The 115,343-nt window shown below is 73.8% G+C and carries 89 protein-coding genes and 1 pseudogene (2 of these 90 cut by a window edge); 39 read left to right on the top strand and 51 right to left on the bottom strand.

Translation table 11 applies throughout. The annotated features are described in order from the left end of the window. On the bottom strand, window positions 1-2,697 hold the 5' portion of the coding sequence (locus rosag_RS03165) for a M14 family zinc carboxypeptidase (protein WP_284348574.1). It extends 270 nt beyond the left edge of the window; only the first 2,697 of its 2,967 coding nucleotides appear in the window; it begins with the start codon at window positions 2,695-2,697; its stop codon lies off the left edge, out of view. A 179-nt stretch (window positions 2,698-2,876) separates the two neighbouring features. Here rosag_RS03165 and rosag_RS03160 point away from each other — a divergent pair, with 179 nt between their 5' ends. Then, window positions 2,877-3,314 carry a pilus assembly FimT family protein gene (locus rosag_RS03160; protein ID WP_284348573.1) on the top strand — a complete coding sequence of 146 codons (438 nt, stop codon included), beginning with the start codon at window positions 2,877-2,879 and terminating at the stop codon, window positions 3,312-3,314. A gap of 174 nt (window positions 3,315-3,488) precedes the next feature. Here the strand turns inward: rosag_RS03160 and rosag_RS03155 are convergent, their stop codons facing one another. The 4 genes from rosag_RS03155 to rosag_RS03140 all read right to left on the bottom strand — a co-directional run bounded on the left by rosag_RS03155 (window position 3,489) and on the right by rosag_RS03140 (window position 7,680). Beyond that, a complete protein-coding gene (locus tag rosag_RS03155; RefSeq protein ID WP_284348572.1) occupies window positions 3,489-4,343 on the bottom strand; it encodes a YdcF family protein in 855 nt (284 codons plus the stop codon). A gap of 12 nt (window positions 4,344-4,355) precedes the next feature. After that, window positions 4,356-5,558 (bottom strand): DEAD/DEAH box helicase, encoded by a 1,203-nt coding sequence (locus rosag_RS03150; protein WP_284348571.1) that lies wholly within the window; start codon window positions 5,556-5,558, stop codon window positions 4,356-4,358. A 21-nt stretch (window positions 5,559-5,579) separates the two neighbouring features. Next, on the bottom strand, window positions 5,580-6,440 hold the full coding sequence (locus tag rosag_RS03145; protein ID WP_284348570.1) for an alpha/beta fold hydrolase: 861 nt from the start codon (window positions 6,438-6,440) through the stop codon (window positions 5,580-5,582). A gap of 85 nt (window positions 6,441-6,525) precedes the next feature. Further along, window positions 6,526-7,680 carry a hypothetical protein gene (locus tag rosag_RS03140; protein ID WP_284348568.1) on the bottom strand — a complete coding sequence of 385 codons (1,155 nt, stop codon included), beginning with the start codon at window positions 7,678-7,680 and terminating at the stop codon, window positions 6,526-6,528. 287 nt (window positions 7,681-7,967) lie between these two features. Here rosag_RS03140 and rosag_RS03135 point away from each other — a divergent pair, with 287 nt between their 5' ends. From rosag_RS03135 to rosag_RS03125, 3 genes are all read left to right on the top strand, one after another. Continuing rightward, window positions 7,968-8,555: a Spy/CpxP family protein refolding chaperone gene (locus rosag_RS03135; protein WP_284348567.1), complete on the top strand. Its 588-nt coding sequence runs from the start codon at window positions 7,968-7,970 to the stop codon at window positions 8,553-8,555. Between the two features lie 352 nt (window positions 8,556-8,907). Then, complete coding sequence (locus rosag_RS03130; RefSeq protein WP_284348566.1) at window positions 8,908-9,732, top strand: alpha/beta fold hydrolase; 825 nt, start codon at window positions 8,908-8,910, stop codon at window positions 9,730-9,732. Window positions 9,733-9,753: 21 nt separating this feature from the next. Beyond that, window positions 9,754-10,068 (top strand): tetratricopeptide repeat protein, encoded by a 315-nt coding sequence (locus rosag_RS03125; protein WP_284348565.1) that lies wholly within the window; start codon window positions 9,754-9,756, stop codon window positions 10,066-10,068. 60 nt (window positions 10,069-10,128) lie between these two features. Here the strand turns inward: rosag_RS03125 and rosag_RS03120 are convergent, their stop codons facing one another. The 3 genes from rosag_RS03120 to rosag_RS03110 all read right to left on the bottom strand — a co-directional run bounded on the left by rosag_RS03120 (window position 10,129) and on the right by rosag_RS03110 (window position 16,577). Beyond that, window positions 10,129-11,718, bottom strand: coding sequence for an MXAN_6640 family putative metalloprotease (locus tag rosag_RS03120; protein WP_284348564.1), 1,590 nt, complete (start codon window positions 11,716-11,718; stop codon window positions 10,129-10,131). A gap of 160 nt (window positions 11,719-11,878) precedes the next feature. After that, window positions 11,879-14,431 (bottom strand): serine/threonine-protein kinase, encoded by a 2,553-nt coding sequence (locus rosag_RS03115; protein WP_284348563.1) that lies wholly within the window; start codon window positions 14,429-14,431, stop codon window positions 11,879-11,881. Window positions 14,432-14,456: 25 nt separating this feature from the next. Continuing rightward, window positions 14,457-16,577 (bottom strand): serine/threonine-protein kinase, encoded by a 2,121-nt coding sequence (locus rosag_RS03110; protein WP_284348562.1) that lies wholly within the window; start codon window positions 16,575-16,577, stop codon window positions 14,457-14,459. A gap of 364 nt (window positions 16,578-16,941) precedes the next feature. Here rosag_RS03110 and lon point away from each other — a divergent pair, with 364 nt between their 5' ends. Continuing rightward, window positions 16,942-19,536 (top strand): endopeptidase La, encoded by a 2,595-nt coding sequence (gene lon / locus rosag_RS03105; RefSeq protein ID WP_284348561.1) that lies wholly within the window; start codon window positions 16,942-16,944, stop codon window positions 19,534-19,536. A 158-nt stretch (window positions 19,537-19,694) separates the two neighbouring features. Here lon and rosag_RS03100 read toward each other — a convergent pair whose 3' ends face one another. From rosag_RS03100 to rosag_RS03090, 3 genes are all read right to left on the bottom strand, one after another. After that, window positions 19,695-21,158 carry a hypothetical protein gene (locus rosag_RS03100; RefSeq protein ID WP_284348560.1) on the bottom strand — a complete coding sequence of 488 codons (1,464 nt, stop codon included), beginning with the start codon at window positions 21,156-21,158 and terminating at the stop codon, window positions 19,695-19,697. A gap of 131 nt (window positions 21,159-21,289) precedes the next feature. Beyond that, entirely contained in the window at window positions 21,290-21,907 is a 618-nt protein-coding gene (locus rosag_RS03095; protein WP_284348559.1) for a nucleoside deaminase, read from the bottom strand. Window positions 21,908-21,938: 31 nt separating this feature from the next. Next, window positions 21,939-24,068 (bottom strand): penicillin-binding protein 1A, encoded by a 2,130-nt coding sequence (locus rosag_RS03090; protein ID WP_284348558.1) that lies wholly within the window; start codon window positions 24,066-24,068, stop codon window positions 21,939-21,941. Between the two features lie 165 nt (window positions 24,069-24,233). Between rosag_RS03090 and rosag_RS25395 the strand changes: the two are divergent. From rosag_RS25395 to rosag_RS03070, 5 genes and pseudogenes are all read left to right on the top strand, one after another. Further along, window positions 24,234-25,007, top strand: a pseudogene (locus tag rosag_RS25395) (nitrilase-related carbon-nitrogen hydrolase); the annotation flags it as partial. A gap of 327 nt (window positions 25,008-25,334) precedes the next feature. Further along, window positions 25,335-26,180, top strand: a complete 846-nt coding sequence (locus tag rosag_RS25390) for an NAD+ synthase (protein ID WP_345784815.1) — start codon at window positions 25,335-25,337, stop codon at window positions 26,178-26,180. Window positions 26,181-26,357: 177 nt separating this feature from the next. After that, window positions 26,358-27,026 carry a L,D-transpeptidase family protein gene (locus rosag_RS03080; protein WP_284348556.1) on the top strand — a complete coding sequence of 223 codons (669 nt, stop codon included), beginning with the start codon at window positions 26,358-26,360 and terminating at the stop codon, window positions 27,024-27,026. Window positions 27,027-27,138: 112 nt separating this feature from the next. Continuing rightward, on the top strand, window positions 27,139-30,360 hold the full coding sequence (locus rosag_RS03075) for a WD40/YVTN/BNR-like repeat-containing protein (protein WP_284348555.1): 3,222 nt from the start codon (window positions 27,139-27,141) through the stop codon (window positions 30,358-30,360). Between the two features lie 80 nt (window positions 30,361-30,440). Further along, entirely contained in the window at window positions 30,441-31,559 is a 1,119-nt protein-coding gene (locus tag rosag_RS03070; protein ID WP_284348554.1) for a DNA glycosylase AlkZ-like family protein, read from the top strand. Window positions 31,560-31,565: 6 nt separating this feature from the next. Here rosag_RS03070 and rosag_RS03065 read toward each other — a convergent pair whose 3' ends face one another. The 9 genes from rosag_RS03065 to rosag_RS03025 all read right to left on the bottom strand — a co-directional run bounded on the left by rosag_RS03065 (window position 31,566) and on the right by rosag_RS03025 (window position 52,190). Continuing rightward, window positions 31,566-31,982: an HNH endonuclease gene (locus rosag_RS03065; protein WP_284348553.1), complete on the bottom strand. Its 417-nt coding sequence runs from the start codon at window positions 31,980-31,982 to the stop codon at window positions 31,566-31,568. Between the two features lie 354 nt (window positions 31,983-32,336). Then, window positions 32,337-32,834 carry an HIT family protein gene (locus rosag_RS03060; RefSeq protein WP_284348552.1) on the bottom strand — a complete coding sequence of 166 codons (498 nt, stop codon included), beginning with the start codon at window positions 32,832-32,834 and terminating at the stop codon, window positions 32,337-32,339. A gap of 186 nt (window positions 32,835-33,020) precedes the next feature. Continuing rightward, window positions 33,021-33,998: a threonine ammonia-lyase gene (locus rosag_RS03055; RefSeq protein WP_284348551.1), complete on the bottom strand. Its 978-nt coding sequence runs from the start codon at window positions 33,996-33,998 to the stop codon at window positions 33,021-33,023. After that, window positions 33,995-36,445, bottom strand: coding sequence for a zinc-dependent metalloprotease (locus rosag_RS03050; protein ID WP_284348550.1), 2,451 nt, complete (start codon window positions 36,443-36,445; stop codon window positions 33,995-33,997). The genes rosag_RS03055 and rosag_RS03050 overlap by 4 nt, the downstream gene beginning before the upstream one ends. A gap of 124 nt (window positions 36,446-36,569) precedes the next feature. Further along, window positions 36,570-38,882, bottom strand: coding sequence for a SpaA isopeptide-forming pilin-related protein (locus tag rosag_RS03045; protein WP_284348549.1), 2,313 nt, complete (start codon window positions 38,880-38,882; stop codon window positions 36,570-36,572). A gap of 464 nt (window positions 38,883-39,346) precedes the next feature. Continuing rightward, window positions 39,347-42,007 carry an SdrD B-like domain-containing protein gene (locus rosag_RS03040; protein WP_284348548.1) on the bottom strand — a complete coding sequence of 887 codons (2,661 nt, stop codon included), beginning with the start codon at window positions 42,005-42,007 and terminating at the stop codon, window positions 39,347-39,349. Window positions 42,008-42,337: 330 nt separating this feature from the next. Beyond that, window positions 42,338-45,451 (bottom strand): hypothetical protein, encoded by a 3,114-nt coding sequence (locus tag rosag_RS03035; protein WP_284348547.1) that lies wholly within the window; start codon window positions 45,449-45,451, stop codon window positions 42,338-42,340. A gap of 572 nt (window positions 45,452-46,023) precedes the next feature. After that, entirely contained in the window at window positions 46,024-51,123 is a 5,100-nt protein-coding gene (locus tag rosag_RS03030; protein ID WP_284348545.1) for a hypothetical protein, read from the bottom strand. Window positions 51,124-51,935: 812 nt separating this feature from the next. Beyond that, the gene (locus rosag_RS03025; RefSeq protein ID WP_284348544.1) at window positions 51,936-52,190 is read right to left on the bottom strand and encodes a hypothetical protein; all 255 of its coding nucleotides are present in this window, start codon (window positions 52,188-52,190) and stop codon (window positions 51,936-51,938) included. 30 nt (window positions 52,191-52,220) lie between these two features. On the opposite strand from rosag_RS03025, the gene rosag_RS03020 reads away from it, so the two are divergent. Further along, complete coding sequence (locus rosag_RS03020; RefSeq protein WP_284348543.1) at window positions 52,221-52,895, top strand: helix-turn-helix transcriptional regulator; 675 nt, start codon at window positions 52,221-52,223, stop codon at window positions 52,893-52,895. A gap of 87 nt (window positions 52,896-52,982) precedes the next feature. Here rosag_RS03020 and rosag_RS03015 read toward each other — a convergent pair whose 3' ends face one another. Beyond that, window positions 52,983-54,167 carry an OmpA family protein gene (locus rosag_RS03015; protein ID WP_284348542.1) on the bottom strand — a complete coding sequence of 395 codons (1,185 nt, stop codon included), beginning with the start codon at window positions 54,165-54,167 and terminating at the stop codon, window positions 52,983-52,985. Between the two features lie 171 nt (window positions 54,168-54,338). Here rosag_RS03015 and rosag_RS03010 point away from each other — a divergent pair, with 171 nt between their 5' ends. Then, window positions 54,339-56,474, top strand: a complete 2,136-nt coding sequence (locus tag rosag_RS03010; protein ID WP_284348541.1) for an alpha-ketoacid dehydrogenase subunit alpha/beta — start codon at window positions 54,339-54,341, stop codon at window positions 56,472-56,474. Between the two features lie 404 nt (window positions 56,475-56,878). Here rosag_RS03010 and rosag_RS03005 read toward each other — a convergent pair whose 3' ends face one another. Next, complete coding sequence (locus rosag_RS03005) at window positions 56,879-57,622, bottom strand: esterase/lipase family protein (RefSeq protein ID WP_284348540.1); 744 nt, start codon at window positions 57,620-57,622, stop codon at window positions 56,879-56,881. Window positions 57,623-57,907: 285 nt separating this feature from the next. Here rosag_RS03005 and rosag_RS03000 point away from each other — a divergent pair, with 285 nt between their 5' ends. Next, complete coding sequence (locus tag rosag_RS03000; protein WP_284348539.1) at window positions 57,908-59,206, top strand: BTAD domain-containing putative transcriptional regulator; 1,299 nt, start codon at window positions 57,908-57,910, stop codon at window positions 59,204-59,206. A gap of 91 nt (window positions 59,207-59,297) precedes the next feature. Here rosag_RS03000 and rosag_RS02995 read toward each other — a convergent pair whose 3' ends face one another. Both rosag_RS02995 and rosag_RS02990 read right to left on the bottom strand, forming a co-directional pair. After that, window positions 59,298-60,314, bottom strand: a complete 1,017-nt coding sequence (locus rosag_RS02995; protein ID WP_284348538.1) for a hypothetical protein — start codon at window positions 60,312-60,314, stop codon at window positions 59,298-59,300. A gap of 130 nt (window positions 60,315-60,444) precedes the next feature. Then, entirely contained in the window at window positions 60,445-61,443 is a 999-nt protein-coding gene (locus rosag_RS02990) for an ion channel (protein WP_284348537.1), read from the bottom strand. A 94-nt stretch (window positions 61,444-61,537) separates the two neighbouring features. Between rosag_RS02990 and rosag_RS02985 the strand changes: the two genes are divergently transcribed. Beyond that, window positions 61,538-61,828 carry a hypothetical protein gene (locus rosag_RS02985; protein WP_284348536.1) on the top strand — a complete coding sequence of 97 codons (291 nt, stop codon included), beginning with the start codon at window positions 61,538-61,540 and terminating at the stop codon, window positions 61,826-61,828. 178 nt (window positions 61,829-62,006) lie between these two features. Here rosag_RS02985 and rosag_RS02980 read toward each other — a convergent pair whose 3' ends face one another. Genes rosag_RS02980 through rosag_RS02970 form a run of 3 tightly spaced genes read right to left on the bottom strand, consistent with a single transcriptional unit; the run spans window position 62,007 to window position 64,573 of the window. Continuing rightward, entirely contained in the window at window positions 62,007-62,543 is a 537-nt protein-coding gene (locus rosag_RS02980) for a DinB family protein (RefSeq protein ID WP_284348535.1), read from the bottom strand. 28 nt (window positions 62,544-62,571) lie between these two features. Further along, window positions 62,572-64,251: an amidohydrolase gene (locus rosag_RS02975; RefSeq protein WP_284348534.1), complete on the bottom strand. Its 1,680-nt coding sequence runs from the start codon at window positions 64,249-64,251 to the stop codon at window positions 62,572-62,574. A 7-nt stretch (window positions 64,252-64,258) separates the two neighbouring features. Then, window positions 64,259-64,573, bottom strand: a complete 315-nt coding sequence (locus tag rosag_RS02970) for a hypothetical protein (protein WP_284348533.1) — start codon at window positions 64,571-64,573, stop codon at window positions 64,259-64,261. Window positions 64,574-64,621: 48 nt separating this feature from the next. Between rosag_RS02970 and rosag_RS02965 the strand changes: the two genes are divergently transcribed. Then, on the top strand, window positions 64,622-64,960 hold the full coding sequence (locus rosag_RS02965) for an HNH endonuclease (RefSeq protein WP_284348532.1): 339 nt from the start codon (window positions 64,622-64,624) through the stop codon (window positions 64,958-64,960). Window positions 64,961-65,255: 295 nt separating this feature from the next. Continuing rightward, a complete protein-coding gene (locus tag rosag_RS02960; RefSeq protein WP_284348530.1) occupies window positions 65,256-66,095 on the top strand; it encodes a zinc metalloprotease HtpX in 840 nt (279 codons plus the stop codon). Window positions 66,096-66,334: 239 nt separating this feature from the next. Here the strand turns inward: rosag_RS02960 and rosag_RS02955 are convergent, their stop codons facing one another. The 4 genes from rosag_RS02955 to rosag_RS02940 form a co-directional block, all read right to left on the bottom strand. After that, the gene (locus rosag_RS02955; protein WP_284348528.1) at window positions 66,335-66,673 is read right to left on the bottom strand and encodes a (2Fe-2S) ferredoxin domain-containing protein; all 339 of its coding nucleotides are present in this window, start codon (window positions 66,671-66,673) and stop codon (window positions 66,335-66,337) included. A gap of 89 nt (window positions 66,674-66,762) precedes the next feature. Then, complete coding sequence (locus rosag_RS02950) at window positions 66,763-67,116, bottom strand: hypothetical protein (protein ID WP_284348527.1); 354 nt, start codon at window positions 67,114-67,116, stop codon at window positions 66,763-66,765. A 113-nt stretch (window positions 67,117-67,229) separates the two neighbouring features. Next, window positions 67,230-68,387, bottom strand: a complete 1,158-nt coding sequence (locus rosag_RS02945) for an RMD1 family protein (protein WP_284348526.1) — start codon at window positions 68,385-68,387, stop codon at window positions 67,230-67,232. Then, window positions 68,384-68,695, bottom strand: a complete 312-nt coding sequence (locus tag rosag_RS02940) for a (2Fe-2S) ferredoxin domain-containing protein (protein ID WP_284348525.1) — start codon at window positions 68,693-68,695, stop codon at window positions 68,384-68,386. Before rosag_RS02940 ends, rosag_RS02945 begins: the two co-directional genes overlap by 4 nt. 78 nt (window positions 68,696-68,773) lie before the next feature. Here rosag_RS02940 and rosag_RS02935 point away from each other — a divergent pair, with 78 nt between their 5' ends. The 6 genes from rosag_RS02935 (at window position 68,774) to rosag_RS02910 (ending at window position 72,395) form a co-directional block, all read left to right on the top strand. Next, window positions 68,774-69,118, top strand: a complete 345-nt coding sequence (locus rosag_RS02935; RefSeq protein ID WP_284348524.1) for a tRNA-binding protein — start codon at window positions 68,774-68,776, stop codon at window positions 69,116-69,118. 51 nt (window positions 69,119-69,169) lie between these two features. Further along, on the top strand, window positions 69,170-70,051 hold the full coding sequence (locus rosag_RS02930; RefSeq protein WP_284348523.1) for a sulfurtransferase: 882 nt from the start codon (window positions 69,170-69,172) through the stop codon (window positions 70,049-70,051). Then, complete coding sequence (locus rosag_RS02925) at window positions 70,051-70,554, top strand: OsmC family protein (RefSeq protein WP_284348522.1); 504 nt, start codon at window positions 70,051-70,053, stop codon at window positions 70,552-70,554. Before rosag_RS02930 ends, rosag_RS02925 begins: the two co-directional genes overlap by 1 nt. 18 nt (window positions 70,555-70,572) lie before the next feature. Next, the gene (locus rosag_RS02920) at window positions 70,573-71,052 is read left to right on the top strand and encodes a thiol-disulfide oxidoreductase DCC family protein (RefSeq protein ID WP_284348521.1); all 480 of its coding nucleotides are present in this window, start codon (window positions 70,573-70,575) and stop codon (window positions 71,050-71,052) included. A 117-nt stretch (window positions 71,053-71,169) separates the two neighbouring features. After that, complete coding sequence (locus rosag_RS02915) at window positions 71,170-71,412, top strand: type B 50S ribosomal protein L31 (RefSeq protein WP_284348520.1); 243 nt, start codon at window positions 71,170-71,172, stop codon at window positions 71,410-71,412. A gap of 356 nt (window positions 71,413-71,768) precedes the next feature. Continuing rightward, window positions 71,769-72,395 carry an SCO family protein gene (locus rosag_RS02910; RefSeq protein ID WP_284348519.1) on the top strand — a complete coding sequence of 209 codons (627 nt, stop codon included), beginning with the start codon at window positions 71,769-71,771 and terminating at the stop codon, window positions 72,393-72,395. 14 nt (window positions 72,396-72,409) lie between these two features. On the opposite strand, the gene rosag_RS02905 is transcribed toward rosag_RS02910, so the two are convergent. Continuing rightward, complete coding sequence (locus rosag_RS02905) at window positions 72,410-73,510, bottom strand: DUF4097 family beta strand repeat-containing protein (RefSeq protein WP_284348518.1); 1,101 nt, start codon at window positions 73,508-73,510, stop codon at window positions 72,410-72,412. Between the two features lie 120 nt (window positions 73,511-73,630). On the opposite strand from rosag_RS02905, the gene rosag_RS02900 reads away from it, so the two are divergent. The 6 genes from rosag_RS02900 to pdxH all read left to right on the top strand — a co-directional run bounded on the left by rosag_RS02900 (window position 73,631) and on the right by pdxH (window position 79,545). Continuing rightward, complete coding sequence (locus rosag_RS02900; protein WP_284348517.1) at window positions 73,631-74,863, top strand: aminotransferase class I/II-fold pyridoxal phosphate-dependent enzyme; 1,233 nt, start codon at window positions 73,631-73,633, stop codon at window positions 74,861-74,863. Then, window positions 74,860-76,182, top strand: coding sequence for an adenosylmethionine--8-amino-7-oxononanoate transaminase (locus rosag_RS02895; protein ID WP_284348516.1), 1,323 nt, complete (start codon window positions 74,860-74,862; stop codon window positions 76,180-76,182). The genes rosag_RS02900 and rosag_RS02895 overlap by 4 nt, the downstream gene beginning before the upstream one ends. 5 nt (window positions 76,183-76,187) lie before the next feature. Next, entirely contained in the window at window positions 76,188-76,880 is a 693-nt protein-coding gene (bioD, locus tag rosag_RS02890) for a dethiobiotin synthase (RefSeq protein ID WP_284348861.1), read from the top strand. Window positions 76,881-76,884: 4 nt separating this feature from the next. Then, complete coding sequence (locus rosag_RS02885; RefSeq protein ID WP_284348515.1) at window positions 76,885-77,382, top strand: hypothetical protein; 498 nt, start codon at window positions 76,885-76,887, stop codon at window positions 77,380-77,382. 454 nt (window positions 77,383-77,836) lie between these two features. After that, a complete protein-coding gene (bioB, locus tag rosag_RS02880; RefSeq protein WP_284348514.1) occupies window positions 77,837-78,901 on the top strand; it encodes a biotin synthase BioB in 1,065 nt (354 codons plus the stop codon). Next, the gene (gene pdxH / locus rosag_RS02875; protein ID WP_284348513.1) at window positions 78,898-79,545 is read left to right on the top strand and encodes a pyridoxamine 5'-phosphate oxidase; all 648 of its coding nucleotides are present in this window, start codon (window positions 78,898-78,900) and stop codon (window positions 79,543-79,545) included. Before bioB ends, pdxH begins: the two co-directional genes overlap by 4 nt. Before the next feature lie 10 nt (window positions 79,546-79,555). Here pdxH and rosag_RS02870 read toward each other — a convergent pair whose 3' ends face one another. Further along, window positions 79,556-82,336 (bottom strand): EAL domain-containing protein, encoded by a 2,781-nt coding sequence (locus tag rosag_RS02870; RefSeq protein ID WP_284348512.1) that lies wholly within the window; start codon window positions 82,334-82,336, stop codon window positions 79,556-79,558. A gap of 234 nt (window positions 82,337-82,570) precedes the next feature. Here rosag_RS02870 and rosag_RS02865 point away from each other — a divergent pair, with 234 nt between their 5' ends. From rosag_RS02865 to rosag_RS02855, 3 genes are all read left to right on the top strand, one after another. Then, window positions 82,571-82,960 (top strand): BlaI/MecI/CopY family transcriptional regulator, encoded by a 390-nt coding sequence (locus rosag_RS02865; protein WP_284348511.1) that lies wholly within the window; start codon window positions 82,571-82,573, stop codon window positions 82,958-82,960. Next, window positions 82,957-84,717, top strand: a complete 1,761-nt coding sequence (locus rosag_RS02860) for a M56 family metallopeptidase (RefSeq protein ID WP_284348510.1) — start codon at window positions 82,957-82,959, stop codon at window positions 84,715-84,717. Before rosag_RS02865 ends, rosag_RS02860 begins: the two co-directional genes overlap by 4 nt. A 415-nt stretch (window positions 84,718-85,132) precedes the next feature. Then, a complete protein-coding gene (locus rosag_RS02855; RefSeq protein ID WP_284348509.1) occupies window positions 85,133-86,275 on the top strand; it encodes a polysaccharide deacetylase family protein in 1,143 nt (380 codons plus the stop codon). An 11-nt stretch (window positions 86,276-86,286) separates the two neighbouring features. Here rosag_RS02855 and rosag_RS02850 read toward each other — a convergent pair whose 3' ends face one another. Then, on the bottom strand, window positions 86,287-86,949 hold the full coding sequence (locus tag rosag_RS02850; RefSeq protein ID WP_284348508.1) for a class I SAM-dependent methyltransferase: 663 nt from the start codon (window positions 86,947-86,949) through the stop codon (window positions 86,287-86,289). A gap of 158 nt (window positions 86,950-87,107) precedes the next feature. Then, entirely contained in the window at window positions 87,108-89,156 is a 2,049-nt protein-coding gene (locus rosag_RS02845) for a M1 family metallopeptidase (protein WP_284348507.1), read from the bottom strand. A gap of 292 nt (window positions 89,157-89,448) precedes the next feature. Here rosag_RS02845 and rosag_RS02840 point away from each other — a divergent pair, with 292 nt between their 5' ends. Continuing rightward, the gene (locus tag rosag_RS02840; RefSeq protein WP_284348506.1) at window positions 89,449-91,299 is read left to right on the top strand and encodes a putative bifunctional diguanylate cyclase/phosphodiesterase; all 1,851 of its coding nucleotides are present in this window, start codon (window positions 89,449-89,451) and stop codon (window positions 91,297-91,299) included. Beyond that, entirely contained in the window at window positions 91,296-92,066 is a 771-nt protein-coding gene (locus tag rosag_RS02835) for an SIR2 family NAD-dependent protein deacylase (protein ID WP_284348505.1), read from the top strand. Before rosag_RS02840 ends, rosag_RS02835 begins: the two co-directional genes overlap by 4 nt. A 187-nt stretch (window positions 92,067-92,253) precedes the next feature. On the opposite strand, the gene nfi is transcribed toward rosag_RS02835, so the two are convergent. The 5 genes from nfi to rosag_RS02810 form a co-directional block, all read right to left on the bottom strand. Next, complete coding sequence (gene nfi, locus rosag_RS02830; protein ID WP_284348504.1) at window positions 92,254-92,931, bottom strand: deoxyribonuclease V; 678 nt, start codon at window positions 92,929-92,931, stop codon at window positions 92,254-92,256. Window positions 92,932-92,966: 35 nt separating this feature from the next. After that, window positions 92,967-93,956 carry a tetratricopeptide repeat protein gene (locus rosag_RS02825; RefSeq protein WP_284348503.1) on the bottom strand — a complete coding sequence of 330 codons (990 nt, stop codon included), beginning with the start codon at window positions 93,954-93,956 and terminating at the stop codon, window positions 92,967-92,969. Between the two features lie 178 nt (window positions 93,957-94,134). Further along, window positions 94,135-95,148 carry a ribosome small subunit-dependent GTPase A gene (rsgA, locus tag rosag_RS02820; protein WP_284348502.1) on the bottom strand — a complete coding sequence of 338 codons (1,014 nt, stop codon included), beginning with the start codon at window positions 95,146-95,148 and terminating at the stop codon, window positions 94,135-94,137. Continuing rightward, the gene (locus tag rosag_RS02815; protein ID WP_284348501.1) at window positions 95,145-95,558 is read right to left on the bottom strand and encodes a hypothetical protein; all 414 of its coding nucleotides are present in this window, start codon (window positions 95,556-95,558) and stop codon (window positions 95,145-95,147) included. The genes rsgA and rosag_RS02815 overlap by 4 nt, the downstream gene beginning before the upstream one ends. After that, window positions 95,555-96,535, bottom strand: coding sequence for a proline dehydrogenase family protein (locus rosag_RS02810; RefSeq protein ID WP_284348500.1), 981 nt, complete (start codon window positions 96,533-96,535; stop codon window positions 95,555-95,557). Before rosag_RS02810 ends, rosag_RS02815 begins: the two co-directional genes overlap by 4 nt. Window positions 96,536-96,709: 174 nt before the next feature. Between rosag_RS02810 and rosag_RS02805 the strand changes: the two genes are divergently transcribed. From rosag_RS02805 to rosag_RS02790, 4 genes are all read left to right on the top strand, one after another. Continuing rightward, entirely contained in the window at window positions 96,710-97,165 is a 456-nt protein-coding gene (locus rosag_RS02805) for a hypothetical protein (RefSeq protein WP_284348499.1), read from the top strand. A gap of 91 nt (window positions 97,166-97,256) precedes the next feature. Then, complete coding sequence (locus rosag_RS02800) at window positions 97,257-97,643, top strand: BlaI/MecI/CopY family transcriptional regulator (RefSeq protein ID WP_284348498.1); 387 nt, start codon at window positions 97,257-97,259, stop codon at window positions 97,641-97,643. Next, window positions 97,640-99,229: a TonB family protein gene (locus tag rosag_RS02795; RefSeq protein ID WP_284348497.1), complete on the top strand. Its 1,590-nt coding sequence runs from the start codon at window positions 97,640-97,642 to the stop codon at window positions 99,227-99,229. The genes rosag_RS02800 and rosag_RS02795 overlap by 4 nt, the downstream gene beginning before the upstream one ends. A gap of 5 nt (window positions 99,230-99,234) precedes the next feature. Continuing rightward, complete coding sequence (locus rosag_RS02790; protein ID WP_284348496.1) at window positions 99,235-99,879, top strand: hypothetical protein; 645 nt, start codon at window positions 99,235-99,237, stop codon at window positions 99,877-99,879. On the opposite strand, the gene rosag_RS02785 is transcribed toward rosag_RS02790, so the two are convergent. The 5 genes from rosag_RS02785 to rosag_RS02765 all read right to left on the bottom strand — a co-directional run bounded on the left by rosag_RS02785 (window position 99,876) and on the right by rosag_RS02765 (window position 107,221). Beyond that, window positions 99,876-101,963 carry a putative bifunctional diguanylate cyclase/phosphodiesterase gene (locus tag rosag_RS02785; RefSeq protein ID WP_284348495.1) on the bottom strand — a complete coding sequence of 696 codons (2,088 nt, stop codon included), beginning with the start codon at window positions 101,961-101,963 and terminating at the stop codon, window positions 99,876-99,878. The two genes, rosag_RS02790 and rosag_RS02785, sit on opposite strands and share 4 nt — an antisense overlap. 16 nt (window positions 101,964-101,979) lie before the next feature. Next, window positions 101,980-102,540, bottom strand: coding sequence for a heme NO-binding domain-containing protein (locus rosag_RS02780; protein ID WP_284348494.1), 561 nt, complete (start codon window positions 102,538-102,540; stop codon window positions 101,980-101,982). Between the two features lie 138 nt (window positions 102,541-102,678). Further along, window positions 102,679-103,176, bottom strand: coding sequence for a GNAT family N-acetyltransferase (locus tag rosag_RS02775; protein ID WP_284348493.1), 498 nt, complete (start codon window positions 103,174-103,176; stop codon window positions 102,679-102,681). Continuing rightward, window positions 103,173-104,858 (bottom strand): M14 family metallopeptidase, encoded by a 1,686-nt coding sequence (locus rosag_RS02770; RefSeq protein WP_284348492.1) that lies wholly within the window; start codon window positions 104,856-104,858, stop codon window positions 103,173-103,175. Before rosag_RS02770 ends, rosag_RS02775 begins: the two co-directional genes overlap by 4 nt. After that, entirely contained in the window at window positions 104,855-107,221 is a 2,367-nt protein-coding gene (locus rosag_RS02765) for a S9 family peptidase (RefSeq protein WP_284348491.1), read from the bottom strand. Before rosag_RS02765 ends, rosag_RS02770 begins: the two co-directional genes overlap by 4 nt. 187 nt (window positions 107,222-107,408) lie before the next feature. Between rosag_RS02765 and rosag_RS02760 the strand changes: the two genes are divergently transcribed. Further along, on the top strand, window positions 107,409-107,906 hold the full coding sequence (locus tag rosag_RS02760) for a hypothetical protein (RefSeq protein ID WP_284348490.1): 498 nt from the start codon (window positions 107,409-107,411) through the stop codon (window positions 107,904-107,906). A gap of 403 nt (window positions 107,907-108,309) precedes the next feature. Here rosag_RS02760 and rosag_RS02755 read toward each other — a convergent pair whose 3' ends face one another. The 4 genes from rosag_RS02755 to rosag_RS02740 all read right to left on the bottom strand — a co-directional run bounded on the left by rosag_RS02755 (window position 108,310) and on the right by rosag_RS02740 (window position 111,760). Next, complete coding sequence (locus tag rosag_RS02755) at window positions 108,310-109,554, bottom strand: glycogen-binding domain-containing protein (RefSeq protein WP_284348489.1); 1,245 nt, start codon at window positions 109,552-109,554, stop codon at window positions 108,310-108,312. Window positions 109,555-109,726: 172 nt separating this feature from the next. Beyond that, a complete protein-coding gene (locus rosag_RS02750; RefSeq protein ID WP_284348488.1) occupies window positions 109,727-110,506 on the bottom strand; it encodes a hypothetical protein in 780 nt (259 codons plus the stop codon). Continuing rightward, window positions 110,503-111,231, bottom strand: coding sequence for an isoamylase early set domain-containing protein (locus rosag_RS02745; RefSeq protein ID WP_284348487.1), 729 nt, complete (start codon window positions 111,229-111,231; stop codon window positions 110,503-110,505). Before rosag_RS02745 ends, rosag_RS02750 begins: the two co-directional genes overlap by 4 nt. Continuing rightward, on the bottom strand, window positions 111,224-111,760 hold the full coding sequence (locus rosag_RS02740; protein ID WP_284348486.1) for an RNA polymerase sigma factor: 537 nt from the start codon (window positions 111,758-111,760) through the stop codon (window positions 111,224-111,226). The genes rosag_RS02745 and rosag_RS02740 overlap by 8 nt, the downstream gene beginning before the upstream one ends. Window positions 111,761-112,070: 310 nt before the next feature. Between rosag_RS02740 and rosag_RS02735 the strand changes: the two genes are divergently transcribed. Next, window positions 112,071-112,562, top strand: a complete 492-nt coding sequence (locus rosag_RS02735; RefSeq protein WP_284348485.1) for a hypothetical protein — start codon at window positions 112,071-112,073, stop codon at window positions 112,560-112,562. 183 nt (window positions 112,563-112,745) lie between these two features. Here rosag_RS02735 and rosag_RS02730 read toward each other — a convergent pair whose 3' ends face one another. Together rosag_RS02730 and fadI are read right to left on the bottom strand one after the other, a co-directional pair. Further along, window positions 112,746-115,010 carry a 3-hydroxyacyl-CoA dehydrogenase NAD-binding domain-containing protein gene (locus tag rosag_RS02730; protein ID WP_284348484.1) on the bottom strand — a complete coding sequence of 755 codons (2,265 nt, stop codon included), beginning with the start codon at window positions 115,008-115,010 and terminating at the stop codon, window positions 112,746-112,748. Beyond that, on the bottom strand, window positions 115,007-115,343 hold the final stretch of the coding sequence (fadI, locus tag rosag_RS02725; protein ID WP_284348483.1) for an acetyl-CoA C-acyltransferase FadI. The gene runs 980 nt beyond the window's last position; only the last 337 of its 1,317 coding nucleotides appear in the window; the start codon falls outside the window, past its right edge; it ends in the stop codon at window positions 115,007-115,009. The genes rosag_RS02730 and fadI overlap by 4 nt, the downstream gene beginning before the upstream one ends.

Raw genomic sequence — 115,343 nt, 5'->3', positions numbered from 1 at the left:
CATCCCCGAGATGCGCAGCGAGTCCGCATTGTCGTGAAAGCGCAGGATCACGCGCGGGCGCAGGCGCTCCTGCGCGGCGCGGATCGCCGGGTCCACCCCCTCGGCCGCCTCGGCGTTGCCACCGCCGCCACCACCGCCGCCCCCGCCGAACCCGCCGCCCACCTGCAGCAGCGGCGTCTGGTTGAAGTACACGGGCATGCTCGTGCGGTCGTCGTAGCCGTAGAGGATCGGGCTCGTGGTCGTCACCGGCTGCGCGCGGAACACCGCGCCGCGCGCCTGCAGGTTGCGCCCCGTGAACTCGGTCACCTGCGGCGTCAGCCCCGTCTCGATCGGCAGGCGCGACGTCGAGCCCTCGACGAGCAGCAGGCCGCCGCGCTCCACGAAGCGGCGCAGCGACGCCGCGCCCTCGAGGCCCATGCCGGGCCGCATGTCGTCCGTCTCGTCCCACTTGCCGAGGTGCGGCGTGTCCTTGCTCGCGCGCCACGGCACCGCGGGCCCGGTCATCGGACGGCCGTTGACGATCGACATGCCGCCCTGCCCCGAGTGCGGGAAGACGACGACGTCGTAGCGGTCCAGCGCGCCCGGCGCGCGCAGCTTCTGGTCCGCCATGTACGTGTACGGGATGCCCATCTGGTCGAACGCGAAGCGCACCCACCCCTCGTTCTGCGTCTCCTGCCAGGTGTGGATGTACGCGATGCGCGGCAGCGACACGACGTGCGACCTCACCGTCGGCGCGCTCGCGACCGCGACCGCCTCGAGGCCGAGCGACTTCACGACGTCGGCGCCCTTCGGGGACTCGACGATGAACGAGCCCGCGGGGAACGTCGTGCCGTTCACCGCGAACGCGCTGTCGGCGACACGCACGCGCCCGCCCGCCTTCCACGGCAGCACGGCCGAGCGCCAGTCGCCGAGGTGCTTCACCACGAGCACCGAGCCGTCACCCTTCACCGTGCCCGCGACCGTCGGATCGGCGCTCAGCAGGCGCATCGGCCGCGTCAGCACCGCGGAGTCGGCGACGGTGTGCGAGACGACGTGCCGCAGCTCGTCGAGCGTCCAGCCGGTGTCGTCGTACGGCGACGGATCGGTGGGCTTGTACGTCTGCGTCGCGAGCAGCGTGCGCGGGAGCTGCGTGTACGGCTGGTCCATGCGCACGATCCAGTCGCCCGCCTTCACCTGCACGGGCGTCGTGCGGAACTGCGGCGCGCGGTCGGCGCGCGGCTCCGGCGAGCGGCCCTCGACGATCTTCGGCATCGCGTTGACCGTGAAGTCCGCGGTGGCCTCGTGGATCTCCGTCGCCGTGAGGCGCAGCAGGTTGACGAAGTCCGCGGCCTCCGCGGCGTGGCGCTGCGCGCGCGGGATCACGAACGCGTACGGCGCCTGCGTGCGCCCCTTCTGCGTCTGCCGCTCGGCCTTCGCCGCGTAGTTCTCGAGGAAGGTCTCCTTGTGGTCCGCCACGTACTTCAGCGCGACCAGCACGCCGCTCTGCTGGTAGTTCACGTTGGAGCGGATGCACCACTTCACGCCGTTCACGGCGGGATTGGGGCGGAACCACTCCTTCTGCGTCTGCGCGTCGCCGAGGTTCACCGTCTGGCAGCCCGCGCCGCCGGAGGTGTACGTCTCGTAGAAGCGGCCGAGCGAGTTGTGGAAGTTGGAGATCGCCAGCATGTAGTTGGGCGCCCAGCCGTCGTAGAAGCCGTGCGTCCACACGCCGGGCAGCCCGCGCCGCGTGAGCTCGTTGATCTCCTGGTACGCGAGCTGGTGCCACTCGTTCACCTGGATCGCGTCGAACTCGTCGTTGTACGGGCCCGTGCCGGTGCTCGTGTAGAGGAACGGCACCGACTCGTGCAGGTCGTGCGTGATGATCGGCTTCCAGTCGAGGAAGCCCTTGAGGTAGTTCTTGGTGATCTGCTGCGAGATCACCATGCCGTCGCGGTTGTTGTCGTGCGCGGTGTACTTGCCCCAGTACACGAGGCTGCGCCCGGTCGGCCCGAGCTTGAGCTTCTCGCTCTGGTTGTAGACGTCCACCATGCGATCGCGCCCGTCGACCTCCTGGATGGGCGTGATGAGCGTGATGACGTTCTGGCGGATGCCCTTCGCGTACGCGCCCTCGTCCACCGCGAGGCGGTACGCCATCTCCATCAGCATCTCCGGGCTCCCCGTCTCCGGAGAGTGGATGGAGCCGAGGACCCAGTAGATCGGCTTCGCCTCGCGAATGAGGCGCGCCTTCTCGTCGGCCGAGAGCCCGCGCGGATCGGCGAGGCGCGCGCTCATGCGCTTGTAGTCGTCCAGCCGCGCCAGCGTCGCCTCGTCGGCGATCGCCATCACGAGCTCCTCGCGCCCCTCGTCGCTGGTGCCCAGCGAGAACAGCTTGGTGCGCGGCGACTTCTCGGCCAGCGCGCGGAAGTACTTGTTGACGTCCGCCGTGTGCGAGAGCTTGCCGAGCGTGCCCGGCACGTAGCCGAGGACCTGCAGCGGCGTCGGGACGGTGGACGACGCGGGAAGGTAGTCCACCAGCTCCGTGGTGAACTTCCAGCGCGGGTCCGTGGGCGTGAGCTCGCGGATCCGCCGCGTGTAGGCGGTGTCGATGGGCTGGGTGCCCTGCTGCGCGACCAGGGAGGCGGGGGTCGGCACGGCCGCGAGCGCGGCGAGCAGGGCGAGCGCGGCGGGTCCGCGCGGGACGGGGAGGGAACGGCGCATGGACGGGTCCCGGGTGGAGGTCGGGCCGGACATACCGCGACGGCGGATGCGGGCGGCGACGCTCGACTACGCACCGGCCGGCGTCCGCGCTGGGAGCGGGGCTGCGGACCGCGGGCAGCGGGTCCGGGGTGCGTGCCGTGGGTACGGCCTGGCGGCGCCGGCCACCCTACCCTCGTGACGTGCCTCCCCTGCCTCGCCACCCGCGCCGCGGCGTCACGCTGCCCGAGCTCTCCATCGCGCTCGTCGTCGTCGGCCTGCTGGCGGCGTTCGCGCTGCGGGCGGGGGCGCCGCTGGTGGACGCGGCCCGCGCGCGCTCCGCGGGCGACGAGGTACGCTCCGCGTTCGCGCTCGCCCGCGCCCTCGCCGCACTGCGGGCCGAGCGGGCGGCGGTGCGCCTGGACACGCTGCGAGGCGCGGTGACGGTGCACCTGCGCGGCGACAGCGCGCTGCGGCGCTCGCTGGTCACGCTCTACGGCGTCCGCATGTCCGCGACCCGTGACTCGATGGCCTATGCCGCCTCGGGGCTCGGCTGGGGCGCGTCGAACCTGCGCATCGAGCTGCGCCGCGGCGCGGCGGTGGAGACGGTGACCGTCTCGCGGCTCGGACGCGTGCGGTAGGGCTGAGGACGGAACGGCGGAGGACGGTGAAGCGGAGGACGATGGGGCGTGAAACGAAACCGCGGACCTTCCAAGCTCGAAGCGTCGAGCCGGGAGGTCCGCCTTTCCGTTTCACGCCCTATCGTCTTCCGCCGTTCCGTCCTCCGCTCTTCCGTCCTCCGCCTTATCGTCCCCTCACACCCATCCGCGCGCCCGATACGTCCACCACGCCGCCCACTCGTACGCCCAGAGGCCGAAGGCGCGGGCGCGCACCTCGGTGCCCGAGAGCGGCGTCGGTCCGCGCAGCCCGAGCTCGCGCGACGGCGACGGCACGCAGCGCACCGCGAGCCCCGTGCGCGCCACCGTCGCGCAGGCGCGGCGCGCGTGCAGCGGCGACGTCACCACCGCCACGCGCCGCCAGCCGCGCGCACGAGCCGTCGCGGCCAGCCGTACCGCCTCGTCGCGCGTCGAGCCCACCGAGTCGAACACCGTCAGCCGGTCGACGCCGGCCAGCCCCGCCAGCGCGCGCTGGTCGTCCAGCGAGCTGACGCCGCTCGGGCCGCGTCGCACGGCGCTCACCACCAGCGGGAGCCCCGACGCGCGCACCAGCGCGAGCCCGTGCAGCAGGCGCTCCGGCCCCTGCCCCGCCAGCATCCCGTCGTCGGTCACCGCGGACGACATCACGAACACCGCGTCGGCGCCCGTCGCGTCGGCGGCCGCGTCGCGCGGCAGCAGCGCGGCCACCGCGGGGCGCATGACCGGCGTCGCCGTGACCGCGATCAGCGTCAGCGTCGCGACCGACGCCAGCAGCCACACGGGCGAGAGCCAGCCCGCCAAGCCCAGGAGCGCGCCCACCACGACGGCGATCGGCAGGCCGCGCAGCTCCGCGATGCCGATCATGTCCTGCACGCCGAGTCGCGCCAGCAGCACCCAGACGAGCGCCGCCAGCACGCCGCCGCGGAGCGCGCGGCGCGCCACGCTCTCCGTCGGGGCGTTCGCGCCGCGATAGCCCGTACGCGGGCCGTGGCCCGCGCTCCGTCCCCAGCTCACGCGCCGCGTCCGTCAGTCGGCGACGAACGTGCCGAAGTCGTACCCCGGCACCGAGATGCGTGGGATCTCCTGCCCGATCACGCGCTCGATCAGGCGCACCGTCGCGATCTCGTCGGGCGCCATGAACGTGTACGCGTCGCCCGTCGCCGCCGCGCGCCCCGTCCGGCCGATGCGATGCACGTAGTCCTCGGCCTGCTCGGGCACGTCGTAGTTGATGACGTGCGAGATGTTCGAGATGTCGAGCCCGCGCTGCGCGATGTCGGTCGCCACCAGCACGCGCACCACGCCGCTGCGGAAGTCCTCCAGCGCCTGCACGCGCTGGACCTGCGTCTTGTCGCCGTGCATCGCGACCGCCGTGATCCCCGCGCCCTCCAGGTGCCGCACCACGCGGTCCGCGTTCGGCTTCGTGCGCACGAACACCAGCACCGTGTCCATCTCCGGCTTGCGCAGCAGCTCCACCAGCAGGCGGCTCTTGCGGTCGCGCGGCACGGGATAGACCGCGTGCGTCACCGTCTTGGTCGCGGTGTTGCGGCGCCCGACCTGCACGACCACCGGCTTGCGCAGGTACTTCCGCGCCAGCGCCTCGACCTCGGGTGGCATCGTCGCGCTGAAGAGCAGCGTCTGCCGGTACGGCGGGATCTGCTCGACGACGCGGTTGATCTGCGGCGCGAACCCCATGTCGAGCATGCGGTCCGCCTCGTCGAGGATCAGCACCTCGAGGTCGTCGAACACCACGTTCCCCTTCTCGAGGTGGTCGAGCAGGCGGCCCGGGGTCGCGACGACGACGTCCACGCCGCCGCGCAGCGCCTCCTCCTGCACCTCGTACGGCACGCCGCCGTACACCGCCACCACCGACAGCTCCGCGTGCTCGCTGTAGGCGCGGAAGCTCGCCTCCACCTGCAGGCAGAGCTCGCGCGTAGGCGTCAGCACCAGCACGCGCGTGCGCCGCGGGCCGCCCAGCAGCCGGTGCACCACCGGCAGCGAGAACGCCGCCGTCTTGCCGGTGCCGGTCTGCGCGAGGCCCATGATGTCGCGTCCGCGCAGGATCACCGGGATCGCCTGCGCCTGGATCGGGGACGGCCGCTCGTAGCCGCGGTCGGCCACGGCGCGCAGGATCGGCTCGGCCAGCCCGAGCTCGGCGAAGGTCGGAGGCGGCGCCTCGGCGATGGGCGCCTCGGCGGGCGCGTCGGCGGTGGGAGCGAGAATCGAAGCCATGTGCAACGAAGCTAGCGAGAGCTAGGAGGCGCCGCGATCGGGGCGCCACCACGCGCGCGCGTCGTCCACCACCGCGCGCACGACGGCGTCCGGCACCTCCTCCGGCAGCACGTGGCCGGCGCGCGGCACCTCGTCCACGCGCAGCCCCGCGACGCGCGCCACGTGCGCGCGCACGCTCGGGCTCGAGATCAGGTTGTCGCGCTCCCCCAGCACGACGTGCGCGGGACACGCCAGCCCCTCGAGCACGCGCGGATCGGTCGGGCTCCAGTCGAACGCGTGCGCGACCAGCCGCACCGCGCGCGCGAACGCCGGATCCGCGGTCGGTGCCCAGTACTCGTCCACGTCGTCCGCGCTCGGCGCGCCGATGGCGCCGTAGCCGGTGCGGAGCCCGACGTCGACCACCGCCCGGAACGCCAGGTACGGCAGCAGCGGCACCAGCGCGTCGGGCGTCAGCGTGCGCAGCAGCCCGATGCGCGGGATGGTGCCGAAGCCCACCGGTGCCAGCAGCACGAGCCCCGCGGCGCGCGCCGGCGCCTGCAGCGCGGCGTGCAGCACGACCGCGCCGCCCATCGAGTGCCCCACGAGCACGGCGCGCTCCAGACGCAGCGCATCCACCACCCGCAGCAGCCAGGTGCCCAGCGCCTCGGGCGTGTAGCGCGCGAGGTCCTGCGGCTTGTCGGACCAGCCGTGCCCGCGCAGGTCCGGCGCGTAGACGTCGCAGCCCGCGTCCGCGATCGGCCGCAGCACCCGGTTGAAGCTGAACGCCGAGCAGCCCCATCCGTGCACGCAGACGACCGCGGGCACGTCACCCGACGCGTCCGCCGGCGGCGGGCAGTGCACCACGCGCACGCGCTCCCCGTCGGGGAGGATGACCGGCCGCACCCGATGCCCGGCGCGCCCCGCCGGGAACACCGCGTCGGCCGGCCGGCGGCCGGGCAGGACCTTCGTCAGCGCGACCGTCCGCGCCTCAGACCAGCTCGAGCGGCCGGCCGGACAGGCGGGCGATGAGCGCGAGCCGGAAGGTGGCGTCCGCCGACCACTCGCCACGCTCGGCCGGCGACCCGAGGGGCGCCGTGGGCCAGGTGAGCGGATCCGGGGCCGGTGTGCCCACGGGGCGCGTCCAGCGGCCCTCGTGGTCGCGCAGCTCCAGCAGCCGATCCAGCAGGACGCACCATGGCTGGTGGCGGCGCAGGATGCCCAGGCGCGCGAACAGCTCCAGCCAGGCGAGGACGCGCGGCATCGACTTGCCGTCCGGGTCGCCGACGTCCACCAGCGGGTCGCCCATGATCAGGCGCGGCTGCGGGAGCGTCGTCTTGCCGACGCGCTGCTTCACCACGCCCGACGGCGCCGGCTGCATCAGGAACGCGGTCAGCCGGCTCATGTCCTCCGCGTGCTCGTTGCGGAAGACGGGCATGTGCGCCAGCATCAGCAGCGCGTCCATCGACGGCGGCAGCGCCGACTCGGGCAGGACACCGGCGGCGGGGGCCTCTGCCTTCAGGAACGCGCCCATGCGGTCCAGCAGGCGCGTGGCGGCCCCACGGAGCCGCGGATCGGTCTCGAAGCCGAGCTGGGCCAGCGTGGCCGCGGCGGCCTCACGCAGGCGCAGGCGGCCGTGCTGCGCGAGCGACGGGTCGGGCAGCTCGGTCCGCAGCTCGTACAGGAAGCGCGGGTCGTCGTCCTGCGCCAGCAGCCGGAAGAGCGGCCGGCGCGCCAGCCACAGCGGCGGCGAGTCGGTCGGCCACCCGTACTCGGCCAGCCGGCGCACGGCGGGCACCGTACCGACGTCCGTGAACTCGGGGTCGTCGCTGCGCGGAAGGGTGAGCATGCGCCCGCCCCACGTGCCGTCGCGCCCCTGTCCCAGCGCCAGCCGTACGGCCGGACGGTGGGCGATGGCGATCCGCTGCGCGTCCTCGGCCGCCTTGCCGGTCACGTTGCCGAGCTCGAGCAGCGCGCGCGCCCGGATGGCGTACGGCGCCTTGTCGAGCAGCCAGCCCATCGGGACGGTCACCGGGGACGGCGGCGGCGGACGCACGGCGGCCGGCGGCGAGCTCGCGGCGAGCGTGGCGGGCGCCTCGTCCAGGGCGTCGAACGGGTCCGTCGGAGGAGTGACGGGTGCGGTCACGTGCTCGGGGTCGGGGTCGGGCGACGCGCGCCGGGGCCCGATGGAGCCGGCGAACCCGGCGGCGGAGGCCAAGTTACGGAAATTCCGGCGCGACGCCAGAACGTCCACGCCTGCGCGCGGTTAACGGCCAGCCGCGGCCGCCGTCTCTCCTCACGTGCATGGTCCGTGCGCGCCCGGCGATGTACCCGAGTGGCGCGATGACGGGCCGTGACTGGCGCAGCACCCGGGCCGCCCTGTCGGGTGGTGCCGACCTGCGACCCGTCTCACCAGGTCAGGAGCAGTCCGCAATGCGTTCACTCGCCCTTCGCGCCCTCTCCCTCGGCACCGCGCTCACGCTCGGAGCCGCCGTCCTCTCCGCCCAGGCACCGGCGCAGCGCCCGCAGCCGCGCCGGGGCGCGCAGCAGCAGCCCCAGGCCGCTGGCGACCGTGTGGGTCGCGCCGCCGGCCTCCTCTTCCGCGACATCACCCTCACCGACGCCCAGCGCACCCGCGTGCGCGAGGTCCAGCAGCGCTACGCAGAGCAGCGCCGCGAGCTCGCCAGCGAGGCGCGCGCGATGGCGCCGAAGCGCGCGCGGTCCGACTCGGCCGCCCGCGGTGAGCGGCAGCGCCCCGACAGCGCCACGCGCGTCGCAACGCGCGCGCAGCGCGAGCAGCTGCGCGCCCGCATGCAGCAGCTGACCGACCGGCAGTTCGCCGACCTGCGCACGGTCCTGGAGCCGTCGCAGCAGGCGGCGTTCGACCGCAACGTGAGCGAGCTGAAGCAGCGCATGGCGCAGCGCGGGCAGGCGCGCGGCGACCGCGGCGTGCGCGGTCCGAAGGCGCGCTTCGGTGGTGCGGCGGTGCGTCCGGGCGCGGCGCTGCGTCGCGGCGCCTGACGCACGGTTGGTGCACGGGAGGGGCGGGCCGGTCGTCGACCGGTCCGCCCCTCATGCGTTCCCGTCCTGCCGGGGCGCCGCTTGTGGCCGCGTCGTGCACCGCCGCATCTTCCCGCCCGTGAACCGACCCTCCCGCTCCGACGACGCGTCGTCCCCCGACCGCGCCCCGCGCCCCGCCCGGGCGCGCTGCCCGCGCTGCGGTGCCTCGCTGGGACGCCTGGACGTGGACGCCGCCGCCGACGCCGGCGGGTGGTACTGCGGCTGCTGCGGGCTCGTGGTGCCGGACGCGAGCGTGTCCCCCGCGCCGCGATGATGGCCCACGCGCGGCAGCGGGCCTGAGGCGGCGGCACGCATGCGAGGCGAGTTCATCGACGTCGGCGGCGCGCGCCTGTACTACTACGCCGCCGGCACGCGCGGCGGCGGCGAGCCGATCGTGCTGCTGCACGGCTTCCCCAGCTCGTCGCACCTGTGGGCGCGCGTCGCGACGGCGCTGCTCGACGGCCACCGCGTGGTCGTCGTCGACCTGCTGGGCTACGGCCGCAGCGACCGGCCGCAGGGCCGCCCCCTCGGCGTCCGCGCGCACGCGGAGCGCGTCGTCGAGCTGCTGGACGTGCTGGGGATCAACTTCGCGTGCGTCGTGGGCCACGAGCTGGGCGGCGGCGTCGCGCAGGCGATGGCGGTGCGCTGGCCGGCGCGCGTCGCGCACCTGGGGCTCGTGAGCTCGGTGGCCTACGACTGCTGGCCGCCGCGCGAGCTGCGGCTCGCGCGCGCGATGCTCCCGCTGACGCGCCACCTGCCGCCGACCTTCCTCCTCACGCTGCTGCGGCGCGAGCTGCTGCGCGGATACGCCGAGGGCGACGTCGGCGCGCGGTCGGTGGAGAAGTACCTCAAGCCGTTCGCGACCGCCGACGGGCGCGACGCGCTCGTGGAGCACCTGCTCGCGCTCGACGCCGCGGAGACCGTGCAGCTCGCGCCGCGGCTGCGCGACCTCGTGATGCCGACGATGGTGCTGACCGGCGCGCACGATCCCTTCCTCACGCCCACGGTCGCGGAGCGCCTCGCGGGCGAGATCCCGGGCGCGCAGCTCGAGGTCGTGCCCGACGCGCGCCACTTCCTCCCCGAGGACGCGCCGCACGCCGTCGCCGACGCCATCACGCGGCTGCTGGCGCGCGAGTAGTCGTCCTTCCCTGCCCCTCGCATGTCACGCGTCGACACCTTCCGCGCCATGGTGGCGCAGCATCCCGAGAACGCGCTCGCGCGCTTCGGCCTCGCCAACGAGCTGCTGAAGGCGCGGCTGTGGGACGAGGCGGTCGAGCATCTGCGCATCTACCTCGGGAAGTACGACGACGAGGGGAACGGGTGGGGACGCCTCGCGGAAGCGCTGCTCGCGCTCGACCGCGCCGACGAGGCACGCGACGCGCTGCAGAAGGGGATCGCCGCGTCGCACCGCTTCGGGCACGTCGGCATGGCGAACGAGCTGGAGGCGCGCCTGGAGGAGCTGGACGACGCCTGAACGACGCGGCGCCGCGGGAGTGATCCCGCGGCGCCGCGTCGCTTCAGGGATACGTGCGCGTCAGTTCGCGAGCGTGCCGCCGAGCGTGGCGCCGTAGCTGAACGGCACCTGCACGCCCTCGCGCGCGGCGATCGTCACCGCGAGCGTGACCTTCGCCACCGACCGGCCGAAGCCGCGCACCGTCAGCGTGCCCGCGCTCGACGCATTCAGCGTGATCGGCTCGACGCTCGTCGTGCCGCTCTTGCTCGTGAGGATCGCGTACGCGCGCCACGCGTGGCCGTCCGCGCCGTCGACGGTGAGCGTCAGCGTCTCGCTGGTCGCCGTGGGCACGAAGTCGACGAAGTTGGAGCCGAGGCCCCATGGCGCGCCGTTGGCCGCCTGCTTGGTGGCCGCGGGCACCTGCACGCTCACCGGATAGGCGTCGTGCGTGGCGCGCCGGAGCAGCGTGGTGTTCGGGTTCGGGATCACCGACGTCGCGCCGCCCGAGAAGTCGTCGATCGCGAGCGTCGCCTGCGCGGGCGCGAACGCCGCGATCGACGCCCACGAGCCGCCGAGCCCCGCGAGGCGCACCGCCTCGGTCGCGGTGTTGGCCCGCGCGGCGAGCCAGATCTGGCGCGGCGCATCCACGCCCGCGCGCTCGCTCACCCAGTTGAGGAAGAACGCGGAGCCGTACACGAACCGCGACGTCACCGGCAGGTCCGGCGTGCGCAGGAAGCGGTTGATGTACCAGTGCCAGTCGTTGATGCCGTCGTACACCGCGTCCTCCGCCCACGTGGCGTGCGACTCGAACAGCCACCCGGACTGGTAGACGTTGATGTTGAACTGCAGCGCGTGCATGAACTCGTGCGCCTGCGTCACCTTCAGCGCGCCCGTGCGCACGACCTCCGTCCCCGTGACGTCCTCGTCGTTCGGCGGGAAGCCGACGAAGTCGTTCTCGACGGCGATCCACGCCGACGCGGTGCCGAGGGGCACCGGGCTCGTGGTCGTCAGCTCCACGTTCTCGGGCATGCAGTAGCCGTAATACGGCATGTCCTTGTAGTACACGTGGAACTTGTTCGTCGGGTTGCCGGCGGCGTCGGTCGTCAGCTTGGGCGCGTCGTAGCCGAGCTGCACGACCTCGCGCTGCCAGATCTGCTCCCAGCTGGCCGCGGCGGCGTCGATGAAGTCGGGCGTGCCGTTGCGGTCCGCGTCGCGCGCGGGCACGGCCCAGTCGCCCTGCGTCGTGTAGTGCAGGACGTAGTGCGCCGTCTCCTTCGTCTGCTTCAGGTTCCCGAAGCCGTTCGCGCGCAGGTCGCGGATCTCCTTGCGCGTCGCGGCCGAGAGCGTGGACCAGTCGCGCGCCATCTGCACCATCGACAGCGTCGCGTCCTTCCCGCGCGCCGAGCTGCGGTACTTGGACGGGAGCTTGTCCGGCGACGAGACCGCGTACTCGCGGTAGCGGTTGACGTTCTCCTTGTCGAGCGCGCCCGCGTCGTAGTCGTCCTCGATCAGGTCGAGGGCGGACTTCAGCTCCTGCTGGGTCTGCCCGGGCGAGACCGCCAGACGCGGGGCGGCCGGGACCGCCGGCGCGAGGGGCGCGGACGCGTCGTCGGCACACGCGCCGACGACGAGGGCCGCCAGCACGGCGGCGAGGGGGCGAACGGAAGCCATGTTCGGTCGGTGCGGGAATCGGCCGATGCGGCGCGCGCAGATGCGCCCCACGGGCAGACTCGACCGAGCGAACGTTTCGCCGGGACCGGCGGTCGGCAAGAGCTCGCCAGCGCGCGACGGTGAGCTACCTCACCCGCCCCACCGGCCAGCCCGGCGCGCCCTAGCGCGCGCGCACCTCGGCGGCCGCGTCCAGCGCGTACTGGATGTCGCGCGACAGCGCCCGCGCCTCCTGCGTGGCCGTCGTCACCTCGGCCAGCGCGCCGACGCCCGCGGCGCGCAGCTTCAGCAGGTCCAGCTTCATGTTCTGCAGCACGAGCTGCGCGTTCTCCAGCTGCGCGAGCATCGTCGCGCGGCGCTGCGCGAGGTCGGCGAGCGAGGCGCGCTGCCGCTCCAGCAGCGAGATCTTGCGGTCGCGGTCCGGCGAGCCGGCGGGCTCGGCGCGGGCGCGGGCGAGCCGGGCATCCAGCTCCTCCACCTGCCCCGCGCGCACGTCGCCTTCCAGCCGCGACAGCGACTGCACCAGCCCGGCGATGCGCTCGACGAGGGCGTTGATCGTCGGCAGCACGTCGGGGATCAGCGCGCGGTCCGCCGGCGCCAGCTTGCCCAACGTCTCGCGCACCACCAGGCGGTCGTCGAGGGCGCCGCGCAGCGCGGACCCGTAGGCGCTCGCGAGCACGTCGCTCCCCACGAGGCGCGACGCCTCCTCGGCCAGGATCTCGTCGCGCGGGCGCGGTTCGGCCGTGGCGATCAGCTCCTCCCACTGGCGCCCCATCACGCCTTCCAGCGACACCCCGGCGCGCCGCAGCCGGCGCCCGTGGCGCAGCGCGCCGACGGCCGAGTACAGCGCCAGGAACCCGAAGAGGATGACCGGGACGACGAGCGGCTCGACGTTCGCGTTGACGCCGATGATCAGCGAGAGGATCGACACGACGGCGGACACCGCCCCGCGGCGGACGTGCCGTCGGAAGCGGCGCGCGCGTTCCTGCAGCTGCATCGCGCCGCGGCCGCGCGTGGGGCGCACCTGCGCGCCGGCGACCGCCGCCTGCGGCCCCTCGAACATCAGCTCCCAGAAGCGCAGCCCCTCGTCGCGCAGCGGGCGCCAGCGGCGGCGCAGGTCGCGCCCCATCCCGAACGCGGGGAACAGCACCCACGGCGGGAGGAAGAGGTGCAGCGCGTTCACGAGCGTCAGGAAGGCGAGCAGCATCATCACGCTGCCCGCCTTCCGGCGGAACAGCTCCGCGCGCCGCTCGAGGGAGAGCGGCGGCAGCGCCTCGGACTGCACCGCGACTCGCGGCAGGCGCGTCGGCGCCCCCGCCATCGGCATCCCGCCGAGGGGGTGGTTGCCGGGCACCTCGCCCCGCGAGAGCGGGACCGGCAGGTTGCCCTGGGCCGCCCCCTGCGCGGGCGCGTCCCTCCAGTGGTCCTTCCACTGCGCCTGCTGCTCCTGCTGGCGCTCGCGCCATTCCCGGCGCTGCGCGCGCAGGTGCTCCTTCCACTCGCGCTCCGCCTGCTTCTGCGACGCGCGCCACTCGGTGGGCGTCTGCGGCGGCCGCGCCGGCGGCTCGGCGGCGGGCGGCACGGGCACCGCGCCACGACGCGCCCGATCCATGGCGTCGTGCACCAGTGGGCCGACGTCGGCCAGCGCGCGGTCCACCTGGCGCATCGCCGACGCCATCGCGTCGCGCACGCTCGGGATCTGGCCGGGCCCGGGCGGCGCGGCCGGCGCCTCGGGGGCCGGCCGCGCGCCGACCGTCGGCACGATGACCGTGAACGGGTCGCCCGGCGCCGGCGCGGGCGGCCGCGCGGGCTTCGGCAGGGTCGACGCGCCGTTCGCATCCGGCATGGGAGCCGGCGCCGCCGGCGCAGCGGGCGCCCGCGTGTCCAGCAGCGCGCGGCGGAACGCCGACGCGTCGGGCCAGCGGTCCGCGGGCTTCTTGGCCAGCGCGCGCTCGATCGCCGCGGCCATCGCGGGCGGCACGTCCGGGCGCAGCGACGCGATCGGGCGCGGCGCCTCGGCGACGTGCTTCATCAGCATCGCCGTCGCGCTGCTCGCCTGGAACGGCAGCTCGCCCGTGAGCAGCTGGTAGCCCACGACGGCCAGCGAGTACTGGTCGGAGCGCCCGTCCACCTCCGCCTCGCCCATCGCCTGCTCGGGGCTCATGTACGCGGGCGAGCCGATGGCGACGCCGGTGACCGTCAGCCGCAGCTCCTCCTCCGCCGCGCGCGCGATCCCGAAGTCGGTGACCGTGGCGCGCCCGCTGTCGCGGTCGAGGAGGATGTTGTCGGGCTTCACGTCGCGGTGCACGACGCCGTGCGCGTGCGCGTACGCCAGCGCGTCCGCCACCTCGGCGAGGATCCGCCGCGCGACGTCGGGCGCCACGCGCCCCTCGCGCTGCATGCGCTGGCCGAGGGTCTCGCCGTCGACCAGCGCCATGGCGAGCCAGGCGACGCCGCCCGACTCGTCGGCGGCGTAGATCGGGACGATGTGCGGGTGCGTCAGCTGCGCGGCCGTCTGCGCCTCGCGCAGGAAGCGCTCGCGCACGCCCGTGCGGAAGGCCAGCTCGGGGGGCAGCACCTTGAGCGCGACGGCGCGGCGCAGGCGCACCTCGCGCGCGCGGTAGACGACCGCCATGCCGCCGCGACCCAGCTCGTCGCCGATCTCGAAGCGGTCACCGATGGCGGCGACGACGCGGTCCAGCAGCAGGTCGGTCATGCGCGGCGGGCGGGGTCGCCCGCGGTCAACCGCGGCCCGGCTGCGGCACGCGCGAGCCCGCGCCGACCGCCCCGCGCACTTCCTCGGCCGCCCCGACGATGCCGTCGACCTCGCGGGCGAGGGCCATCGCGCGCTCGGCGACGCTCGTCACCTGCAGCGGCGAGCCGCCCGAGCCGGTGCGCAGCCGCACCAGGTCGATGCGCATGTTCTGCAGCGCGAGGCGGCAGTTCTCCAGCTTCCCGGTCGCGGCGTCGTGGCGGCTGCTCATGTCCATCGTCGCGCGCCGCTGCCGCTTGAGGTAGGCGAGGCGCTTCACGCGCGCCTCGCTGCGCTCGCGATCCAGCGGGTTGGCCTCGGCCTCGAGCCGCGCGATCTCCTGCTCCAGCGCCTGCGCGGCGCCGGGCGTGACGTTGCGCTCCAGGTCCGCGACCATCGCCGCCAGCGCCTGCACCTTGTCGGCGAGGGCGCGGGCCGACGGGCCGACCTCGGGGATGCGGTCGCGCTCCGCCTTCGGCATCGTCGACAGCAGGCGCAGGATCTCGTCCCGGTCGGCGACCGCCTGGCGGGCGACGTCGGCGTGGGCGCCCAAGTCGGCGGGGTTGAACGCCGGCGGCGCGCCAGCGTAGCCCTGGCCGTCGCCGCCGCGGTAGCCCGCGCCCGCCGGCAGCGCGGCCGGGCGCGTGGCGGTCGTCAGGCGGCGCTGCCGCTCGCGGTCGCGCAGGCGCGCCCGCTTGTCGCGGTCGAAGAACGCCTGGCAGTTCTCGCCCCACTCGGCCGCCACGTCGGCGAACAGCCGGTCGCGCGGCTCGCGCAGCACGTCGCGCCAGTCGAAGCCGTTGGACCAGAGCTTGGCGTACTTGAAGGCGATGTAGACCGCCCAGAGGCCCAGCGCGCCGAAGAAGTCGCCGTCGCCGACCACGCCGATGACGAACAGCACCGAGCCGATGATGGCGAACCACCCGAGCTTGCGGCGGAACTCCTGGACCGGCTTCGCCTCCCAGCGGTCGTAGTCGTCGGCCGTCGGGGTGAACAGGTCGGTCTCCCCGGAGTCGGCCAGCCGCGCGGGCACCTGCCCGTAGGCCGGCGCGTCGCCGAACGGCGAGCCCGCGGGCGCGGGGCGCGTGGGCGCGGGCGCATAGGGCGCCCCGGCGTACGGCGCGCCGGCGTAGGGCGCGGTGCCGTAGGGCGCCGTGCCGCGGGTGGGCGTGTTGGGGGCCGGCGGGATCGGCGCGTGGCGCGCAGGCGGCTGCGTGGTCGCGAACGACGCCGGCGGCACTGCGCGGTCGCGCAGCACCGTCTCCAGCTCGGCCGCGCCGCTGAAGCGGTGCGCCGGCTCCTTCTCGAGCAGGCGCATCACGATCGCCGCCAGGTCGGGCGGCGTGTCCGGACGGCGCTGCTCGATCGGGACCGGGCGCTCGGACAGGTGCTTCACCAGCATCGCCGGCGTGCTGGTCGCCTGGAACGGCAGCTCGCCCGCCAGCATCTGGTAGGCGACCACGCCCAGCGAGTAGAGGTCCGAGCGGCCGTCGATCTCGCGGTCGCCGGCGCTCTGCTCGGGACTCATGTAGGCCGGCGTGCCGATGGCCATGCCGGTCGCCGTCAGCCGCGCGTCGCTCCCCTCGATGATCGCGCGCGCGATGCCGAAGTCGGTCACCAGCGCGCGGTCCTCGTCGCGGTCGAGCAGGATGTTGTCCGGCTTGATGTCGCGGTGCACCACCCCGCGCGCATGGGCGTAGGCCAGCGCGTCGGCCACCTCGGCCAGGATGCGCCGCACGTCCTCGATCGGCAGCGGGCCGCGCTCGTGGAGGCGCTTGCCCAGGTTGTCGCCGTCGACGCACGCCATCACGAAGAAGACGAGGCCTTCCGCCTCGTCGACCGAGTAGATGGGGACGATGTGCGGGTGCGACAGCTGCGCCGCCGTCTCCGCCTCGCGCAGGAAGCGCGATCGGATCTCGGAGCGGTACGCCAGCTCCGGCGGGAGGATCTTGATCGCGATCGTCCGCTTGAGGCGGCGGTCCTTCGCGCGATAGACGATCCCCATCCCGCCGCGGCCGATCTCGCGATCGAGCTCGTAGGCCGACGTGAGCGCCCGCTCGACGACGGTGCGCAACTCGGTCTCGGATGTTGTGACGACGGGCTCGGGCACTCGGGGGTCCGCAGCGGGGGGCAAAACTAGTGTAGCACCCCATCGGGGTCCGGACCAGGGACGACCCAGACCGTGGGGCGACACGCCGACGACGCGCCCGGCGACACGTCCGTTTCCTCGCGGGCGCGCCGATCCGGCAGTGGCGCGGGGCACCCTACGTCAGCGTCGCAGCGAAAAGTTGCAGGGTGGGGTCGCCACCGTGCCGCGATGGCCGGGCATGGGAGCGCGCTTCCTGCACAGTGGCCTCGCAGCACGCGGGACCGGAACCCCCGGCCGCCGCGCCGTCGCGCCGCGACGGAACGTCGCGTGCCCCGCCCCCGGTTCTCCCGGGAGCGCAGGCACGCCACCTCCACGAACTCCCCTCATGGCACACCGCCAGACTCTCCCCGTCCTGCCACTGCGCGGGACGGTCATCTTCCCCGGCGTCACCCAGCCGATCGCGGCCGGGCGACCGGGCACCCTGCGGGCCATCGAGGCGGCGCTCAAGGGCGACCGGCTGGTGTTCGCGGTCGCCCAGCGGGACAACACCGACGAGCCGACGCCCGAGATCCTGTACACGACGGGCGTGATCGCCCGCATCGGGCAGATCCAGCGCGGCCTGGGCGGCGTGCAGCTGCTGCTCCAGGGCGAGCAGCGCGCCACCGCCCTCCAGTACTCCACCACCGAGGGGCACCTCACCGCCGTCGTCATCCCGGCCGAGGAGATGCTGCCCCTGAACGAGCGCGACCCGGCGTTCGAGGCGCTCCACAAGGAGACCCGCGAGCGGGCCGCCGAGCTGGGCGAGCGCCGCGGCCTCCCCGAGGAGGTCGTGCACCAGGTGCTCGACTCGGTCTCGGAGGCCGGCAAGTTCGCCGACCTCGTGGCCGGCTACATCGAGCTCACCGTCCCGGAGAAGCAGGGGCTCCTGGAGACGCTGAGCGTCGAGGAGCGGCTGCGCCGCGTGCTCGTGCACGTGCAGCGGCAGATCGGCCTCCTCGAGGCGCAGGAGGACATCAAGAGCGCCGTCCAGGAGGAGCTGGGCGAGCGCCAGCGCGAGATGTTCCTGCGCGAGCAGATGAAGGCGATCCAGAAGGAGCTCGGCGACGACGACCAGAGCAAGGAGCTGGAGGAGCTGCGCGAGAAGCTCGGGAAGCTCGAGCTGCCCCGCGAGGCGCGCCAGGAGGTCGAGCGCGAGCTCGGGCGCCTGGAGCGCGCCGGCCGCGAGTCGATGGAGGCGCAGGTCATCCGCACCTACCTGGAGTGGATCGCCGAGCTGCCGTGGGGCGAGCGGTCGGACGACCAGCTCGATCTCAACCGCGCGACCGCGATCCTCGACGAGGACCACTACGGGCTGCAGGACGTGAAGGACCGCGTGCTGGAGTTCCTCGCCGTGCGCGAGCTGCGCGCGCGCCAGGTGGCCGACGAGGTCGAGAAGACGGGCGAGGTGCCGGCCGCGAAGCTGATGGGCGACCAGGACGACGCGACGCCCACGCTGCAGACGAGCACCAACGACAGCGAGCGGCAGATCACCGACGCGAAGGAGGCGAAGGCGCGCGCGATGGCGCGCGGCCCGATCCTGCTCTTCACCGGCCCGCCGGGCGTCGGCAAGACGTCGATCGCCAAGTCGATCGCGAAGGCGCTGGGCCGCGAGTACGTGCGCGTGGCCCTCGGCGGCGCGCGCGACGAGGCGGACATCCGCGGCCACCGGCGCACGTACGTGGGCGCGCTGCCCGGGCGCATCATCCAGGGGATGAAGCAGGCGGGCACGAAGAACCCGGTCTTCCTGCTGGACGAGGTGGACAAGCTCGGGCAGGGATTCCAGGGCGACCCGGCGGCCGCGCTGCTCGAGGTGCTCGACCCCGCGCAGAACAACGCGTTCGTCGACCACTACCTCGGCGTGCCGTTCGACCTCAGCGAGTGCCTCTTCATCGCGACGGCGAACTTCCCGCAGAACATCGCGGGCCCGCTCATCGACCGCATGGAGGTCGTGGAGTTCGCGGGCTACACGGAGCGCGAGAAGGCGGAGATCGCGAAGAAGTACCTGATCCCGCGCCAGCTGGAGGAGAGCGGCCTGGGCGACAAGAACGTGTCGTTCACCGACGACGCCGTCATGCGCGTGGTGTCGGAGTACACGCGCGAGGCGGGCGTGCGCCAGCTGGAGCGCCAGGTGGGCGCGGTCGCGCGCAAGGTGGCGCGCCGCGTCGCGCAGGGCGACCTCACCGTGATCGCCGACAACACGATCGACGCCGCCGAGGTGCGCGAGCTGCTCGGCCGGCCGCGCGTGCACCCCGAGAAGGCGGCGGAGCAGAACGAGGTCGGCGTCGCGGCGGGGATGTACTACACGCCGATGGGGGGCGACATCATGTTCGTCGAGGCGGCGATCCGGCGGCTGCCGGGCGCGCGCCGCTCCAGCGACGACGGCGACGTGACGCAGGTCAGCGGCTACGGCAACGTGTCGCTGATCCTCACCGGCCAGCTGGGCGACGTCATGAAGGAGAGCGCGCGCGCCGCGCTCACCTATGCGGCCACGCACGCCAGCGGGCTGCAGATCCCCGAGGACCGCCTCGGCTCGATCGAGGTGCACGTGCACGTGCCCGCGGGCGCGATCCCGAAGGACGGGCCGAGCGCGGGCACGGCGATGTCGACGGCGATCGTCAGCGCGATGAGCGGCCGTCCCGTGCGGCGCGACGTCGCGATGACGGGCGAGGCGACGCTGCGCGGCCGCGTGCTGCCGATCGGCGGCGTGAAGGAGAAGGTGCTGGGCGCGCACCGCGCGGGCATCACGACCATCATCCTGCCGAAGCAGAACGAGGCCGACCTCGAGGACATCCCCGAGGAGGTGCGCGACGCGCTCAGCTTCCACCCGGTCGAGACGCTGGACGAGGTGTTCGACCTGGCGCTGCTGCCGGCGCCGCGGCCGGTGGCCACGCCGAAAACGGAGATGGAAGTCGCGGAGGAGGCCGCAGCGGCGCTGCGGTGACGTAGACGGAATGAGGTGCGAGGGGCCCCGCTGAACGGCGGGGCCCCTTCGCGCAGGCGCCGGGGTGAAGCCGGGCTGCGGCTCCCGGCGAGCGCGCGCGGCGCGCACGATTACGAGCCACGCGTCTCGCGCGCCGCCACGCGAGAGTGGACGCGGGCCTAGCGGAGCGGCACGACGATCGTGAACGTGTGCGCCGACGCGCGGCCGCCGTCGAAGAACAGCGGCGCGCTCGGCGCCGCGATGATCCCGCCGCCGCCGACGCCCGGCTGCACGACCGACACGTCGTCCGTGCGCGTGATGGACGGCAGGCACGACGAGCCGTTGCCGCAGGTCGCGCGGTAGGCGTAGCGCACGTCCAGCTCGCGGGCGCGGAAGCGGAGCGCGAGCGTCGGCGTCCACTCCACCCACGACTCCTTCTGCGTGCGCTCCGTGCCCTGCACGCGGTTCCACTGGCGCAGCCGGTAGTCGATGGCGTAGGCGCCCAGCCCGACCTGGAAGCCGAGGGCCTGCTGCTGCTCGCGGTCGAGCGTGAAGTCGCGCCCCGCGCCGAGGCGCAGCCGCATGTTGTGGAAGCGGAAGCGGTTCTCGACCGTGCGGCCGCCCGCGGGGATGATGCCGCCGCCCACCTTGGCGGTGTCGCGCGCCGCATCGGCCCACGTCTCGCTGGACATCGGCTCGTAGGTGAGGTCGACGCCCACCGCCGCCTGGCCGACGACGCGCGCCGCCGCGACGCCGAGGTTCACGCCGTACGTCGTGCCCGGATCGCGCGGGATGTTCATCACGACGTAGTTCGGGATCTTCGGGTGCGACAGCCGGTTCACCGTCGCCAGCGCGCCCAGGCGCCACCCGCGGTCGCCGACCGGCTGCACGTACTGCGAGTGCGCGCCCCAGACGTTCGTGCGATCGAGGTTGTGCTCGTCGCGCTCGGTCGAGACGCCGCGGCGCGCGACCGAGTCCCAGCGCCACGTGGTGAAGTGCACGTCGTGCGTCATGGCCGTGCGGTTGTGCAGCGCGACGACGTCGAGCACGCGGCCGCCGGCCCACTCCTTCGTCGCGCCCACGCGCACGTCGGTCACGCGGCCGTCCTGGCGGATCCGGTCGCTGCCGGCGTAGAGCAGGTCGACGCCGTCCATGGCGCCGAGGCCCGCGAGCAGCGCGCCCGCACCCACCGACAGCCCGCTGCCGAAGCGCCGCGCCAGCGCGCCCGCGACGTAGCGGTTGGTGGCCGTGCGCTCGCTGGTCGGGAGGTTCCACACGGCGGCCCGCGCGCGCTCGAGCTGCTGGAGCGCGACGACGCCCGTCGCGCCCCACTGCCCGAACGTCCCGCCCGCGCCGATGGGCAAGGTGCGTCCGCCGCCGCGGCCGTCGGAGACGCCGTGGAAGTAGGGCGTGGCGAACAGCGCCGCGCGCCTGAGTCGCGTCGCGCGCGCCGGGTTGGTCGCGAACGGATCGGCGAGCGTGTCGTCGACCGCGACGCCGACGCCGGCCATGCCGACGCGGTCGGACGGGAAGATCGCGAACTGGTCGGCCTGGTGGACCGGGACGGTCTTCGGCGTGACCAGCTGCGCCGCCGCCGGCGGGGCCGCGAGCGCGAGGAGCAGCGGGAGGGCGAGGCGGCACATGCGAGGACTCCGCGCGGAGAGAGGGACTGCCATCCTGGAGCTACCTCCCGTCGACGGCGCGGGTCACCGCCCGAGGCTGCGTGCTGCGTGAGGAGCGTCCCGAGGCCGGTCACGCAGCACGCAGCACGCAGCTAGCCGTTGTAGATCGCCCCGCCCCGCTGCCGGTACAGCTCGAACACCTCCACCGCCTCCTCGCGCAGGAAGCCCCGGCGCACCTCGAGGCCCTTCCGCTTGAGGTACGCCCACGACGACGCGAACACCGGCCCCTCGTCGAACTGCAGCAGCATCGCGTCGTCGCGCGTCGCGCCGCAGAGCACGCGCCGCACGCCGCTCCACAGCGTCGCGCCGAGGCACATCGCGCAGGGATCGCAGCTGGTCGCGAGCGTGTGCGTGGGGAGCCCCTCGGCCGACAGCGAGAACGTCGCGCGGCGGGCCTGCGCGAACTGGAAGGCGACCATCTCCGCGTGCAGCGTGCTGTTGTTCAGTCGCACGACGCTGTTCACGCCGACGGCGACCAGGCGGCCGCTCGCCTCCTCGAAGATCGCGGCGCCGAACGGCCCGCCCGTGTCGCGCGCCACGTTCTCGCGCGAGAGCGCGATCGCGAGGCGCATCCTCTCCTCGTCGGTGCGGTACGGGCGCTCCCAGTCGACGACGTCGTCGATCCAGTCGGGGAGCGTGACCTGCACGGACGCGCCGGCGGCCGTGGGCGACGCGCCGGGCGCGTCCTCGGGAATGCGAGAGGCAGTCATGGCCGCGGAACGCTAACGCATTCGCGCCCGCTCAGCGCGGCGTCAGCACCGGGCCCGCGCGGAAGAGCGACCACGGCGTGAACGCCGCCGCGCCGGGCTGCGTCCCCTCCACGAACCACTCCAGGTAGCGGCGCTCGGGCGACGTCGTCGAGTCGACGGGGAGCCCCGTCTGCCGGTCCAGCTCCACCGACACCAGCCCGGCGGGCGGCGTCCAGGTGCCCGAGGGCCGGTTGCCGTACCAGCGGCTCACCATCTGCCCCCAGATGGGCGCCGCGAGCGTGCCACCGGCCGCGCCGGGCGTGATCGTCTTCGGCGTGTCGAAGCCGATCCAGACGCCCGCCACGAGGTCGGGCGTCATGCCGACGAACCAGACGTCCGCGTTGTCGTTCGTCGTCCCCGTCTTGCCGGCCACCGGGATGCGCGCGGGCACGTAGCGGCGCACGCTCGTGGCGGTGCCGTGGTCCACCACGTCGCGCAGCATGTCGCGCACGATGAACGCGACCCGCGGGTCGAGCGCGAGCGTCGGCGCGGCCTGCGGCGGCGTCCAGACCGTCTTGCCGGCACGGTCCTCGACGCGCGCCACCAGGCGCGGCTCCACCGCCACGCCCAGGTTCGCGAACGTCGCGTACGACGTCACGAAGTCGAGCGGCTGCACCGCCGACGCGCCGAGGGCGCTGGACGGATAGGGCGCGATGGGGGCGCGGATGCCGAAGCGGCGCGCCAGCGCGATCACCGAGTCCATCCCCACCTGCTGCGCCAGCTGCACGGCGACCGGGTTGCGCGAGCGCGCGAGCGCCTGCCGCAGCGGGATGATGCCGAGGAACTGGTTGTCCGAGTTGTCGGGCGAGTAGGTGCGCCCCTCGGGGAGCTGGATCGCGATCGCGGTGTCGCCGACCGGCGCGTTGGGCGCCAGCCCCGCCGACAGCGCCGCCGCGTAGACGATCGGCTTGAACGACGAGCCGGGCTGCCGGTTGCCGTTCACCGCGCGATCGAACGGCGAGTCCGCGTAGTCGCGGCCGCCGACCAGCGCGCGCACCTCGCCCGTGCCCGGATCGACCGCGACGACGGCGCCCTGCAGGTACGCCGGCTTGCCGCGCTTCGCGGAGTCGGCGCCCGCGTGGTACTTCGCGTACGTCGGATGGCGCCAGCCCGGGCGCTGCTCCAGCGCGTCCAGCTGGTCGCGCAGCGCCTGCACCGCCGCCGCCTGCAGCGCGGGGTCGAGCGTGGTGTGGATGCGGTAGCCGCCCTCGCGCACGGGCACGCCCGCGCGCTCCGCCTGCAGGCGCACGACGTCCACGAACCAGGGCGCCGTGACCGTCATGCCGCCGTTGGGCACCGTGCGCACCGGCTCGCGCTTGGCCGCCTCCGCCTGCGCGCGCGGCACGAAGCCCTGCTCCACCATCAGGTCGAGCACCGTGTTGCGGCGCTCGCGGTTGCGCGCGGGAAAGCGCGCGGGATCGTACTGCACGGGGCTCTTCGGCATCGACGCCAGCGACGCCGCCTCGGCCAGCGTGAGCTGCGCCGCGGGCTTGCCGAAGTAGTGGCGCGCCGCCGCGTCGATGCCGTGCCAGCCGTGCCCGAACGCGATCGTGTTGAGGAACGCCTCGAGGATCTGCTCCTTGGAGTAGCGGCGCTCCATCTCCAGCGCCGCCTGCTGCTCGCGCAGCTTGCGCCCCGGTCCGCGGTCGCGCCGGTCGATCACGTCGGGGTGCATGTTGCCGACGAGCAGCTGCGTGATCGTGCTCGCGCCGCGCACGTCGCCGCCGATCGCGTCCTTCAGCGCGCCGGCGATGCCGATCACGTCGACGCCGTTGTGCTGGTAGAAGCGCTTGTCCTCGACCGCGATGAACGCGGCGGGCACCCAGCGCGGCAGCGTGCGCAGCGCGACGCTCGTGCGCACCTGGCGCCCGAACTCGCCGATCATCGACCCGTCGCGCGCGTACACGACCGTCGACTGCGGCAGCGGGATGATGCGCCACGGCTCGCCGGTGCCCGAGGCGGGCGCCTGGGCGTGGATCGACGCGTGCGGAGTCGCGGCGGAGATCGCGACGGACGCTGCGAGCGCCAGCGCGTGCGTCAGGGCGTGCGTCAGGGCGTGCGTCAGGGCGCGCGACGTGCGAGGGACGGCGCGCGTGGCGCGCGGCCGGGCGAGGCGGGGCATGGCGGCGAGGAGGGGATGCGGACGTGCACCGCAAGATACACCGGCCCCTACGAGGCGATTCCGGCACCGGGTTCCCCCTGCGACGCGCGGGCGTGACCGCCGTCACGGACGTGACCACGCGCCCCCTGCGTTGCCCCGGCCGCGCGCCCCGATCACGTTTCCGACATGACCCATCGCCCGCTCACCATCGCGCTCGTGCAGTTCCGCCCCGTGAAGGGCGAGTACGAGGCGAACGTCGCCCGCATCGGCGCGCTGCTGGCCGACTGCGCCGCGCTCTCGCCGCGCCCCGACGTCGTCCAGCTCCCCGAGACCGCGGCGTCCGGCTACTTCGTGGAAGGCGGGGTGCGCGAGCTGGCGGTGACCGCCGGGACGCTGGCGCGCGACGTCGATGCCGCCTACCGCGCCGCCGCGCAGGCAGCGGGGCGCGCGCCCGACGCGCTCGACGTGGTGGTCGGCTTCTACGAGGTGTGGCAGGACACGCTCTACAACAGCGCGCTGTACCTGACGGTGGGCGGCGAGGCGTGGACGATCGGCCACGTGCACCGCAAGCACTTCCTGCCGACGTACGGCCTGTTCGACGAGGAGCGGTTCGTCGAGCGCGGGCTCGACCTGCGCGCCTTCGACACGCCGTGGGGGCGCGCGGCGATCCTCGTCTGCGAGGACGCCTGGCACTCGCTGACCGGGACGATCGCCGCGCTCGACGGCGCGCAGGTCGTCTTCGTCTCGGCCGCGGCGCCGGCGCGCGGCGTGTGGCCGCGCGGCGACGACGTCCCCGGGCCCGCGAGCGTGGCCCGGTGGGAGCGCCTGGTGCGCGACATCGCCGAGGAGCACGGGGTGTTCGTGGCGCTCACGAACCTCGTGGGGAGCGAGGGGGGCAAGGCGTTCGGCGGCAGCTCGACGGTGTGCGGGCCGAAGGGGGACGTGCGCGTGCGCGCGCCCGTGTTCGCCGAGGCGATCGTGTCGATCACGGTCGACTTGGGCGACCTGACGCGGGCACGGGCGGACTCGCCGCTGCTGAACGACCTGCGGGTGGCGATGCCGCACCTGCTGCGGATGGTGGACGCGGTGCAGCGCTCGGTGCCGGTGAGGCTGGCGTACGACCCGCCGACGCCGAAGGGGGAGTCGCACGGGCTCGTGCACGCGGACGAGCGCGCGCCGCATCCGGCGACTCCAGGCGCTGAATCGGCGCGGGGGGCCCCCCCCGAGACACAACATCGCGCCGCGGCCCCGGACGCACCGCACCGCGCCGACGCGGCCCGGATCGCCGTGACGCAGGTCGCGCTCGCCGACCATGGCCATCCGCCCTCGCTCGACGTCGACCCCGCCCTGCTCGAGGCGTGGCTCGTCGCCTTCCTGCGCGACGAGCTGGCGCGCCGCGGCTTCCGGAAGGCGATCGTCGGCTGCTCGGGCGGCGTCGACTCGGCCGTCACCTGCTTTCTGGCGGCGCGCGCACTCGGACCCGAGCACGTGGTCGCGGTGCGGATGCCGTACCGCACGTCGAGCCCCGAGTCGCTGGCGCACGCCCAGCTCGTCATCGACGCGCTCGGGCTCGAGGGGCGCACGGTGGACATCTCCCCCGCGGTCGACGGCTACCTGGCGAGCGCGCCGGACGCCGACCCGTCGCGGCGCGGCAACGTGATGGCGCGGCTGCGCATGATCACGCTGTTCGACCTGTCGGCCGCGCTCCGCGCGCTCCCGCTCGGCACCGGCAACAAGACCGAACGGCTGTTCGGCTACTTCACCTGGCATGCGGACGACTCCCCGCCGGTGAACCCGCTGGGCGACCTGTTCAAGACGCAGGTGTGGGCACTCGCGCGCCACTTGGGGGTTCCAGACGTGATCGTCGAGAAGCCGGCGTCGGCGGACCTGATCGCGGGTCAGACCGACGAGGGCGACTTCGGCATCAGCTATCAGCAGGCGGACCGGATCCTCAACTGGCTGCTCACGGGCCACCGCCCGGAGGAGCTGGTCGCGCGCGGCTTCGCGGCCGCGGACGTGGAGCGGGTGCGCAAGCGGGTGGCGGGGACGCACTGGAAGCGGCGGCTGCCGGCCGTCGCCATGGTGAGCCCGACGGCCATCGGCGAGGCGTACCTGCGGCCGGTGGACTACTGAATCCAAGCTCTGCCGTAACAACGTGTTAGCGGGAAACGCCCGGCGCCGCTCGGCGTTGCGCATGTCCCGCTGACACGTCCATATTGTGACGCGCGTCGCATCTCCGTGGCGCGTGCAGGACCCCATACGCCGGACCCGACGACGATGCGCTGCTCATTCGTCGCCGCGCTGACGTGCATGTCCCTCATCGTGCCTGGCGCCCTGCGCGCCTCGGTGAGCGACGACGTCATCGCACGCCCAGTCGCCCGCTCTGCCGACCGCCCCGGGGATGCCCCGTCCAAGGCGCGCGGCACCCCGCGCACGCCCCTGGGCACCCCGGTCGCGGGTCCGCTGGGCCGACCCCTCGGCACGCCGACGATCGCCCCCAGCGGCGCGCCCGTCACCACGCTCGTCAGCGAGCGCCGCGCGCCCACGGCCGCCTTCTCCGCCGACAGCCTCGTCGTCGAGAAGACGCAGCGCCGCCTCACGCTCTGGGCGGGCGGCCTGCCGATCCGCACCTACGACGTCGCCCTCGGCGGCAACCCGGTGGGGCACAAGGAGAAGGCGGGCGATCGGCGCACGCCCGAGGGGCTCTACTACATCGACGCGCGCAACCCGAACAGCCGCTACCACCTCGGGCTGCACGTCTCGTATCCCAACGCGCAGGACGTCGCCCGCGCCCGCGCGCAGGGCTTCACGCCCGGCGGCGACATCATGCTCCACGGCCTGCCCAACGGGCAGGGCAAGGTCGGGCCCCTGCACCGCGCCTACGACTGGACCAACGGCTGCGTCGCCGTGACCGACGAGGAGATCGAGGAGCTGTTCGCCTCGGTGCCCGTGGGGACGCCGATCCGCTTCCTCCCCTGACCGCGTAGAGGGCACGCCCGCGGGGCCGCGAATCGCGGTGCTCGTGCGTAGACTCGGGGGCCGACCGCACCACCTGCGGTTGGCCCCCGTCTCACGTCCACCGCGACAGGCCATGCCCCGCCACCGCCGGCCCCGCTCCACCCGCGCGTCGTCGCCGCTGCGCGCGCTACCGCTCCTCGCCGCCGCCGCGCTCGCGCCCGCCGCGCTCCCACTCACGTCGCTCGGCGCCCAGCCCGCCGCCCGGCCGACCGCGGCTCCTGCTCCCACCGTCGACCCCAAGCTCCTGGGGGCGCTGCGCTGGCGCATGGTCGGCCCCGCCCGCGGCGGCCGCGTCACCGCTGCCACCGGCGTCGCGTCGCAGCCGCACACCTTCTACTTCGGCTCCACCGGCGGCGGCGTCTGGCGCACCACCGACGCGGGCCAGAACTGGGTCAACCTCTCCGACGGGCAGATCAGGGAGGGCTCGATCGGCGCCGTCGAGGTCGCGCCTTCCGACCCGAACGTGCTCTGGGTCGGCACCGGCTCGGACGGCCTGCGCAGCAACGTCTCCACCGGCCGTGGCGTCTACCGCTCCACCGACGCCGGGAAGACGTGGACGCACGTCGGGCTGCGCGAGTCGGGCCACATCGGCGGCATCCGCGTGCACCCGCGCGATCCCAACACCGCCTTCGTCGCCGCCATCGGCAACGGCTTCAAGCCGAACGCGGAGCGCGGCCTGTTCCGCACGCGCGACGGCGGGAAGAGCTGGGAGAAGGTGCTCTTCGTCTCCGACAGCACGGGCGCGGTGGACGTCGAGCTCAAGCCCGACGACCCGAACACGCTCTACGCCTCGATGTGGCGCGCCGAGCGCAAGCCGTGGACGATCATCTCCGGCGCGTACGAGGGCGGCATCTACAAGAGCACCGACGGCGGCACGACCTGGAAGAAGCTTGAGGGCGGCCTGCCCAAGGGTCTCTTCGGCAAGAGCAACGTCGCCGTCAGCGCCGCGGACCCGAACCGCGTCTACGCGCTCATCGAGGCGGCGAGCGGCGCGGGCCTCTACCGCTCCGACGACGCGGGCGCGAGCTGGACGCGCGTCAACGACCAGGCGTCGCTCATCACGCGCCCCTTCTACTACACCACGCTCGGCGCCGACCCGACCAACGCGGACGTCGTGTACGCGGGCGCCGAGGGCTTCTTCAAGTCGACCGACGGCGGGAAGACGTTCCGCTCGATGTCGACGCCGCACGGCGACAACCACGACATCTGGATCAACCCGAAGGACGGGCAGATCATGATCCAGGCGAACGACGGCGGCGTGAACGTCTCGCTGAACGGCGGCCGCACGTGGAGCTCGCAGTACAACCAGCCGACGGCCGAGATCTACCAGGTCGCGGTGGACAACCAGTACCCGTACCTCCTGTACGGCGCGCAGCAGGACAACTCGACGCTCATCGTGCCGTCGCTGCCGACGACGTCGTCGTCGCCCGACGATCCGATCCAGAGCTGGCGCCAGGGCCCCGGCTGCGAGACGGGCCCGATCCTGCCGCACATCACGAATCCGGACACGGTCTACGGCTCGTGCAAGGGGCAGTTCAGCCGCGCGTCGCTGCGCAGCGGCCAGGAGCAGCAGTCGTGGGTGGGCGCGCAGTCGCTCTACGGCAACGCGGGCAAGGACCTGATCTACCGCTTCCAGCGCGTGTCGCCGATGGAGACGAGCCCGCACGACGCGCGCACGGTCTACTACGGCTCGCAGTACGTGCACCGCACGCGCGACGAGGGGAAGACGTGGGAGCGCATCTCCCCCGACCTCACGGCGAACGATCCGCAGTACCAGTCGGTGATCTCGGGCAGCCCGATCACGATCGACGTGACGGGTGAGGAGATGTACGCCACGCTCTACGCGATCCGCGAGTCGACGCTGGAGCCGGGCGTGATCTGGACGGGCGCGAACGACGGCCCGATCCACGTCACGCGCGACGGCGGGAAGACGTGGGCGAAGGTGACGCCGCCCGACCTCGGCCCCGGCGGCCGCGTGCAGAACATCGAGCCGTCGCCGCATCGCAAGGGCGCCGCGTACGTCGCGGTGCTGCGCTACCAGCTCGGCGACTTCAAGCCGTACCTCTACGCCACGAACGACTACGGCAAGTCGTGGCGCCTGCTGACGCCCGGCGACAACGGCATCCCGGCCGACGAGCCGACGCGCGTGGTGCGCGAGGATCCCGCGCGCGCGGGGCTGCTGTACGCGGGCACGGAGTTCGGGGCGTACGTGTCGTTCGACGACGGGCGCCGCTGGCAGTCGCTGCAGCTCAACCTCCCGAACACGCCGATCACCGACCTGCGCGTGCACCGCAACGACCTGGTGATCTCGACGCAGGGCCGCTCGTTCTGGATCCTGGACAACGTCACGCCGCTGCACGCGCTCGCGGACGAGCGGCAGCGCGCCGCGCTGGCGGGCGCGCCCGCGCATCTCTTCCGCCCGCGCGAGGCGGTGCGCACGCGCTACCGCGCCGGCTTCGGCGGGCTGGAGGCCGAGCGGACCGCGACGGCCGATCCGCAGTATCCGCCGGCGGGCGCGATGATCGACTACTGGATCGCGAAGGCGCCCGAGGGCCAGGCCACGCTCGACATCCTCGACTCGGCCGGCGCGGTGATCCGCAGCATCACGAGCGTCTCGCCCGGCGAGCGCACGCAGGCGGTCGAGAACAACATGCGCGCGCCGGCGTTCGAGCGCACGGGTACGCCGCGCCTCGACGTGCGCGAGGGGATGCGCCGCTTCGTGTGGGACTACACGCTCCCCGGGCCGTGGGACGCGGCCACGCAGCGCCCCGGCCGCAACGGCCCGATGGCCGCGCCGGGCCGCTACACGGCGCGCCTGACGATCGCGAACCCGGCCGCCGGCACGCAGCGCTGGACGATGTCGCAGCCGCTGATCGTGCGCGCCGATCCGCGCCAGCTGAAGGACGGCGTCACGCCCGCGGTGATGCGCGCGCAGCTCGCGCACAACCTCAAGGTGCGCGACATGGTGAGCGAGACGAACCGCCTCGTGGCGCGCGTGCGCGCGGCGCGCACGCGCTTCAACGGCGCGCCGCCGGGCACGATCCAGCAGGACAGCCTGCGGCTGCTGCAGGCGCTCGAGGGCAAGCTGGTGACGCCGGCCATCCGCTACAGCCGTCCGGGGCTGCAGGCGCACATCAGCTACCTGTACGGGATGACGCTGCAGGCCGACCAGCGCGTGCCGCGCGACGCGGTGGAGCGCTACCAGGCGCTGCGCCGCGAGCTCGACGCCGTGCAGGCGGAGGCGCGCCGGCTGCTCGGGCCGGAGCGCGAGACGACGGCGTCGTCGGGCTCGTGATGGACGAGGCGAAGCTCCGCGCCTGGTGGTGGCACCGCCAGGGCCTCGACGGCTCGCTGCGCGGTGCATCCCCGGCTGACGTGCTCGCCCGCTCCGGGTGGGCACGCTCGGTCGGCGGCGTGGGGCCGTACCTCACGCTGTTCGCGCGCGCGGGCACCGCGCGCGCGGACGCGGACGCCGCGGCGGCCGCGCAGCAGATCCACGAGCTGCCGTCCGCGCGCGGCTGCACCTACGTCCTCCCCGCGCAGGACTTCGCGCTCGGCCTCGCGGTGGGCGACGGCTTCCGCGACGCGGAGATGCGCACGGCCGAGAAGCTGGGCGTGACGCGCGAGGAGATCGACGCGCTGTGCGACGCGGTCGTCGGCGCGCTGGAGAAGTCTGGTGGCCCCCTCGATCCCGACGGGCTGCGCGCGGCGACCGGCGACCGCTCGCGCAGCCTGGGCGAGGCGGGCAAGAAGAAGGGGCTCACCACCACGCTGCCGGTGGCGCTGGGGCGCTTGCAGGCGCAGGGCGAGATCCGGCGCGTGCCGGTGAACGGGCGCCTCGACAACCAGCGCTACGCCTACGTCCGCTGGTCGCCGAACCCGCTCGCGTCGCACGCGCTGTCCGCCGCGGAGGCGCGCACGGAGCTCGCGCGCCGCTACTTCGCGTGGGTCGGCCCCGCGACGGCGGGCGAGTTCCAGTTCTTCTCGGGGCTCGGCGTGAAGGCGGCGAAGGAGGCGGTGGCGCCGCTCGGCCTCGTGCCGGTGGAGAGCGGCAGCGACCGGCTGCTGCTGCCGCAGGACGTGAGCGCGTGGCGCGCGTTCGAGGCGCCGGCGACGCCGCAGTACGCGCTCGTCAGCTCGCTCGACGCGATCTCCGCCGCGCGGCGCGACGTGGCGTCGCTGCTCGATGCGGGCGATCGCGAGCGCGACGTGCTGGTGGACGACGGCAAGGAGCGCGCGATCGGCGCCATCAGCGACCTGCCGAGCCACGCGATCCTCGACCGCGGGCGCCTGATCGGGCTGTGGGAGTTCGACGCCGACGCGGGCACCATCGCGTGGGCGACGTTCGACCGCCGCCGCGACGCCGCGCTGGAGGCGGCGGTCGCGGCGACCGAGGCGTACGTGCGCGATCAGCTGGGCGACGCGCGCTCGTTCAGCCTCGACTCGCCGCGCAGTCGCGCGCCCCGCGTGCGGGCGTTGCGCGCGATGCGCTGACGACCGTCAGGCCGCGCAGGCGAGGCTGACCGCCCGCCGCGCGTTGCGCTTGAGCGCGCGGTGCACGGCGCGCGCGTAGCGCATGAAGTTCAGCCCCGCCCACGGATGCCGCAGGAAGAACTCCTGCGGCAGCAGGTCGCCCTTGAGGCGGTTGCAGCGCACGCACGACGCGACGAGGTTGCCCGGCACGTTGCCGCCGCCATGCGCGCGCGGATAGACGTGGTCGAGCGTCGCGGTCTCGCGCTCCAGCGGAGTCGCGCAGTACACGCAGCGCCGTCCGCAGTCGCGGAGCGCGGCGGCCTTCAGCGAGCGCTTCACGAGCTGCTCGCTGCACTCGGCGGCGCCGAACCGCCGGCGGGGGCGGCGCGGGACGCGGGCGAGCGCGGTGCGGGGAACACTGCGGCGGCTCAACGGACGCGGCATGAGACCTCGCGGAATGGGGGCCGGAACGGCGACACCCCGCCACGAGCGAGGGCTCGTGAGCGGGGCGTCGGGATCTGGGGCTGCGACGAGGCGCCGGGGCGCGGCGCGAAGACGTGCTGGGCGTGGGAGGGCGGCGGCGGCTCGGCGGCTGGCGCGGCCGCGGCGGGCATCGCCCCCGCGCGTCGCCACTCCCGCCCGTGCTCGCGTGCTGCGTGCATGCTCCTCCTGAAGGCTGGTGCTTGCGTCGCCGGCTCAAAACGCAGCCGGCGTGCCAGGACTACGCGGTGACGCGGAGGACGGAACGGCGGAGAACGGAACCGCGGAGGACGATGGGGCGTGGGACGGGACGGCGGGCTACGCGACCGGAGCGCCGCCCGTGCTGCCGGCGCTGCCCGCGCCCACGTCGCCGCGCATGGGGTCGCGCAGCGCCGAGATGATGCGGACGGCCATCGCGTCGAGCCGGGTGCGATCGGGCATCTCCGACGCCGCGAACGGGAGCGGGACGTCGAAGCCGTCGCCCGCGCGGCGCGGGATGAGGTGCACGTGGAAGTGGAACACGTCCTGGCCGGCGGCGGAGCCCGAGTTCACGACGACGTTCATGTCGTGGCACCCCGACACCTGCTGGATCACCGGCATGAGCTTCGTCGCGACCTCGTACAGGTGCAGCCCGACCTCGCGCGGCAGGTCCTCGATGCGCTCATAGTGCGTGCGCGGCACGACGAGCACGTGGCCGTCGTTGACGGGCTGGATGTCCATGAACGCCATGGCGACGGCGTCCTCGTAGCAGACGGACACCTCGCCGGCGCCCCCGATGATGTCGCAGAAGGGACAGTGCATCGGCGTCTTGGGCATGCGCGGCGGCCTCGGAGCGGGGAGCGGTGGAACGGGACGTCGACCGCGAGGTGCAGGGCCGGTGCCACGCGTCGACGTGACGTCATCGCGCGGCCGTCCGTGCCCTCGTCGCGAACATTCGATCGCGCGCACGGACTGTCAAGCGTCGCGCGCACGCGACGCTCGGCGTCGCGTGCGTGGCCGGCGCTACAGCCAGTCGCGCATCTGCTCGGGCGTGAGGTTGCCGCCGCACAGCGGCGTGGCCGCCAGCGCGCCGCGCACGAGCGCCGGGTGCGCCAGCGCGGCCGCGACGCCCACCACGCCCGCGGGCTCGACGACGAGCCCGACGTGGCGGTGCACCAGCCGCATCGCCTCGCGTATCGCGTCGTCGTCCACGAGCACGACCTCGTCGACCGCGCCGCGCAGGTCGTCGAGCGCCTCGGGCACGGGCACGCGCACCGCGATGCCGTCCGCGATCGTGGCGGCGCGCTCCGTCCGCACCACGCGCCCCTCCCGCAGCGACCGCGCCATCGACGGGGCGCCGGCAGCGCACACCGCCACCAGCCGCGTGCCCGGCGACAGCGCGCGCAGCGCGTGCCCGACGCCGGCGAGCAGCGCGCCATTGCCCAGCGGCACCAGCGCGACGTCGAGCGGCGCGGGCCAGCGCGCGAGCTCCAGCCCCATCGTCCCCGCGCCCTCGGTCACGGCCAGCTCGCGCCCGTCCTCCACGAACGGCACGCCTTCCTCGGCCGCGGCGGCGCGCGCCGCGTCCTTCGCCGCGTCGAAGTCGTCGCCCGCCAGCCGCACCTCGGCGCCCAGCGCGCGCATGCGCGCGATCTTGAGCGTGTTGGCGGTGTGCGCGGCGTACACGGTCGCGCGCGCGCCGCGGCGGCGCGCGGCGTCGGCGATCCCCTGCCCGAAGTTGCCGGCCGACGCGCACACCACGCGCGGCGGCGGCGCCCCACGCGCCGCCGCCTCCGCCACCAGCGACGCGACGAACCAGTCCGCGCCCCGCCCCTTGAACGAGCGGACGGGGTTGAGCGTCTCGACTTTCAGCACCACCCGTGCGCCGAGCGCGTCGTTCAGCGGCGCGGACTCGAGCTGCGGCGAGTCGAGGAACGCCGGATCGATCGCACGCTGCGCGCGGCGGATGCCGTCGAGCGTGACGCGGGATGCCGTGCTCACGGCTGCCCGAACGGATCGCCCGGCGGCGCGACGAGCGCGGGCGACGGCTTGGGCGCCTCGCGGCTCGTCAGCCACTGCTCGGCGTCGGTCGCGAGCGAGCGGTAGTGCGCGCGCGCCTCGATCCGCCCGCCGTTCGGCAGCCCGCGCGCGGCGCGTCCCGCGGCGGCGCCCAGCTCGCCGAGCTTCAGCTCCGCCATCGCGCGGACCTCGGGCGCCGCGTCGCTGTCGGCGGCGAGCGCGATCAGGCGGTCGAGCAGCGCGCGCTGCGCCACGAAGCGCATCGCCTGCTCGGCGGACGCCGTCGTCGTGCTCGCGGCGCCCGTGGGCCAGCGCGTGCCCGCGGCGATCGAGTCGATCGCCTCGGCGAGCGAGAGCTGGCGCGGGTCGAAGGCGTGCTGCTGCACCAGGCGCGCGGCGCGCTCGCGCTGCAGCGTGGCGTCGATCGTCATCTGCGCCAGCGTGCGCGCGGCGCCCAGGGCGTCGAACGTCGGGCGCGTGCGCGACCGGAACAGCTCCACGTCCGGCGTGACGGCGCTGGCGTTGGGTCCGAGCAGCGCGCGCACCGTGTCGGGGATCGCGAGCTCGCGCGGCCGCAGCCCGCCCACCAGCAGCGCGAGGGCGCGGCGCTGGCGGTCCGCGGCGACCGCGCGCGTCGCCTGCTGGCCGTCGCCGCGCATCGCGCTGGCGTACTCCATCCCGCCGATCGTCTTGGCGAGCGAGTTGAGCGCGAAGCGGTGCATGAAGTACACGGGCGCGAAGCGCTCCTGCAGCAGCGCGAGCGGATCGCCCGGCCGCACCACGCGCTCGCCGAAGCGCGCCATCGCGACGCGCCGCACGCCGGTCTGGTGGCGCCAGAACTCCTCGGGCGTGGCGGCGTCGTCCCACAGGTTCACGCGCGGGTCGCTCGCGAACTCGGGGCGCGCGTCGCCGTCCGACAGGTAGAGGAAGCCCTTCTGCAGCCCCTCGCGCACGATCGCGCGCAGCGAGTCCTTCTCGCTCGCAGCCGGGAAGATGCCGTAGCCCCAGCGGATCGCCCACACGTCGTACTCGCCCGGGCCCACGTCGTACGCCTGCGAGATGTCGATCTCGCCCGCGGGCGTCAGCCGCACGCGGGGCGCGGGGTAGTCCATCACGCTCCCGCGCTCGTACGTCGACGCGATGTAGTTGTGCCCGAGGCCGAGCGTGTGCCCGACCTCGTGCGCGCTCACCTGCCGCACGCGCGACAGCACGAACGCGGTGTCCGCGGCCGCCGCCTCGGCGCCCATGAGGCCCGCGTAGAGGTTGTAGTCGGTGCGCGCGCGGTGGCTGTCCATGCGCGCCATCGCCTTCAGGATCTCGCCCGTGCGCGGGTCGCCGAGCGAGCCGCCGACGGACCAGCCGCGCTCGTTGCGGTTCTCCCACTGCACGACGTTGTAGCGCGCGTCCATCGGGTCGGCGCCGGCGGGCAGCCACTCGACGCGGAAGCCGCCCGTGAGCCCCGCCTTGTCGAACGCCTCCTCCCACCACTTCACGCCCTGCATCGTCGCCGTCTTCACCGGCTCGGGGATGCCGGGATCGACGTAGTACACGATCGGGTTGGCGATGCGGCCGTCGGGGCCGCGCAGCAGCCGGTGGCGGCCGATCCACGCCTGCTGCAGCGGGCGCTGGATGGGCTGCGCGAAGTCGTGGAAGCGGATGCCGAAGTAGCCGACGCGCGGATCCCACTCGCGCGGGCGGTACGCGCCGTCGGGCAGCGCGACGAGCGACAGGTGCTCGCGCAGCGTGAACGCGCGCCCGTCGGGCGTGATGCGCTCGACGATCGGGCCCGGGCGGCCGCCCGAGGCGAACGTCAGGTTGATGTCGACCTCGGTGTTGCGCGGGAAGTTGCGCGTCAGCGCGCGGTTGATCCCCGAGCGGTCGCGCGCGACCGCGTAGCTCCCCTGCCCCGCGCGCTCCAGCGTGCGCGGCACGTCCATCCAGTCGCGCACGAAGAAGTCGGTCGCGTCCACCAGCAGCCGCCCGCCCTCGGTCCCCACGAGCGGCAGCGCCGCGACGATGCTCGGCGGGAACGCCTCGGCGACGCTGCGCTGGTGCGCGGCGTTGGCCGTGTCGGAGCTGCGGTACTGCCAGTTCTCGAGCACCGCCAGCACCTTCTCGCCCGACCGGTCGAAGCGCACGACGTAGTTCTCGCCGCTCATGCCGCGGTCCAGCCCCACCGGGTTGGAGCCCAGACCCGTGGCGAGGGTCGTCAGCAGCAGCGCGCGCGTGGAGTCGCCGGGCAGCTCGAGCAGCACCTTGCCGGTGCGCGCGTCGTGGTGGAGCGGCAGGAAGCCGTCGAGCCGCTCGTGACCGGCGGTCTTGCCGCCGAACGGTGCCGCCTGGGCGGCGAGCGGGCGCGCGACCGCGCATACGGCAAGTGACGCCGCGGCGAGCACCGTGGTGACACGCGAGGAACGGAGCGTGGGCATGGCGGAGGCTGAGGGGAGCCGGCGGTGGACGTGCGACGGGCCGCCCTCGGGAGGACGGCCCGTCGCCAAACTTACGGTGCGGCGCGGCGGGGCGTTGTGGCTGCCCCGCTGCCAGCTCCCGCCGCTACTTGTGCGGCTGGTCCTCGTGCGCCTGCAGGTTCCCCTTGATCGGGAGGTTCGTGAAGCTCAGGACCACCTGCCCCTGCGTGTTCCAGATCGTGAGCGACACGCGGTCGTTCGCCTTGCCGCCGGGCGATCCGTCACCGTCCACGAAGGTGAACGAGATCCGCGAGATCGCCTGGCCGTTCAGCGCGCCCTCGGCGGTGCCGAGGAAGGTGTCGAACGGCGCGTCCGGCTGGTCCGGGATCACGTTCGGATCGTCGAGGCACGTGGCCGTCTTGATCGGCTTGTCGAGATGCCACCGGTTGCCCGGCCAGTTGATCTCGATGTTGTTCGAGAGCGTGATGTCGCAGTGGATCGTGAAGCCGGTGCTGATCGTCAGCGTGCCCCCGTTGTTGGGCAGCGTGATCTCGATCTTGCCGCTGCCGCCCGTCATCCGCCCTTCCAGGCTGTTGACGAACGGGTTCGCGCTGCCGTTGGGCGACGCGATCGAGAGGTTCAGCGTCGAGACGAGGTCGCCACACTGCTCGGTGGGATCGAGCAGATAGCCGGCGGGCGCCGCCGTCTCCTTGATGCAGTAGCGGCCGAGCGGCAGCCCCGCAACGAGGAACTGGCCGTCGGCGGAGTTCGCGTCGGGCGCGACGTTGTCGGTCACGCTCAAGTCGGGCGTGCTCACGGCGGCGCCGAAGCGATCATGCGTCCGCCGCACGCGGAACGTCGCGCCCGCGAGATAGCGTGGCGGCGTCGCCGCGTCGATCTTCACCCAGCTCAGCGAGCCGGCGCTGTAGATCTTCCGCGCGTCGTCGCCGACCGCCGTGGCGAGCCCGGGGCCGGTGGAACGCGTGAGGCTCACCCCGTTCACGCTGAACGTGGTCGTCGCGTGGATGACGACCGTGCCGGCAGTCGGGCTGTTGATCGTCACCGTGCACGTGCCGCTGGTCGTCGTGCACGTGTTGCCGCCCACGAACGTCGCGGTCGCGCCGTTGCTGTTCGTGAGGCTGAGCGTCACGAGCGTGCCGTTCGGCGCCGGCCCGAAGCCGGTCACCGCGTCGCCACCACCCGTGTTCGCCGCCTTCTTGTCGTCCTGCTGCACCAGCGCGGTCAGGACGTGCGGCTCACCGATGCCGTTGGTGTCGTCCAGCGGCGAGATGGAGATGCGCGCGTCCGGCGACGCGTTGGTGAACACGACGTCGATCGTCGTCGCGCTCGCGGTGCCAGGCACCGCCACGCAGAAGAGCTCATGCCCCTGCCCGTCCGTGGTCGGCACGGCTGGCGTTCCACCCGTGACCCGCGGCGCGTTGACGCCGCCGACGGTGGCGGAGACCGGGGCGGAGCCCGCAAGGATCGCCTCGCAGGCCAGCAGCTGGACGTCGGTGCCGAGCGGGATCGCGAAGGTGGCGACCGTGGGGCGGAAGCCCGCGCCCACCCACTCGCCCTCGATCAGCTCGTAGACCGTGACGGGCCAGCCCGTGTAGGGCGCACCGTCGAGGATCTTCGAGATGCGGATGAACGGCGGATTCTCGACGACCTTGAAGTTGTCCGTCTTGACGAAGTTGCGCCCGGGATTCTTGAAGCCTGGGTCGGGCGCGTAGCCGATCAGCGTGCGCGGCGACGACGAGTAGACGCCCGCCGTCTGCGTGTTCAGGTTGCCGCCCTTTTCCAGATATGCCTTGAGCGGCGTGATCCACGCCTTGTAGACGCCGCCGTTGTTCGGCGTGTCGAAGAACGGCATCATCTGGACGGTCGTGCCGCCGCCCAGCTCCGTGTCGGCGTTCGTGTCGTGCTGGCCGGAGGCGCCCGCCGCGCCTTCCGGCGCGTCCTCGACATGGCAGGGATTGTTCTTGGTCGATCCCGACCCGCCCCACACGTCGGCGGCGGCGGGATCCTGCCCCGGGATGGACGCGACGGCCACCGTTCCCTTGATCACGCCGCCGTCCACCTGCACGACGCGGCAGCGTGCCGGGTCCTTGGAGAGCAGCAGCTTGCCCGGCGGATCGGTGATCTGGAAGACGTACAGCCCGTCGGGCAGCCCGGCCGCCTGCGAGTTGGCGTTGCGCGGGCCGCCGTCCAGGTAGACCTCGATCTTCTGCGTGTACTTCGTGTTCCCGTTGACGACGTCACCGTCCGGCGTGGTCGTGAAGATCGCGCCGTGGACCGGCGTGCCGGCGGTGTACTCGTCGGTGATCGATCCCGTCAGCACGCGCTGCGGCGCGTCCGACGGCGTGAGCTGCGGGGCGACGGTGTCGTCGCGACAGGCTACCGCGGCCGCCATCACGGCGACCGGGAGGAGCGCGAGCCATCGCATGCTCGACTTCATGTGCATCGTGTCGCCTCTCTGATGGTCGACTGCGTGAGGTCGATGGGCCGCGGCCGCGGAGTGGCGGGAGAGCCCGGCGCGGTGCGCGCTGGGCGGCGGTCGCGAGTGCGCGCACGACGCGCGAGGGCGGCACATGGCGTCCTCCGGCGAGGGACTGGGAACGCCGGCCCGGGGACGCAGACTCGCGCTTCGCTCCCGGCCGACGGATCGCTGCTGTGTAGCGACATCACGGCGTGCGCGTAGCGGCCGCGCGGCGGGGGATGGTTCGACCCGGCCGCTCGCCCCGGGCGACGTCGCCCGAGCACGAGCCGCGAGCGCTCGATCGTGGCGCGGCCGCGATGCGGCGAGGGGGAAGCGAGCGCGCTCGCTTCCCCCTCGGCCCTACCCTCGCCGTCCCGCCTGTGGGCCCACGGTGCGGCGAGTGCGGCACCGGGCCCGCAGCCCCGGTGCCGTCGATGCCGCCGTCACTGGCACAGCACCGTGTTGTGCAGGTTGTTCGCCGCGTCCAACAGCGTGTGCAGCGCGAGCAGCCTCGCCAGCCGCTGACCGGCGTCAACTTCGCTGTTGGCTGCGCTCCACTTACTCACCAGCTCCGACTGCGAGAATGGATACGCCGAGAGCGCGGTGGTGTTCAGGTAGCCCGCGATCAGCGACCGGGCCGCCTTGCGCGCCTCGTCATCCGTGCCGCCCGTGCCGACGATGCCGAGCATCGTCTCCCCGACCAACTCGGGCGCGGGCTCGAAGAAGCTGTTGAAGAGCGTGGTCTGGATGAACGGGTTGGTGCTCCCGTTCGTGATGCGCGGCGGGCCCCACTGCGGGTCGTTCACCGTGTTCCACAGGTCGATGCCGAAGCCACCCTGCCAGAAGCCCGGCGTGCACCCCTGGTTCGGCTGGTTCAGGAAGTCGAGGCCCGCGTTGAGATTCTGGCCCGACTGCAGCGTGAGGCTGTAGCCGATGCCCGGCAGCACCGGATCGTGCACCGACGCCAGCAGCGCGCCGCAGTCGATCGCGCCCGTCGTCGCGAGCGTCGGGAACCGCTGCACGAAGCCCGCCTTCTGCTCCTCGCACAGCCGGTACTGGCCCGGCGGCACGTTCGCGAAGGTGAACTGGCCGCTGCCGTTCGTGGTCGTGTGACGATGCACGGCCGCTCCGAGCCCGGTCGTCCCGAACAGGTGGATCGGCCAGGCCGCCAGCCCGACCTCGCCGCCGTCCTGCGTGCCGTTGCCGTTGGCGTCGGAGATCTTCACGCCCGCGATCGACCCGTTCTGGAAGTTGCCGAAGTCGTTGCCGGTGAAGCTCTGCGCCGACGCGCTGACGACGATCTGGTAGCCCTTCGCGCCGTAGGCCGGCGTGGCCGCGGGGCAGTCCGCCAGCGACTCGCCCGTGCCGAGCGTCGTGCCCGCGTTGGGCGCCGACTGCGCGTAGCCGTCCGGCAGCACCTCGCACACGAGGTACGTGCCCGGCAGGATGTTCGACAGCGTGTACGCGCCGTTGGCGTCGGTGACCGCCGACTGCACTGGGCTCCCACCGCTCAGCAGCTTGATCGTCACGCCCGCGATCCCGGGCTCACCGGCGTCGCGCGTGCCGTTGCCGTTCAGGTCGTGGTACTTGACGCCCGTCTTCGTGCTCGGCTGGTAGTTGCCGAAGTTGTTGTTCGCGTGCACGTCGGGCGCGCCCGGCGCGCCGGACACGATGGTGAACGTGTGCACGCCCGTGCCGCAGACGCCCGGCGGCGCGCCCGACGGGGTCGGGTACGACTGGTACCAGCCGGTGGGGCACGCCTCGGCCACCGTGTACGTCCCCGGCGGGAGCTGCGTGAACGTGTAGGCGCCGCCCGCCCCCGTCGTCGTGGTGCGGCTGACCGCGTTCCCCTTCCCGTCGGCGCCGGTGAGGTTGATCGTCCAGCCGGCGAGGCCTTCCTCGGTCGCCGTGTTCCACACGCCGTTGATGTTGCGGTCGTGGAACTTGTAGCCGCTCTTCACGCCGTACTGGAAGTTGCCGAACGCGATCTCGACGGTCGTGCCGGACGCGCCGACGGTCACGGGGATGCAGTAGTACGTGGTGCCGCCGATGGAGCGCGTCGTGGGCGCACCGGCCGCGGTGCCGTTCACCGTCGCGAACGAGAACACCCAGTCGGTGAGGCTCGCCTCGCAGACGGTGACCTGATCGCCCGGCACGAAGGTGCGCGTCGCCGGTGTCACGTCGAGGATCGGCGGGGCCTCGGTGCCGTCGCCGAGCGTCTCGATGAAGGCGACGCCCCAATCCGGCAGCGTCGGTTCGCCGGAATCGCGCACGCCGTCGCCATCGAGGTCGTTGACCTTCACGACGCGCAGGCGCGCCTCCTCCTGCACCTTGAAGTTGTCGGTCTTCTGGAAGTTGCGCGGCGGGCCGAAGCCCGGATCGGCCTGGTAGCAGCCCTGGCTGCACGGCTGCGCGTCGCGGCCGTTGATGCGCTTCAGCGGCTCGGTGAACGGATCGCTGACGCCCTTGCCCGTCGCCTTCGCGGCGTACTCGTCGATCTTCGAGATCCACGCCTTGTAGACGCCGCCCGGATTGGGCGTGTTGGCGTAGGGCATCATCTGCACGACGATCGCGCCGTTGGCGCCGTAGTCGACGTCGACGTTGGTGTCGTGCTTCCCGCTGCTGCCGGCGGCGCCCTCGGGCCCGTCGTTCGTGTGGCACGCGTCGCTGGCCGAGTGCTCGGTGAGCGTGCCGTCCGACGCTCGGTCGAGCAGCTTGACGATCACGCCATTCCGCACGCGGATCAGTCGGCACTCGGACTTGTCCTGCGACAGCAGGTACTTGCCCGACGGATCGGTGATCTGGAAGACGTAGTCGCCGTCGTCCAGGCCGGCCGCGGTCTGCGGGGAGCCGCCACGCGGGCCGCCGTCGAGATAGACCTCGCGCTTGTCGCGGTAGCGCACGTTCTCGTTCACGATCGAGCCGTCGGGCACCGTCGTGAAGATCGCGCCGGTGGGTCCGCCACCGCCGATCGCGAACGACGGTTGGACGGTCGGCGCGAGCGGGTCGCGCGCCGGCGCGCGCGGCGCGACGGTCGGGGTGTCGGCGCACCCCCATGCGAGACCGATGGTCGAGACAGCGAGGTAGCGAAGGGCTCTGCTCACGGATCCTCCCGGGTGGGGCGTACGAGCTCTCGCTCGGCGTGGCCTGCACGCCGGCTGCGCCTCGTCGCGCGCCCCATCGCTAGCGACGCCCGGCCGCGCGCGGAGGGGCGCCGCGCGCCCGGCATTCGTGCCCGGGCCGTTGCGCCTGGGCGGCGACGCGTGCGTGACGCGCGTCACCAACTGCCTGTCGCCTCGGACAGGCAGTAGTCGCGGCCCCGCTCGTGGCGCATGGCCGGGCGCGGACGTACGTCGGGGGGACGCGAACCGGGGCGGCGAGTCTGACTCGCCGCCCCGGCCGTACGATGCGCACGCGATCGCGCGGGCATCCGGTCAGGTGATGGTCAGCCGACCGTCCAGGCGATGACGGCGGGTCACACCCGTTGCCACGTTGAGAGTGACACCGGGTGCGACGCGCCGGCGATCACCGGAGACTCGCCGCGTGGTGCGCACGACGCTCTGCTCGAGCGCGTGCGAGGACGCGACCGCCTTTTCCATCGTGGTACTCGGTCCGCGGCTGGTGGCCACCCGCGTGATGCCCGGGGCAACGTCGAGCGAAGCGCTTCCCGAGGGCGCCACGACGCGGATCTGCCCGCTGTCGGAGACGGCGGTGAGCCCGCTGGCCGTGGCCCACGCGCGGTTGTCCAGGAGCTTGTCCTGACAGTTCTCGACGTTGATCGGGATCGGGGCGATGAAGTCCTTGATCTCCGAGGTGAACGCGTCCGACGAGCGGCTCTTCAGGTACGCCCGCCCGAACACCAGGCACGTCCCCGCCTGGAAGATCCCGGCGCCCTGCAGGTCGATCGCGGCCTCGCCGAAGGTCAGCGTGTCGAGCATGCGCGAGCCCGGCGCGATCGGATCCTGCACCTGCCCGATCGCCGGCGTGTTCGACGCGCCCGTGCCCGTCGGCGCCACCAGCGAGTCGACCTTGCCCCAGCACGGCACCGTGTTCGACGCCTGGCACACCGTCGCCGGGTTGCCCGTCTCCACCCAGCGGTGCACGCCCAGCGCGAGCGTGCCGCCGCCCTTCGACAGGTCGTACTTCACCAGCACGTCGCCCGCCTTGCGCGTCGGCGTCACGCCGTTGGCGCTCAGCGTCGTCAGCTGGTTGAGCTCGAAGTCCATGTTCGTCGTGCCCGAGGGCTGCTGCACGCGCTCCCACGCCAGGTAGAGGACGTCGTGCACCACGCCGCCGACGAGCACGCGGCGCGTCGTCAGGTAGAAGCGCTGCAGGTCGGCCTTGTTGTTCGGGATCGACCCGCTGACCACCGACGGCACCGGCGTGTCCTCCTTGGTGCCCTGGCCGAACGAGCTGTCGGCCGGCCCGGTGGGCGTGTCGATGTTGCAGTTGAGCTTCGGCGTCGTGCACTTGAGCAGCGTGTCGGGCAGCGTCGCCCAGTCGGGGCCCCCGTTGGAGGTGAGGTTGCCGTCGATCTCCAGCGCCGGCACCGCCGACGACGTCGGCGGCAGCAGGAAGTTCGTCGGCACCAACGCCGCCACCTTCACCACGAAGCTGTCGCTCGCCGCCAGCGTGCCGATGTTGCACTGCAGGATCTGCCGCGTGGGCGTGGTGGCGGTGACGCCCGTCGTCGTGCAGGCGGCCTGGTTGTCGGACCACGAGAGCCCGGCCGGGAGCGTGTCCGTCAGCGTGGTGCTGAACGCGGAGCCGCCGCCCGTGTTCTTCACCTTGATGGTGAACCGCGCCGAGTCGCCCGGCTGCACCGTGTAGCCCGTGTCCCCCGCGACCTTCGGCGTCTTCAGGATGCTGAGGGCCGGGCAGTTGAGGGTCACCGTGGCGGTGTCCTTCACGTCCGAGAGGCCGGTGGCGCGGCCCGTCGCGATGTTGCGGATGCCGTTGGCCGCGCAGCTCGTGCCGGCCGTGGTCGTCGCGTTGACGATCGCGCGGAGCGTATCGTTCTGCGCCAGGTCCTTCGGTCCGCACGTGAGCACGCTGCTGGCGATCCCGCAGGTCGCGTCGCTGGCCGCACCCAGCGTGTAGCTGACGCCCGTCACCTGCGGCAGCGTGTCGAGGATCCGCGCCCCGAACGCCGTGCCGGCCCCGGTGTTGGTGAGCACCACCGTCCACGAGAAGCTCTCGCCGGCGCTCTTCGTCTGCGAGGCGGGCGACTTGTCGATGGTGATGTTCGGGCAGTTGATGCGCACCTGCCCCGTGCCCGACCCCGAGCCGTCGTTGGAGGTCGTGAAGCGCGCGGTGTTCGTGATCAGCCCGCACGGCGTGGTCGCCGTGGTGGGCGCCGTCACGTGCACCGAGGCCGTGGTCGGCGTCGAGGTGGCCGCCGCCAGCGTGAACGGCGTGCAGGTCAGGACGCCACCGCTGATGGTGCACCCGGTGATCGTCGTGCCCGTGGCCGCCACGCTCCAGGTGAAGCCCGTGGGCAGCGTGTCGACGATCGCCACGTTCAGCGCGTCCGCGTTGCCGCCGTTCGTCACCGTGATCGTGAACCCGATCGGGTTGCCCGCATTGACGGTATCCGCGTCGGCCGTCTTGGTGATGCCGACGTTGGCGGTGCGCACGACGTCGCCCGACACGTTCAGGGCCTTGGCGCCGTTGCTGGAGCCGTCGAGCGTGATCAGCTTGACGTGGAACGGGGAGCCGGACTGGCCGGCGGCACCGTTGATCACCGGCAGGCCGTTGTTCTTCCAGTCGATCTCGCTGGCGAAGTGCATGCCCCACAGGAGCAGCACGTCGCTCTTGGTCGCCCGGAACCTGTACGTGACCGTCGCCTCGATGTCGCTGCTGTTGACCGCGTAGGTGACGTCGCTGATCGCCGGCGCGCCCAAGTTGTCGAAACTGCCGTTGTAGATCACCAGCGTCCTCGCGCCCGCGAAACGGGCGAACGCGGCCTGCAGCTTGGTGAGGTCGCTGGCGCTCAGGTTGATCGAGTTGGCTGCCGTCGGCGCGGGGAACGGCTCCTCGTCGAAGTCGAGCTGGTTGACGCCCGTGCCCACCGTCTTGAGCTGCCCGCCGCTGCAGAACGGCGTCATGACGGCCCCGTTGTCGAGGCACGGGTTCGCGCGGACCGTGCCGAGGGTCGCGTCGTAGCGCGCCTGGAAGTCGTAGTTCGCGTTGGTGACGCTCGACGACTTCTGGAAGCCGTACGAGATGACCAGGGTGTGAACGCCGTCGGCACCGGTGGTCGTCGCGTTCTTGATGACGAGCTTCTGCGCGATGACCTCGCCCTCGTTGTACTGGCTCTTCGAGGCGTTCAGGACGCTGTTGATGTAGTTGCAGGTGGGCGCGAGCGGATTGCCGTTCGCGCACTGCTGGAACGCGTTCTGGCTCGAGATGTCCGCCGAGGCCGCGAAGGACGGCGTGCCCGGAGTGAGCCGGGGAGCCGGCGGCGTCGGGGCGTCGGAACACGCGGCGGCCAGCGCGAGCGACGCGAGTGCGGCGCCGAGCCGCACGGTGGTGGGAAATCGGGTCATGACTGCCGTCTCCGAGGACCCTGAGGTCCTATGGCGGGGGAGTTCCTGCGGGGAAAGCGAGGCCGGACGGTCCCGGCGACGTGCGGCGGGGCGCGCGAGTGGGCGCGTGGGTGGGCGCGTGGGTGGGCGCGTGGGTGGGCACGCGGGCGGTGCGCGCGACGCCGCCACGAGACGCGACGCCATGCGGCTGCGGTCAGGCGTGCCCAGGGTGGCGCGTCTCATCACAGACCTCCTCGACGGCACGGGGGCCGACAGCCGAAGGCGGCGGCCGAGTGCTGGTACTGCGTCGGTTGGTCAGTAGCGGGGCCGTGCGACGTGCGGACGGGCCGTACGACGGCGGCGGCGCGGCCCCGGCGCGTTGCCCTGGCGTTTTCGTCCCGTACGTGGGCGCTGGGCGGTCGCGCGGGCGGCCGACGGCGCGGTTAGCGCGCGGTTAGCGCCGACGGCCCTCGCGCCGGCGGCGTTCGCGCCGACGGCGGATACGGACGCGACGTGGGGCGGCGAGCACTCGCTCGCCGCCCCACGTCGCGCGTCGATGGATGGCGCGCCGCGCACAGGCGGCGCGCCCCAGGTCAGGTATCGGTCGCGGTGCCCTCCGCCGGCGACGACGTCGTCGACGCCGGCACGACCGCGCCCGTGGCCTCCGTCGATCGTTCGACGCCGCGGCCACCGTGGCGCACCGACGCCGCGCGCACCGGCCATGCCTCGTCCGCGCTGCCGAGCACCGCCTCGACGCCCGTCGCGCGGTGCGCGACCACCGGGTACGCGGCCGGGTCGGGTCCGCCCAGGGTCACCGCGGCGACCGCGGTCACGGCGCTCGCGACCGCGGCCGGACCCGCGCCGCCACCGAGGCGACGCGCGACGGCCAGCTCACCGGTGCGCGTCGTGGGCAGCGACGCGGTGGCCTGCGCCGAGATCCGGATCCGCGCGGTGTCGGAGATGCCCGCGGCCGGGCTGAAGTTCGACGCCTTCACCCACGCCTGGTTGTTGATGAACCGGTCCGGGCAGTTCTCGACGTCGATCGGGATCGGGGCGATGAAGTCCTTGATCTCCGAGGTGAACGCGTCCGACGAGCGGCTCTTCAGGTACGCCCGCCCGAACACCAGGCACGTCCCCGCCTGGAAGATCCCGGCGCCCTGCAGGTCGATCGCGGCCTCGCCGAAGGTCAGCGTGTCGAGCATGCGCGAGCCCGGCGCGATCGGATCCTGCACCTGCCCGATCGCCGGCGTGTTCGACGCGCCCGTGCCCGTCGGCGCCACCAGCGAGTCGACCTTGCCCCAGCACGGCACCGTGTTCGACGCCTGGCACACCGTCGCCGGGTTGCCCGTCTCCACCCAGCGGTGCACGCCCAGCGCGAGCGTGCCGCCGCCCTTCGACAGGTCGTACTTCACCAGCACGTCGCCCGCCTTGCGCGTCGGCGTCACGCCGTTGGCGCTCAGCGTCGTCAGCTGGTTGAGCTCGAAGTCCATGTTCGTCGTGCCCGAGGGCTGCTGCACGCGCTCCCACGCCAGGTAGAGGACGTCGTGCACCACGCCGCCGACGAGCACGCGGCGCGTCGTCAGGTAGAAGCGCTGCAGGTCGGCCTTGTTGTTCGGGATCGACCCGCTGACCACCGACGGCACCGGCGTGTCCTCCTTGGTGCCCTGGCCGAACGAGCTGTCGGCCGGCCCGGTGGGCGTGTCGATGTTGCAGTTGAGCTTCGGCGTCGTGCACTTGAGCAGCGTGTCGGGCAGCGTCGCCCAGTCGGGGCCCCCGTTGGAGGTGAGGTTGCCGTCGATCTCCAGCGCCGGCACCGCCGACGACGTCGGCGGCAGCAGGAAGTTCGTCGGCACCAACGCCGCCACCTTCACCACGAAGCTGTCACTCGCCGCCAGCGTGCCGATGTTGCACGTGAGCAGCTGCCGACTGACGCCGCCGACCGTGATCGACGGGATCGGGCTCGGGCACTGGGTGCGGTCGTCCGACCAGGTCAGGCCCGCGGGCAGCGTGTCGGTGAGCACCGTGTTGAGCGCCGCGCCCGTCCCGGTGTTCTTCACCTTGATCGTGAAGCGCGCCGAGTCGCCGGGATTGACCAGGTAGCCCGGGTCACCCGTCGTATCCGGCGTCTTCTGGATCGTCAGGTTCGGGCACCGCACCGTGAGCGACGCCGACGCCGAGTCGGTGCCGTTGTTCGAGGTGGTCGCCCAGCCGCGGTTGTTCACGGTCCCGCAGCTGGCGAACGCGGTCCCGCTCGTGACGTGCACGCGCGCGCTGTCACTCGGCCCGAGCGTGCCGAAGTTGCACGTCAGGATGCCGCCGGCGATCGCGCAGCCGGTGGTCGAACCCGCGGCGTCGACGGACCAGCCGAGGCCCGAGTTCGTCGGAAGCGTGTCCTTGACCGTCACACCGGTCGCCGTTCCCGCGCCCGTGTTCTTCACGACCAGCCGGAATCCGATCTGGTTCCCCGCGCTGACGTTCGTCGAGTCCGCGACCTTGGTGAGGTCGAGGCTCGGGCAGAGGACCGTCGTCGTGTCGCGCGCTTCCAGCGACGCGTGATTGGTCGACGTCGCGGTCGCCACGTTCTCGTACGCCTTGCAGCTGGCCGACGTCGTGGAGCTGGAGACGTGGACGCTACGCGTCGCTCCCGCGCCGCTCGCCGCGAGGTCGCCGAAGGTGCAGTTCAGCGTCTGCGTGGGCGCGTTCCCCGTGATGCCGCAGCCGCTCACGGACGGGCTGATGCTCCAGCTCACGCCCGAGCCACCCGGCAGCGCGTCGTTCAGCGAGACGCCCTTCGCGACGCCCGGTCCGGCGTTGCTCACCGTGATCGTGAAGCCGATCGGGCTGCCCGCGCTCACGGTGGTGGAATCCGCCGTCTTGGTGAGCGTCACGTTCGGGCACTGCACGGTGACGGAGGCGCTCGCCGAGTCGGTGCCGTTGTTGCCGGTCGCCACCCGCCCCTTGTTGCTCACCGTCCCGCAGCTGGCGAACGCGGTCGAGCTGATGACGTGCACGCTCGCGCTGCCACCCGCCAGCAGGCTCCCGAAGTTGCACGTCAGGACGCCATTGGCGATCCCGCAGGCGGCATTGGTGGGGCTGATGCTCCACCCGAGCCCCGTGTTCGTCGGCAGCGTGTCGGTCAGCACCACGGCCGTGGCCGTACCCGCCCCGACCGCGTTGGTGACCGTGAGGGTGAAGCCGATCTGACTCCCGGCGCTCACCGGCGTGGAGTCCGCCGTCTTGGTGAGGTCGAGGCTCGGGCACTGCACCGTGATCGTGTCGGACGCCTGGACCGCCGCGTGGTTGGTGGCGTCCGCGGTGGCGGTGTTCGGATACGTCTTGCAGCTCGCCGCCGTCGTCGAGCTGACGATCCGCACGCTGACGGACGCGCCCGGGGCGAGCGTGCCGAGGGTGCACGCGAGGGTCTGCGTGGGCGCGCTCCCCGTGATGCCGCAGCCGCTCACGGCCGGGCTGATGGACCAGCTCACACCCGAGCCGCCGGGCAGCGGATCGTTCAGCGTCACGCCGGTCGCGGATCCGGTGGTCGCCGCGTTGCGGACCTGGATCGTGAACTCGAGCGACATGCCCGCGCTCACCGGGTCCTGCCCAGCGGACTTCGTGACCCGGAGGTCGGGGCAGTTCACGGCGATCGACGCGGTGGCCGAGTCGGCCCCGTTGTTGGTCGTCGTCACCTTGCCCTTGTTGCTCACCGTCCCGCAGCTGCTCGAGTCGGTCGGGCTGACGAGGTGGACCGTGCGCGTCGCCGCCGGCGCGAGATCGCCGAAGCTGCACGTGAGCGTGCCGCTGGCGATGGTGCAGCCGGAGACCGTCGGGGAGAGCGACCAGTTGAGCCCCGAGTTGGTCGGCAGCACGTCCGTCAGCGTCACGCCGGTCGCCGTGCCCTGGCCGTTGTTGGTGACCACCATCCTGAAGCCGATCTGGCTGCCCGCGCTGACGCTCGCCGAGTCGGCGACCTTGGTGATGTCGATGCTCGGGCAGAGCACGGTGGTCGTGTCGGATGCCTGCACGGCCGCGTGATTGCTCGCCCGCCCCCAGCCGCGGTTCGGGTACGCCTGACAGCTGGCGGACGTGGTCGGGCTGGTGACGCGCACGCTGCGGCTCGCGCCCGTACCGCTCGCGGCGAGGTCGCCGAAGCTGCAGGAGAGGACGTTGCCCGAGATGGCGCAGGTCGTGTCCGAGTGCTCGGTGTCGACGCTCCACACGATGCCGCCGCCGGTCGGCAGCGTGTCCTTCAGCGTGGCACCGATGGCGATGCCGGGCCCGAGGTTGTTGAGGGTGAGCACGAAGGAGATCGGGTTGCCGGCGCTCACCGCCGTGTCGCCCGCGACCTTGACCAGGTTCAGGTTCGGGCACTGGACCGTGAGGGTGATCGTGGGGCTCGCCCCGCCGGTGCCGCCGAGCCGCGCGGTGTTGGGGAAGCTCCCGCACGACGTCGCGGGCGTCACCGTCCCCGTGAAGCTGGCGGAGACCGTGAACTCCCTGAACGTGCCGGCGGCGACCGTGAGGGGCCCGCAGGTGAGGATCCCGCTCGCGATCGCGCAGCCGGCGCTCGGCGTGCTGAACGTGTAGCCGGTGATCACCGGCAGCGTGTCGACGATCTGCACGTTCGCCGCGTCGCCGTCGCCGCTGTTGGTGGCGCGGATCGTCCACGAGAACGCCTCGCCGACGCTGATCGTGTCGTCGCTGACGGACTTGCCGAGCGTGACGTTCGCCTGCGGCACGACGACGCCGCCGGAGACGTTGTTGCCCAGCGCGCCGACGCCCGTGCCGTCGATGCTGTCCACCTTGATGTGGAACGGCGAGCCGCTCTGCCCGGCGCCGCCGCCGTAGCCGACCAGCTGCCAGTCCTGGAGTCGCGCGAAGTGGGCGCCGAACGCCATCAGCACGTCCTTCTGCCGCGCGCGGAACCGCACGGTCATGGTCGCGGTCACGTCGCTGCCGCCGACGTTGTACGTCACGTTGTCGACGCCGACGCCGACGCCGCCGAAGACGTCGATCTCGAGCTTCCCGCCCTTGGCGAGGTAGCGCGTCAGCGCGGAGTCGAGCGCCGGGCGCAGGGCCGTCAGATTTCCGGTCAGGCCGCTCAGGAAGACCGTCTTGCCGATCGAGATCGTCGTGTGCCTCGCCGCGACCGCCGGGCTGCTCTGATCGGTGTACGGCGGGCTTGGCTGCCCGTACGTGGGCAGCAGCGTCCCGGCGGGCGTCCCCGGCGCGCAGTAGACGTTGTTCACCGGCGAGAAGTCCGCCGAGCAGAGGTTCGCCCGGACGCCCTCCGTCTGGTTGAACTTGCCGATGAAGTCGTAGTTGCCGTTGGTCGCCTTGTTGAAGCCGTAGGTGAAGGTGACCTTCCGGACGGTGTTCGTATCCGGCGCGACCTGCTTCTTGCCCTGGATGTCCACGACGTGGATGGCGAAGCGGAACGGGATCAACTCGCCTTCCCGGTACGTCGCCTTGCCGGGGTTGAGGACGCTGTTGATCCACTCGCACGGGATCGCGTCGTTGCGCCCGTTGTTGGCGCACTGCTGCCAGTCCGAGCTCTGGCTGCCGGCACTGACGAACGCGGGCGCGTCGCGCGGCTCGAGCGGGGCGGGACCGGAGCGGTCTCCGCACGCCGCCAGCAGCGCGAGAGACGCGAGCGCGGCGATCGACCGTGCCGCGACGGTGGTTCGTGACATGGGTGGCGTTCTCCGCGAGACCAGGACGGTCCCGAAGCCGAGGGAGGCACTGCGGCGATCACGAGGGCCGGATCTGCGGTCCCGGCGAACTGCGGAGCGCTGGCGTCACACCCGCGGGGGCGTCACGCACACGCACGGTCGGAGGGGCACGCGCGCCACGGCGGCGGTCGACTCCACGGATGCGCGCACGCGTGCACGGCGAGGCTCCGTCGGTGGGGGTCGCGTTGCGCGACCAGGGGGAGGGCGGGGCGACGAGGAGGGCGACGGCGCGCATGAGCGTGGCGTCGCGCGTTCTGTAGCCGCCCGGGCCGCATCGCGGATGGGCCGCGCGGCCCCCTCGTCCCGGCAGGGGCGCGCGCTCCCGGGCCGATCGCCCCGCGCGCCGCCGCGCCGCCTACGGCCGTCGTTCGGCGGCACCCACGTCCCGCGGTTACGTCGCGGTTACCGCGCGGTTATCGCGAGCGGTGTACGCGCGTCGTGCGCGCGTGGTGCGCGCGGCGATCGCGCGGCGATCGCGCGGCGATCGCGCCTGCGCGCATGCGTGCGTGCCGCGTCGCATGCACGCGTCGCGCACCGACGATGCATGACGGAATGAACACATCGTCAGGGGACGATCGTCCCTTCCGCAAAGCTCTTGCGTCGTCACACGCCCACTCATATACAGGGGCGCGCACCGCGCGATGTCGCGTCGGGACGCGCGTGCCCACCCGACGGCTGCGGCGCGCAGCGCGCGACGTGACGCGCTTCCTGCGCATCACGCGCGCATCAGCTCCCGCCGTCCGGAGGTTCCTGTGCCCTTCTGGTCGGACTGGCTACACACGGTCACGCAGCGCGCCCTGCTCGTCCGGCCGCCGCCGCCCACCGCGTCCGATCGCTTCGAGCCACGCGAGGACCCACACGAGGACCCGCGCGACCCGCCGCGCGACGCAGCACCCGACGAGCCGCGCGTCGACGAACGCGTCGACGAACGCGTCGACGAACACGAACGCGACGAGCCACGGCCCGCGCTGCGCCGGCGGTCGGTCGCACGCACGGACGAGCGATCGGCGGTGGCGATCGCCGACCACGCGCCCGCGCCAGCGGCGAGGGGAGACGCGGTGCTCGTCGCACTGCTGCCCGCGCGCGAGCCGTCCGACGGGTTCGCCGGCGACGCGGTGGCCCAGTGGCACGCGCGGCTCTACGACCTCCTCGCCGACGGCATCATGCTCTTCGATGCGCAGGGCGAGACCGCGTATCGGAACGCGGCGGCCGCGGCCCTCACCGACGACGACGGACACCAGATCCTGCGCGAGGCGCGCGCGCTCGCCCTCACGGTGACGCTGCCGGTACCGGACGTGGGCCGCCGCCCCGCCGGGCGCGACGCGGCGCGCGAGGTCACCCTCGGCGCGATCCACTTCCGGCTCTCCGCCGTGATGGTCCCGTCGTCGCTCCCGCGCGCCAGCCTGCCGCCGCTGGCGGGCGAGCCGGCGGTGCTGGTCACCATCACCCGGACCTCCCCTGCCCTGCCGTCGCCGACGGTGCTGCGCCGGCGCTTCCAGCTCACCGCGCGCGAGGGCAGCGTCGCGCTGCTGCTGGCGGAGGGGCGCAGCAACGCCGGCATGGCGCGCCGGCTCGGCATCAGCGAGAACACCGTGCGCCACTACATCGAGACCGTGCTCCTCAAGCTCGACGTCCCGTCGCGCGCGGCCGTGGCCGCGGCGCTGCTCGGGGTCTACGAGCACACCGACGAGCACGCGGTGCCACGGACGCGCAAGCCGTCCGTCGCCGACTGACCCGCGGATGCGCGACGGGCCGCCTCGATCGAGGCGGCCCGTCTTCGTCGGCGATGCGACGCGATCAGCGGTGCGCGCAGCGCGTGCTCAGAGCTTCACCAGCTCCACGCGACGGTTCTTCTGGCGACCCGCCTCGTCGGCGTTCGGCGCGACGGGCTTGGTCGACCCGAAGCCCTTCGCCTCCAGGCGCGCGGCGTCGACGCCGTGCTTGGTCACCAGGTAGGCCTTCACCGCCGCCGCGCGCTTCTGCGACAGCGTCTGGTTGGCCGCCGGCTGCCCGACGTTGTCGGTGTGGCCCTCGATCGCGAGGCGCATGTCGGCGTGCTTCACCAGCATCTCGCCGATCTGGCCGAGGACCGCGTCGGACTCCGGCCGCAGGCGGTCGGAGTTCGTGTCGAAGAAGATCCCCTCGGCCGTCACGCGCCCCGACTCCTCGAGCGCCTTGTACAGGTCCTTGCCGCCGGCCGCGAGGCGGATGTTGCCGATCAGCACCGGGTAGTCCGCGCTGGCGCGCACGAGGAAGGTGATCTTGTTGGAGCGGCCGAGGTCCGCGTTGGGGGCGTTGGCGACGCGCACGCCGTCCATGTAGACCTTGGCGTACTTCCCGTCGACCATCAGCTGCACCTTGAAGACGTGCGTCTCGCGATTCGGGTTCTTCACCTGCGTGAGCGCCGAGAAGCTGCCCGGTCCCTCGAGACCGCCCTGGTCGGTGCTGAACTGGAGGTAGTTCCGCTGGTCGCGCTCGGGGGTGAAGTAGACGTACTGGCCCCAGCCCGACACGGGCTTGAGGTCGAACTCCAGCGTGTACTGCTCGGGGAGCATCTCGGGGAGCGGGACGTCGAACTCGCCGTAGCTCACCGCGCGCAGGAAGCGCTTCCCGCCGATCTCGGCGACTTCCATGTTGCCGCTCTTCAGCTCGAAGCGGCGCGGGAAGTCCCCGATCTCGTCCCGCGAGAAGTCGGTCGCGAAGAGGACGCGGGTGCCGGGCGTGAAGTCCGCGCCCGAGTTGATCTTCGCCGGGGCGGCCGTGGCGTCGTCGGCGCTGGTGCTCACGCTCTTCCGGACGGGCGTGCTCTCCTCCGACGAGGCGGCCGGGGCGGCCGACGGCGGCGGGGTGTCGGCGGTCTTCTTGTCGATCTCCTTCTCGAGCTTCTCCTTGGCGCGCTGCTTGGCGCGCTGGAGGATGCTGCCCTGGGCCTGGGCGGCCGGGGCGGCGAGCGTCAGCGCGGCCAGGAGGGCCGCGGCGGTCGTGGCGGGACGGAGGGAACGCATCGGGATCGGTGCGGCTGAACGGCTGGAACGGTGGAATCCCCGGAGTGGGGGCGATCTAGGGTGTCAGCCGATGGCCGACTCGTCAATGGTGCATACGCACCCCTCGACTGGAGGGTGTCAGGGCCGGCCGGCTATCTTGGGAGGGTCTTCACCCGTCCCCTTCCGAATCCGATGGCCACCTCGACCCGACCCGCTCGCCGTGCCGCGGCCGGCAGCGCCCCCGCGGGCGCGCCGCCGCTGAGCCGCGAGCAGCTGCTCGCCGCCTACCGCACGATGCTCCTGTCGCGCCGCATCGACGACAAGGAGGTCCAGCTCAAGCGCCAGAACAAGATCTTCTTCCAGATCTCGGGCGCCGGCCACGAGGCGGTGCTGACGGCGGCCGGCTTCGTCTTCCGGTCGGGCTACGACTGGTTCTACACGTACTACCGCGACCGCGCGCTCTGCCTCTCCCTCGGCATGACGGCGGCCGAGATGCTCTACTCGGCCGTCGGCGCGGCCGCCGATCCGGCGTCGGGCGGCCGGCAGATGCCCAGCCACTGGGGCCACAAGGCGTACAACATCGCCAGCTCGTCCTCCCCTACCGGCACGCAGTTCCTCCAGGGCGTCGGCGCGGCGGAGGGCTCGCTCCGCGCGAAGCTGCTCGGCCTGACCGAGGGCTTCCACGAGGACGAGGTGGTCTTCGTCTCGACCGGCGACGGCACCACCAGCCAGGGCGAGTTCTGGGAGTCGCTGAACACGGCCAGCAACCTGAAGCTGCCGGTCGTCTACTTCGTCGAGGACAACGGCTACGCGATCTCGGTCCCCGTCGAGGTGAACACGGCGGGCGGCTCGATCTCGAAGCTGGTCGAGAACTTCCCCGACCTGCACATCGAGCGCGTGGACGGCTGCGACCTGCTGGCCAGCTACGAGGCGGTGTGGCGCGCCGTGCAGCACGCGCGCACGCGCCAGGGCCCGGCACTGGTGCACGCGAAGGTCATCCGCCCGTACTCGCACTCGCTGTCGGACGACGAGACGCTCTACCGCCCGCAGGAGGAGCGCGACGAGGACGCCCGCCGCGACCCGGTCACGAACTTCCCGAAGTGGCTGGTGGCCGAGGGGCACGCGACCGAGCAGGAGATCGCGGACATCGTCGCCAGCGTCGATGCCGAGGTGCTGGCGGCCACGGACGACGCGCTGGCGCAGCCGCAGCCGGATCCGAGCACGGTCTACCAGTACGTCTACTCGCCCGACGTCGACCCGACCGGCGAGTCGTTCGACACGGAGGACGACCCGCAGTTCTCGGGCGGCGACACGACGATGATCGACCAGATCAACGCCGTGCTGAAGGACGAGATGCGGCGCAACGAGCGCATCGTCGTCTTCGGCGAGGACGTGGCCGACGTGTCGCGCGAGCAGTACCTGGGCAAGGTCAAGGGCAAGGGCGGCGTCTTCAAGGCGACGCACGGCCTGCAGACGGAGTTCGGGTCGGCGCGCGTGTACAACTCGCCGCTGGCCGAGGCGAACATCATCGGCCGCGCGATCGGGCTGGCGCACCGCGGGTTCAAGCCGGTGGTCGAGATCCAGTTCTTCGACTACATCTGGACCGCGTACATGCAGCTGCGCGACGAGCTGGCGACGATGCGGTGGCGCTCGAACAACGCGTTCAGCGCGCCGGTCGTGGTGCGGACGACGTACGGCGGCTACATCCGCGGCGCGATCTACCACTCGCAGACGGGCGCGTCGCTGTTCACGCACTGCCCGGGGCTGCGCGTGGTGTGCCCGAGCAACGCGCTCGACGCGGCGGGGCTGCTGCGCACCGCGATCCGCAGCGAGGACCCGGTGATCTTCCTCGAGCACAAGCACCTCTACCGCCAGACGTACAACAAGGGGCGGTATCCGGGGCCGAACTTCATGATCCCGTTCGGCAAGGCGCGCGTGGTGCGCGAGGGGACGGACGTGACGGTGGTGACGTACGGCGCGACGGTGCAGCGCGCGCTGGCGGCCGCCAACCAGATCGCCGAGGAGCGCGGCATCAGCGTCGAGGTGATCGACCTGCGCACGCTCTCACCGTGGGACCAGGAGACGGTGTACGCGTCGGTGAAGAAGACGTCGCGCGTGATCGTCGCCTACGAGGACTCGATCAGCTGGGGCTACGGCGCGGAGATCGCGGCGCGCATCGCGGACGACTGCTTCGCGTGGCTGGACGCGCCGGTGAAGCGCGTGGCGAGCACGGACACCTTCGTCGGCTACGCGCCGAGCCTGGAGGACGCGATCCTGCCGCAGGTGGAGACGTTCCGGCAGGCGTACGAGGAGCTGGCCGCGTACTGAAGCGCGACGGCCTGCGGATCCTTGAACGGCGAACGGCAATGCAAGGATGCAAGCCTGACAAGATCTGATAAGAGCGGATGGCTCCGGTGGAGGGCGACTGACGTCGCACCACGCGGAGCCATCCGTCGTTATCAGACCCTTTCAGATTTTCATCCTTGCTGCCGTTGCCGTTCGGGTCCGGCGCGCCCGACCCCTGTGGCTTTTGGAGCGGGATGCGGATGCTCCGGATCGAAGCGGATCTGACGGATCGCTCCGCGTGGCGCGACGTCCCCTGCACCCGAGTGGAGCGATCCGAACGATCCGCTCCGATCCGACGCATCCGCATTCCTCCCGAGTGGTTCGGGCACGCCGGACGCGACGTCGGCCGCCGAGGGCACGGAGCAGGATCCTCACCCCGCAGCGCCTCAGAACGCCGTCGCCAGCACCGTGATCGGCGGCGCCGTCACCCAGTCGCGCACCTGCTGGTAGACGCCCGCGTCCTCCTTCAGCTGGCTGTGCGTCAGGCACGCCGTCGTCGTGTTGCTGGCGCCGACCAGCGACGGGCTCTCGCGCGGGTTGATCACCTCGTCGCACGGCGAGCGCCAGGTCGCGTAGCGCGAGAACGTCCCCCACGTCTCGTCGTCCTGATTGAGCGTGCCGAGGAAGCCGGAGCCGGGCGCCATCTCCTGGCAGGCCGCCTGCGAGAGGCACAGGTAGGCGCTCGTGGTGCCGTGGTTCGGGCCGCCCAGCGAGACCAGCGCGTCGACCTTCCCGTCGCCCTTGAGGAAGCGCACGTAGTAGCGCGCCGACAGCGCGCCCATCGAGTGCGTGACGATCGCCACGCGCGGCGCGCCGGTCGCCAGCCGGATCGAGTCGACCTTCGTCGCGATCAGCGCCGCCGTCTCGGCGTTCGAGCGCGACGTCGGGTACGAGAAGGTCGACAGCTGCGCATCCGTCCAGCCGTCCCGCTTGAAGCGCCCCACCATCGTCGTCCACGTGGCGGCGCTGCTGTTCCAGCCGTGCACGAACAGGATCGGCGTGCGCGTGGGCTGCGGCTTGCGCCCCGCGAGGCGGCCGCCGGGCGCGCCCGGGCCGGTGATCGGATCGGCGCAAGCGCCGAGCAGCAGGAGCGCGGGCAGGACGACGGCGGGCAGACGCGGGACGCGCATCGGGCACCTCGGGACGCGAAGTCGGGCGAGCGGGGGTCGCGAACATGCGACGCTCGGGCACGCCCCGCAATCGCGCGCGACGTGCTGCGACGTGCTGCGACGCGCACGCGCGCGTGAATGGACCGTCACGCGATCGCCACGCGTTCGCATGCGCGAGCCGCGTCGCGCGTGAACTGCTCGTCATCGAGCACGCGCCCTATGGCGCAGCGTGACGGACCTCACAATAATTGCCGCGCCGCACGTGCACGCCGGCTCGCTCACGGTTCGTCGACCGCGATCGCTCGCATGCTCTACCTGCGCACCTTCGGACGGCTCACCATCGAGCGGGACGGCCACGCGCTCGACGGTGCCGCGCTTCGCCGACGTCCGCTGACGCTCCTCGCGTTCGTCGCGTCGCACGGCGACGTGGGCGTGTCGCGCGAGTGCGTGCTCGCCGCGTTCTGGCCCGCGAGCGACGCCGCGCACGCGCGCAACAGCCTGAAGCAGTCGATGTTCGCGCTGCGGCGCGAGCTCGGCGTCGACGTGCTGGTGCCCGGCTCCGCGACGCTGCGCGTCGATCGGCGCGTCCTGGCGGTCGACGCGCTCGACCTGGCCGACGCGCTGGACCGCGACGACCTCCCCGCCGCGCTCGCGCTCTACCAGGGCCCCTTCCTCGACGGCGTGCCGATGTCGGGCCGGCCCCACCTCGAGCGGTGGGCGGAGCGCGAGCGCGAGCGATTCGCGTACGCGTGCGGCCGCGTGCTCGAGACGATGGCCGCGCGCGCGACGGCATCCGGCGACCGCGCGGCCGCCATCGCGGCGTGGCGCCGGCGCGCCGCGCTCGATCCGCTCAGCGGGCAGGCGGCCGCGGGGCTGATGCGCGCGCTGCGCGACGCGGGCGACACGACCGCGGCGCTCGACCACTGGCGCGTGCACGACGTGCTCGTGCGCACGGAGCTCGGTGTCGCGCCCGACCCGCAGGTCGTCGCGCTGGCGGAGGCGCTGCGTGCGCCGGCGCCGGTGCGCGCCAGCGATCGCACGCCTTCGGTCCCGCGACCCGACGGCCGCCGGTGGCGTCCGCGGCGGCACGTCGCGGGCGGCATGGTCGTCGGCATCGTCGCAGCGCTGGTGGCGACGGCGGCGGTGCGCGTCTCGGCCGGCCCCGTCCTGCCGCACGCCGAGGCGTACGCGCTGCGCGTCGCGGTGCTGCCGTTCACCGTGCGCGGCATGCCGGCCGACGCCGATGCGTCGCTCGGCCAGGGCGTCGCGGACCTCGTGAGCGGCGCGGTGCACGACGCGGACGGGTGGAGCGCGGTGCCGCCGACGGCGCTGCTCGCGGACGAGGTGGTGAGCGCGCGCCCCCGCCTGACCGCGCGGGAGTCGCGCGACGTGGCGCGTCGCTTCGGCGCCGGGCGGTTCATCCTCGGCGACGTCGTGCGGGACGGGGCGCGGCTGCACCTCGCCGCCTCGCTCCACGACGCGGATGGCCGCGTGCTGGCGCAGGCGCACACGACGGCGGCCGACGGGCAGCTCGGCGAGGCCTGCGCGGCGATCGCGCGGGCGCTGCTCGCGCCGCGTACGCCGGAGACGCGCGCGCCACGCTGACCGGCGGTGTGTGGGCCCGCGACGCACGCGGGGTGCTCCCGGCCGGGAGCACCCCGCGAATCGTCTCCGGGTGCGTCGATGCGCGAGGAGCTCAGGGCTTCTTGCGCCCCAGGATGCCGCGGATGCCCGCCTTCACGCCCTCCTTCTTGATCTCGTCCTTGATGCTCGGGCCCTTCGCGGTGTCCGTCTGCACGGCGGGCGTGGCGGTCGCGCTCTCGCCGGCGCGCGCGTTGGCGGCGCGGATCGAGTCGCCGATGCCCGCGAACACCTGCCCCATGTCGACGACCGCGTAGCTCTCCGGCCAGGTGAAGATCGACGCGTCCATGCTCGCGTTCTTCAGGTCGACGATCTCCATCGTCGTCGTGTCGGTCTCGGTCTTCTTGCCGTCGTTGTGCGTGGCGACGACGACCGACTTCAGCGCGAGCCCGCCCTTCGTCTCCTTCATGAACCTGTCCATCTGCGCGGCCAGCTCGGCGTTCGTCACCTTGATGCCGGAGCCGAACGCCTTCGCCCACTTCTGCATCGCCCGCGCGTCGACGCCCTTCACCTCGGACGCGATCCACTGGTCGGTGACCGACTCCTCGGTGGCGGAGCGGCGCATGCCCATGACGCGCATCTCGATCGTGTACTTCTGCGTCAGGCGGAACTTCCGCGTCCTGTTGCCGAGGATCGTCTCGCCGGGCCCGAGGTCCTCGTAGGAGAAGCTCTGGTCCTTGAACGCGAGCTTCAGCATCGGGCTGTTGAGCATGGCGCCCATCCCCGAGCCGAGGGTGGCGGCGTCCATGACCATCACCTGCTTGTCCTTGGCGTTGACGAGGGCGATCCGCTCGTCGTTGCCGCGGATGACCATGTACCCGTCCTTCCCCAGCATCGGGTTCACGCCGTCCGTGTAGTCCATCCGGATGTTGCCGTCCGCCATCCGGATGGTGGACAGGTAGGTGAACGGCGGGGCGCCCTTCTGGTCCTTGCGCGAGCTGGAGACCTTGTAGCTGAAGGTCACGCCATCGACGAGGAGCGCGGGGCGCGCGGCGGCGGCGGCACCGACGACGAGCGTGGCGCCGAGCACGGCGAGCGTGCGGCGTCGCGCGGAGGCTGCGAGGCGGAGCATGGCGGCACTCCTGATGTGGGGAGGGACCCGGTGACCCGCCGATACTACCACCCGCCGCCCGGACGGCAAGCAGTCCGGGCCGGCGGGCCGACGGATGTCGGCCGCGGGTCAGCGGCGGGTCAGCGGCGGGTCAGCGGCGCCCCGACGCCGGCTCCACCTCGTCCAGCCGCGCGACGTCGATGCGCAGCGCCCCGTCGTCGCGCGGGGGCAGGTACACCGAGGCGAAGCGCGCGTCGGTCAGCACCTCGTGCGGCTTGTAGGACGTGCGGGCGTGCACCACCGCCGCCGAGGTCTCGTCGACGCCGCTCAGCAGCACGAGGAACTCCGCGTCCTCGGCCGCCATCGCCTCCGGCGTGCGGTCGCGGAGCGGGCTGCGCTCGTCGATCGGGTGGACGACGGTCCACGAGAGCGGGAAGAAGGCGACCCGCTGCCGCTCCAGCGGCAGCTCCTCGAAGCGGCGGTTGGCGCGGCCGGCCAGGTCGACGACGCGATGGCTGTAGAGCACGCGCGCCTCGACCTGCAGCAGCTCGCTCCGGCGCTCGTTCGCCAGACGGAACATGAAGGCGCGGCCGCCGCGGTACGGCGCCACCACCGCGCGACGGCTGAAGCGGATGCGCGCCGTGGGCCGCGAGAAGCGCGCGAACACCAGCCCGGTCACGAGGGCGACGGCCAGCACGCCGACGAGCGACTCCAGCGTCATCAGCAGGTTGGCCGGGAGCCCGGCCGGCGCGATGGCGCCGTAGCCGATGGTCGCGAACGTCTCGACGCTGAAGAAGAAGGCGCGCCAGAACCCGGCCTGCACCGTCCCCGCGCCGTCCACCAGCGCGCCCGGGCCGCACAGCACGTAGGCGACCGCGAACAGCAGGTTCACCACCACGTAGAAGCCCGCGCACCATCCCAGGAACGCCGGCCAGCGCATGGCCAGCAGCGCATGGTACGGCGCCAGCCGCTCGATCGGGCCCAACCCCTCGCGCGCGACGTTGAACGTCCCGTCGGGGTTGAGCAGCCGCTGCCGGCTCTCGCGGGCGACGACGCCTCCGAAGCCCAGGTCGGCGTCGAGCGCGCCGTCCGGGGCGGCCGATTCGAGGTCGGAGAGCTTGAGGACGGGCAGGTCGTGGAAGGTCTGCACGGCGGGCGGGGCGGCGGCGGGAGGCGTGGGGCGGGCCCGAAACTTCCCGGCGCGCACGACGGTAGGGAAGTCAGCCCGGAGGATTCCCATGATCATGTCGCTCGTCTCCATGCTCGCCTTTCTCGCCGTCCTGACCGCCGTCGTCGGCGGCTACGCGACGGCGCGCCGCTTCGTCCGCGACCGCCTGCGCTTCGTGGACGCCGTCCAGCGCTCGTCCGCTCCCTGGATCGCCGCCGCCGGCGCCTGGGTGCTCGGGGCCCTCGTCGCCTTCGTCCTCCCGTTCGTCGGTCCGCTGGCCGCGCTGAGCTTCGGCGCGTCGGTGGGGCTGGGCGTGGCGGCGGGGGTGCGGGACATTCGGAAGGGCACGCACTATCTGAAGGCCTGACACTGCGGAAGACGGAACCGCGGAGGACGGAACCGCGGAGACCGATACGGCGTCAAACGGAACGGCGGACCTCTCGGCTCGATGCTTCGAGCTCGAAGGGTCCGCCCTCTCGTTTCACGCTTCATCGTCTTCCGCGGTTCCGTCCTCCGGCTCTTCGTCCCCCGCCGCTAGATCGATCCTAGAAGTATCGTTCCCGCAGAATCCCCTGATGGTGTCGCTCGTGTCCCGCCACGATCCACACCAGCGCCCGCGCCGACACGGGGACGTTGTTGGCGACCACGCGGCGGGCCAGCTCCGCCTCGGTCATGCTGCGGAAGAGCGCGAGCGTCGCGCGGCGGACGGCCGTCATCTCGCCCAAGAGCGACGCCAGCGAGCGGGCGTCGAAGTTCGCGTTGGCGACCCACGCGTTCTCGTCGAACGCGGGGAGCGACCCCGTCTCGCCGCGCGCCGCGGCCATCGCGCGGTAGCAGAACACGCGCTCCGCGTCCGCCAGGTGGCCGAGGACGTCCTTCACGCTCCACTTCCCCTCGGCGTATCGGTGCAGGCTGCCCGCCTCGCCGAAGCGGTCCATCAGCGCGACCGTCTCGGCCAGCTGTCCCTCGAGCATCTCGAGCACGTCGCCGTCGGGGACCTGGTCGATGTAGCGCGCATAGTAGGGCGCGAACTCGTCGGCGCCGGGGCGCGTCGTGAGCGTGGAGGGCGAGAGCGCGGTCATGGCGAGGGTCGGCGAGAGGTCGTGGGAGTCAGGGGCGTGCGGCGGCCGCGCGCTCGTACACCACGCGGCCCCCGACGACGGTGAGCACGACCTGCGCGTCGCGGATCGTCTCCGGCGGGACGCGCGTGAGGTCGCGGTCGATGAGGACGAAGTCGGCCAGCTTGCCGCGCTCCAGCGTGCCGCGGTCGGCCTCGTCGAAGGCGGCGTGGGCGCCGGCGCGCGTGTACGCGCGCAGCGCCTCGTCCACCGTGATCTTCTGCGACGGCACCCAGCCGTCCGGGTGCGCGCCGTCCAGCGTGCGGCGCGTGACCGCCGCGTAGATGCCCTCCAGCGGCGTGGGCGGCGCGACGAACCAGTCGCTCCCGAAGGCCACCGTCGCGCCGGCGTCGAGGAGCGCGCGGAACGCGTACGTCCCCTGCGCGCGCTCGGGTCCGATCACCCGGTCCGCCCAGCGGCCGTCGTCGATCGCGTGGTACGGCTGCATGCTCGCGATCACGCCCAGCGCGCCGAAGCGCGGGATGTCGGCGGGCGCGACGTGCTGCGCGTGCTCGATGCGGAAGCGGCGGTCGCGCGGGCCGTTCTCCCGCGCGACGCGCGCGAAGACGTCGAGCTGCGTGCGGATGGCCGCGTCGCCGATGGCGTGCACCATCACCTGCAGCCCCGCGGCGTCGGCGCCCTTGGTCCACGCGTACAGCGACTCGGGCGGCGTCACGAACAGTCCACGGTCGCCGGGCGCGTCGGTGAACGGCTCCAGCATCGCCGCCGTGTGCGAGCCGAGCGAGCCGTCGACGAACCCCTTGAGCCCTCCGATGTGGAGCCAGGCGTCGCCGCGGCCGCGTGCCGCCACCGTGTCGCGCAGCCGCGCCCACGTGGAGAGCGGCACCGCCGCGTGGATGCGCGTGCGCAGGCGGCCGGCGGCGTGCGCGCGGTCGAACACCGCGAGGTCGTCCCACCCGCCCATGTGGTGCACGGTGGTGACGCCCTGCCGCGCGACGTACGCCATCGCGGCGTCGAGCGCGCGGTCGGCGAGCGCGGGCGGCGCGTCGGGGACGACGCGGTCCACGAGCCCCATCGCGTTGTCCTTGAGGACGCCCGTCGGCTCTCCGGCGGCGTCGCGCACGATGGTGCCGCCGGCGACGTCCGCGGTCTCGCGCGTCACGCCCGCGGCGCGCAGCGCGGCACTGTTGGCGAGCGCCATGTGGCCGTCGAGCCGGTTCACCCAGACCGGGTGGTCGGGGGTCACGGAATCGATCCATTGCCTGGTGGGGAGGGAGCCTCCCCACCCTTCGTGGTCCCAGTCGCCGCCCTGGATCCACGTCCCCTTCGGCACCGTGGCCGCGAACGCCCGGATGCGCGCCGTGAACTCGGCCGGCGTGCGCGCGTCGCGCAGCTGCACCGACGCGAGGCGGAAGCCCCCGGCGACGAAGTGGACGTGCGCGTCGACGAACCCAGGGACGAGGAGCTGGCCGGCCGCGTCCACCACGCGGGCGGTCGGGCCGGCCAGCTTGCGCACCTCGGCGCTCGAGCCCACGGCGGCCAGGCGGTCGCCGCGCACCGCGACCGCGTCCGCCCACGGGCGGCGCGGGTTGCCCGTCCAGACGCGGGCGTTGACGACGGCGAGCGAGACGTCGCCGCCACCGGCCGCCTGGGCCGGCGACTCCACGCTCACGGCCGCGAGGGCCAGGGCGACGACGGCGACGCGCCGCACCGTGCGGTCAGGCGCGGCGCTCCATGGCGTCGCGCACGTCGAGCAGGATCTCGAAGTAGAGTTGCTCGCGGCGGTACGCGAAGTCGAGCGAGGCCTGCTGCTGGAGGTCGTTCGCCTGGCGGGCGCGGTCGAACGCCTCGCGGTACATCTCTTCCAGGTTGGCGAGGATCTTCTCGCGGGAGCGGGACATGCGGAGCGCGTGCAGGGCGTGGGTGGTGAGCCGGGGCGCGACGTCGTGCGGCGCGGGCGCGGCTTCCTCGTCGTCGAACAGCTTCTTCGCCATGCCCATCAGCAGGCGGCGCGAGTCGGGCAGCGGGCTCACGACGAGGGCGGCGGCGGCCGGCGGCGACGGGGAGTGGACGGGGGCCGCGTGAGGCGCGAGGACGTCTTCGCGCGCGACGCGTTCCGGTGCGTGTACTGCGGCCAGGTCTTCCCGCCCGAGGAGCTGAGCGTCGACCACGTGCAGCCGCGCGTGCGCGGCGGGGACCGCTCGGGGGGCAACCTAGTGACGGCGTGTGGGCCCTGCAACGTACGCAAGGGGCACCGCACGCCCGCCGCGTTCCTCGCCGACGAGCCCGAGTCGCTGCGCAACTTCCGCCGTCTGGCGCGCCACGTCTGGCCGCGCCACCTGCGCGCGGTGGAGGAGGAGATCGCGCAGCGCGCCGCCGGCGCGCCCCGCCGGCGCGCCGACTCGCCGGACGACCGTTGAACCCGGCGCCCGGGTCCGGGTATCATTCTTCCGTTCAGCAGAACCACGAAAGGGGAGTAGCCACGCGGCCTCCGGGGTGACCCGGCGCCGCGCGGCCGGATCGTCAGCACTGCGTCGCGCGCGCCGGGAATCCCGGCCCTCGACGCACGGTCCGGTCGGGTCGAGCGACACGATCAGGCGAGACCTTCGCAACAGGCGGGCACCCGTCTCTGCACGCATCGGCGCGTGCAGGGACGGGAGTGCCGCGGTGCGGAGGGCTCGCCTGTTGCGCGTCCGGACCCTGGAGGAGCGACCGATGAACAACGTGAAGGTGTTCGTACTGATGGCGGGCCTCACGGCCCTGCTGGTCGCGCTCGGCGGCGCCTTCGGCGGCTCGACCGGCGCGACGATCATGGTGGCGGTGAGCGCCGTCATGAACCTGGCGATGTACTGGGGCTCGTCGAGCATGGTGCTGCGCGCGTACGGCGCGCAGGTCGTGACGGCGGCCGAGGCGCCCGAGCTGTACGCGATGGTCGACCGGCTGCGGCAGCGCGCGGGGCTGCCCATGCCCACCGTCGCGATCGCGCCGCAGGCGCAGCCCAACGCGTTCGCCACGGGCCGCAATCCCGAGAACGCGGTCGTCTGCGTGACCGAGGGGCTGCTGCGCCTGATGGACCGCGAGCAGCTGGAGGGCGTGGTCGCGCACGAGCTGGCGCACATCAGGAACCGCGACATGCTCCTGCAGACGATCAGCGCCACGATGGCGGGCGCGATCACCAACGTCGCGCAGTTCGGCTTCCTCTTCGGCGGCAGCAGCGACGACGAGGAGGGGAGCAACCCGATCGTCGCGATCGGCATGATGATCCTGGCGCCCATCGCCGCGATGATCCTGCAGATGGCGATCAGCCGTCAGCGCGAGTTCAAGGCCGACCAGGTGGGCGCCGAGATCACCGGCCGTCCGCTGGGGCTCGCGAACGCGCTGCTGCGGCTGGAGCAGGGCGCGCGGCAGATGCCGATGCACGTCTCGCCCGCGATGGCGCCGCTCGCGCAGGTGAACCCGCTCGGCGGCAGCGCGCTGCGTGGGATCGGGAAGCTCTTCTCGACGCACCCGCCGACGGCGGAGCGCGTGGCGCGGCTGGAGGCGATGGTCCGGTGAGCTGCGGACTGCGGGCTGCGGATTCACGACCCGCAGCCCGCAGTCCTCGGCGCGCCGGGCCCGAACTGCAGCAGCAAGGATGAACGTCCGAGAAGATCGGATAACGACGGATGGCTCCGTGTGGTGGCGAGGGATCTCGCACTCCACCGGAGCCATCCGTCGTTATCAGATCTTGTCCGATCTTCATCCTTGCCAATGCCGTTCGCCGTTCGGGTCCGGCGCGCACGCCCGCGGGCGCCTCACAGGCGGTGGAACACCGCGTCCTCGACTGGCCGGCCGCCCTTGAGGTGCTCGACGACGATGCGCTCCAGCAGCGCGGGCGTCACCTGCGCATACCACACGCCCTCCGGGTACACGACGACCACCGGCCCGTGCGAGCAGACGCCGAGGCAGGGCGTCTCGCCGCGCTTCACGCGCGTGGGGCCGAAGAGCAGCCCCTCGCGCTGGAGCAGCCGCGCCAGCAGCGCGTAGATCTCGCGCCCGCGGCGCTCGGGCGAGCAGAAGCCGCCCGTGCACACGAGCACGTGGCGGCTGTAGCGCTCCATCTGCGGAGACGCGGGGATGGTCGGGACGGACATCGAGCGGGTCGGGGCGACGGGAATGGGCACCGCGGCGCCCTGACCCACAATCGCCGATGCGGCCGCCGCGTTCCAGGGCGGCGGCCCGATCAGCCGTCGCGGCGCTCCCCGTGGCGTCCGGCCTCGCGCGCGCGCTCATGCTGGCGCTCCTGCTGCCGCTCGCGCACGAGCGTCATGGCGCCCCAGAACACGAGCGCGCTGCCCAGCAGCGAGACGGCGATCCCGACGGCCCCGCGGTCGCGCAGCGCGAGCGAGGCGTGGTTCGAGAGGAGGAAGCCGACGCCCGCGGCGACGAGGCCGCGCCGCTGCGCCACGGTGGCGCGGGCGCTCGCGTGGGCCCACGCGGCGTAGGCGAGCAGGAGCGCGCCGCCGCTCCCCACCAGCCAGTGCAGCACGACCTCGCGGTCGAGCGGGATGCGTCCGCCCGTGAGCAGCAGGTCCACGTGCCGCCTCCTCATGCGCGCGAGGGCGCTCCGGGCCGCCCGGCGCGCCCGCGAGAAGGGAGCGCGGCCGGAGCGGCCGACGCGTCCAAGCTAACCCGCGGCCGCGGCGGCGGTCAGTGCGGGAGCACGAACGCGAGCACGATCTCCAGCACGATCAGCACGACGATCGCGAGCTCCAGCGCCTCGGCGCGCGTCGCCTGCGCCTCGCCGTTGAGCATGCCGTAGGTCTCGCGCACGATCGCCAGCTTGCGGTCGATGCCCGCGCGCCAGACGCGCGCGCGGAAGATCTCGAGCGCCGCCGTGTACACGCGCGCCAGGTAGACGTCGTCGGTGACCTTGAGCGCGTTGTCGACGCGCTCGACGATCTCGGTGGAGTCGGCCACCTGCGCCTGCAGCGTCGCCAGCAGCCCCGCGTAGCGGTTGCGCAGCAGCGAGCGCCCGCCGCCGCGGCGCAGCGCCGCGATGCGGTCGTACATCCGCGGCAGCTCGGCGTCGAGCATCGCGTCGTAGTAGCGCAGCTCCAGCAGCTGCGCGTTCGCGAACTCCAGCACGAACTGCACGTCGGCGTCGTGCACGCGCGGCTCGACCACCAGCGCGTTCTCCCAGCTGAGGATCGCGAGGTCGTCCTCGTAGTACGAGAAGCGGTGCGGCAGGAGCTCGCGGCGCGCCGCGGCGGAGAGCGGGCGCGTCTCGTTCAGCAGCAGCGGCGCCACGTCCTCGTCGCGCAGCGTCTGCGGCGACACCGCCGCGCCGTCGGGGCCGAGCAGCCGGCCCACGCGGTAGACGACGAAGTCCTCGGTCTGCGGCGCGAGCGCGGGGCGCTCGATCGCGGAGGCGATGCGCTCCGAGAGCATGCGCAGGTGGTGCGCGAACGACGCCGCGATGGCGGGCGCCGTCTCGAGCGCGCTGCCGAGCGCGGTGAAGTCGTCCCACGGCAGCGCGGGCGGGAGGTCGACGCGCGCGCGCAGCGACACGACGCCGAAGTCGAAGATGCGCGCCGACAGCTCGACCGGCCGCACGACGTCGCCGACCGCGACCTGCTCGTGCCCGAGGATGACGGTGACGGGCGGGTTCACGATCTGGATCGCCTGCGCCTCGCCGCGGATCGGGCGCACGCGCTCGGGCGCGCTGGCGGCCAGCAGGTCGAGCGCGCGGTCGAGCGCGATCTCGTAGCCGACGTCGTACAGGCGGTAGACGATGGCCGCGCCGTCGACGCGCAGCGCGGAGGCGGGCGAGGGCCGCGGGTCGGGGCCGACCAGCGAGACGCTCATCGCTTGTTGTCGCCGGGCGGGGCGACGTAGCGCAGGGCGCTGACGACCCGGCCGCCGATCAGATGCTCCTCGCCGATGCGGCGGCCGCCGGCGGCGTCCACGCCCGCGTACCAGACGCCCTCGGGGTAGACGACCACCATCGGCCCGTGGCCGCACTGGCCCAGGCAGCCGGCGCGGTTGATCCGCACCCGCTTCTTGAGTCCCGCGCGCGACACGCATTCCTTCAGCGCGTCGCGCACGTCCTCGCTGCCGTCGCGGCCGCACCGCTTGCCGTCGCACACGAACACGTGGCGCTCGTACTGGCTCATGCGGCCCGCCCGTCGCAAGGCGCCTGCCGCGGCGCCCCTGCCGGTCATCCGTCGCGCGCCCACCATCCCGGCCCCCCCATGGCATCCGAGCCCGTCACGCCCGAGCAGTTCTTCGCCGTCGACCTGCGCGTCGGCACCGTCGTCGCGGCCGAGCCGTTCCCGGAGGCGCGCGTGCCGGCGCTGAAGCTGGAGATCGACTTCGGTCCCGAGCTCGGCCGCCGGCGCTCGAGCGCGCAGCTCACCCGCCGCTACGACGCCGCGGGGCTGGTCGGGCGGCAGGTGGTGGCCGTCGTGAACTTCCCGCCCAAGCGGGTCGCAGGATACCTGAGCGAGGTGCTGGTGCTGGGCGGCGTCCCCGACGCGGGCGACGTCGTGCTGCTGGCGCCGGACGCGCGGGTGCCGGACGGGACGAAGATCGCCTGACCGCCGTCGCGATTAGCTTTGAGAGACACCATCCTCTCGACGAGCGCCTCCATGTCTTCCGCGATCGATGCCGCCGTGGCCAGCAAGGGCTACGCGCACCCCGAAGCGCTGGTCTCCACGCAGTGGGTGGCGGACCACCTGCAGGATCCGTCGCTGCGGCTCCTGGAGAGCAACGAGGACGTGCTGCTCTACGACCTCGGGCACATCCCCGGCGCGCAGAAGATCGACTGGCACGCGGACCTCAACGACGCCGTCGTGCGCGACTACGTGGACCGCGCGCAGTTCGAGCAGCGCGTGCGCGCCCTCGGCATCGACGAGTCGACGACGGTCGTCTTCTACGGCGACAAGAACAACTGGTGGGCGACGTACGCGTTCTGGGTCTTCCAGCTGTTCGGCTTCCGCAACGCGCGCATCATGGACGGCGGGCGCACGAAGTGGGAGCAGGAAGGGCGCGAGCTGACGACCGAGCGTCCGTCGTATCCGCCGACGCAGTACCGCGCGCCCGAGCGCGACGACGCGCGCATCCGCGCCTTCATGGACGACGTGCGCGCCCACCTGCAGGCGAAGGGGAAGCTGATCGACGTGCGCAGCCCGCAGGAGTTCAGCGGCGAGCGCACGCACATGCCCGAGTACCCGCAGGAGGGCACGCTGCGGGGCGGGCACATCCCGACGGCGCGCAGCGTCCCGTGGGCGCGCGCGGCCAACCCGGACGGGACGTTCAGGAGCGCCGACGAGCTGCGCGCGATTTACGAAGGCGAGGCGGGGCTCACGCCCGACGCCGACGTGATCGCGTACTGCCGCATCGGCGAGCGCTCCAGCCACACCTGGTTCGTGCTCACCTACCTGCTGGGCTACCAGAAGGTTCGCAACTACGACGGCAGCTGGACCGAGTGGGGCAACTCGGTGCGCGCCCCCATCGAGCGAGGATCGTGATGTCGGAGTCGACGACGGAGACGTGGAACGCGGAGACGAACGGCGCGGCACCCGGCGCGCCCGCGGCGCCGGCGGCTCCCACCGCGGGCAAGCCGCCGGCGCGCGTGCACGTGACGTGGCAGGGCGAGGGGCGCTTCGAGGCCGGGCGTCCCGGCGGGCCGACGCAGATCATCGACAGCTCGGCCAAGACGGGCCCGAGCCCGGTCGACACGCTCGTCTCGGCGCTCGCCAGCTGCACCGCGGTCGACGTGGTCGACATCCTCGCCAAGCGGCGCACGCCGGTCGAGGCGCTGACGGTCGACGCCACGGCGCCGCGCTTCGCGGGCGTGCCGGCGCGGCTGACGGACGTGGAGCTGGTCTACCACATCCGCGGCGCGGGGATCGAGCGCGTGCACGCCGAGCGCGCGATCGAGCTGGCGGTGACGAAGTACTGCTCGGTGCGCGACTCGCTGCGCGCGGACGTGCCGGTGACGTGGCGGCTGGAGCTGAACGGCGAGGGCTGATCGGCCCTTCGCGACCGGATGAACGCCCCCGCCCCGATCCTCCTCTACGACGGCGACTGCGGCTTCTGCGCCCGCAGCGTCCAGTTCGTGCTGGCCCGGGAGGGGCGCGACCGGTCGCTCCGCTTCGCGACGCTCCAGGGCGCCACGGGTGACGCGGCGCGCCGGGCCCGCCCCGAGCTGGCCGGGATCGACTCGGTGCTCTGGGTCGAGCCGGACGCCCGCGGCGGGATCGGCCGGGTGCTGGTCCGGTCGGACGCGGCGCTCCGGACGCTGACCTATCTGGGCGGCGGCTGGCGGGTCCTCGCCGCCCTCGGCCGGCTGGCCCCGCGCGGGCTGCGGGACGCGGTCTACGACCTGATCGCCCGGCACCGGCTGCGCCTGGCGGGGCGGGCGGACCCCTCCTGCCTGCTCCCGACGCCCGAGCAGCGGTCCCGGTTCGTGGACGGCACGGGGGCGCCGGCGGGGGAGCCAGTGGAGATTCCCGCCGGGACCGGCTAGCTTCCGTGGCTGCGTACGGGGTCAGCTCCGCGCGCGCCATCACCGCCGCGCCTTCGGGCGCGTGCCCGGAGCCGGTCGGCATCGGCTCCTCGGAAGGACCCCTCGCCACACCGCGCGATGAAGCCCGACATCCATCCCCTCTACCACCCCGTGGTCTTCAAGGACCTCTCGAACGGTCAGCTCATCGTGACCCGTTCGACGATGACGTCCGAGCAGAAGATCACGCTGAGCGACGGCCAGCAGTACCCGGTCGTGCCGCTCGAGATCACGAACATGTCGCACCCGTTCTTCACCGGCGAGCAGCGCCTGGTGGACACGCAGGGTCGCGTCGACAAGTTCAAGAAGCGCTACGCGCGCTGACGCGCCGCGCGGGCTCGCCCCGCCGCGACCGTTCCGACGCCCCGCCGCCCTCCGTGGTCGGCGGGGCGTTGCGCGTTTCGGCTGCGGGCCGCGGATCCTGCGCTCGCACATCGTCGGCGCGCCGAACCTGTTGCCGGTTGGGGAGGTTACGGATGCTCCGGATCTTGAAGAGCGATGCTTCGGATCGCTCCGCGTGGCGGCGACGCCCGATGCGCCACACGGAGCGATCCGTCAGATCCGTTCCGATCCGGAGCATCCGCATCCTCACCAATGGCCAACGGCCCGAGCGCGAGGCCAGCTGACGCGGGCACGGTGCAGGATCCGCAGCCCGCAGCCCGCAGCCTAGATTCTCCCGCATGTCGCCCCGCCCCCGAATCCGCCGAGTGGTCGCCGCCGCGATCGTGCTCGCGACCGCGTTCGCGTCTGCCTGCCAGATGACGCACGACTGGCACGGCAGCCCGGTCGATCCGCCCGCACCCGCGCCCGCGCTCGCGCTGACGGCCGGCGGTGGACGGGCGTTCGACCTCGCGCAGGAGCGCGGCAAGGTGGTGCTCGTGTTCTTCGGCTACACGCACTGCCCCGACGTCTGCCCCACCACCCTCGCCGACTGGTCGAAGGCGCGGAAGCTCCTCGGCGCCGACACCGCCGGCGTGCGCTGGGTCTTCGTGTCGGTCGATCCGGAGCGCGACTCGCCCGACACCGCGGCCGCCTACGCGCGCCGCTTCGACCCCGCGTTCGTGGGACTGAGCGGGACGCCGGCGCAGCTGGAGGCGGTACGCGCCGCGTGGGGCGTCGCCGCGGTGCCCGAGACGCCGCAGGCCGACCCGCACGCCGCGCACGGCGCGGGACAGGCCGCGCCCATGACGATGGTCTCGCACACGCCGCGCACCTTCGTCGTGGACGGCGAGGGCCGGCTGCGGCTGCTGTTCGATCCGCAGAGCCGGCCCGAAGGGATCGCGGCCGACGTGAAGGCGCTGCTCTGAGCGCCTAGCAGCCGCTAGCTGCGGCGCAGCCGCACGCCGCCCGATCCCGTCTCGATGGCGATCCGCCCGCGCCCGTCGCCGATGCGGCCCGTGAGCCGGTCGCGCTCGCGGTGCGTGACGCTGATCGGCAGCTCGCTGTCGATGCCGCCGCTCCCGCTGTCGATGTCGAGCGTCGCGCCGAACGCCGCCGGCAGCCGCAGCGTCACCGTGCCCGACCCGGAGTCGATGCGCACGTCCTCCGCGCCCACCAGCAGGCCGAGGTCCACGCTGCCGCTGCCGCTGTCCAGGCGCAGCGTGCGCGCGCGGACTCCGTCGAGCCGCGTGCCGCCGGAGCCGAGGTCGAGATCGAGACGCTCGGCGTCGACGTCGGTGCCGCGCAGCGCGCCCGAGCCCGCGTCCACGCGCAGCGCGTTCGCCTTCACGCGCGTCACGTCCACGCGCCCCGAGCCCGCGTCGAGGTCGATGTCGCCCTGCGCGTCGGTCACGCGCACCGGGCCCGAGCCGGCATCCACGCGCAGCCGGCCGCGCGTCCGCTCGCTCGTCAGCGACGCGGCGTGCACGTCCACCGACAGGTCGCCCTCGACGTTGCTGACGGTCGCCTCGCCCGCCAGCAGGTGCACCGCCACGCGCCGCCCCGCGGGCACCGTGACCGTGACGTCCGCCCACGTCTCCGCGCCGCGGCCGTCGCCGCGGATCTCGATGCCGTCGGCGCCGCCGCGCGAGAAGACGTGCGTGCCGAGGAAGCCGCTGCGCGTGGTCTCGCCGCCGAAGGTGCCGTCGCGCCGCAGCTCCGCGCGCACGACGTCGCCGCGTCCCATGCCCGGGTAGACGATGCGCGGCGCGCGCGTGAACACGCGCAGCGTCTCGCGGCCGCCGATGCTGCCCTGATCGACGATGGTCTGGTCCGCGTCGCGGCCGCGGCGCGTCACCTCCACGGCGACGTCGCTCCCGCTGCCCGCGACGACGCGCAGCCGGCCGACGACGTGATAGACCACGGGATCCTCGCCACGCAGCACGCGGCGCTCGGGGGTCTGCGCGCGAGCGTCACGCGCGGGAATCACGAGGGCCGCGGCGACCAGCGGCGCGAGCAGCGAGAGGAGGGATGATCGGCGCATGGCGGGCTCCGGCGGGAGGGACCGAGCGGGCGCACGGTTCCCACGATAACGCGCTCCGTACGCCGCGCCAGCACGGGAGGATTCGTGCGCCGCGGCGGCCGGGTTAGCTTGCGCGGGCCGATGCCAGATCTCGCCGCCTCCGTCTCCCCTGCTCCGTCGCCCGCGCCCGCGACACTGGATGCGTCGCCGGACGCGTCGCTGGACGTGCAGCTGTCGCACGAGCTCGCGACGCTCGACGATGCCGGCCTGCGGCGCCGGCTGCGGCCGCTGACGCGCGTCGCGGGCGCCGAGCTGCGCGCGGCGGACGGCGTGACGCTCCTGGACTTCGCGTCGAACGACTACCTGGGCCTCGCGGCCGATCCGCGCCCCGCGGCCGCCGCGGCCGAGCTGCTCGCGCGCGAGGGGCTCGGCGCCGGCGCGGCGCGGCTGATCTCGGGCGACCATCCCGCGCACCACGCGCTGGAGGAGGCGCTCGCCGCGCTCAAGGGCACGCCGCGCGCGCTGCTCTTCTCCAGCGGCTGGGCCGCGAACGCCGGCGCGCTGCCCGCGCTGGCCGGCCGCGAGGACGCGATCTACGCCGACGCGCTGAACCACGCCTCGCTGATCGACGGCGCGCGGCTGTCGCGCGCGACGGTGCGCGTCTTCCCGCACGGCGACCTCGCGGCGCTCGACGGCATGCTGCACGAGGACGCGTCGCGCTTCCGCCGCCGCTGGATCGTCGTCGAGGGTGTGTACTCGATGGACGGCGACCTGTGCCCGCTGGACGCGCTGGTGGCGATCGCGCGCGCGCACGGCGCGTTCACCTACGTCGACGACGCGCACGCCACCGGCGTGCTCGGCCCCGATGGACGCGGCAGCGCCGCACACTGGGGCGTCACCGTCGACGTCACCGTCGGCACGCTCGGCAAGGCGCTGGGCACCGCGGGCGCGTTCGTCGCGGGGAGCGCGGCGCTGTGCGACCTGCTGCTGCATCGCGCGCGCTCGTTCGTGTTCACCACGGGCACGCCACCGGCGCTCGCCGCGGCCACGCTGCACGCGCTCGCGGTCGCGCACGACGAGCCGTGGCGGCGCACGCGCGTGCGCGCGGTCGCGGCGCGGCTGCGCGCGGGGCTCGCGGCGATGGGCCGTCCCGCGCCGGGCGCGCCCGACGGCCACGTCGTGCCGGTGCCCGTCGGCGATCCACGCGCGACGCTCGCGGTGGGCGAGGCGCTGCGCGCGCGTGGCTATCTGGTCGGCGCGATCCGTCCGCCCACCGTGCCGCCGGGCGGCTCGCGGCTGCGCGTGAGCGCGAGCGCCGCGCACACGGACGCGCAGGTGGACGGGCTCCTGGCCGCGCTCGCGGAGACGCTGTGACGATCGACGCCGGGCTCGACGCCACGAACGACGTCGGCACCCTCGACGCGCGGCACGTCTGGCACCCGTACACGCAGCACTGGCAGGCGCCCGCGCCCGTGGAGATCGTGCGCGCGCACGGCGCCACGCTGCACGCGCGCGACGGCCGCGCCATCCTCGACGCGATCTCCAGCTGGTGGGTGACGTTGCACGGGCACGCGGAGCCGAGCATCGCCGAGGCGATCGCGGAGCAGGCGCGGACGCTGGAGCAGGTGATCTTCGCGGGCTTCACGCACGCGCCGGCCGCGGAGCTGAGCGCGGCGCTCGCGCGCGTGCTGCCGCCGGGGCTCACGCGCGTCTTCCTCTCGGACGACGGCTCGACGGCGGTGGAGGCGGCGCTCAAGATCGCGCTGCAGTGGTGGCACAACCGCGGCGAGCCGCGGCGCTTGGTGGCGGCGCTGGAGCATGCCTACCACGGCGACACGTTCGGCGCGATGAGCGTGGGCGCGCGCAGTATCTTCAGCGCGCCGTTCGCGCCGCAGCTGTTCGACGTCGCGCGCCTGCCCGACCCCAGCGAGGACGCGGACGCGACGCTGGCGGCCTTCGACGCGCTGCTGGACGCGCGCGGCCACGAGCTCGCCGCGCTCATCGTCGAGCCGCTGGTGCTGGGCGCCGGCGGCATGCGCATGTGGCGTGAGGACACGCTGCGCGCGCTCGCCGACCGCTGCCGCGCGCGCGGCGTGCTGCTCATCGCCGACGAGGTGATGACGGGATTCGGGCGCACGGGCGCGCTGTTCGCGTGCGGACGCGCGGGCGTCGCGCCCGACATGATCTGCCTGTCCAAGGGGATCACCGGCGGCTTCCTGCCGATGGGCGCGACGGTGGTGCGCGAGGAGCTGTTCGCAGGGTTCCTGAGCGACGACCGCACACGCACGCTCTTCCACGGCCACTCCTACACGGCGAACCCGGTCACGTGCGCCGCCGCGCTGGCGAGCCTGCGGCTGCTGGAGTCCGACGCGAGCACGCAGGCACGCGCGCGCATCGAGGCCGCGCACCGGCGCCACCTCGACGCGCTCGGCGCGCATCCGCTCGTGCGCGCGCCGCGCGTGATGGGGACGATCGCCGCGCTGGACCTCGTGGACGCGCGCGCGGGCGGCGGCTACCTGAACCCGGTCGGCCGCGAGCTCGCGACCTTCGCGCTGGAAGAGGGCGTGCTCCTGCGCCCGCTCGGCGACGCGTGCTACGTGCTGCCGCCGTTCTGCACGACCGACGAGGAGCTGGATCGCGTGTACGGCGTGATCGCGCGGTTCCTTGAGGGAGCGCGCGCCTCCGGCGCGTGAGCACCATGCTGCGCATCGGCGTCACGGGCACCGACACCGGCGTCGGCAAGACGGTGGTGAGCTGCGCGCTGCTGGCGGCGCTGCGCGCACGCGGGCTGGTGGCGCGCGGGATGAAGCCCGTCGAGACGGGCATCACCGACCGCACCGCGGGCACGGATGCAGCGCGGCTGCGGCGCGCAGCGGGCGACGTGGACGCGTGGGACGACGTCTGCCCCATCACCTTCGCGGAGCCGCTGGCGCCGATGGTGGCGGCCGAGCGCGCGGGCCGACCGATCGACGTCGCGAGGCTCGAGGGGGCGGCGGCGCGACTGTCGGCGGACGCCGATGCGCTCGTGGTGGAGGGCGCCGGCGGCCTGCTCGTCCCGTTCACGCGCTCGCTGACCTTCGCGGGGCTGGCGACGCACTGGGGGCTCGATCTCGTCGTCGTCGCGGCCGATCGGCTGGGCGTGCTGAACCACGCGCTGCTCACCGTGCGCGAGGCCGAGCGGCGCGGGCTGCGCGTGCGGGCGGTCGTGCTGAACGCGCTGCGCCCGTCGCCCGCCGACGTGGCCGAGTCGACGAACGCGGACGTGCTGCGCGACCTGCTGGACGGCGTGCCGCTGGTGACCGCGCCCTACCTGGACGGGGTAGCGCAGGAGGACCCCACGCGACTGGCGGCCGCCGGCCGCGCGCTCGCCGACCTCCTGCTGTCGCCGTGACCCGATGCGCCCGATCCCGCTCCGCGTGCTCGCCCTGTTCGCCGCGCTCGCGACCGCGGGATGCGACGACGTCACTGGCCCGGCGCTCCCGCGCGAGGGCGCGCCGCGCGAGCTGGAGATCTCATTCAGCGGCTTCGGCTTCGGGTCGCACGACGTGACGCTGCGCGGCGACACGCTGGTCGTGACGCGCCGCGACTTCTTCCAGCCGCAGACACCGTCGGTCACCAGCGTGGTGCCCGACGCCGCGGCGTGGCAGCGCTTCTGGGCCGCGGCGACGGCGGCCGGCGTGCCGATGTGGCCGCGCCGCTGCGAGAACCCGATCATCGCCGACGGCGCGGGCTTCTCGCTGCGGATCGTCGCGGGCGCGCGCGTGTGGGAGTCGCAGGGGAGCAACTCGTATCCGCAGGCGAACGGGCGCTGCAACGGCGATCCGGGGCAGTCGGAGGACTTCCGCGCGTTCCTGGGGGCGGTGTCGCAGCTGATCGGGCGGTCGTATCCGTGACGGCGCGGCCGGCTGCGGACTGCGGGCCCGAACGGCGACCGACAGCAAGGATGAAGATCGGATAAAGTCTGATGACGACGGATGGCTCCGCGTGGTGGTGAGGTATCTCGCACCCATGCGGAGCCATCCGTCGTTATCCGATCTTCTCGGACGTTCATCCTTGCTGCCGTTGCCGTTCGGGTCCGGCGCGCCGGACCCGTTGGCCTGTGGGGAGGATGCGGATGCTCCGGATGCGGGCGGATGCTCCGGATCGCTCCGTGAGGCGCATGGGACGTCGCCGCCGCGTGGAGCGGTCCGAATGATCCGCCCGGATCCGGAACATCCGCGTCCTCCCCAACAGCCAAACGGCCCCGGCGTGATCATCGGTGCGAGGGCACGGAGATGATCCGCAGCCCGCAGTCCGCAGCCCGCCGCGAAGTGCGCTAACTTCCGGCCCGCACCCCAGCCCACGCCGATGACGTCCTCCCTCTGGAACTCCCTCGCCGACCAGGCCCTGGCCGGCGAGCTGCCCACGCGCGACGACGCGCGTGCCGTCCTGCAGGCCGCCGACGACCAGCTGCCGGCGCAGATCGCCGCCGCGTGGCGCGTGCGCCACCACTTCTGGGGGAACCGCGTCCGCCTGCACTTCCTGCTGAACGCGCAGAGCGGCCTGTGCCCCGAGGACTGCGGCTACTGCTCGCAGTCGAAGCTCTCCCTGGCGGAGATCGACAAGTACCCCATGCTCGCGCGCGAGCGCATCCTCGAGGCGGCCGACCGCGCGGCGGCGCTCAAGGCGGGGACGTTCTGCATGGTGATCTCGGGCCGCTCGCCGGGCGGGCGCGTGTTCGAGAAGGTGCTGGACGCGGTGCGCGAGGTGAAGGCACGCCACGACCTGAAGATCTGCGCCTGCCTCGGCCTCCTCACGGAGGCGCAGGCGCACGCGCTCAAGGACGCTGGCGTCACGCAGGTGAACCACAACCTCAACACGTCGGCGCGCTACACGCCCGAGGTGGTGACGACGCACACCTTCGAGGACCGCGTGGCGACCGTCGAGCAGGTGCGCGCCGCGGGCCTCAAGACGTGCTCCGGCGGCATCCTGGGCATGGGCGAGACGGACGACGACGTCATCGACCTCGCGCTGGCGCTGCGTGCGCTCGAGGTGAAGTCGGTGCCGGTGAACTTCCTCATCCCCGTGCCCGGCACCGCGATGGCCGACGTGCGCACGCTCGACCCGCGCCGTTGCCTCCGCATCCTCTGCCTCTACCGCTTCCTGCTGCCGTCGCAGGAGATCCGCATCGCCGGCGGGCGCGAGGTGCACCTGCGCTCGCTGCAGGCGATGGGGCTCTATCCGGCGAACTCGATCTTCATCGGCGACTACCTGACGACGCAGGGCGCGGCCGCGCGCGCGGACCTGGAGATGATCCGCGACGCAGGCTTCGTGCTCGAGACGCCAGACGGCGCGCCCTTCGACGGCGACCCGTTCGCGGCGATCCCCGAGAGCTATCCGCGCGCGCCGCTGCCGCTGCTGGAGGTGCGGTGACGGACGCCTCCATCGCGGATCTCCGCCGCACGTACGCGCGCGCGCAGCTCGACGAGCGCGACGCGGACGCGGATCCGATCGCGCAGTTCCACCGCTGGTTCGCGGAGGCGCTGGACGCGCAGGCGATGGAGCCGAACGCGATGACGCTCGCCACTTCGTCGCGCGACGGCGTGCCCGACGCGCGCATCGTGCTGCTGAAGGGCGTGGACGCACGCGGCTTCACCTTCTTCACCGACTACCGCAGCGCGAAGGGGCGGCAGCTCGACGCCAACCCGCGCGCGGCGCTCGTGTTCTGGTGGGCGGAGCTGGAGCGGCAGGTGCGCGTGACGGGCATCGTCGCGCGCGTGGCGCGCGACGAGTCGGCCGCGTACTTCGCGTCGCGGCCGCGCGGCAGCCGCCTGGGCGCATGGACGTCGCGCCAGTCGTCCGCGCTCCCCGACCGCGAGTCCCTGGAGCGCGCGTACGCCGAGACCGAGGCGCGCTTCGCCGGCGCGGACGACGTGCCGCTGCCGGAGCACTGGGGCGGCTTCCGCGTCGAGCCCGAGACGGTGGAGTTCTGGCAGGGCCGCCCGAGCCGGCTGCACGACCGCATCCGCTACCGGCGCGAGGGCGAGGGGTGGGTGCGGGAGCGCCTCTCTCCCTGACGCTGCGGCGCTACGCCGCGTTCCCCACCGCGCTCGCCGGCAGGAGCCGTAGCCGCGGCTCCGCGTCGAGCTCCAGGAACGCCGCGACCTCGTCGGGTGGGAGCGCCCGGCCGAACAGGTGCCCCTGCCCGATCGTGCAGCCCAGGCGGCGCAGCTGCTCCCACTGCGGCGTCGCCTCCACGCCCTCGGCCATCGTGCGCAGCGACAGCGTGTCGCCCAGCGCGACGATCGCGCGCGCCAGCGCCACCTCGCCGCTGTCGCCCTGCTCCTCGGCCAGCGCGAGCCCGTCGACGAAGGTCTTGTCGATCTTCAGCACGTCCACCGGGAAGCGCTGCAGGTAGCGCAGGCTCGCGTAGCCCGTCCCGAAGTCGTCGATGCCCAGCCGCACGCCGAGCGCCTTCAGCGCCTGCAGCACCTCGAGCGTCGAGTCGTCGCTGTGCATGAAGATGCCCTCCGTCAGCTCCAGCAGCAGCAGCGCGGGCGGGAAGCCGGTCGTCCGCAGCGCCGACGCGACGTCCTCCACGATCGCGCCGTGCTGCAGCTGGCGCGGCGAGACGTTCACCGACAGCGTCAGCGGCGCCGTCCCCGCGCGCCGCTGCATCCACGCGACGCCCTGGCGGCACGCCTCGGCCAGCACCCAGCGGCCGATCGGCGTGATCAGCCCCGTCTCCTCGGCCAGCGGCACGAACGCGCCCGGCAGCAGCAGCCCGCGCCGCGGGTGGTGCCAGCGCACCAGCGCCTCGACGCCGAGCACGCGGCCGTCCGTCAGGTCGACGATCGGCTGGTAGTGCAGCAGCAGCTCGTCGCGGTCGAGCGCGTGGCGCATGTCCGCCTCCAGCTCCAGGCGGTCGAGCGCGTCGGCGTTCATCTCGCGCGCGTAGATCGCGTGACGCCCCTTGCCGCCGCGCTTCGCGACGTACATCGCGACGTCCGCGTTCCGCAGCAGCTCGTCGGCGCCGGCCGCGTGCTCGGCGTCCGCGGAGCCGCGCGCGATGCCCACGCTCGCGCCGACGAACACCTCCTTCCCCTCCAGCTGGAACGGCGCGCGCATCGCCTTCCCCACGCGCTCCGCCACCACCAGCACGTCCTGGTCGACGCGCACGTTGTCGAGCAGGATCGCGAACTCGTCGCCGCCGAGCCGCGCCACCGTGTCGCTGCCACGCGTCGCGCTCAGCAGCCGCTCCGCGACCACGCGCAGCAGCTGGTCGCCCGCCGCGTGGCCGAGCGAGTCGTTCACCTTCTTGAAGTCGTCGAGGTCGACGTACACGAGCGCCACGCCGTCCGCCCGGCGACCGGGCGCGGCGAGCGCCGCGTCGAGCCGCTCGCGCAGCCGCGAGCGGTTGGCGAGGCCGGTGAGCGGATCGTGGAACGCCTGGTGGCTCAGGCGCGCCTCCAGCTCGCGGCGCGACGTGACGTCCTGCGCCATCCCCATCAGCGTCGCGCCCGCGCCCAGCACGTCCACGCGGCGCACCGTGAGGCTCGCCCACACGGACTCGCCGTCGGGGCGCACGAAGCGCTGCTCCACCGTGACGCTCGCGCGGCGGCCCTCGCGCAGCTCGCGCAGCGGCTCGCGCACCGCCGCCCGGTCCTCGTCGCTCACCAGATCACCGCCCGCGCTGCCGCGCAGCTCCGCGGGGCTGCGGCCCACCAGCCGCCCGAACGCCGGGTTCGCGTCCACGACCGTGCCCGCGTCGTCCAGCAGCACGATGCCGAGCGGCGCCTGGTCGAACAGCGCGTGGAAGCGCGCCTCGCTGCGGCGCACCTGCTCGGCCGCGAGCACGCGCGCCGTCACGTCGCGCACCGACACCAGCCCGCCCGTGATGCGGCCGTCGGCGCCGCAGAGCGGCACGCACGACGCGTCGAAGTAGTGGATCGGCGACGCCGCCGACGCGCGGCCCGGACGCTCGTGCACCTGCACCGTCTCGCCGGCCAGGGCGCGCGCGTACGGACGGCCCGCGGCGCCCCAGTCCAGCTCCGCCTCGATGTCCTCCGGCCGCCGGCCCAGCGCCGCGTCGCGCGCGAGGCCCGTCCACCGCTCCATCGCGGGGTTCCACGCGGTGATGCGCAGCGCGCCGTCGAACGCGAACATCGCGTCGGACGCCGAGTGCACGAGCGACGTCGCGAACTCGCGCTCGCGCATGACGTCCGCGTGCGCCGCCTGCAGGCGCACGCGCGACGCGAGCAGCGCGCCCATGAGCCGCTCGGACGCGCGCGTCGCGGGGCGCACGACCACGAAGCCGCCGACGACCAGCGTCGCGAGCACCAGCACCGTGAACGCGATCTCGAGGCGCCGGAGCGTCGCCATCCGCGCGTCGGCGTGGTCCGCCAGCGTGCGCTGCTCCGCCGTCACGAGGTGCACGACCTCGCGCTCGGCGTCCAGCATCACGGGCAGCGCGGCCGCCCGCTCCGCGACCGGCAGCGCGGGCGCCGCCACGATCGCGGCCGCCTGGCGCAGCCGCTCGCAGGCCGCGACGAGCGGCGCCTCGTGCGAGTCGATCGCGTCACGCCGCGCGTGGTGGAGCGAGTCGAGCGCCAGCTCGGTCGCGACCAGCTCGCGCCGCGCGGCCTCCGCCACCGCGGGCGGCAGGTCGTCGCGCGAGGCGACGAGCGAGGCGCGCACCAGGCGCCCCGACAGGAGGCGATGGCGGGCCAGCTCGTCGACGCCCCGGTTCGATGCCGCCTGCCGCGCGTGGGCCCACTGCGCCGCCGCCTGCCCGGCGAGGACCAGGAGCGCGACGGCAGCGACCACCGCGAACGAGCGGCGCGTGAGGGCGGGGAGTCGGGCGACCACCGAAGGGCTGGTGCGTGCGGCGCGGATGGGAGGGACCGGCCGGCGCGGACGGCGCGCCGCTGCGTGACATGCTTGTCATCGCCCTCTCATGTATCGGCCCGTGGTGCGTCCGGCTTGAGCGCCGCCGACGGAGACGAGTCTCGACCGCCAGACGACAACTAATTCTCTAGTTGACAGGCGGCGCTCCCGCGCCTATCTACTAGAAAGTTCGTAGACACCCGCGCCCCGCCCCGCATGTCCGTCTCCTTCACCGATCGCGAGCTCGACGTCATGGCGGTCCTCTGGGACCTCGGGCCCGCGACCGTCGCCGACGTCCGCGACCGCCTCGCCGACCCGCTCGCCTACACGACCGTCCTCACGGTCCTCCGAACGCTCGAGGCCAAGGGCTACGTCGGCCACGTCGAGGAGGGGCGCGCGCACCGCTACCACCCCCTCGTCGACCGCGACGTCGCCGGGCGCAGCGCCCTCCGGCGCCTCCTCGGCACCGTCTTCGGCGGGTCGCCGGAGCTCCTCCTCACCAACCTGGTCGAGGCGCGCGCCGCCGACGCGGCGGAGCTCGCGAGGCTCCGCGCGATCCTCGACGAGCGGGCCGGCGACACGCCGAACGAGGGGCGCGACCGATGATCGCGCTCTGGATGCTCCTCTCCACCCTCCTCGGCGCCCTGCTCGCCACGGCCGCGCTCGGCATCGAGCGCGCATTGCGACTGGTCGGGCGGCCGGGGCGCTGGGCGTGGGCCACCGCGCTCGCCCTCACCGTCGTCCTGTCGGCGGCGCAGCTGCTCGGCCCGCGTACGGCCCCCGACGCGGCTCCGCATGGCGGGGGCGAGGTGACGCTCGTCCTGCCGGCCGTGCCGTCCGGCGCGGCAGCGGTGCGCGGTGCGGCCGACTGGCGGGCGCGCGACACGGTGGCGGCGCCGGCGGCCTGGCGCGCGCTGGACCTCCCGCTCGCCATCCTCTGGATCGGCGCCTCGGTGGTGCTGCTGACGCGGACGGCGGGTACCTCGCGCCGCCTCAGCCTGAACCTCCGCCGCTGGCCGCGCGAGACGCACGGCGGCACCACCGTGCACGTCGCGCCCGACCTGGGCCCCGCGGTGTTCGGGGCGGTGCGGCCCGCCGTCATCGTCCCGCGCTGGGCGCTGGCCGACGCGCGCCTGCCGCTCATGCTCGCCCACGAGGCGGCGCACGTCCGCGCCCGCGATCCGCTGCTGCTGGCCGCCGGCCTCGCCGCCGCGCTGCTGATGCCCTGGAACCTCGCCGCCTGGTGGCAGCTCCGCCGCCTGCGGCTGGCCGTGGAGCTCGACTGCGACGCCCGCGTGCTGGCCGGGTCGGCCGAGGGGCCGGCGGTGCGCACCTACGGCGCCCTGCTGCTCGACGTCGCGCACTGGTCCGCGGGCCACGCGCCCGGTCCGCTGGCCGCCCTCGCCCCGACCCTGCTCGCCACCCCGTCCACGCTCTCCCGGAGGATCCACGCGATGACGACTCCCCGCCCGCGCCGCGCCGTCGGCCGCGCGCTCACGCTGGCTGCCACCGCCACCGCGCTGGTCGCCGCCGCCTGCGAGCTGCCGCGCCCCACCGGTCCGCGCGCCGCGCCGCAGGCCCCGCTGGCCAGCGTGACCGCCCCCGTCCCCGCGACGGCGGACGTCTCGCCCCTCACCGTCGCCGACATCCGCCGCGCGGTGGCGTCGGCCTTCCCCGGCGCCGACACCGAGCGCCGCGGCGCGACGCAGCGCATCTGGGTCGTGCAGGACGGCAGCGGCCGCGTGAGCCGGGTCATGCGCGGGCTGGCCGCGCCCTCCGCGCCGGGGACGGTCGCGCTCACCCGGGCGGAGCTGGCGCAGCTCCGCGACGGCCGCTTCCAGGTCTCGCCGATGGCCGGCGATCCGCGCGGCACCTTGGCCGGCGTGGCCGCCGACGCGATCGCGACGATCGACGTGCACAAGCGCGGGCCCGGCCAGATCACGCCCGACAGCACGGAGCTGATCTGGATCCGCCTCAAGGGCGCCGACGTCGCCTCGGCGACGGGGACCGAGCCGCGGTTCGTGCCCGAGCGGGAGCCGACGGCCCGCATCGCCGTGCGCGACCAGCCCCCCGCGCGCGCCGGCATCGCGCTCCGCGGCGGCACGATCACGATCCAGCCCACCGACTCGGCGCGCCGCGCGGGCGTCGGGCCGACGACCTTGAGCGTCGGCAGCCCCGGCGACACGACCGGCCCCAAGCCGCTCTATCTGATCGACGGCGTCGAGTTCAGCGGCGCGCAGAGCGAGCTGCCGAAGCCCGACCGCATCGAGAGCATCGAGGTCCTCAAGGGCGCGGCCGCGGAGCGCGAGTACGGCGCGCGCGGGGGGCACGGCGTCATCCGGATCACCACGAAGCGTGAGTGACCGGCCGCCGGGCGATCGGCATACGGTGTGAAACGACGGGGCGACCGGATGGACCGGCGCCCCGTCGTCGTACGTGCGCCGGTCGATGTGACACAGTGTGTGATGCAGCGCACCCTGTCACGCTCGGGCTCGCCGTTTGCACTCCTCCCCGCGGCCCGCCTTTCGAAAAAGTTTTCTTGCCGGTCGGACATCCCGACCATAGGCTGTGCCATGGCGCTTCCCGCGGATGACGGCGGGCGAGAGGGGGAGGTGGCGTTGCGAGGCGGAGGCGCACGCTCGACGGCCGCGATCGTGGCGCCGGGCGGTGGGGACGCTGCGCCGCGTCGCGCGTCTCCCCCGCCCGTCCCACGTCGAACGCCGGCCCGGCCTCTTCCGATCAACGGTCCCACGACTCCCGCGCGCTGGAACGGATTCGATGCGGCTACTGCAAGCGCGGCACCTCTTCCTGCGGCTCGCGAACAGCATCGGCGCGACGAGCCTCGTCGCCCGCAGCGACTGGCGACGCCACCGGCTCGTGATCCTGTGCTACCACGGGATCTCGCTCGACGACGAGCACCAGTGGAACCCGGAGCTGTACATGCCGGCCGCGCAGTTCCGCGACCGGATGCGGCGGCTGCGCGAGGCACGCTACAACGTCCTCCCGCTCAGCGACGCGGTGGAGCGGCTCTACGAGGGCAACCTCCCGCCCAAGAGCGTCGCGGTCACCTTCGACGACGGCTACTACGACTTCCACGCGCAGGCGCTGCCGGTGTTGCGCGAGTTCGACATCCCGGCCACGAACTTCGTGGCCACGTTCTACTCGAACTTCGTGCGGCCGGTGTTCGACCCCGCGTCCGCGTACCTGCTGTGGAAGGGCCGCGCGCGCGGCGTGATCACGCTCGGCGCGGTGATCCCGGGCGCGGCCTCGATGCCCATCGTCACGGCCGAGGAGCGCACCCAGGTCTGGCGGCAGCTGCGCGAGCACGCGTTCCGCGAGCGGCTCTCCGCGCAGGAGAAGGACGAGCTGCTGGCCGACCTCGCGATGGCGCTCGGCATCGACTACCAGGCGTGGACCGCGACGCGCATGCTGCAGCAGATGCGCGAGTCGGAGCTGCGCGCGCTGCCGTCGGACCTCGTGGACGTGCAGCTGCACACGCACCGCCATCGCATGCCGGACGACCGCGCGCTGTTCATGCGCGAGATCGCCGACAACCGCGAGTCGCTGGACGCGATGGTCACCTCGGGCGAGCCGCGCGCGCACTTCTGCTACCCGCTCGGCAACCACGACATGCAGTCGGTGCGGTGGCTCGCGGAGATGGACGTGCGCAGCGCGACGACGTCCGATCCCGACATCTGCACGCCGGCGGACCATCCGCTGCTGCTGCCGCGCTTCACCGACACCACGCTGCAGCCCGACGAGGTGTTCGACGGCTGGGTGTCGGGCTTCTATCCGCGGCTGCGCTGGTCGCCGTCGCTGCGCGAGCTGCGGCGCCGCCGGCGCACGGTGAGCCCGCCGGTCGCCGAGCCGACGGCGGCGCGTCCGCTGCGCGCGACGCTCAGCGACGTCGTCGCGCGCTGACGTCGCGCTGATCAGCCCGGGCGGCGGGCGGTGGCCACCATCGCCCGCCGCCCGCCGTCCAGCGCCACGTCCACGAAGCCGGCGCGCGCGAGCGCGGTGCGCATGCCGCGCGCGCCCTGCCACGACTCCACGCGCCCGCGCCCGTCGGGGAACGCGAAGACGCGCCCCGCGACCTGGAACGCGAGGCCGTTGAGCGCGACGTAGCCGCGGTATGCCAGCGCCTTCCACGCCCGCCGCCGCAGCGCGTCGCGCAGCTCGCCGCGCGTCATCCGCCAGTCGTGCAGCGCGAGCCACAGGTCGCCGCCCGGGCGCAGCACGCGCGCGAACTCCGCGAGCGCCACGGGGATCCGCATGTACGGCAGCGCGACGCGCGAGACCACGAGATCGAACGACGCGTCGGCGAACGGGAGCGCCTCGCCCCGCGCGGCGGCGAGCGGCAGCCGCGGCCAGCGTGCGCGCCCCGCCGCCAGCGCCTCGACGTCCACGTCCACGCCCCACCCTTCCCGCTCCCCGTCCGGCTCCGCCATCCCGCTTCCCACGAGCGTCTGCCCCGCACCGCACCCGACGTCGAGCACGCGCCGGTGCCGCGGCGCGAGCGCGGGCATCAGGTGCTCCGGCCGCGTCGGGTCGAGCGCGATGGCCAGCTCGGCGAGATGGTAGGGGAGCGATGACACGGAGGACGGTGAGTCAGAGGACGGAACGGCGGAAGACGATGAGGCGTGAGACGGAAAGGCGGACGCTTCGAGCTCGACGCTTCAAGCGCGGTGACGCTCCACCGTATCGCGCTCCATCGTTCTCCGCTTCACCGTTCTCCGCCGTTCCGTCCTCCGCTCTACTGTGCCTTTCGCGGCCAGACGTTGTCCCCCGCCTCCCGATCCGGGAACCGCTGCTCCGGATCCAGCTCCACGCGCGTGATGGCGCGGCCGAAGTCGAGCGTCGCGGTGAAGGTGCGGCTGCCCGCGAACCACACGTCGGCGGGATACGTCACGACCGCCGTCGTGTCGTCCACCACGCGCGCGTTCGCCACGCGGCGCAGCGCGCCGCCGGTGGGCGCGAGGTGCACGCGCAGCACGACCGGCGACGGCATCTGGCCGTCCTGCCGCACCGTCACCGTCGTGCGCGTGCCCGCCGTCGCGACGTTCTGGATCGAGCCGTCCGAGCTCTCCGTCGTGAACAGCCAGTAGTACCAGAACCACCCGAGGTCGCGGTTCAGCGCGCGGTTCATGAAGAACATGTAGTCCCACGGCGACGGGTGCTTGAACAGCCACGCGTTCGCCCACTCGCGGTGCGCGCGGATCACCGCGCTGTCGCCCACCACGCCGCCGAGCGCGGACAGCATGAGCGGCGTCTTCTGGTAGGTCGTGAAGCCGTAGAACTGCTGGCCCGCGTAGTTCGCGTTCCACATCATCGGCGGCTCGGCCTCGTTGCCGCTGACGCGGCCGTACGACTGCCCGAGCCCGTTCAGCACGGGCGGCTTCCCCGCCGCGTCGGCGTCGGAGAGGATGTTCATGTACTGGTTGAACCCCTCGTCCATCCAGCCGTACCACGTCTCGTTGTTGCTCACCACCATCGGCCACCACTGGTGCGCCGTCTCGTGGTCGGCCGCGCCGCGGTTGGAGTTGATCACCATCGGGTACTCCATGCCCGCGCTCGGCCCGTCCTGCAGCGTCAGCTGCGGGAACTGGTACGGGAACCAGAGCTTCGAGTAGAACTCCAGCGCGTGGCGCGCGATCTCGCCCGCGTCGCGGAACTGCTGCGCGCGGCCCGGCAGGTACACCATGTGGATCGGCACGCGCCCCTTCCCCGGGATCGTCGCGCGCGTCGCCCGCCACACGAACTGCTTCGCCGTCGCCCACGCGAAGTCGTTCACGCTGTCGGCGACCATGTGCCACACGAGGCGATCGCCCGCGGCGGTGCTCTGCCCCGGTCCCACCTCGTCGGCGCCGACGATCGTCGTCACCGAGTCGGAGTCGAGCACGCGCTTGAGGCGCTCGCGGGCGCGCGCCGTCAGCACCTGCTCGGGGTTCTGCAGGATGCCGGTGCCGCTCACCACCCAGCCGGCCGGCACGTCGAGCTTCACGTCGAAGCGCCCGAAGTTGTTGTAGAACTCCGACGGGCCGAGGTAGAGCTCCTCGTTCCAGCCGCGCAGGTCGTCGTAGACCGCGACGCGCGGATACCACTGCGTCGGCTGGTAGAGCGTGTCGGCCCAGCGCTGCGTCATCCGGTGCCCGGCGCCCGGGCCGCCCGGCAGCTTGTGGTTCCACTCGATCTCGAGCGTCGCCGTCGCGCGCGGCGCGACCTTGGTCGGCAGCGTGATGCGCGCGACCGTCGAGCGGAGCCCGATCGCGGTCGGCACCGCGCGCGCCTGCGCCGCCTGCGCGGCCTGCGCCGCCACGATCGAGCGGGCGCCCTCCCCGCCGGCCGGCGGCGGCCCGAGGGTCACCGCCTCGCCGTTCACCGACATGCGGGTGATGACCATGCCGTCGGTCACCTCCGCCGGCACCCACGGCGCCGCCTGCGGCGTGTTGCCGAGGAAGATGTTGGGGTCCAGCCGCAGGGCGAGCTGGCCGAGCGAGTCGGGGCTCGCGTTGTGCACGACGACCGTCTCGCGGCCGGTGATGCGCGAGGTCGCCGGATCCAGGCGCGCCTCGATCGTGTAGTCGGTCCGCAGCTGCCAGTAGTTGCGGCCCGGGCGCCCGGTCGAGTCGCGCGTCCCGGCGGCCATCGCGCGCCGGATCGCGTTGGTGAGCGGGATGTCGCGGCGCACCGCGCGCTCGGGGAGGCGGGCAGCCGGCTGCTGCGCGGCCAGGCGCGCGGGGCGCACGGCCCCCGCGGCGGAGCCGGCGAGCAGCGCCAGCGCGAGAAGACGACGGGCGGTCATGCGTGGGGCTCGTGTGGGGATCGCGGCGGCCGACGGCGGCCGCGGACGCGTTCGCGACGCGTGCCCCGAGATTACCACATCGGCTCGGTGCCGGGGAGCGGCCGGAGGCCCCGGCTCCGCGTGACGGCGGGGGCGCGCGGCGTGAGCCAACGGAGGCTTGCGGCTGGCGGGAAACCCGCGATCATGACGATGGGGCCATGGTCGCGGTGCGCAGCTTGCCCGACGTCCGCACCGACGGAGGCGCGTCCGATGACGGGCGCGCGCCGAACCCCTTTTTGCACTCGCCGTCCCGATGACGCACGATCCCGCCTCGTCCGCCGCCTCGCTCCCGCTCCCGCTCCACGCCGCTCCGACGGCGCGGGGCGAGCCCGCGGCCGGCCTCGCGGACGGCGCCCGCCTGCGCGCCCTCTTCGAGCTCCACGTCGACGGGGTGCTCGCGCTCGACGACCGGGGGCGGATCGGCGAGGCCAACCCGGCGGCGGTGGCCCTCCTGGGCATCCCGGCGGCCGAGCTGCTCGGGCGCGACGTGCTGTCGCTGATGACCGCGGAGGACTGCCCGCGCTGCGAGGAGCGGCTGGGCGCGGCGCTCCAGGGCACGGCGCAGAGCTGGGAGGCGAACCTCGAGACGCACGACGGGCGGCGCGCGGTCCAGCTCGCGGCGGTCCCGATCGTCGAGAATGGCGTGACGACGGGCGCGTTCCTGGTGGCGCACGACGTCACCTCGCACCGCACGCTCGAGGCGCAGCTCGCGCACCGCGCCTTCCACGACCCGCTCACCGGGCTCGCCAACCGCGCGCTCTTCCGCGACCGTGTGGAGCAGGCGCTCGCGCGCGACCCCACGGGCGAGCACGTCGCGGTGATCTTCGTCGACCTCGACGACTTCAAGAAGGTCAACGACACCCAGGGCCACGCGGCCGGCGACGCGCTGCTGGTGCGCGTGGCGGCGCTGCTGGTGGACAGCACGCGCGGCTGCGACCTGATCGCGCGCTTCGGCGGCGACGAGTTCGCGGTGCTGCTGGGGCGCATCGCGCAGCGCGACCACGTGGACGCGGTGGCGGCGCGCATCGCGGCCGCGCTGCGCCGTCCCATCGCGCTCCCGCTGCGCGACGTCGTCGTCGGCGCGAGCCTGGGCATCGCGCACGGCCGACCCGGCATCGACGCCGACGAGCTGCTGAAGGACGCCGACCTCGCCATGTATCGCACGAAGGCCGCGAGCCAGGGCCACGTGTCCAAGTACGCGGCCGGCGCGCAGGCGCTCGTCGAGGAGCGCGAGGCGATGCACGAGGACCTGCGCCGCGCGCTCGAGGGCGACCCGGCGGGCGGACGGCTCTCACTCGTCTACCAGCCGGTCGTCGAGCTGGCGTCGGGCCGCGTGAGCACGTACGAGGCGCTCGCGCGCTGGTGGCATCCCGCGCACGGCGAGGTGCCGCCGTCCACCTTCGTGCCGCTGGCCGAGGAGACGGGGCTGGTGGTCGCGCTCGGCCGCTGGGTGCTGCGCGCCGCGTGCGCGCAGCTGCGGCGGTGGGAGGCCGCGGCGCCCAACGCCGAGCGGCCCACGGTGCGCGTGAACCTCTCGCGCTGCGAGCTGGAGCAGCCGACGCTGCTGCGCGACGTCGCCGACGCGCTCGACCACGCGGGCGTGTCGGGCGCGCAGCTGACGCTGGAGCTGCCGGAGGCGGCGGTGATGCGGCGCCCCGAGGAGGCGCTGGTGACGCTGCACGGCCTGCGCGAGCTGGGCGTGCGCCTGGCGATCGACGACTTCGGCACGGCCGCGTCCTCGCTCGGCCACCTGCAGCGCTTCCCGGTGGACGAGCTGAAGATCGACCGCGGCTTCGTCGACGCGGCGCCCGAGGACGCGGACGCCGAGGCGGTGGTGCGCTCGATGGTGGCGCTCGGCCGCGCGCTGCACCTGCGCATGGTAGCCGAGGGCGTGGAGCGGCCCGCGCAGCGCGCGTGGCTGGCGGACGTCGGCTGCGAGTTCGCGCAGGGCTACCTGTTCGCGCCGCCGGGCGCGCCCGCCGACGTGCACGGCTCCGCGTCGGACGACGCGCCGCACGCGATGCCGCACGCGATGCCGCACGCGGTGCGCGCGCCGCGCGACATCCCGCGCGAGCCGGTGCACGGGTCCACCGCGCCGGCGTGACCCCTGAGCTCGGGCGCGCCCGCGCGCTGCTCGCCGGCGCGCAGCGGCTCCTGGTGTTCACCGGCGCGGGCGTCAGCGCGGAGTCGGGCGTGCCGACGTTCCGCGGCGCGGGCGGGATGTGGAACGCCAGGCGCGCCGAGGATCTCGCCACGCCGGAGGCGTTCGCGCGCGACCCGCGGCTGGTGTGGGAGTGGTACGCGTGGCGCCGCGGCCTGGTCGCGCGGTGCGAGCCCAACGCCGCGCACGACGCGATCGCCCGCCACGCGCGCGCGCACGCCGGCACCACCGTCGTGACGCAGAACGTCGACGGTCTCCATCAGCGCGCGGCCGTGGCGGCCGGCGATCCGCGCGGTGCCGCGTCGGTGGTCGCGCTGCACGGCACGCTGTTCGGCGTGCGCTGCGAGCGCTGGCCGGCGTGTCCCACGCGCCTGCCGCACGACGGGCCGATCGACGCCAGCGACCACGCGACGCTGCCGCGCTGCGACGCGTGCGGCGCGCTGCTGCGGCCCGACGTCGTGTGGTTCGGCGAGGCGCTGGACGCCGCCGACCTGGAGGCCGCGTTCGGTGCGGCGCAGCGCGCGGACGCGTGCCTGGTGGTGGGCACGAGCGCGCTGGTGCAGCCCGCGGCGAGCGTCGCGGCCACGGCCGCGCGATCGGGTGCTCCGTTGGTCGAGGTGAACGCGGAGGACACGCCGCTCTCGTCGCTGGCGGCGGTGGCGCTGCGCGGTCGCGCGGCGGAGCTCGTGCCCGCGCTGCTCGCTCAGTAGTGCCGCAGCTGAACGGCGAACTGCATTTGCAAGGATAAGATCGGACAAGATCTGATTAAGAGCGGATGGCTCCGCGTGGCGGCGAGGAACGTCGCACCACGCGGAGCCATCCGTCGTCATCAGATCTTCTCCGACTTTCATCCTTGCAACGCCGTTCCTCTCCCCTGCCGCGCGCGATCGCGAGGGCTCACTCGCCCTTCCGCGCCCGCCGCTCCGCGTTCACCAGCCGGTGCGCGCGGCGCGTCGTCTCGGGCTCGCGGAAGCCCGCGCTCACCGACACGACGACGTCCACCGCGGTCTCGAGGTCGATCAGGTGGCCCGGCGACACGTACACCGGATGCACGCTCTCGCGCAGCCGGATCGCCATGCCCACCGTCTCGCGGCGGTGCACCAGCGGCGCGCGCGCGAGGCGCTCGGGACCCAGCGGCGCGTGCGTGCCGACGAGGATCGACTTCGCGCAGCCGATGGACGGCACGCCGAACAGCAGCCCGCCATAGCACGCGATGCCGAAGCGGCGCGGATGCGCGATCCCCTGCCCGTCGAAGATCAGCGCGTCGGGGCGCGTGCGGAGCTGGTCCCACGCCGCGGCGACCGCCGGCAGCTCGCGGAACGCGAGGAAGCCCGGCACGTACGGCATCGGCACCGGCGCGACGGCGGTCGCCTGGTCGACGACCTCCAGCGACGGCAGCGCGAGCACGACGATGCCCGCGAAGCACTCGGTGGCGTCGCGGTCCATCGACACGTCGAGGCCCGCCACCAGCCGCGGCGCGAAGTTCGGCGGCGGCTGCAGCACGACCTCCGCGCGCAGCCGCTGCTGCACCGCGGTCGCCTCGGCGATGGTCGTCGGGAAGTCGCGCGTCGTCACGACCGCGCGCCGTGCACGACGCGCGCCGCGCGCGGTCAGCGCAGCTTCGCCAGCGCGTCGCGCGCGACCTTGAGCTTCGGGTCCAGCGCCACCGCGGCCTCGTACTCCGCGCGCGCCTGGTCCTTCCGGCCCTGCCGCTCGAGGATCCCACCCAGCCGGTAGTGCGCGTTCGCCAGCGGCGGATCGCCGGGACGCGGCGTGGTGCCGAGGTAGCGCCGGAGCGCCTGCTCGCCGCGCTCGAGCTGCTGCCCCGACTGCGACGCGAGCCGTCCGATCAGGTACGGCGCCACCGGCGACGCGGGCTGCGCCTGGAGCAGCCGCTCGGTGGTCGCGAAGGCCTCGTCCCACCGCTGCTGCGTCGCGAGGAGCGAGATCAGCGCGACCCACGGGCCGCTGCTGTCCGGGTACTGCGCGATCAGCTGCCGGTACTCGCGCGTGACGCTCGCGGTGTCCTTCTGGCGTGTCGCCACGTCGACGGCCGCGAAGGCGCCGCGATACGGATTGCGGCGGCGGATCTCCTCGACCTGCGCGCGCGCACGCTCGGTGCTCCCACCGAGGACGCCGGGCGCGAGCAGGTAGTAGCGGATCAGGCCCACACGCGCGTCGATGTACGCGGGATCCAGCTGCACGGCGCGCTCGAACTCCGCCTTCGTCTTCCGCGCCAGCGACGCCTGCCGGAAGACGTTCGCCTTCTGCGCCTGCTCGCCGTACGCGCGGCCGAGCCAGAAGTGCGCGACCGCGCTCGCGTCGTCGGCCCGCACCGCGCGCTCCAGCGCCTCGGCGGCGCGTCCCGCATCCCCGTCGGCCAGCGCCGCGCAGCCCGCGAAGAAGGCGGCGGCCGGCGTCCCGCCCTGCGCGCGCTCACGAACCTGCGCCCGCGCCTCCGGATGGCGGGCGTCGCCCTGGCGCTCGCACAGCGCGGCGTCCGCGGCGCTCTGAGCGGCCAGCAGGGACGGCGACAGCAACAGGGTGGCGACGAGGCCCGCACGGAGCGGGCGCGGCGCGCGGGAGCGGAGGGTGCGCATGGGCGGGATCGCGGAGGACGGAGGCACGGAGACCCGGGCGTCCCGGCACGGCAACCGGCGCACCGTCCGCGATCCGGTGCGCAACCGCTTGCCTCACTTCGCCTTGCCGACCGGCGGCCCCCATGCGTCGTCCCCGCGCGGGGACGGCATGTCGCCGATCGACACGGCGGACCGCCGATCAGGCCCACTCCGGCGGCGTGCCCTCGCGGACTTCCTCGCGCAGCTTGAGGAAGCTCTCGTAGCGCGCGCGGCTCACCGCGCCCTCGGCCACCGCCTCGCGCACCGCGCACCCGGGCTCCGAGACGTGCGCGCAGTCGCCGAAGCGGCACTCGTCCAGGTACGGCCGCAGCTCGGGGAAGCACTCGTCCAGCGATTCGGCGGGCAGCCCCCAGAAGCCGATCTCGCGCAGCCCCGGCGTGTCGACGACGAAGCCGGCGACGCTCGCGTCGGGGCCGCGCAGCGGATGCAGCAGCGCGCCCACCGTCGTGTGGCGCCCCTTGTTGACGCTCTCGCTGATCGCGCCGACGCGCAGGTCGAGCCCCGGATAGAGCGCGTTCATGAGCGACGACTTGCCGACGCCCGACGGCCCCGTGAGCGCCGACGTGCGGCCGACCAGCACCTCGCGCAGCTCCTCCAGCCCGTGCCGCTGCGCGACGCTCGTGACGTGCAGCGGATAGCCCGCGCGCGTGAAGTCCGCGAAGCGCTCGCGCACCACGGCCTCGCCGCGCACCGCGTCGCCGTCGCCCACCAGCTCCGCCTTGTTGACGACGATGCGCGCCGCCAGCTCGTTGGCCTCCGCGACGACCAGGAAGCGGTCGAGCATGCGCTCGTGCGGCTCGGGGCGCGCGGCCGCGAACACCACGAGCACCTGATCGACGTTGGCGACGAGCACGCGCTCGCCGTAGCCGCCGCCGGGGCTGCGCCGCGCGAGCTTCGAGTGGCGCGGCGCGATCGCGTCGATCGCCCACGCGCCCGTGTCGCGCGCGTCCGTCGCCAGCGTGACGCGGTCGCCCACCGCGAGCTTGCCGCGCCGCGACTCGGAGGCCACGGTGTCGCGCCGCAGCGAGCCGTCGGCGCGCCGCCCCTCGTCCGACTTCTTGAGCCGCCCGCGCAGCGACGCCTCGCGCACGACGCCGTCGTCGCCGAGGACGCGCCAGATGCCGCCGGTGCCACCCAGGACGACGCCGTTCACGCTTCGTCTTCCTCGGCAGCCATGACGTCCCACCACTTCCGCTTCGGCGGGCCGCCCTCCTGCTTGCGCACCAGCGCGTCGAGGGTGGCCTTCGCGGTCAGCAGCGGCATGCGGCCGAGCGCGGCGAGCACGCCCGCCTCGTCGTCGCCGCGGATGATGAAGTCCGTCTCCAGATGCGCGTCGATGCCGGGCGCGCCGATGCGGCGCCAGCGCAGGAAGAGCAGGTACGCGCCCCACGGGCGCGCGGGATCGTCGGTCGTGTCGGCGCACAGCTCGACGCTGTACGACAGCCCGTCGATCCCCTCGAACGCGGGCGGGCGCTTGTGCACCGCCGCGTAGCCGCCGAGCGTGGACTCGTCGCCCGCGTCGTCGTCGGGCGGGAGGTGCAGGCCCGGCACGGCGGCCGTCACGCGCCGGGGCCCACGCGCGGGCGCGTGCCGTTGCGCGACGCGTTGCGGCGCCCGCCGATGACCTCCTTCACGATGTTGCCCGTCATGAAGGCGACGTTCGCGGGACGCTCGGCCAGCCGGCGCATGAGGTACGGATACCACTGCGTCCCGAACGGCACGTAGACGCGCACGTTGTAGCCCTCGCGCACCAGCGCGTCCTGCAGGTCGCGGCGCACGCCGTACAGCATCTGGAACTCGAAGCGGTCGGTCGCGATCCCCTCCGCCTTCGCGAACCGCTTCGCCTCGGCGATGATCGCCTCGTCGTGCGTCGCGATGCCGGGATAGCGGCCGTCGCGCATCAGCGCCTGCATCGCGCGCACGTAGCTCTTGTCGACGTCCGCCTTGTCGGGGTACGCGACTGCGGGCGGCTCCTTGTACGCGCCCTTGCAGATGCGCACGCGGCAGCGCTCCTGGTTGGCGCGCTTCACGTCGTCGTCGGTGCGGTACAGGTAGCTCTGCAGCACGATGCCGACATTCTCGGGGTACGCGGGGTACAAACGGCCATAGAACAGGTCGAGCGTCTTCTGCGTGTACGCGCTCGACTCCATGTCGAGCCGCACGAAGTTGCCGAAGCCCTGCGCCGTGCGCAGCACCGCGCCGATGGTCTCGACGCACAGCCCCTCGTCGATGTCCTGCCCCATCGCGGTCAGCTTCACCGAGACGTTGGCGTCCAGCCCACGCGCCTGGATCCGCTCCAGCAGCTCGACGTACTCGCGGCCGGTCTGCTGCGCCTCGGCGGCGTTCGTCACGCTCTCGCCCAGCAGGTCGAGCGACGCACGGATGCCGCGCCCGTTCAGCGCGGCCACCGCCTCCAGCGCCTCCTCGATCGTCTCGCCGGCCACGAAGCGCGACGCGAAGCGCTTCGCGAGGCGGTTGTCGCGGATGAACCGGAAGACCCGCTGCTGGTTGGAGAGGTAGAGGAGCGCGTTGCGCAGCATGAGGTCGGACGGGAGTCGGATGGTGCCGCGGCGCGCGGCCGCCGGCGGGAAGGCCGGAAATATACCAGCCCGGGCGATGGGACCGGGGTCCCCGGCGCCGCGCACGAACCCTGCACCGCCAGCGATGGCCAGTCCCCCGTCCCGAATGGGGCGTCGCGCCCCGGAGGTCCCGCCATGCGGACGCTCATCCTCCTCACGCTCGCCGCGACCCTGGCGGCGTGCGACGACTCGACCTCGATCGACGCGGTGCTCGCCCCGTCCGCGCTGAGCGGATCCGGCACCGGAGGCACGGGCGGCGGGCTGACGATCGCCGTCGGCCGCGGCCAGGCCCCGCTCGTCGGCAGCTGGACGCGGATCGCCAACGAGGGCGGCGTCCTCAGCGAGCAGACGTGGACGTTCGCGTCGGACGGCTCCGGCACCCGCTCCACGACCGTCCGCACCCAGCTCGGCGTCCCGCTGACGGTGGAGCAGCAGGCGTTCGCGTGGGACGCGGGCGGCGGCGTGCTCCTGCTGCGCTTCGACCGGACCGGCGTCGCGTCGACCGTGCGCGCGTCGTACGCGGTGCTGGTCGGGGTGACGGGGACCGTGCTCCGGCTCGACGGTCGCGACTACGTGCGCACGGCGGGCTAGCGCGAACGGCGCCGGCATCGTACTAGGTGGATAGTTGACAGGCGCGCCCACGCGTCCCATCTTCATACTAACCACATAGTAGGAGTCGGCGATGGAGATGGAGATCTCGTTCGGCGAGCGGGAGCTCGACGTCATGGGCGTGTTGTGGGAGCTGGGCTCGGGCACCGTCACCGAGGTCCGCGAGGCGCTGCCCACCACCCTCGCCTACACCACCGTCCTCACCATCCTCCGCAACCTCGAGGGCAAGGGGCTGGTGCGGCACGAGGGCGAGGGGAAGGCCTACCGCTACTTCCCCGTCGTGGCGCGGCAGGCCGCCCGACGCAGCGCGCTCTCGCGGCTGGTGGACAAGCTGTTCCACGGCTCCCCCGAGGCGCTGGTCGCGCAGCTGGTGCACGACCGCGGCCTCGACGCCGCGGAGCTGGAGCGCCTGTCGCGCGCGCTGCGCGACGACGAGGCCGCCACGCGGGAGGACGCATGATCGCGCTCCTGATGCTGGCCGCGATCGTCGGCGGCGCGGCCGCCGCGCTGGGTGCGGGGGCGGCGGAGGGCGCGCTGCGGCTCTGGCGGCGTCCCGCGCGCGGCGCGTGGGTGGCCGCGCTCGCGGTCACCGCCCTGCTGCCCGTCGCCGCCGTGCTGGTCGCGCCGCGCGCCGCGGCGGTCGCGCGCACCCTCCTCGCCCCTGCCCCGACGGCCCGGAGCCGGTCCGGATCGATCCCCGTCCACGAGCTGCCCGCCGTCGTCGTGCGCGCCACGGGCACCGCGGGCAGCGACCTGATGGCCGTCGCGCGCGACGCGCTGCCGGCGCTCGAGCGGCCGCTGGCGCTGCTCTGGCTGGCGACGTCCGCGCTCGCGCTCCTCGTGCTCTGGCGCGGCGTGCGTGCGCTGCGGCGCGCGGCCCGCGCGTGGACGCCCGAGGTCGTGGACGGCGTCGCGGTCGCCGTCGCGCCCGACCTGGGTCCCGCGGTGCTGGGCGTGCGGCAGCCGCGCATCGTGCTCCCCGCGTGGGCGCTCGCGCTGGAGCGGCCGCTGCGCGCGCTGGTGCTGCGGCACGAGCAGGAGCACGCGCGCGCGGGCGACCCGGCGCTGCTGATGGCCGGCGCGCTGCTGGTGGCCGCGATGCCGTGGAATCCCGCCGCGTGGTGGATCGCGCGCCGGCTCCGTGCCGCGATCGAGATCGACTGCGACGCGCGCGTGCTGCGCGCGCATCCCGACGTCACGCGCTACGGGCTGCTGCTGCTGGCCGTGGCGCAGCGCCGCGACCAGGCGCGCGCCGCGGTGCCCGCCCTCGCCGCGCTCTCCGCGCTCGCGCCGTCGCCCACCGACCTGGAGCGCCGCATCGCGACGATGCGCGCGCGCCCGCTGCGTCCGCGCGTCCGCCTCGCGCGCACGCTCGGACTCGGTGGTGTCGCGGGCGCGTCCACCGTCGCGGCGTTGCTCGCGTGCGCGGCGCCCGACATGGTCGCCAGCCGGCCGCGCGACGACGCGGCCGACATGGCGCGGGCGCGCACGCTCGAGGACTCGGTGGCGGTCGCGCTGCGGAGCGCCGACGGCGGCGTCGACTCGCTGATGATCGGCCTCGCGCCGATGCTGCGGCAGCTCGGAACGCCGGACACGACGCTGCTGCCACGCAAGGTGACGGGGCCCGGATCGCCGACGTCGCCGCGCATGGCATCGGGCGAGCTCATGCCCAGGTCCGCCGACCCCGATCTGGCGCGCTTGCAGATCGTGGTGCCCGACACAGATTCGGCCGGCGCGGTGTACTTCGAATACCAGGTGGAGCAGCCGGTCAGGCCGGCCGGGGAGGTGCGCGGCCCGCGCTACCCGGCGGAGGCGCGGCGGCTCGGCCTGGAAGGCGAGGTGCTGGCGCAGTTCGTCGTCGATACGGCGGGTCGCGTCGTCGGGCCCGTCCGGATCCTGAAGGCGACGGGCAGCCACCTCTTCGCCGACGCGGTGATCGACGCCGTGACCGACCTGCGCTTCGAGCCGGCCCGCGTGGGTGGGAAGGCGGTGAAGCAGCTCGTCCAGCAGCCGTTCCAGTTCGCTCTCACCAAGCGCCCGCTCTGACGTCGATGATTCGAGCCCTCCGCCCTGCCGGGCGCGCCACGGTGGCGCTGCTCGCCCTGTTCGCGACGACGGCCTGCGCGCACCTGCCGCGCCGCGGCGGAGCGCCGGGCTTCGAGATCTCGTCGCTCGCGAGCGTCTACTCGCCGGCCGGCCGCTTCCGCGGCAGCTGGCGCGTGACGAAGGACGCGATCGAGGTCCGCGTCGACTCCGCGCTCGTCACCGCGCCGTGGCCCGGCGGCGGCACGAGCGCGGAGCCGATGGTCGTCCGCGAGGACGGCCGCATCGTCGACGTGCGGCCGCTCGTGTCCGTCGGCACGCGCGTGAAGGCGCTCATCGTCACCAGCGCCGAGCTGACGCCGGGCCAGCCGCGCGCCTGGACCGCGCACGCCGAGAGCGAGCCGGTGGTGGTGGCGGACACGCTGCGGCTGGGCGACGTGCGCACGGTCACCGACCTGCGCTTCCGCATCGCGCGTCCGGCCGACGTGCCGCTCGATCGCGCGTGGCTGGTCTTCCAGCTGGAGGGCACGCCCGGCGGACGCGGTGGCGGCGGCCGCACCTTCGCCTGCAGCCCGCAGAACCTCGCCGGCCCCGCCGAGCGGTCGGCCGAGCGCGCGGAGACGCTGGCCGACAACTACACGCTGGCCTGCTAGGAGGCCGCGCCCGCCGCTTCCGGCGCCACCTCCGGCGCCATCGCCGCGAGCAGCCCCGTGATCGTGGCCTCGTCCGCCGGGCGCTGGAAGAAGTAGCCCTGCCCGAAGCCGCACGAGAGCTCGCGCAGGTGTGCGACCTGCTCCTGCGTCTCGGCGCCCTCCGCCACGACGTCCATGCCGAGCGTGGTCGCGAGCACGATGATGCCGCGCACGATCTCGCGGCTCTCCTGCTCGCGGTCCATCCCGTCGATGAAGGAGCGGTCGATCTTCAGCGTCTGCAGCGGGAAGCGGCGCAGGTAGCTGAGCGACGAGTAGCCCGTCCCGAAGTCGTCGATGCTGAGCCGCACGCCGAGCGCGTGCAGCGCCTGCAGGACCTCCTGCGTGCGCGCGGCGTTGCCCATCGCGGCGGTCTCGGTGATCTCGAGCTTCAGGCACGACGCCTCGAGGTCGGTCTCCACCAGCACGCGCCGCACGCGCTCCAGCAGGTCGGGCTGCGCGAACTGCCGCGGCGCGATGTTGACGCTCATCGTCATGCGCGCCGCCGCCGGGAACGTCGCCTGCCACGCGCGCAGCTGCCGGCACGCGGTGCGCAGCACCCAGTCGCCCAGCGGCAGGATCAGCCCGCACTCCTCGGCCACGGGGATGAACTCCATCGGCGAGACGAGGCCGCGCGTCGGATGCTGCCAGCGCACCAGCGCCTCGAAGCCGGCGACGTCGCCGCTCGCCAGCGCGATGATGGGCTGGTAGACGAGCCGGAACTCGTCGCGCTCCAGCGCGCGCCGCAGCTCGGACTCCAGCCGCAGGCGCGCCATGGCCTGCGCGTGCATCGTCGTGTCGAACAGCTCCGCGCGCGCGCGGCCGTTGGCCTTCGCGCGGTACATCGCGGCGTCGGCGTTGCGCAGCAGCGCGTCCACGCTGTCGGCGCCGTCGATGCGGCCGTTGGTCACCACCCCGATGCTGGCGCTGGTGACGATCTCGTGGCCGTCGAGCACGAAGGGCTCCTGCAGCACGGCCTGCAGCCGCTCCGCGACGCGGAACGCGTCGCTGTCCTCGCGGATGTCGTCCAGCAGCACGGTGAACTCGTCGCCGCCGAGCCGTGCCAGCGTGTCCTCGCCGGGCGAGCGCGTGCCCGCCGCGAGCGGCAGCAGCGCGTCGTGGCGCAGGCAGCGCGCCAGCCGCCGCGACGCCTCCTCGATCAGCCGGTCGCCGACGTGATGCCCCAGGCTGTCGTTGACCAGCTTGAAGCGGTCGAGGTCGAGGAAGAGCACCGCGAAGCGGTAGTCCGTGTGGCGCCGCGCGCGCTTCACCGCCAGCTCCAGCCGCTCGCGGAAGAGCGCGCGGTTGGGCAGCCCGGTGAGTGCGTCGTGAAACGCGTCGTGCACCAGGCGCTCCTCGGCGCGCTTGCGCTCCAGCACGCGCCCGAGCTGCAGGCCCACGTGCGCGGCCAGCTCCAGCAGCGGGCCGTCGGGCGGCACCGTCGCCTCCGAGAAGAACTCGAGCACCGCGCCCACCTGCTCGCCCACCAGCACCGGCAGCCCGAAGCCCGCGCGCAGCCCGGCGGCGGCGGCCTCGCGCCAGCGCGGGAAGCGCTCGTCCTCCGCGATCTCCGTGATCCAGAGCGGCGTGCCCGACGCGAGGATGCGCCCCGGCAGCCCCTCGCCGTGCGCGAAGCGGCGCCTCGCCGTCGCCTCCACGAATGGGGCGTACGGCGTCGCCGCGCGGCAGTGCCAGATGCCCGACGTCACGAGCGCCGCGACGCCCGGCTCCGCGGCCGCGTCGTCCGGCGGCGCGGGCAGCAGCACGTGCGCGACCGGCCAGCCGGTGTGCGCGCACAGCTGCTCGAGCGCGAAGCGCAGCACCGCCTCCACGGACGTCGCGCGGTTCGCCTCCGCGCTGATCGCGCCCAGGAGCACGATCTCGCGCTGGCGCTCGTACAGGTCGCGCAGGCCGCGCTCCGCCACCGCCTCGGCCTCGACGCGCGCGCGGCGCTCGCGCTCCAGGCGCCGCGTGAGGCGCGCGACCTGTGCGTCCGCGGACTCCTCCGGACGCTCGCCGAACGGTCCGGGTGCGCGCTCGATGCTCACGGTGGCGTGGGCGGCGTCAGCTCGCGACCGGTGCGCCGCCTGGCGCGAAGCGCAGCTGGAAGACGCAGCGCGCGTCGCCGCGGTGCATGCACTCGGACTGCGCGATCTCCACGGTCTCGCCGAAGTGGTCGGCCGCGCCGGCGATGAAGCCCTCGGCCAGCATGCACAGCTGCCGCGCCGAGCGATACTCCATCACCAGCGCGTCGGTGGCCGAGTCGGGATACTCGAACTGGGGCGCGTCGGCCCCGGGGTACAGCTTCCGCACCTCGGGGTGGATGATGTGGTTCAGCGTCAGCAGGAACGGGCGCGTGGACCCCGGCGCCGCGAAGAACTGCGGGTACTTCTCCGCCAGCAGCGGCATCGCGCCGCGGCCGTACCAGCGCAGGATGTCGTCGGGCGTGCGCCCGAGGGCGGACGACGCCGCGGCCACGAGGCGGAACAGCTCCGCGTCCTCGTAGGTGCCGAGCGACGTGTAGGAGCCGGACGCGTGGGCGGCGTCGAGCAGGTCGTCCCAGGCGTCGTCGCCGAAGTCCCGCCGCACCAGGTCGGCGAGCAGGTTGAACACGATCCCCTTCATCCGCCCTTCCCGTTCCTGATCGTCGCGGCACGGCCGGCCGACGCCGGCATGGTCCGAGTCAGACGATGCAGGTCCGGGTGGGCAACGGTGCGGCAACGCGAGGCCACCACATCATGACGACTCCGACACGCGCGCGACTCAGAGCGTGAGCTCCCACGTCTCCGCCGTGAGCGGCACGCCGAAGCTGTCGTGCACCTCCGCGTGCACGAGGCGGTAGCCCTCCTCGGCGTACAGGTGCCGTGCGGCCAGCAGGGTGCTCTGCGTCCAGAGCGTGATCGTGTGGTAGCCGGCGTCGCGCGCGAAGCGTGTCACCTCCCGCACCAGCCGCCGACCGAGCCCCAGCCCGCGCGCGTGCGGCTCGATCAGGAAGAGCCGCAGCTTCGCGACGCCCTCACGCTCGGGATGCCGCACGACGAAGATGCAGCCCACGCGCACGCCGTCGCGCTCCGCGATCCAGCACCGCTCGTGCGCCGGGTCGAGGTGCTCGATGAAGTCGGCCGCGGTGCGCGCGACCAGCGCCTCGAAGCGCTCGTCCCAGCCGTGCTCCGCGTGATACAGCTCGCCGTGCCGCTGCACGACCCACCCCATGTCGCCGGGGCGGTGCGATCGCAGCACGTACGACGCCGCGCCGCTCACGGCGCGGGCACCAGCAGCCGCGTCACGGGGAAGTCGCCGCCCACGCGCAGCGCCGCGTCGAACACGTTCCACGTCGCGAGGCCGTCGTCGCTCTGCGGATCGAGCAGCAGGAGCGCGAGCAGCGCCAGCGGCTGGTCGGCGGACACGACGAACGAGTCGCCGTGCGCGCGCCGCTCCGTGCGCCAGGTCCCCTCGAGCCGCACCTCCTGGTGGCCCTGGAACGCACGTGCCGCCTTCACCACCGAGTCGGCGCGGAACGTCTCGACGTCGGTGGCGGCGAGCGAGCCCGCGCGCGTCACCCGGATGCCGTGCGCGAGCAGCAGCTTCACCGCGGAGTCGGCGCCGGGCGCCGCCGCGTCGATCGCCCAGCCGCCGGCGGGGATCGCGCGCGTGAGCGTGCCCGCGAAGCGGTCGACCACGGGCATCTCCTGCGCGAGGTAGCGCCCCGTGCGGCGGATACCGCGCGGCACACCGGGCTCCGTCCGCGACGAGTCACCGGTCGCCGTGAGCACTTCGACGAGGACGGGCTGCCGCGACGGCGGCGCGAAGCGCGCGCGGATCGGCACCGCGCCACCGGGCCGCGCCGGAGTGGGCGTCTGCGTGCGCGCGGCCGCGAGCCGCGCCGCCGTCGGCCGCTCGGCCACCAGCGACAGCAGCTCGCGCACGAACGCGTACGTCGACGCGACGCGCCGGCCGAACGGGTCGTGCGAGTAGGCCTCGCTGAGCACCGAGAGGCGGCCGCGCAGCCCGTAGTAGTTGGTGCCGTAGCGCGGCTTGTGCTCGTACGTGTACCAGCCGGTCTTCACCGAGTCGGTGAGCGGCTGCCGCGGCCCGATGCCCTCATCCGCGCCGAAGTTGCCGTACGGAAACGTCTCGAAGCCGCGGCGCGCCTTCATGCGGCGGCGCAGCTCCGGGAGCACCGTGTCGTGCGTGAAGGCGCCGAGCGGCGCGGCGGGGTGCAGCGATGGCGAGTAGGTGAGCGCGTAGCCGTGGTAGCTGCCGTTGGTCGTGTGCAGGTCCACGAACACGTCCGGGTCCCACGCGTTGAACGCCGCGAGCGAGGCGCGCGTCTCGGGCGCCTCCAGCTTCACGTAGTCGCGGTTGAGATCGAGCCCCGCGGCGTTCGGGCGCTGCCCGACCGTCTCGGGCCCGTTCTGCGCGCCGCGCTGCCGCGCTTGCGGCCCCCACTTCTCGTTGCCGTCGGCGTTGTAGATGGGCACCGCCACCAGCACGATCGAGTCGAGCACGTTCGGATGCGGATCGAGCGCGAGGTCGCGCAGCACCATCTGCAGCGCCTCCTTCCCCTCCACCTCGCCCGCGTGGATGTTGCCCTGCACGTAGACGACGGGCCGGCGGAGCGCGCGCGCTTCCGCGGGGGTGGCGACGCGCGGCCGCGACGCGACGATCGCGGGCAGGTCGCGCCCCTCGCCGCTGCGCCCGATCGACGTGCGCACCAGCCGCCCATCCATCGCCACCAGCGAGTCGAGGAACGCGAGCACGTCCTCGTGGCGCGACGTCTCCTGGTACTGGGTCCGCTCCGCGCGCGTGAGCGGGCGCGGCGCGTGGCGCAGCGCCTCGGCCCGGATGCGCGCGAGGTCGCGGTCCACCTGCGAGGCGCCGCCGGCGGCGCAGCCCGCGGCGACGAGGGACGCCGCGCCGGCCAACACGAGTCGAGCCTTCACAGGTTCTCCAGGACGAAGCGCGTGAACGTGTCGAACAGGTGCACCTGCGTGCGCCCGCCCGAGATGGAGTGCGTGCGGTTCGGGTAGAGCATCATCGTGAACGGCTTGCCCGCCTGCTGCAGCAGGTCGGCGAGCACGGTCGAGTTCTGCGGGTGGACGTTGTCGTCCCCGGTGCCGTGCACCAGCAGCAGCCGCGCGGTCAGGTTGTTGACGTAGGAGCCGACGGCGCTCAGCTGGTAGCCGTTCGGGTTCTCCTGCGGCGTCCACATGAAGCGCTCGGTGTAGATCGTGTCGTAGAAGCGCCAGTCGACGACCGGCGCGACCGCGATCCCTGCCTTGAACACGCTGCCGCCGCGCGCGAGCGAGAGCGCGGTCATGTAGCCGCCGTAGCTCCACCCCCAGATGCCGACGCGCTTCGCGTCGGCCCACGGCTGCCGCGCGACCCAGCGCGCCGCCTCGATCTGGTCCGACGACTCCTGCACGCCGAGCCGGTACTGCGTGAGCTTGCGGAAGTCGCGGCCGCGCCAGGCGGCGCCGCGGTTGTCCACCACCAGCACGACGTAGCCCTGCTGCGCGAGCATCTGGTGCCAGAGGAAGCGCGTGCCGCTCCACGCGTCGTTGACCTGCGGCGCCGCGGGCCCGCCGTAGACGTACATCAGCACCGGGTGCGCCTGCGTGCTGTCGAAGCGCGGCGGCACGAGGCGGTACGCGTCGAGCTGCGTGCCGTCGGCCATCGGCACCCGCAGGAACTGCGGCGCCGCGAGCTCGAGCGCCGCCAGCCGCTGCGCGACCGCCGCGTTGTCCTCGAGCGTGCGCACCGTGCGCATCGCCGGCAGCTCGTGCAGCGTCACCACTGGCGGGCGGCCGAGTCGCGACCAGGTGTCGATGGCCCAGCGGGCGCCGGGCGCGACGTCCACCGCGTGCGTGCCCGGCTGCGCGGTGACGCGCGTGCAGCTCGGCGCCGCGCCGGCGAGCGCGCAGCGATAGAGGTTGCGCTCCGTCGGCGTGGGCGCGGCGGCGGTCACGTAGGCGACGCCCGCGCGCTCGTCGACGCCGGCGACGCTCAGGTGGTCGGCGCCGTTCGGCGTCACCTGGCGGATCAGGCGCCCGCTGCGGTCGTACAGCCACCAGCCGCGCCAGCCGCCGCGATCGCTGCGGTAGAGGAAGCGACGACGGCCGTCGAGCCAGCGTACCGCCTCGCCCTCGACGTCGACGTACGCGGAGTCGCGGTCGGTGAGCACCGTGCGCGCGCGGCCCGTTGTGGCGCTCACCAGCAGCAGGTCGAGCCGGTCCTGCTTGCGCGGCAGCCGCTGCACCGCGATCGAGTCGGCGTCCACCCACTCCATGCGCGCGACGTACTGGCCCGTGTCGGGGCCGACGTCCATCCACTTCGTGGGTCCGCCCGCGGCCGCCACCACGCCCACGGTGACGCGCGAGTTCGGCGCGCCCGCCTTGGGGTAGCGCAGCACGCTCACCAGCGGGTACTGCTCCGCGGTCTCGTTCACCATCGGGAACGCGGGCACGGCGTGCTGGTCGAAGCGCCAGTACGCGAGCCGCCGCGAGTCGGGGCTCCAGCGGAAGGCGTCCTGCAGCCCCAGCTCCTCCTCGTACACCCAGTCGGTGGTGCCGTTGATGACGTCGTCCGAGCCGTCGGTGGTGAGGCGCGTGACGGCGCCGCTCGCGAGGTCCTTCACCCACAGGTCGTTCGCGCGCACGTACGCCACGCTGCGCGAGTCGGGCGAGAACTTCGCGAACTGCTGCAGGTCCGGATCGGCCGCGCCGCTCGCGAGGCCGCGCCCGATGAAGCTCGGCAGCGACGACGCCGTGGGGTTCTGGCCGAGGGCGGGTGCGGGCATCGAGTCCGCCGCGCGCGAGGCGCCGGTGCCCGGCGTGGTGATGATCGCGATCGGGATCACGCGCCGCGCGTCGAAGTCGACGACGTGGTAGGTGCCGCGCGTGTTCGTGCGCCACACGCGCACCGAGTTGCTGAAGAGCAGCGCCTTGCGCTCGTCGGGCGAGAGCTCGAGCTCCTCGACCGCGATCGGCTGGCCGCGCGCGTCCACGAGCACGCTCGCGGGCACGAGCACCGTCGCGGCGCCGGTGAGCGCGTCGACGCGCACGAGCTCCGTGCCGCGCCCGCCCTCGGCCGCGCGCGCGGCGACGTAGGAGCGGCCGTCCTTCATCCAGCGCACGCCGGGCGCGCCGAACGGCGTCAGCTCGCGTCCGCCGAAGATGCGCTCGACGGTGAGGCGCCGTGTATCGGCCGCCGGCTGCTGGGCGCCGAGCGCGGGAACGAACGCGGAGGCGAGCGATGCCGCGATGGCGGCCGCGACGAGGGGACGACGCAGGGAGGCGTGGCGCATGCGGGAGCGCGAAGGGGACCCGGCGCACCACGCGACGCGTGGGCGCGACCCCAGAAGCTAACCGTCGACCGGGGCGCGTGACCGCCGCCCGGAGGGGTGGGTAGCAGGGGCAGGACGACGACGCGCACCGCGCGGCCGGACGCTCCGCGGGCCCGCTCCACCATCACTTCGGCACCATCGAGATCCCATGTCCCACCTGCTTCGTTCGCGCGTCGCCCGTCGGCTCGCGCTCGGCGCCCTCGCCGGCCTCGCGGCCGGCACGGCCGCCTGCAGCAGCGCCACGACGGTCGACGGCATCACCGCTCCCTCGCTCAGCACGACCCCGGTCGAGCGCACCGCCGACGGCCTGCAGCAGCGCGTCGTCATCACGCCCGCGCGCCCGGCGACGGGCGACACGATCGACGTCCGCTCGGTGCTCGTGAACCGCGGCGCCGCGCCGGTCCGCGTGGAGCACGTCGTGTGCGGGCTCGACTTCGAGACCGGCCGCGACGCGGTGCTCGCCAACCCGTTCATCCACTGCGCCGCGTACAGCGTGACCAGCACGCTCGCGCCGGGCGACTCGGTGGTGCAGCACGACCGCCGCGTGATCGCCGCGTCGGCGGGGAGCTACACGATCCGCGTGCGCCACGTGGTGCCGCCGCATCCGCTGTACGTGGACGTGCCGCTGACGGTGGCGCGCCGCTGATTCGAGCGCATCGCGCCGGCCCCGAACGGCAACTACGGGCAGGATTGGACGGAGTGCAGGACGAGATCTGATGTACGCTCCTCGCGGCGCAGGGAGCCACGCCCGACGAGGAAGTCACATCAGATCTTGTCCGTTCAATCCGTTCAATCCTGTCAAAGCCGTTGGCCGGTCGGGTCCGGCGCGCCGGTGCCTTGTGGCTCTCGGGAGGGATGCGGATGCTCCGGATGTGAGCGGATGCTCCGGATCGCTCCGCACCAGTGCACGGAGCGTCGTGGCCACTCAGAGCGATCCGTCTCATCCGTTCCGATCCGGAGCATCCGCATCCTCCCCAAAGGCCAGCCGCCCGGGCGCGACGATGCGTGCCGAGGGCACGGCGCAGGATCCGCAGCCCGCATCCGCCGCGTCACCGCACGACCAGCAGCCCCACCGCCCCGCCGAAGTCGTCGCGCACCGAGGTCAGCCCCGGCGGCACGGTCCACGGGCCGTCGTTCAGGCGCACGTTCACGCGGTGCACGCCCGGCGCGATCGCGATCGCCATCCGCCACTCGTCGCGCCCCGCGCGGATCAGCGGCACCGGGAGCCAGTCCGTGAAGTCGGCCATCAGCTCCACGCGCGCGGCGTCGGGCACCCGCACCGTGATCACGCGCAGCCCCGTGGCGTCGTCGACGACGGTGAACCGCTCCGCGTTCGCGCGCCCGCGCCGCAGGCGATTCAGCTCGTACGGCAGCGTCAGCTCGGCGCGCACGGCGGGATCGTTCACCGGTGGCCGCCGCGTCGCCACGCGCAGCGCCGCCGACGCGTAGCGGCCGCCCGGCAGCCCCTGCTGCACGTCGCTCGGGAACGCGCCGATGCCGCCGACGATCGCCAGCCGCCGCGTCACCCAGATCGACGTCCAGCTCTCGAGCCAGCGGCGCGCGCCCGGAATCCGGTCCGGTCCTCCGCCTGCCCGCAGCCCCGTCGACGCCACGAACTCCGCGCTCGGATGCTGCCAGCGCATGGCGGCCGCGTAGTCGGTGTAGTCCACGCGTCCCACGGGGGCCGGTCCGGGAAAGCCGATGGCGTCCGGCCGCCCGACCCAGGTCGGCGTCGCCGAGAGCGAGTACGTCGTGCGCCCGATGCGGCGCCACGCGCCGAAGTCCAGCTGCACCAGCGCGTCCGGGAAGAACTGCCCCTGCGCCACGAAGCCCGCCCCCGTGCCGGCCCACGCGCCGTACGTGTCCGTCGCGTAGTGCAGACGGCCGAGCGCGGTCACGTTGGAGGCCGCGGGCATGTCGCGATAGCGCGTGGCCGACGCCGTCGCGAACGCCTCGCCGCGCACGTTCCAGAACGCCGGCGACACCAGCGAGCCGGCGACCGAGCCCTGGATGCTGGAGCTTCCCGTCTCGAAGCGCGAGTAGGCGCCGCGCGCCACGAACATCGTGCGCGCGCCCTCCACGCGCACCGTCGGCGTCACCGACACGAGGCCCGCGCGCTCGAAGTCGTCGTACGCCACGCTCGCCGCGCCCACGTCGACGCTGGCGGTCACGCGTGTCCCGAACTGCGCCGCGGCCGCGCGCGTCCACCCGGCGGCCGCCAGCGCGCCGAGCGCCCAGGCGCGCGGCCGGCAGCCGCGCGCGCGTCGTGGTGCGGCGCTCAGGCCGTGCGGCACGCGGGGCGCAGCGGGGAGAGGACGAGCATGGTAGGAAGGTATCGCGCGTGCTCGACCGCGGCGACCGCGCCGCGTGTGGCGCTCGTGCAACGCCGCCGGCACGTCCTGCGACGCGAACGGGCGGCGACCGATGGTCGCCGCCCGCTGCATTACCCCGTCACGCCGCGCGGCGTCAGGGCTTGGCGCGCCCCGCCGGCGTGCGGCTGGCCGCGCCGGATGCCGCGCCGTCGCGCCCGAGGTTCAGCGCCAGGCTGCTCGCGCGGAGCGTCGCCGCGGCGGCCGGCGGCGCGCCGATGCCGATGTCGCGCTCCACGTCGCGGCGGAACGCGACGAGCTGCTCGTCGGCGACGCCGGCGCGCGTGAGGTCGAGCACCGCGCGCGACGCGTCGGACGCGGGCACGCCGCGCGCGACGAGGTCCGTCAGCACGCCCAGCGCGACCACCAGCGGCTGGCCCTGACGCTCGCGCCGCAGCCGGCGCAGCGCCTCGTCGTCGATGCCGCCGCGCAGCGCGACCGCGCCCGCGGTGAGCTCACCCGCCAGCGACTGCGGGCCGAGCGACGCCCGCGCGACCGCGAGGTCGGCGGCGAGCGTGCGCAGCGCGCGCAGGATCGCCTCGCGCGGCGCGCGCTTGCTCGCGCCCTCGAGCGCCTTGTCGACCAGCGGCTCCGCGGGCAGCCCGCTCGCGTGCACCGAGTCGATCACGCGCTCCACCACGACGCGGCTGGCCGAGTCGAGGCGTCCGTCCAGCCGGGCGCGGAGCCAGGCGGGCGTGGAGCCGCGGGCGGCCGCGGGCGGCGCCGGCTGCTGGGCGGGTTGCTGGGCCGGCAGCGCTCCGGGCGCGCTCACGAGCGCGAGCGCGGCCACCCAGCCGGCCAGGGTCCGGACGACGCGGATGCGTCCCCCCATCCCGTCGCGCGCGATCGCCCCCGCGGGGCGCCCGGTCGTGGTCATGCGTCGGTCCCCACGGTCACGACCGAGCTCGGTCGGCCGAAGTCGTCGCCGACGGCGGGAGGCGCGGCGGGATCGGCGATCCACCGCTGGCCGTCGACCAGGAAGGCGTACGCGTACCGGCCGGGGGGCAGCTTGACCTCGGCCGTCCAGACGCCGTTCGCGGCGACCTTGAGCAGCGGGGTCGAGACCTGGTCCCAGTCGTTGAAGTCGCCCACCAGCGAGACCTGCTTCGCGTTCGGGGCGACGATCATGAAGCGGGTGACGAACACCGTGTCGCGCGTGCGCGAGGCGGCGGCGGTTACCATCGGCTCGCTGCTGGTGCGGATCGCGGGGAACTCGCCGGTGAGGACGGGGAACTCGCCAGTCTGGCTGTTCGCCAGGCGCTCACGGTTCTCACCGTCGCGGCGCATGCCGAGCGTGGCGGCCACGAAGGCGAGCCCCGCGGCGGCCAGGGCGCCGAGCGGCGACACGCGGATCGCCCGCGGCTGCACCAGCCAGCCCCACGCCCGCGCCGCCGCGCCGCGCTCGCGGCGCACGGCCACGAGGTCCCGGCGCGTCGCGAGCGCGGCGCCGCCCGCGACCACCGTCACCGGGGCCGCGCGCAGCGTCGCCATCACCGCCCGGTCCACCGCCGGGCCCAGATCCTCCGGCCCACCCAACGCACGGGCGATGCGAAGGATCGCATCGTCCTCGTGGTCGTGCGTGGCCAGATCGCTCTCAAGCACTGTACGCCTCCTGCAGCAGTCCGCGCAGCCGATCGCAGGCCCGCTTGACGCGCATCTTCAGGGCAGAGACACCGGCACCGGTGAGCTCCGCCATCTCCTCGTAGCTCAAGCCCTCGACGTGCTTGAGCAGGAATGCCTCGCGTTGCTCTGCATCGAGCAAGGCCAGGGCCCGCTCGATCTCCTCGCGCCACGCCGCCTGTTCGGCGGGGTGCGCGTCCACGGCCACCCGCGCCGCGGCCTCGTCGGAGACGAAGGTCCGCGCCCGTCGGGCCGACCGCCCCCCCGTCGTCCGGCATCGGTTGACGAGGATGCTGAACAGCCAGGACCCGAAGCGTTCCGGGTCGTCGCACCGACCCAGCGACCGATAGGCCCGCACGAAGGCATCCTGCAGCGCCTCCTGCGCATCCTCCCGATTGCCGAGCATCCGCAGCGCATAGCGCGACAGGCGCGGCCGATACCGGCCCACCAGCTCCGCGTATGCATCGACGTCACCACCCAGAACCTGGGCGACGATCGCCGCGTCGCTCATCTCCACGACCGATAGACCCCCGTCCGTGCACTCGGGTCACCGGCTCGGCGGTGCACGGCGCCGAGCCGGGCGCTTCGTGGAGATATACTCGCCCGCGGGGGTCCCGTCACGGCCCGGAACTCCGCACCGCAGCGCGGCTTGGATGTCCCTGGACATGCGACGGACCGCGGGCGTGTCCGCCCCCGTACCTGTGAGACACCGCAGCGCCCCGTTCCGTTCGTCCGGGCGCGCCGTGGCGCGCGCGCCACGTCGTCCACGCGCCACGTCCTGCGACGCACGTCACGGGCGCGCGTCACGCGCGTCGTCGCCCGTGCGCGCGCGCGGTCTGGAAGGTGCGTTGCCCGGGGACGGCGGCGCGGGGGGCGCGGCGCCGGCGGACGAGCCGCGGGCACTCCCCGCGACGGCGTGTGAGGACGAGGTGGACGCGGGACAGCGGGACTGGGGCGCCACGGTCGGCGCAGCACTCATCGGCGGGGCCCTCTGTGGCGCCCTGGCCTGGCTCGGCCTGCCCCTGCTGGGCGGCGCGGGTGCGGTGGCGCTCGCCGCCTGGGTCGCGTGGCGCGCGATCCGGTCGCTGCCCGGGCGCACCCGCCCCCGCCCCGGGCCCGCCACGTGGTCGTCGTACGACCGGCGCCGCTCCGGCCGCCCCCGCCTCCGCGAGCGGCTCCTGCGCTGGCTGCGGCCCCGTCGCCGCGCCGCGCGCCACGCGGGCATCGCCAGCACCCGCGACGCGTCGCGCCCGCGCACGCTCCCGCCGCGTCCCGGCGCCCCGCGCCGCTCGCGTGAGCGCGACGCGCACTGAGCGTCGCGCGCCGGACCCGAACGGCAACAGCAGCAAGGATAAGATCGGACCAGATCTGATGACGACGGATGGCTCCGTGTGGTGCGATCATCTTCGCACTCCATCGGAGCCATCCGCTCCTATCCGATCTTGTCGGACCTTCATCCTTGCTGCCCTTGCCGTTCGGGTCCGGCGGGCCGCGGTTCACTCACCCGGCCGACCGTCGCGCGGATGGAACCGCGCCGCATCCCCCGACGCGCGCGCCATCGCCCGCAGACGCTCGCTCGGCACGAACCGCCCCATGCCGGTACGGGCGGCCAGCGTCTCGAGCGTGCGCACGATCGTGTCCGCGCCGATCGCGTCGATCGTGCGGAACGGACCGCCGCGGAACGGCGGATACCCGATGCCGAACACCGCGCCCACGTCGCCGTCGCGCGGCGCGCGCAGCACGCCGTCCTCCAGACAGCGCACCGCCTCGTCGAGCATCGGATACACCGTGCGCTCCACGATGTCGGCGTCGCTCGGACCCGTGGGCTGTCCGTCGGGACCGCGCGGCGCGGGCGCGCGCGTCGCGGGCGCGCGCGTCGCCGGCACGCCCGCGACGCCGTACACGCTCGCGTCCACGCCGCGCCGCTTGCCGTCCGCGTCGTACGCGTAGAAGCCCTGCTTCCCCTTCCGCCCCGCGCGCCCGCTCTCCAGCACGCGGCGCAGCGCGGGCGCGGGCGCCATGCGCGCGCCGAACGCCTCGCCCACCACCGCGCCCGCCTTCGCGGCGACGTCCAGCCCCACCTCGTCCATCAGCTGGAACGGGCCCACGGGAAAGCCCCAGCGCACCAGCGCCTGATCGATCGCGTCGATCGCGACGCCCTCCTCCAGCAGCCACCCGGCCTCGTTCAGGTACGGCGCGAGGATGCGGTTGACGTAGAAGCCCGGTCCATCGCCGACGACGATCACCGTCTTCCCCAGCCGCTTCCCGTACGCGACCGCCGTCGCCACCGCCTCGGGCGCGGAGCGCGTGCCGGCGACGACTTCGAGCAGCGGCATCTTCTGCACAGGCGAGAAGAAGTGCATGCCGACCAGCTGCGTCGGATCCTCCAGCCCGTCCGCCAGGCGACCGATCGGGATCGTGCTCGTGTTCGTCGCGAGCACCGCGCCCGGCGCCAGACGCTCCGCCGCGTTCAGCACGCGCCGCTTCACCGCGAGGTCCTCGAACACCGCCTCGACCACGAGGTCCGCGTGCCGGAAGCCGCTCTCGCCCGCCGTCGCGGTCACGAGCCCCTGCTGCTGCGCGAGCTCCAGCCGCGTCACGCGCTTCTTCTGCAGCGCCTCGCCGAGGATGCCGCGCACGGTGTCGAGGCCCTTCGCGACGCGCGCGTCGTCGGCGTCCTTCAGTCGCACCGGGGTGCCGTGACGCGCCGCGATCGCGGCGATGCCCGCCCCCATGAAGCCCGCGCCCACCACGGCCAGCGCGCGCACCGGTCGCGCGGTCGCGCCGTCGCCCGCGCCCGTGTCCTTCTTGAGGGCGGTCGTAGCGAAGAAGAGGTACACCAGCTCGCGCGACACGTCGCCCACCGCCAGCTCGCCGAAGCGGCGCGCCTCCTCCTTGAGCCCCGCCTCCATGCCGCGCGCGAAGCCCTCGTGCACGACGTCCAGCGCGGCGAGCGGCGCCGGGAACTGCCCGCGCGTCTTCTGCATCACGGACTCGCGCGCCTTGCTGAACACCACCGTGCGGCCGAGCGGGTTGTCCTCGAGCACGATGCCGCGCAGCGCACCGCCGGCGCCCTGCCGACGCGGCTTCTCGCTCGCCTTCCGCGTGCCGTCGGCCAGCTCGCGCGCGCGGCGCAGCGCGACCTCGCGCAGGATCGACAGATGCACGAGATCGTCCACCAGCCCGATCGCGAGCGCCTTGCGCGCGCGCACGCTGCGCCCGGTGAGGATCATGTCGAGCGCGAGCTGCAGCCCCACGCGTCGCGGGAGCCGCTGCGTGCCGCCCATCCCCGGGATGAGGCCGAGCTGCACCTCGGGAAGCGCGAACGTCGTCTTGGCATGCTCCGTCGCGACGCGCCATGCGCACGCCAGCGCGACCTCGAGACCGCCGCCGAGCGCGGCGCCGTGCACCGCGGCGACGACGGGCACGCGCGCGCGCTCGATCCGGTCGACCATCGCCTGCCCCTGCCGCGACAGCGCCTCCGCGTCGGCGGCGTCGCGCACGGTGAGGAACTGCTCGATGTCGGCGCCCGCGATCCAGGAGTCGGGCTTCCCCGACAGCAGCACCGCCGCACGGATCGCCGTGTCCGTCTCCAGCCGGTCGAGCAGCGCGCCGAACGCCCGCGCCGCGGGCGCGCCGAGCACGTTCACCGGCGAGTCGGAGAGATCGAAGGTGACGACGGCGACGCCGTCGACGATCTCCAGCGTCAGCGCGTCGTGCACCCGCTCGATGGCGCGCTCGCTCGTTCGCGCGGCGCTCATGCGCGCTCCACGATCATGACGTGCCCCATCCCGCCGGCGGCGCACACGGAGAGCATGCCGAACTGCCCGCCGCGCCGCGCGAGCTCGCGGCACAGCGTCGTCAGCACGCGCGCGCCCGTCGCGCCGAACGGATGCCCCACCGCGATCGAGCCGCCCATCACGTTGATGCGGTCGCGGTCCAGCTCTCCCACCGGCTCGCGGAAGCCCGCGCGCTCCGCCCACGCCCGCGACTGCAGCGCCTGCAGGTTGCTCAGCACCTGCGCCGCGAACGCCTCGTGGATCTCGATCAGGTCGATGTCGCGCGCGGTGAGCCCCGCGCGCGCGAGCGCGACC

Origin of the sequence: Roseisolibacter agri, from assembly GCF_030159095.1 — a bacterium.
In the GTDB taxonomy this organism is placed as follows: domain Bacteria; phylum Gemmatimonadota; class Gemmatimonadetes; order Gemmatimonadales; family Gemmatimonadaceae; genus Roseisolibacter; species Roseisolibacter agri.
The sequence above is the reverse complement of the archived record's forward strand: the minus strand, read 5'-3'. Positions and strand labels throughout refer to the sequence as shown.

Excerpts from the sequence above, each read along its gene's own strand:
- rosag_RS03000 (WP_284348539.1), top strand. The coding sequence starts at position 57,908 with ATGCTCTACCTGCGCACCTTCGGACGGCTCACCATCGAGCGGGACGGC.
- rosag_RS02865 (WP_284348511.1), top strand. The coding sequence starts at position 82,571 with ATGTCCGTCTCCTTCACCGATCGCGAGCTCGACGTCATGGCGGTCCTC.
- rosag_RS03045 (WP_284348549.1), bottom strand. The coding sequence starts at position 38,882 with ATGAAGTCGAGCATGCGATGGCTCGCGCTCCTCCCGGTCGCCGTGATG.
- rosag_RS02825 (WP_284348503.1), bottom strand. The coding sequence starts at position 93,956 with ATGCGCACCCTCCGCTCCCGCGCGCCGCGCCCGCTCCGTGCGGGCCTC.
- rosag_RS02905 (WP_284348518.1), bottom strand. The coding sequence starts at position 73,510 with ATGCGCCGATCATCCCTCCTCTCGCTGCTCGCGCCGCTGGTCGCCGCG.
- rosag_RS03075 (WP_284348555.1), top strand. The coding sequence starts at position 27,139 with ATGCCCCGCCACCGCCGGCCCCGCTCCACCCGCGCGTCGTCGCCGCTG.
- rosag_RS02730 (WP_284348484.1), bottom strand. The coding sequence starts at position 115,010 with ATGAGCGCCGCGCGAACGAGCGAGCGCGCCATCGAGCGGGTGCACGAC.
- lon (WP_284348561.1), top strand. The coding sequence starts at position 16,942 with ATGGCACACCGCCAGACTCTCCCCGTCCTGCCACTGCGCGGGACGGTC.
- rosag_RS02980 (WP_284348535.1), bottom strand. The coding sequence starts at position 62,543 with ATGACCGCGCTCTCGCCCTCCACGCTCACGACGCGCCCCGGCGCCGAC.
- rosag_RS03060 (WP_284348552.1), bottom strand. The coding sequence starts at position 32,834 with ATGCCCAAGACGCCGATGCACTGTCCCTTCTGCGACATCATCGGGGGC.
- rosag_RS02920 (WP_284348521.1), top strand. The coding sequence starts at position 70,573 with ATGAACGCCCCCGCCCCGATCCTCCTCTACGACGGCGACTGCGGCTTC.
- rosag_RS02750 (WP_284348488.1), bottom strand. The coding sequence starts at position 110,506 with ATGACCACGACCGGGCGCCCCGCGGGGGCGATCGCGCGCGACGGGATG.
- rosag_RS03035 (WP_284348547.1), bottom strand. The coding sequence starts at position 45,451 with ATGACCCGATTTCCCACCACCGTGCGGCTCGGCGCCGCACTCGCGTCG.
- rosag_RS02930 (WP_284348523.1), top strand. The coding sequence starts at position 69,170 with ATGTCTTCCGCGATCGATGCCGCCGTGGCCAGCAAGGGCTACGCGCAC.
- rosag_RS02925 (WP_284348522.1), top strand. The coding sequence starts at position 70,051 with ATGTCGGAGTCGACGACGGAGACGTGGAACGCGGAGACGAACGGCGCG.
- rosag_RS02910 (WP_284348519.1), top strand. The coding sequence starts at position 71,769 with ATGTCGCCCCGCCCCCGAATCCGCCGAGTGGTCGCCGCCGCGATCGTG.
- rosag_RS02845 (WP_284348507.1), bottom strand. The coding sequence starts at position 89,156 with ATGACCGCCCGTCGTCTTCTCGCGCTGGCGCTGCTCGCCGGCTCCGCC.
- rosag_RS02840 (WP_284348506.1), top strand. The coding sequence starts at position 89,449 with ATGACGCACGATCCCGCCTCGTCCGCCGCCTCGCTCCCGCTCCCGCTC.
- rosag_RS02940 (WP_284348525.1), bottom strand. The coding sequence starts at position 68,695 with ATGAGCCAGTACGAGCGCCACGTGTTCGTGTGCGACGGCAAGCGGTGC.
- rosag_RS03150 (WP_284348571.1), bottom strand. The coding sequence starts at position 5,558 with ATGGCTTCGATTCTCGCTCCCACCGCCGACGCGCCCGCCGAGGCGCCC.
- rosag_RS02995 (WP_284348538.1), bottom strand. The coding sequence starts at position 60,314 with ATGCTCCGCCTCGCAGCCTCCGCGCGACGCCGCACGCTCGCCGTGCTC.
- rosag_RS02900 (WP_284348517.1), top strand. The coding sequence starts at position 73,631 with ATGCCAGATCTCGCCGCCTCCGTCTCCCCTGCTCCGTCGCCCGCGCCC.
- rosag_RS02805 (WP_284348499.1), top strand. The coding sequence starts at position 96,710 with ATGCGGACGCTCATCCTCCTCACGCTCGCCGCGACCCTGGCGGCGTGC.
- rosag_RS02985 (WP_284348536.1), top strand. The coding sequence starts at position 61,538 with ATGTCGCTCGTCTCCATGCTCGCCTTTCTCGCCGTCCTGACCGCCGTC.
- rosag_RS03050 (WP_284348550.1), bottom strand. The coding sequence starts at position 36,445 with ATGCCCACGCTCCGTTCCTCGCGTGTCACCACGGTGCTCGCCGCGGCG.
- rosag_RS02855 (WP_284348509.1), top strand. The coding sequence starts at position 85,133 with ATGCGGCTACTGCAAGCGCGGCACCTCTTCCTGCGGCTCGCGAACAGC.
- rosag_RS02765 (WP_284348491.1), bottom strand. The coding sequence starts at position 107,221 with ATGCGCCACGCCTCCCTGCGTCGTCCCCTCGTCGCGGCCGCCATCGCG.
- rosag_RS02955 (WP_284348528.1), bottom strand. The coding sequence starts at position 66,673 with ATGTCCGTCCCGACCATCCCCGCGTCTCCGCAGATGGAGCGCTACAGC.
- rosag_RS03095 (WP_284348559.1), bottom strand. The coding sequence starts at position 21,907 with ATGACTGCCTCTCGCATTCCCGAGGACGCGCCCGGCGCGTCGCCCACG.
- rosag_RS02915 (WP_284348520.1), top strand. The coding sequence starts at position 71,170 with ATGAAGCCCGACATCCATCCCCTCTACCACCCCGTGGTCTTCAAGGAC.
- bioB (WP_284348514.1), top strand. The coding sequence starts at position 77,837 with ATGACGTCCTCCCTCTGGAACTCCCTCGCCGACCAGGCCCTGGCCGGC.
- rosag_RS03100 (WP_284348560.1), bottom strand. The coding sequence starts at position 21,158 with ATGTGCCGCCTCGCCCTCCCGCTGCTCCTCGCGCTCGCGGCCCCGCCG.
- rosag_RS03080 (WP_284348556.1), top strand. The coding sequence starts at position 26,358 with ATGTCCCTCATCGTGCCTGGCGCCCTGCGCGCCTCGGTGAGCGACGAC.
- rosag_RS03115 (WP_284348563.1), bottom strand. The coding sequence starts at position 14,431 with ATGACCGACCTGCTGCTGGACCGCGTCGTCGCCGCCATCGGTGACCGC.
- rosag_RS02945 (WP_284348526.1), bottom strand. The coding sequence starts at position 68,387 with ATGAGCGTCTCGCTGGTCGGCCCCGACCCGCGGCCCTCGCCCGCCTCC.
- rosag_RS02960 (WP_284348530.1), top strand. The coding sequence starts at position 65,256 with ATGAACAACGTGAAGGTGTTCGTACTGATGGCGGGCCTCACGGCCCTG.
- rosag_RS02860 (WP_284348510.1), top strand. The coding sequence starts at position 82,957 with ATGATCGCGCTCTGGATGCTCCTCTCCACCCTCCTCGGCGCCCTGCTC.
- rosag_RS03015 (WP_284348542.1), bottom strand. The coding sequence starts at position 54,167 with ATGCGTTCCCTCCGTCCCGCCACGACCGCCGCGGCCCTCCTGGCCGCG.
- rosag_RS03065 (WP_284348553.1), bottom strand. The coding sequence starts at position 31,982 with ATGCCGCGTCCGTTGAGCCGCCGCAGTGTTCCCCGCACCGCGCTCGCC.
- rosag_RS02780 (WP_284348494.1), bottom strand. The coding sequence starts at position 102,540 with ATGAAGGGGATCGTGTTCAACCTGCTCGCCGACCTGGTGCGGCGGGAC.
- rosag_RS02810 (WP_284348500.1), bottom strand. The coding sequence starts at position 96,535 with ATGCTGCGCAACGCGCTCCTCTACCTCTCCAACCAGCAGCGGGTCTTC.
- rosag_RS03135 (WP_284348567.1), top strand. The coding sequence starts at position 7,968 with ATGCGTTCACTCGCCCTTCGCGCCCTCTCCCTCGGCACCGCGCTCACG.
- rosag_RS03030 (WP_284348545.1), bottom strand. The coding sequence starts at position 51,123 with ATGTCACGAACCACCGTCGCGGCACGGTCGATCGCCGCGCTCGCGTCT.
- rosag_RS02740 (WP_284348486.1), bottom strand. The coding sequence starts at position 111,760 with ATGAGCGACGCGGCGATCGTCGCCCAGGTTCTGGGTGGTGACGTCGAT.
- bioD (WP_284348861.1), top strand. The coding sequence starts at position 76,188 with ATGCTGCGCATCGGCGTCACGGGCACCGACACCGGCGTCGGCAAGACG.
- rosag_RS03010 (WP_284348541.1), top strand. The coding sequence starts at position 54,339 with ATGGCCACCTCGACCCGACCCGCTCGCCGTGCCGCGGCCGGCAGCGCC.
- rosag_RS03130 (WP_284348566.1), top strand. The coding sequence starts at position 8,908 with ATGCGAGGCGAGTTCATCGACGTCGGCGGCGCGCGCCTGTACTACTAC.
- rosag_RS03125 (WP_284348565.1), top strand. The coding sequence starts at position 9,754 with ATGTCACGCGTCGACACCTTCCGCGCCATGGTGGCGCAGCATCCCGAG.
- rosag_RS02790 (WP_284348496.1), top strand. The coding sequence starts at position 99,235 with ATGATTCGAGCCCTCCGCCCTGCCGGGCGCGCCACGGTGGCGCTGCTC.
- rosag_RS03090 (WP_284348558.1), bottom strand. The coding sequence starts at position 24,068 with ATGCCCCGCCTCGCCCGGCCGCGCGCCACGCGCGCCGTCCCTCGCACG.
- rosag_RS02935 (WP_284348524.1), top strand. The coding sequence starts at position 68,774 with ATGGCATCCGAGCCCGTCACGCCCGAGCAGTTCTTCGCCGTCGACCTG.
- rosag_RS03005 (WP_284348540.1), bottom strand. The coding sequence starts at position 57,622 with ATGCGCGTCCCGCGTCTGCCCGCCGTCGTCCTGCCCGCGCTCCTGCTG.
- rosag_RS02800 (WP_284348498.1), top strand. The coding sequence starts at position 97,257 with ATGGAGATGGAGATCTCGTTCGGCGAGCGGGAGCTCGACGTCATGGGC.
- rosag_RS02760 (WP_284348490.1), top strand. The coding sequence starts at position 107,409 with ATGTCCCACCTGCTTCGTTCGCGCGTCGCCCGTCGGCTCGCGCTCGGC.
- rosag_RS02795 (WP_284348497.1), top strand. The coding sequence starts at position 97,640 with ATGATCGCGCTCCTGATGCTGGCCGCGATCGTCGGCGGCGCGGCCGCC.
- rosag_RS03120 (WP_284348564.1), bottom strand. The coding sequence starts at position 11,718 with ATGGCTTCCGTTCGCCCCCTCGCCGCCGTGCTGGCGGCCCTCGTCGTC.
- rosag_RS02885 (WP_284348515.1), top strand. The coding sequence starts at position 76,885 with ATGCGCCCGATCCCGCTCCGCGTGCTCGCCCTGTTCGCCGCGCTCGCG.